The sequence below is a fragment of the Cobetia sp. Ld8 genome (assembly GCF_045066615.1).
Classification (GTDB): Bacteria; Pseudomonadota; Gammaproteobacteria; order Pseudomonadales; family Halomonadaceae; genus Cobetia; species Cobetia amphilecti.
Window position 1 is genome coordinate 170,206 of sequence record NZ_JBISHF010000006.1, and the last position, 115,343, is coordinate 285,548.

Here is a 115,343-nt window from a genome sequence, read left to right on the forward strand (position 1 = left end):
CGCTGAGTGAAGGCGAGTACAGCGTCGATGCATCTGTGTCTGACCCCGCAGGCAATATCGCGACTAGTACCGACACGGGCGAGATCGATCTGTCCGCTCCGGCACTGACTGTCGATGCCCCCGCGCTGACCTCCGCCGAGACACCACTGAGCGAAGGCGAGTACAGCGTCGAGGCCTCGGTGGTTGATTCCCAGGGTAATGTTGCCACCAGCAATGACGTGGGCGAGATCGACGTGACCGCGCCGACTCTGACCGTCGATGCTCCCGCGCTGACCTCTGACACCACGCCGACCATCGTCGGCACCACCGACGCCGAAGACGGCAGCACCGTCACCCTGGTCATCACTGACAGCGACGGCAACGAGCAGACCGTCACCGCCACCGTCGAGAACGGCACCTACACGGTTGACGCCGAGACCCCGCTGAGCGAAGGCGAGTACAGCGTCGAAGCCTCGGTCACCGATCCGGCCGGCAACGCCGCGACCAGCAACGACGTGGGCGAGATCGACGCAAGCGCGCCGGCGCTGACCGTCGACGCTCCCGCACTGACCTCCGACACCACGCCGACCATCGTCGGTACTACTGATGCCGAAGACGGCAGCACTGTCACGCTGGTCATCACTGACAGCGATGGCAACGAGCAGACCGTCACCGCGACCGTCGAGAACGGCACCTATACGGTTGACGCTGAAACGCCGCTGAGTGAAGGCGAGTACAGCGTCGAAGCCTCGGTCACCGATCCGGCCGGCAACACCGCGACCAGCAATGACGTGGGCGAGATCGACGCAAGCGCGCCGGCGTTGACCGTCGACGCTCCCGCACTGACCTCCGACACCACGCCGACCATCGTCGGCACCACCGACGCCGAAGACGGCAGCACCGTCACCCTGGTCATCACCGACAGCGACGGCAACGAGCAGACCGTCACCGCCACCGTCGAGAACGGCACCTACACGGTCGACGCCGAAACACCGCTGAGCGAAGGCGAGTACAGCGTCGATGCATCTGTGTCTGACCCCGCAGGCAATATCGCGACTAGTACCGACACGGGCGAGATCGATCTGTCCGCTCCGGCACTGACTGTCGATGCCCCCGCGCTGACCTCCGACACCACACCGACCATCGTCGGCACCACCGATGCCGAAGACGGCAGCACGGTCACGCTGGTCATCACCGACAGCGACGGCAATGAACAGACCGTCACTGCAACGGTGGAAGATGGCACCTATAGCGTCGATGCCGAGACACCACTGAGCGAAGGCGAGTACAGCGTCGAGGCCTCGGTGGTTGATTCCCAGGGTAATGTTGCCACCAGCAATGACGTGGGCGAGATCGACGTGACCGCGCCGACTCTGACCGTCGATGCCCCCGCGCTGACCTCCGACACCACACCGACCATCGTCGGCACCACCGATGCCGAAGACGGCAGCACGGTCACGCTCGTCATCACCGACAGTGAAGGCAACGAGCAGACCGTCACTGCAACGGTGGAAGATGGCACCTATAGCGTCGATGCCGAGACACCACTGAGCGAAGGCGAGTACAGCGTCGATGCATCTGTGTCTGACCCCGCGGGCAATACCGCCACCAGTACCGACACGGGCGAGATCGACCTGTCCGCTCCGGCACTGACTGTCGATGCCCCCGCGCTGACCTCCGACACCACACCGACCATCGTCGGCACCACTGATGCCGAAGACGGCAGCACGGTCACGCTCGTCATCACCGACAGCGACGGCAATGAACAGACCGTCACTGCAACGGTAGAAGATGGCACCTATAGCGTCGATGCCGAGACACCACTGAGCGAAGGTGGCTATAGCGTCGAAGCTTCCGTGACTGACTCTCTGGGCAATACGGCTATCAGTAACGATGTAGGTACGCTCATTGGTGGCGATTCAGGAGCGGTGACAGAAGATGGTGTCACTGAAGCCACTGGCACCTTGGTAGATGTGGACAGCACGGATGTCGTGGCTGACTCACAGACTGATACCTACGGGGCTTTCAGCGTCAACGATGCTGGTGAGTGGACCTACACCCTCGACAACGAAGCCGCCGAGACCCAGGCCCTGGCCGCCGGCGAGACCGTCACCGAGACCTACACCGTCACGCTCAGCGATGGCTCGACCACCACGGTCGATATCGTCATCACCGGCACCGACGACCTGCCGGTCATCACTGCCGATGCCGGTGCCGTGGAAGAAGACACCACCCTGGAAGCCAGCGGCACGCTGACCGCCACCGACGTGGACGGCACGCCGCCGACCTTCGACGCCGCCACCGATGACAGCAGTGTCTACGGCAGCTTCAGCGTGGACGTCGATGGCAACTGGACGTATACCCTCGACAACGACGCCGCCGAGACCCAGACCCTGGCTGCCAGCGAGACCGTTACCGAGACCTACACCGTCACGCTCAGCGATGGCTCGACCACTACGGTCGACATTCTGATCACCGGTGTGGACGACGGCGCGCCGACCATCACTGACATCAGTGCCACGGCCGACAACAGCGTCACCGAAGCCACCGGCGACACCGTCACCGGCAGCTTCACGGTCGCGGCACAAGCGGGCATCGATACCGTCACCATTGACGGCGTCGACATCACCAACGCCAGCACCACGCCGGTCGTGATCACCACCGATGAAGGCACGCTGACCATCACCGACTATGCGGCTGATGGCACCGTGACCTACAGCTACGTCGAGGATGGCGCGAGCGAAGATCACACTGCCGGCGACATCACCGACAGCTTCACCGTCGTGGTTACCGACATCACCGGGCAGAGCAGCACTGATAGCCTGGACATCGCGATCCTCGATACCGCTCCGGTCGCCAACGCCGACGCCCGCAACATCGGCGAAGACACCACCACGGCACTCGACGGTAACGTCATCGACGGCGCCAGCGACACTGCCGATACTCTGGGCGCGGATGCCACCACGGTCACTGACGTCGATGGCAGCACCGTCACGGCAGATGCCGCGGCAGTCGTCACCGGCGACTACGGCACGCTGACGCTCGAAGCCGACGGCAGCTACAGCTATGTGCTCGATACCACCAATCCGGCCGTGCAGTCGCTGGATGATGGCGAGAGCCTGGCTGACGTCTTCAGCTACACGATCACCGACGCCGATGGCGATACCTCCAGCACCACGCTGACCATCACCGTCGACGGCTCCACCGATGGCGCGCCGACCATCACTGACATCAGTGCCACGGCCGACAACAGCGTCACCGAAGCCACCGGCGACGGCTGATGGCACCGTGACCTACACCTACGCCGAGGATGGCGCGAGCGAAGATCACACTGCCGGCGACATCACCGACAGCTTCACCGTCGTGGTCACCGACATCACCGGGCAGAGCACCAGCGACAGTCTGGACATCGCGATCCTCGATACCGCCCCGGTCGCCAACGCCGACGCCCGCAACATCGGTGAGGACACCACCACGGCACTCGACGGCAACGTCATCGACGGCGCCACCGACACCGCCGACACCCTGGGGGCCGATGCCACCACGGTCACTGCCGTCGACGGCAGCACCGTCACGGCCGATGCCGCGGCAGTCGTCACCGGCGACTACGGCACGCTGACGCTCGAAGCCGACGGCAGCTACAGCTATGTGCTCGACACCACCAATCCGGCCGTGCAGTCGCTGGATGATGGCGAGAGCCTGGCTGACGTCTTCAGCTACACGATCACCGACGCCGATGGCGACGCCTCCAGCACCACGCTGACCATCACCGTCGACGGCTCCACCGATGGCGCGCCGACCATCACTGACATCAGTGCCACGGCCGACAACAGCGTCACCGAAGCCACCGGCGATACCGTCACCGGCAGCTTCACGGTCGCCGCGGAAGCGGGCATCGATACCGTCACCATTGGTGGCATCGACATCAGCGACGCCAGCACCACGCCGGTCGTGATCACCACCGTCGAAGGTGTCCTGAGCGTGACCGGCTACGACGCCGACACGGGCACCGTGACCTACAGCTACGTCGAGGATGGCGCGAGCGAAGATCACACCGGCGGCGACATCACCGACAGCTTCACCGTCGTGGTCACCGACATCACCGGGCAGAGCAGCACTGACAGCCTGGACATCGCGATCCTCGATACCGCCCCGGTCGCCAACGCCGACGCCCGCAACATCGGTGAGGACACCACCACGGCACTCGACGGCAACGTCATCGACGGCGCCAGCGACACCGCCGACACCCTGGGGGCCGATGCCACCACGGTCACTGACGTCGATGGCAGCACCGTCACGGCCGATGCCGCGGCAGTCGTCACCGGCGACTACGGCACGCTGACGCTCGAAGCCGACGGCAGCTACAGCTATGTGCTCGACACCACCAATCCGGCCGTGCAGTCGCTGGATGATGGCGAGAGCCTGGCTGACGTCTTCAGCTACACGATCACCGACGCCGATGGCGACGCCTCCAGCACCACGCTGACCATCACCGTCGACGGCTCCACCGATGGCGCGCCGACCATCACTGATATCAGCGAGCCGGTCGACAACAGCGTCACCGAAGCCACCGGCGACACCGTCACCGGCAGCTTCACGGTCGCGGCCACCGCCGGCGTTGCCGCTGTCACCATTGGTGGCATCGACATCAGCGACGCCAGCACCACGCCGGTCGAGATCACCACCGTCGAAGGTGTCCTGAGCGTGACCGGCTACGACGCTGACACGGGCACCGTGACCTACAGCTACGCCGAAGATGGCGCGAGCGAAGATCACAGCGACGGCGACATCACCGACAGCTTCAGCGTCGTGGTCACCGACATCACCGGGCAGAGCACCACTGACAGCCTGGACATCGCGATCCTCGATACCGCCCCGGTCGCCAACGCCGACACGCGCAACATCGGCGAAGACACCACCACGGCACTCGACGGCAACGTCATCGACGGCGCCAGCGACACCGCTGACACCCTGGGCGCGGATGCCACCAGCGTGACCAGCGTCACGCCGGACGGCGGGAGCGCGTCTGCCGTCACCGCGGATGATGCGACGGTCGTCACCGGCAGCTACGGCACGCTGACCCTCAACAGTGATGGCAGCTACAGCTATGTGCTCGACACCACCAATCCGGCCGTGCAGTCGCTGGATGATGGCGCGTCACTGACCGACGTCTTCAGCTACACGATCACCGACGCCGATGGCGACACCTCCAGCACCACGCTGACCATCACCGTCGACGGCTCCACCGATGGCGCGCCGACCGTGACGCTTGAAGATAAGGAAGTGACCGAAGCCACGGGGGCTACGCTCACTGACACCTTCACTGTGTCGGCTGAGGCGGGGGTAGCCACGGTTACCATCAATGGTAGCGATATCACTGGTGCGACCGAGGATAGCCCGGTCGTGATTCCGGGCGCGGACGGTGATGAAGGTACGTTGACCATTACTGGCTATGATTCCGACTCCGGCACCGTTTCCTACACCTATGTGGAAGATGGTACGGCTGCGGATCATTCGGCTGGCGATAATAGCGTGTTCGATAATTTCGCTGTGGTCGTCACTGATCTCGCGGGGCAGAGCACGAGTGAGAGCCTCGACGTCAAGATTCTGGATACTGCGCCGACGGCCAATCCGGATGAGCGCACCATTGATGAAGATGCGACGGATGAACTGACGGGCAACGTGATTGACGGTGCCAATGACACCGCCGATACGCTGGGCGCCGATACGCCATTCATGGTGTGTAAGCTCGACGATAAAGGAATTGCAGATGGAGGCAGCGCCACCGTCACCGGCGACTACGGTACGCTGACGCTCAACAGCGACGGCAGCTACACCTATGTCCTGGATACCACCAAGACTCAATCGTTGGCCGACGGTGCGCAGGCGGAAGATGTCTTCACCTATGTGCTGGAAGACAGCGATGGTGATACCTCGACTACCACGCTGACCATCAACATCACGGGGTCCGATGATCTGCCGGTGCTTACTGCAGATACTGGTGCCGTGAGTGAAGACAACGTATTGACGGCCGCCGGAACATTGAAAGCGACCGATATCGATAGCGATGCACCGACCTTCAAGGCCGACACTGACGACAGTAGTGTTTACGGTACCTTCGAAGTCGATACCAACGGCAACTGGACCTATACGCTGGATAACGACACTGCTGCTGTGCAGAGCCTGACATCTGGCGACACGATCACCGAGCAGTATGTCGTGCAGCTCAGCGATGATTCCAGCACGACAGTGGATATCGTCATCACAGGTGCTGACGATGCGCTGCCGACCATCAGTTCTCTGGATGACCAGGTCGTCACTGAAGCGACCGGTAGCACCGTCACAGATACCTTCACTGTCGCAGCTGCAGCAGGGATCGCGGCAGTGACGATCGCTGGTGTGGATATCACTGATGCCAGCACCACACCGGTGGCGATCTCCAATGATGAAGGAACGCTGACTGTCACGGATTATGATGCCGACACCGGGATTGTCTCCTACAGCTATGTGGAAGATGGCACAGCGGCTGATCACACGGGTGGGGACGACAGTGTGATTGATGGCTTTGCTGTCGTGGTGACGGATCTTGCTGGTCAGAGTAGTACCGATAGCCTCGATGTCACGGTTCTGGATACCGTGCCGACGGCCAATGCCGATACACGTAACATGGGGGAGGATCTCAGCACCGCTATCACCGGCAACCTCGTCGATGGCACATCAGCAACAGAAGATACGTTGGGCGCAGGTGATGTCAGCCTGACCGCTGTCAGCTTCGGCACGAACAACGTCACGGTCAGTGATTCCGGTACCACCTCGATCTCTGGTGACTATGGTGTGCTGACGCTCGAGGCGGATGGTAGCTACAGCTATCAATCCACTCGTGAAGATGTGCAGTTCCTGGCCACCGGTGAGTCGGTGCAGGATGTCTTCACCTATGTGATCACGGATGCTGACGGTGACACGTCCAGCACGACCTTCACGGTCAATATCAATGGTCGTAACGACTCACCGGATATCACTGTCGAGAGTGGGGACAGCATCGCTGCGAGTCTGACGGAGACGGATTCTGCGCTCACAGCCACTGGCACGCTTTCCGTGAGCGATGTGGATCTCAGTCAGACAGTCACGCCGAGTGTCACCAGTGTGACGAGTGAGGGGAATACCGACACTCTCAGCAATGATGACTTGCTTGCTCTGCTGGGTGTGGATACTGGCACCATCATCGACAGTGGCAGTGACGAAGGGGTTCTCAACTGGACATTCGACAGCAGTACAGTCGATGACAGCTTCGACTACCTCACGGCTGGTGAGTCGCTGGTGCTGACCTATACCGTCACCGTGACGGATAGTGAAGGTGGGACGGATGACCAGGAAGTCACCATCACCATTACCGGTACCAATGACGAGCCTGTGGTGACGGATACCGAAGGTCGTGTCAGTGAAGAGGGGCTTGAGGGCGGTATCGCGGATAGCGATGCGGCTGATGGCTTCACGGATACTACTGATTCCACCACCGTCACCGGTACTGTTTCCGTCTCGAATGTCGATAGCGATAGCGTGTCGTTGGTATTGACGGAACCTGCAACGGCCATCACCTCTGGTGGCAGTGCCGTGACCTGGTCAGGCAGCGGTACCCAGTCCCTGGTGGCAACCGATGCTGACGGCAATGAAGTCGCGACGGTTACCATCGATGACAGTGGCTCCTATACCTTCACTCTGAGTCAGGCGGTCGATCACTCGGAAGATGGTGAAGATGTCCTGTCACTGGACTTCGGTGTGCTTGCCACTGACAGTGAAGGAGCCAGCTCTACCGGAACATTGACGATCGGTATCGAGGATGATGCCCCAGAGCAGCAGGACTCCCAGAGCTTCTCTTCGACGCTGGTGGATACCAATCTAACCATTATTCTTGATGTGTCTGGTTCCATGAGAGCCACCGATGGGATTGACGGTGAAACTCGTCTGCAAAGTGCGATTGACTCTATCAAGTCCCTGATTGAAGCCTATGACGATTTCGGTGATGTACGTATCAATCTGGTGACGTTCTCGTCTATCGGTACGGCGCAAGATGCCTGGATGACGGTGGAAGAGGCTGAAACCATTCTAGATGGTCTACAGGCTGGTGGTCTCACCAATTACGATTCTGCGCTTGCAGCTGCTATCGAGAATTATTCTGAAGATGGAGCGCTGGAAAATGCCCAGAGCATTTCTTATTTCTTCTCTGATGGCGAACCTAACTACGGTGATGGGGATGATGAGGAACTGAATGTGCTGGTGGGGAATACCATTTTTAGTTCAGATGCTGGCATCTCCGAGGCTGAAGAAAATATCTGGACTGATTTCCTAGTGGAAAATGGTATCAAGTCCTATTCCATAGGCTTGGGGGATAACGTATCCGAGGCCAATCTCGACCCGATTGCCTACGACGGTTCTGCCGATGAAGATCTGGATAGCACGGTGGTCACCGACTATGAGGATCTTGATGATACGCTCGCCACTACAGTGCAATCTCCCGTCAGCGGCCAGTTGATTACCGGTAGTTCAGTAGACGACAGCCTGTTGGGGGCAGATGGTGGCTATCTGCAGCAGATCAGTGTCGATGGCACCACTTATAGCTACGATATCGACACCAATACTGTCTCTGCCGAGGGCACGAATAACAGCAGCTACGATGCTGTTAGTTACGAGCTGAGCATCGCGACGGAGCTGGGTGGCAGAATGACGTTCAATCTGGACAGCGGCGAGTTCTCCTATACGCCGCCAGATAACGTCAGCGAGCGCTCCACCGAAAGCTTCGACTATGTATCAGTTGATGGTGATGGCGATACCAGCACATCCAATGTCAGCATCGATGTCGACAAGCTGGCTGTCGTGATCGGGACTTCAGGCGACGACACTTTGTCGGGAGATGGTGATGGGCCGTTCTATGCGGACTATCTGATCGGCCAGTCTGGTGACGATATCTTGAATGGAGGTGAGGGGAGTGATCGCCTGGAAGGTGGAAGTGGCAACGATGCGCTGAGTGGCGGCGTTGACAACGATACCCTCTCTGGCGGTACGGGGGGCGATATCCTTGCTGGCGGTACAGGGGACGATGTCCTCACAGGGGGCTCTGGCAACGATATCCTTATCGGTGGCGGTGGCGCCGATACCTTCCGGTGGTTGAGCGGTGATGACGTCAGTACTGAAGGCGGCATGGCAATCGATACCATTGCCGACTTCAGTGCGGCCGATGGGGATGTCATCGACCTGTCTGATCTGCTGCAGGCCGATGAGGATGCCGATACTCTCTCGAGCTTCCTGCACTTCGAGTCAGATGGAGACGGTGGTACCAATATCGAGATCAGTGTCGACGGATCCGACGGCAGCAATATCACGCAAGAGATCAATCTGCAGGATGTCGACCTGACATCAGGTGGCGACACGGATACACAGATCATCCAATCATTGCTCGACAGCAACAGTCTCAAGACAAACGTTGACGGCTAAGCCGATGAGATAGGGGAGATAGCTTAGGCTGTCTCCCCTAGCTGTATTAGACTTTGCCGTAGAGACATCTGCGAAGTGCCCTACTAAGGAGGACAGGTTGAGCGATCAACCCACGCCACTAAGACCGGAGCCTGTTGGTGAGAGGGAGGGTGACCCCCTTCTCAATGCGCTGGTCTTCATGGCGCGTTACCACGGCAACCCCAGATCTGCAGCAGTGCTGGTCGATGGTCTTCCCATGGAGGAGGGCCGCCTTCCGTTGTCGCTTGTCAGCCGCGCCGCAGAGCGTGCCAATTTGAGCGCCAAACTGGTCAACCAGCAGGTCACGGCCATCAGCGACATGCTGATGCCGTGCATTCTCATACTCAAGGAAGAGCGTGCTGTCGTATTGCTGGAGGTCGACAGCGACGCAGGCAAGGCCAGGATTCATCAGCCTGAAGCTGATGGTGATGAGCTGGTGGACATCGAGTCACTGGTTGAGCGCCATGATGGACGTGTCGTCTATCTCAAGCAGGAGCACCGCTTTGATGAACGTGCACCGGAAACACTCAAGCAAAGTGATGGTCATTGGTTCTGGTCAACACTGAAGTTATCGACGCCGATCTATCGCGACGTCATCCTGGCCTCGATATTGATCAATCTGTTTGCTGTGGCATCACCGCTGTTCGTGATGAATGCGTATGACAAGGTCGTGCCCAATCTGGCCTTCAATACGCTTTGGGTCATGGCGACGGGGATGGCAATCATCATGGTGTTCGACTTCGTGATGCGCCAGACGCGCGCCTACTTCATGGACACGGCGGGCAAGAAGTCCGAGGTGTTGCTGACCTCGAAGCTCTTCTCCAAGACCATGAACCTGCGGATGGAAGCGCGCCCCGGCTCCGTCGGTGGCTATGTGAAGCACCTGCAGGAGTTCGATTCGATCCGCGAGTTCTTTACCTCCGCGACCCTGACCACTCTGGTCGACCTGCCGTTTGCCCTGCTGTTCCTGCTGGTGATCTGGATCGTGGCGGGGCCATTGGTTCTGGTGCCATTCGCTGCGCTCGTGATCCTGCTTGTCTACAGTCTGGCGATCCAGAAACCGCTGCGCAGCAGTATCGAGCAGGGGTCGCGCCTGGCGACGGAACGCAATGCGCGCCTCGTCGAAGCCGTCTCCGGGCTCGAAAGCCTCAAGCTGGCCAATGCTCAGGGCGAAACCCAGCGTCGGTATGAACGCGCCGTCGGGCAGATCGCGCATTGGGGGGTGAAAAGCCGCAACCTGACGACCTCTGTCAGCTCGCTGAGCATGTCGCTGACACAAGCCACCACGGTGGCGCTGGTCGTGTTCGGGGTCTATCTGATTGCGGATGCACGCCTGTCTGTCGGTGGCCTGATCGCGGCCGTGATGCTGTCTGGGCGGGCGTTGCAGCCGCTGGGACAATTGGCGTTGCTGATCACGCGTATCGGCCAGACTCGTAGTGCCATGAGTGCACTGGAACAGATCATGGCATTGCCTGAAGAGGCCGAAGATCGCCGCTATGTGCACCGTGAAAATCTGCAGATGCGCATCGAATTCGATCGCGTCGGCTTTGCCTATGCGCCGAATACGCCGCCTGCCGTGACGGATATCTCACTGAGCATCAGTCCTGGAGAAAGAATCGCGATCATCGGACGTATCGGTGCTGGCAAGAGTACTTTGCAGCGTCTTGTGTCTGGCCTGTATCGTGCCACGGCTGGCAGCGTTCGAATCGATGGTCTGGATCTCAACCAGCTGCATCCTGCCGACGTACGGCGGCATATCGGCCATGCGGGCCAGGACAGTTCACTGTTCTTCGGCTCCATTCGCGACAACATCACCCTCGGCCAGCCACACGCCAGTGACGTACAGGTCGAACTCGCGGCTGATGCCTCCGGTGTGACCGAATTCACTCGCCATCATCCTGAAGGTCTGGATCGCCAAGTGGGTGAAGGTGGGCGCATGCTCTCCAGCGGTCAGCGTCAGACGGTCTTGCTGGCACGCGCACTCTTGATGCGTCCCCCGCTCTTGCTGCTCGATGAGCCTGGGTCGCACATGGATAACCGCGCCGAGCTGCGCCTGCGCAGAATGCTCAAGTCCCTGCCGCGCAGCCAGACGCTGGTGCTGGTCACCCACAAGAGCAGCATGCTCGACGTGGTAGACCGCGTCATCGTCATGGAAGGGGGGCGCATCGTCGCCGATGGGCCCAAGCAGCAGGTGCTGAGTGCCTTGAATGAAGGCCGAGTCGCCGGGCGCAAGCAGGAGGTGAATCGTGGCTAAGGCACCGATTGAGCAGCGTGACCTTCACCATCTCGACGATGTCAGTTCGGCCGTGTTGCTGGCGACTCCTTGGAAGTCGCGCATCCTGATCTGGATGGTGCTCGCATTCGTGGTCATCTTCGTCATCTGGGCCAGTCAGGCGAGTCTGGAGGTCGTCACGCGCGGTTCAGGCAAGGTCGTGCCCTCGACGCACCTCCAGGTCGTTCAGAACCTGGAAGGCGGGATCGTACGCGAGATCTATATCAAGGAAGGGCAGATCGTCGCGCCGGGTGAACCGCTATTGCGTATTGATGACACCAGCGCCGGCTCTGATCTGCGAGAACGTGTCTCTACCCTGGATGGCCTGCAGGCCACCATCATGCAATACGACACCGAACTTGATTCCATCGAGGTCAACGCCTCCGCGGATGCCTGGAAGGATCAGGTGGCAGTGAAGAGTGTCGAGTTGCCGTTTGATGACGACTTTAAGGCGCGCAGCCCGGCTCTGGTCTCGCGTGCGATGACGGCATATCGCACGCACCTGAACCAGCTCAACAGTGGTCTCAATGGTGCACGTGAACAGATTCTGCAGAAAGAACAGGAATTGCGAGAGTTGAGGTCGCGCATCAACAGTCTTGAACGCAGTTATCAGCTGTCACGTCGTGAGCTTGGCATGACGGCGCCTCTGGTGCGTGAAGGTGTGGTGTCTCAGGTTGACCTTCTCAAGATTCAGCGTGAGGTCAACGACCTGCGGGGTGATCTTGAATCGGCGCGCCTGGCCGTACCTGGCAAGCAATCGGAACTGGATGAGGCCATCTCGAATCGGGTCGGTGTCGCACAGGAGTTCCGTTCACGTGCCGCGGAAGAGCTCGCCAAGACCCAGGCGGATCTGGGTCGCTTGCGTGAGGGGCGCACCAGTCTTCAGGACCGACTCGATCGTACTTTGGTGACTTCCCCGGTTCAGGGCGCCATCAAAACTTTGAATATCAATACCATAGGCGGCGTCATCGAGCCTGGGGAAGACCTGATGGAAATCGTTCCCATCGAGGATCAGCTGCTGGTCCAGGCGCGAGTCGCTCCCAAGGACATCGGTTTTCTGAGAATCGGGCAGCCAGCCGTCGTCAAGTTATCCGCCTACGACTTCACCATCTACGGTGGGTTGGAAGGCAAGGTTGATCAGATCAGTGCGGATACTGTGCAGGATGAAGAAGGCAACAGCTTCTACGAGATCAAGGTGCTGACGGAGCAGAACCACCTTGGAAATGACTCGGATCCGCTCACGATCATCCCGGGCATGCAGGCCAGTGTTGATGTGATCACTGGCAATCAGACCGTACTGCAATATCTGATGAAGCCAATTCTGCGCGCCAGGCAAGGTGCCTTGCGTGAACGTTGATCAAGGATTTGATGGATTCGAGGGTAATGCATAATGAAAAAGACACTCTTGGCATTGAGCGTCGCCGCAGGGATGGGGTTTGGCGCTCAGGCGTCGGCTGCGACTCTTGAAGAGGCCGTATCCCGGGCTGTGATGGAAAATCCACGCACGCGCATTCAGATTTCACGCCACATTCAGCGGCTCGAAGAAGCGGAAACCCAGCGCGGTGCCTATCGCCCGACAGTGGATCTGACCGGACGTCTTGGGTACGGAAAGTTCGATTCAGAAGATGGTGGGGTCAATGACGATGATGACTGGCACGATTACACGCGCCTTGACCTGACCATCCGTCAACTTCTCTGGGACGGCAACACGACAATCGAGCGTATTCGTCAGGCCGAGACCGAGGCGGATTACCAGCGTCTGCAGGTCGCGGCAGAGGCCAATGATATCGCGCTGGATACGGCTGGTGCCTATCTGCAGGTCATGCGCGATGAACTGATCCTCAAGTATGCACAAGCCAATCTCGAGGCCCACCGTCGTATCTCGAATGATATCGGGCGCCGAGCGGAATCTGGCCTGGGCGCTCGCAGTGACGTACGACAGGTGGATGGCCGTCTGGCCAATGCGGAAGCCAGCGTGCTGGCATCCCAGAACAACCTGGAGGACTCTCGCTCGGCTTATCTGCGACTGGTGGGCGAGATGCCGTCTGACCTCAGCATGCCGGGCATCGATACCAGCCTGCTCAGTGAAGACGTCGAGAGCGCCTACGTGCAGGCCAATCAGCGTAATCCGCTATTGGCGGCTGCACGAGTCTCCATTGATGCTGCACGTCATGAAGTGAATGCCGAGAAGGGCGATAACTACCCTGAATTCAGTCTCGAAGGCAATCGCACGCTGGACAATGATTATGACCAGGATGAGAGCAAGTCGGACGATTGGAGCGTCGAGCTGGTCATGCGTTACAACCTGTATCGTGGTGGTCGTGATCAATCTGAAATCCGTGGGCGCCAGGCAGCACTTGAAGCGGTCGAGCATGATAATGATCGTGTGATGCGCGATGTGCGTGACGAGATTCGTCTGGCCTGGAATGCGCGCGAGAATCTCAAGCGCCAGATCGATTACCTGGAAAGTTATGTACGCGCCGCGACCGATACCCGTGCCAGTTATCGCAAGCAATTCGATATCGGCCGCCGGACATTGCTGGATCTTCTGGATAGCGAGAGTGAGTTGTTCACTTCTCAGCAGAACCTGATACGCGCTCGGTTTGATCTGGAAACCGCCAACTATCGCTTATTGTCGGCGACAGGCGCTCTGCTGGATTCCATGAGTGTTGCCGTCCCCGTCCAACAACAGGGCTAAGCCACCCACGGAGCTTCCTCTTCGGGAAGTTCCGTTGCCATGCTGATGGTTGATGAGGAAATCAGATGAGTCTTTCGCGCCGCCTGTTTGCCTTGATGTTGCTGGTATTGTTGGGTTTTTCCTTCGGTATCTTCTTCATTCAGGTCAACAACACCCGTGATGCATTGGCCGAACGACAACGCGTCGAGCTCTCGAATCTCGCCCAGAGCTTGAGTCTCGCGCTGGTGCCACATGTAGAGCTTGGCGATGCCGCCAGTGCCGAAGCCCTGATCCGAGCCACGGTAGATGGTGGCCATGTGCGTGATATCAGGTTGGAGAGCGTGGCCATCCCCGCGCCCATCGATTTCAATGTCGTGCGCGAGAGTCTGGCACCAGAGTGGTTTCGTGACCTGATCCCCATGCCGGCGGAGTCAGCGAGTCGCGAACTGCCCGGAGGCTGGGCATCGCTGGGGACGATCAGCCTGACCGGTGAATCTGCACAAGGTTATGACCAGCTCTGGCAGCTGGCCAAGCGTCTGGCGCTGTGGCTGTTGCTGGGCGGCATGCTCACGCTGTTGATTGCCTCATTGGTCATGCGCCGTCTGCTACGCCCGCTGGAGCGCCTCTCATCTCGTCTCAATGAGATGGAGACGCAGCGCTTTGATGCGCCATTGGAAGAGACCAGCGTGGCGGAACTCAAGGGCATTACCTCGGCGGTCAATCGTCTGGGGCAGCGCCTGCAGACCCAGTTCGAGGCTCAGGCGGCGCAATTGGCGCGCCTGCAGCGCCAGGCTGAACAGGACACGGTGTCGGGGCTTGGCAATCGCGGTTATTTGAATCGGGCCGTAGATGAATGGTTGAGTGAGCCATTGGGCGGCAGCTTTGCGCTCCTGCGCGCTTCGCACATCGAGGTAGTCTATCGGGAGCAGGGTTACAAGGGGCGTGATGACCTGGTGAAGGCCATTGCGCGCAAGCTGGAAGAGCGCGAACTGGCAGGCGAGCAGATCATCGCTGCACGTCTGGCCAATAGCGATTTTGGCCTGCTGCTACCGGAAGTCGATGAGCCTCGGCTTCAGGAGTTTCTCAGGCTGTTGGCGGAGGATATCGATAGTCTGCTGGACGCCAATCCGTTGGTTGCTGTTCCGCCAGAAAACTGTGCCATTGGCGCTGTACGGCGTGAGTCGGGCATGCAACGCACTCAGTTGTTCACGATTGCGGATGCGGCCCTGTTGCAGGCCATCGAGCATGGCAACAATGTCGTGCTCGCCGATGAGGGCGAGCAGGCACGACCACGCGGAGAGTGGCGCGAGGTCATCGAGCAATCACTGGATAGGACCGATGGGATTGCTTTCGTGGCGCAGCCCGTGTTGTTCAATGATGGCAGTGAGCTGCACCGGGAGCTGTTCGCACGGCTGTGTGAAGGCGATGAATTGCATCGTGCGGGTGATTTCCTGCCGGTGATTCGCCATTTCCGGATGGGGGCGCGTTTTGACCTTCATGCACTGGAGTGGTTGGCCACCCACATCGGCCAGATTCAGACTCCCCGGCTGGCGCTGAACCTGACACAGGAAACCTTTGACGACGAGGCGAGTTTCACTGGACTGGTCAGCTGGCTGGCTATCCATCCCGGGGTGTGCAAGCGCCTGGATATCGAAGTGTCAGAAAGCATCGCGATTCGACATCTGGAGCGGGTCAAGCTGTTGTTCCGTCGTGCACGCCGTCATGGTGCACGCGGCGGGATCGACCGCTTTGCACGTGAATTGAAGGAACTCAGTTATCTGGCAACGCTGCGCCCGGACTACGTCAAGATCGACCAGGCGTTCTTCAAGCGGGATGATGTGGATACCGAGCTGTTGCAGAGCCTTTGCATGACGGCCCATCAGGTGGAATCTCGGGTGATCGTCACTCGGGTCGAATCTGAGCAGGATCAGGCGCGTGCCATGTCCGTTGGTGCCGATGGCTACCAAGGCTATGTGGCTCCAGCCGTTGACGTCATGGCGAGGATGCCCGGATAGACAGCCGAGGGCTGATTGCCATGTTGCAGAGACGCTGCCTTACCTGGCTGATTGCCTGGGCATTGATGCTGCTCACGGTGAGTTCCGTACTGGCCCGTGACACTGAAGCAGAACGTATCATCGAGGTCTACGGCCTCCAGGGTTGGGTGAGAGTCCAGCAATGGGAGCAGTTGCTCGTGGATCTCGAAGGGCAATCGACGCGACGTCAGCTCATGGAAGTCAACGACTTCTTCAACCGGATGCATTTCTCCGATGATGTGCGCGTCTGGGGGGAGGAGGATTATTGGGCCACACCGCTTGAGTTTCTGGGGGCCGGAGCTGGTGACTGTGATGATTTCGCCATGGCCAAGTACCTGACCCTGCGCGAGCTTGGCGTACCGGAAGACCGCCTGCGCCTGCATTACGTCAAGGCGCTCAGCCTCAACCAGTTCCACATGGTCGTGACCTATCAGGGCGCCAATACGCGCAATCCTGATGTACTGGACAACCTGAACAGTTCCATCCTGCCGGCCAGTGAGCGCACGGACCTGCTGCCTATCTACAGTTTCAATGGCAGTGCGCTGTGGATGAGCAAACGTCTGGAAGGGGGCCAGCGCATCAGCGACAGCCGAGGCCTTTCAAGTCTGTCTGATTGGCAGAAGCGCCGCGCACAAGGGGTGCTGAGAGTGCCGCGCCACAAACGGCCATGAGCCTGGCGGCGTAAGCCCCCTCGAGGAATGGCGGTTGAGCACTACTAGGCACTACCTAAGCGCTACTAGGCACTACAAGACACCCCGTGACCTTCCGGTCGCGGGGTGTCTTGCCATTCGGGCGTTGCAGGCCAAAGTCCTTGCGAGCTGCCCCATGCAGGTTGCGGGGCGCGCGCTAACGGGGCGTATTGCCGCGCAGGTGCAGGATCTCGAGCAGATTGCCGTAGCGATGGCGACTCGGCATCGTGGCCAGCCCCGAAAACAGCAGCCAGAACATGCGCCGGCCACGTGTCAGACGATGCGTATGCTGCAGCAGCCGTGACAGCAGCTGGCTGTCATCGAAGCCCTTGAAGTTGGGCGTCATGCTGACCTGTTCTCGCACCAGTACCGGGGCCATCTCCAGCCGATAGAGTTTTTCCAGTTCCTGGAAGCTAAGCCCCTGGGCTTCGACGACTTCTGCCATGTGCTGATACTCGGCTTCACGTGGGTCGCGCTCCAGCCACAGTGGAGACAGCGCCAGCCAGATGTCCTGTCGGCGCTCGAGCAGGGCGGCCACATCGGGGGCGAGGTGAGCGTTCTGATCGTTCATGAAAACATCCTGGGCAGAGCCTGTCGGACAGTGCGGCTGGCAACCAGCGGCGAATGCAGGACGGCAGTGGAATGGCAGTGTGCGAAAAGGCCTACATGATACGGCAGCCGCCGCGGCTGGCTCCAGTGATATGCAGGCAGATGGCGGATCATGACGGCAGGGCGGACAGCGTCGCCGACAGCCGCTAGAATAGCGCCCATGAGCTGGCACTGAGCCTGCTTTACGGGATTTGAACGCCCTATTTCACGATACGCTTCACCACCCAAGGACGGCCATTGTCTGCTGTCAGGGTGAAGCGAGTATCGCATCGGCGGGTACACGCCGGGCCAACAGCAAACGAGGTTCTTTACGTGATCATCAAACCCAAGGTTCGTGGCTTCATCTGCACCACCACACATCCCAAGGGCTGCGAGCAGAATGTCGCCGAGCAGATCGCCATCACCCGCAAGACAGTCGGTGACAAGCGTGACGGTGGTCCGAAGAAGGTGCTGGTGATCGGTTCTTCCAGCGGCTATGGCCTCGCGGCACGCATCACGGCAGCCTTCGGCTATGGCGCCGATACCCTGGGCGTGTTCTTCGAGAAGCCGGGCACCGAGAAGAAGGCCGGCACCGCAGGCTGGTACAACTCTGCCGCCTTCGACAAGTTCGCCAAGCAGGAAGGCCTCTACAGCCAGGCCATCAACGGCGATGCCTTCTCCCACGAGACACGCGCCAAGGCCATCGAGCTGATCAAGGCCAACATGGGCGAAGTCGACCTCGTCGTCTACTCGCTGGCCTCTCCGGTGCGCAAGCTGCCGGACAGCGGTGAAGTGAAGCGCTCCGTGCTCAAGCCGATCGGCGAGACCTATCGCGCGACTGCCATCGACACCAACAAGGACACCATCATCGAAGCGGAGGTCGAGCCGGCCACCGAGCAGGAAATCGAAGATACCGTCACCGTGATGGGTGGTCAGGATTGGGAGCTGTGGATGCAGGCGCTGGACGACGCCGGCGTGCTGGCTGAGGGCGCCCGCTCCGTCGCCTTCAGCTACATCGGCACCGAGATCACCTGGCCGATCTACTGGCACGGTGCGTTGGGTCGCGCCAAGGAAGATCTGGACCGCGCCGCCGGCAGCATCCACGACAAGCTGTCCGCCAAGGGCGGTCGTGCCCACGTGGCCGTGCTCAAGTCCGTGGTCACCCAGGCCAGCGCCGCGATCCCGGTCATGCCGCTCTACATCTCCATGGTCTACAAGATCATGAAGGAGAAGGGCCTGCACGAAGGCACCATCGAGCAGCTCAACCGCTTCTACGCCGAGCGCTTCTATGGCGAAGGCGAGATCGCCACCGACGAGTCCGGCCGTCTGCGTCTCGACGACTGGGAGCTGAAGGACGACGTCCAGCAGGCCTGTCAGGAACTGTGGCCGCAGGTCACCAGCGACAACCTGTTCGACATCACTGATTACGCCAGCTACAAGCAGGAATTCTTGAAGCTGTTCGGCTTCACCCGTGACGACGTCGACTACGATGCCGATGTCGCCACCGATGTCGAGTTCGATGTCGTTCAGATGTAAGAGCGCCTCAATATAAGCGCGCCTCGGCATAAGCGCAGAGGTCTTGGCAGCTCGCTGAGCGCTGCCCGCTGAGCGCAGAGCACTGATGACGCCATCCTTCGGGGTGGCGTCGTCGCGTATGGCGACCTCATCTCGAGCGTCATGCCAGTGAGGGCCAGGCACAAGTGCCAGAGGCATGGCACAATATGGCGCCACCCTCACGCGACGGACCTCGACTCACACTCATGCCCGTGGATTCACTGGTTTCCCCCCAGGCCCAGCAGCGCCAGATAGGCTTCGTGCTGCTGCCCGGCTTCTCGTTGTTGTCCCAGGCCTGTGCGCTGGAGCCCCTGCAGGTGGCCAACCAGCTCGCGGGGCAGACACTCTATCGGGCCGTCACCTTCGCGCTTGACGGGCGCGGCGTGGCGTCCGCGGCGGGCTTGAGTCTCTCGCCGGACAGTCTGGTCGCCAGTGATTCGCGCCATCTGGATGCCCTGTTCGTGTGCGGTGCTCAGCCGGCGGGCGAGGCGAGCCTGCAGGAGGTGGCCTCGAATCCCGCGCTGCTGGCCTGGCTCAAGCGTCTGGCCGAGCGTGGCGTGATGCTGGGCGGCATCTCCACCGGCACCCGTGAGCTGGCTCGCGCCGGGTTGCTCGATGGCTATCGTGCGACGATCCACTGGCAGCGCGCCGAATCCTTCCGCCGCGACTTCCCGCAGGTCAACGTCTCCCATCAGCTCTATGAGCTGGACCGTGATCGTGTCACCTGCGGCGGTGGCACCGCGGCGATGGACATGATGATGACGCTGATCGCCCAGCAGCATGGCCGCGCGCTGGCCGAGAAGGTCTCCGAGCACTTCGTCTGCGAGCGCATCCGGCTGGCGGACGAGCCGCAGCACGTGCCGCTCAAGAACCGTTTCGCCCATGCGCCCCAGCCGCTGGTGGAGGCCGTGACGCTGATGGAGGCCAATATCGAGGAGCCGCTTTCTACCCACGAGATCGGCGAGCACCTCGGCATCTCGCGGCGTCAGCTGGAGCGGCTGTTCAAGAAGCATCTGCAGGCGGTGCCCAGCCGCTACTATCTGGATCTGCGCCTGGCGCGCTCGCGTCAGCTGCTGCGCGAGAGCGATCAGCCGATCGGCGAGATCGCGCTGGCCACCGGCTTTTCCAGTGCCGCTCACTTCTCCACGGCGTTTCGCAACCATTTCGGGCGTAGCCCCCGCGACGAACGTCTCATGCTGCAGGCCTGACACCTTCCCTGGATGACAAAAGTCGCCTCCTGACATAAGTCGTCGTCCTTTCGCTGAAAGTCTTTGTCATCTCGCCTCCCTATACTCGAGTGTCATGACCCGTGGCTTGCCGATCATCGGCCGGCCACGCCAAGACCCCGCGATGAGGAAGAGACGATGACCCAGCTGACCCGTGCCGATTTCGACCATGCCATGGTGCCCAACTACGCACCCCAGGCTGCCATTCCGGTACGCGGCGAGGGCAGCCGTCTGTGGGATCAGGAAGGTCGCGAGTACATCGACTTCGCCGGTGGCATCGCCGTCACCTCGCTGGGCCACTGCCACCCGGCGCTGGTCAAGGCGCTCAAGGACCAGGCCGACAAGGTCTGGCACCTGTCAAACGTCTACACCAACGAGCCGGCACTGGCGCTGGCCAAGGCGCTGACCGAGCGCACCTTCGCCGACAAGGTCTACTTCTGCTCCTCCGGTGGTGAGGCCAACGAGGCCGCCCTCAAGCTGGCGCGTCGTTTCGCCCACGACACCCATGGCGAGAAGAAGGACAAGATCATCTCCTTCCGTCAGTCCTTCCATGGCCGCACCTTCTTCACCGTCAGCGTCGGTGGCCAGCCCAAGTATTCCCAGGGCTTCGGGCCGATTCCGGGCGGTATCCAGCACGCCGAATTCAACAATCTCGACTCCGTGCGCGAGCTGATGGGCGATGACACCTGCGCGATCATCGTCGAGCCGCTGCAGGGCGAGGGCGGCATCATCCCCGGCGAGCAGGCATTCCTCGAAGGACTGCGTGAGCTGTGTGACCAGCACGATGCGCTGCTGATCTTCGATGAAGTCCAGAGCGGTGCCGGGCGTACCGGCCACCTGTACGCCTACCAGCACTTCGGTGTGGTGCCGGACATCCTGACCACCGCCAAGGGCATCGGCGGCGGCTTCCCGCTGGGCGCCATGCTGACCACCGATCGCATCGCACCGGCCATGGCCATCGGCACTCACGGTTCCACCTACGGCGGCAACCCGCTGGCGTGTGCCGTGGGTCTGGCGGCGCTCGAGACCATCGATACCCCGGAAACCCTCGACGGCGTCGCGCACCGCCACCAGCTGCTGCGCAACGGCCTGGAAGGCATCGCCAAGCGTCACGGTGTCTTCAAGGAAGTGCGCGGCATGGGCCTGCTGATCGGTGCCCAGATGGCGCCGGACTACGCGGGGCGTGCCAAGGACATTCTCAACCTGGCGATGGAAGAAGGCCTGATGGTGCTGATCGCCGGTCCTGACGTGCTGCGTCTGGCGCCGTCGCTGGTGATCAGCGAAGAAGAGATCCAGAGCGGTCTCGACAAGCTCGACCGCGCCGTGGCGAACTTCGTCGCCGCCTCTGCATCTGCATGAGCAGCGCCATGAGCAGTGCCCCGATGCTGGTGGTGCGGCCTGCCGAAAGCCGCGATCTGCTCGCCCTCGAGCGGCTCGCGGCCACGGCAACGCCTCGCCTGACCAATCTGCCGGCACATCGTGACCGCCTCGAGGAGCGCATCCTGCGCTCCCAGCGCAGTCTGCGAACCGAGATCGACTTCCCGGGCGACGAGATCTACTGCTTCGTGCTGGAAGATCTCGACACCGGCGAAGTGGTCGGTACCGCCTCGCTGCGCGCCGAGGCTGGCGCGCGCGAGGCCTACTACACCTATCGTCAGGAAACGCTGATCCACGCCTCGCAGCAGCTCAACGTGCGCCACGAAGTGCAGACGCTGTCGCTGTCGCATGAGGTGTCGGATGCCACGCTGCTGTGTGCGCTGTCGCTGGATGCCCGCTACCGCGAGACGGATGCGGACAGCCTGCTGCGCCGCGCACGCCTGATGTTCATCGCCCAGTACCCGGAACGCTTCGCCACCGAACTGGCGGTGGCCTTCCCGGGCTATCTGGAAACGCGCGACGAGCGTCAGGTCAGCCCGTTCTGGGACAGCGTCGGCCAGCACTTCTTTGATCGTGATTTCAATGAAATCAATCAGATGGCAGGGGTGCGCTCCAAGAGCTTCATCGCCGAGGTCATGCCGCCGTTCCCGCTCTATCTGCCGCTGCTCACCCCCCAGGCGCGCGCCGCCATCGGGCGTGAGAATCCGCGCCATGAGTACGCCATGCAGGAGATGCTCGCCGAGGGCTTCTCGCGCTCGCGTCATGTCGACATCTTCGATGCCGGCCCCTTGCTGCTGGCAGAGTGCGAGCGTCTGCACACCTTCAAGCAGTGCGGTTGGCATCCGGTGCGTATCCGCCCGCAGGAAAGCCTGCCGGATGCGGTACCGGCGATGGTGGCCAACCAGCGTCTCGGCGATTTCCGCTGCGTGCTGGCGCGCTACGCCCTGACGCCGACCGGCCAGTTGATGCTGACGCCGCAGCAGGCCGAGGTACTGGGCGTGGAAGAGGGGCGTGCGGTGCTTGCCGTGCCGATGCCATTGCCGACGATGGATGAGGGAGAGTTGTAATGCGCATTCGTCCTATCGCTCGACACGATATCGAAGGCCTCAAGGTACTGGCGCGGGAAACCGGTGTCGGCTTCACCTCGCTGCCGGACAATCATGAGTTTCTCAGCGCCAAGATAGAGCGCACTCTGGCCGCCTTCGAGGGCCGCGAACCCAGCGATGATCGCCTGTACTTCTTCGTGCTCGAGGATGATCGCGATGGCAGCATCGCGGGCTGCTGTGCCATCGAGGCCTGCGTGGGCACCGATGCGCCGTTCTATCACTATCGCCTTGGTTCGCTGGCGCATTCCTCGGTGCAGCTCGATCTGCATCGCACCCTGGATACGCTGACGCTGTGCTCCGACCACACCGGCGATGCCGAGGTCTGCTCGCTGTTCCTGCGTGAGGGCTGGCGCAAGAACCGCAACGGCGCGCTGCTCTCCAAGGTGCGCTGGCTGTTCATGGCCCAGTTCCGCGCGGCCTTCCCCGACAAGGTGCTGGCCGAGATGCGCGGTGTCTTCACGCTCGAAGGGCGCAGCCCGTTCTGGGAGTGTCTGGGCAGCCACTTCTTCCCGATGGACTTCAATGAGGCTGACCGCCTCACCGGCATGGGCCAGAAGAGCTTCATCGGCGAGCTGATGCCCAAGTTCCCGATCTATACGCCTTTTCTCTCCGAGTCCGCGCGGGCCGCCATCGGGCAGGTGCATGAGCACACCCGTCCGGCGGTGGCGATGCTCAAGAAGGAAGGGCTGCGCTGGGAAGGCTACGTCGACATCTTCGATGGCGGCCCGACGGTCGAGGCCTATATCGATGATGTGCGTGCCGTGCGTGACAGCCAGCTGGCGAGTGTCGAGGTCATCGCGTCTGATGCCCCGGCCTGCGAGCGTCCCGCCGTGATGGCTGCCACCACCGGCATGGCCGACTTCCGTGCCAGCTGGATCAGCCACGACGTCACCCGGGACGACTCCGGCGCCTGCCATGTGCGTCTGCACCGTGATGAGGCCGAACGCCTCGGCGTCACCGGCGGCGACACGCTGCGCGTGCTGGCCGGCTGAAGCGTTCGCCACGGACATTCGCTTCTTCGCGCCATCTCGAGGCGCATACCGCCTTGCGTCCTTTTGCCATCAGCGGGGCAGATCGCCAACTGCCCCGTTACTCCTTGTTCAGCGCCGCTCGCGCGGCGCGCCCTTTCGATGAGGCATGCCATGACCACTACGAATTCGACTCCCGCCACACTCAACGTGCGTCAACAGCTCTTCATCGACGGCGCGTGGCAAGCGGGTGAGGCCGCATCCTTCATCAAGACCGACCCCGTCTCCCACGCATGTCTGTGGCAGGGCGCCGCTGCCACTGCCGAGCAGGTCGAGCAGGCCGTCGCGGCAGCGCGTCAGGCCTTCCCGGCCTGGGCGCGCCTGGGCTTCGAGGCGCGTCTGGCGGTGGTGGAGCGCTTCCGCGATCAGCTGGAGCAGCATCGCGAAGCGCTGGCGGTCAGCATCGCCAGCGAAACCGGCAAGCCGCTGTGGGAAGCGCGCACCGAGGTCGGCGCGATGATCGGCAAGATCGCGATCTCGGTGAAGGCCTATCATGAGCGCACCGGCGAGCGCGCCAGGGATGTCGCGGGCACCCAGGCAGTCCTGCGCCACCGCCCGCACGGCGTGATGGCGGTCTTCGGCCCCTACAACTTCCCGGGTCATCTGCCCAACGGCCACATGGTGCCGGCGCTGCTGGCGGGCAATGCCTGTGTGTTCAAGCCCTCCGAGCTGACCCCGGCCACCGCCGATCTCACCCTGCAGTGCTGGGAGGCCGCGGGCTTGCCGGCCGGCGTGATCAATCTGGTGCAGGGCGCGGCGGAAGTCGGCCAGGCCCTGTCCCAGTCCGAGGGCATCGATGGGCTGCTGTTCACCGGCAGTGCCAAGGTCGGCAAGCTGCTGCACCGTCAGTTCGCCGGTCAGGTCGGCAAGCTGCTGGCGCTGGAACTGGGTGGCAACAACCCGCTGGTGGTGCGCGATGTGCAGGATGAAGCCGCCGCGGTACTGGCGATCATCCAGTCGGCCTTCGCCTCGGGCGGTCAGCGCTGTACCTGTGCGCGACGCCTGATCGTGCCGCAGGGCGAGGTCGGTGATCGTCTGATCGAGACACTGGCCACGGCGCTGCGTGAGCTGCGGGTGGCGGGGCAGTTCGCGCAGGACGCCCCCTTCTATGGCGGCCTGGCAAGTGTCGCCGCGGCCGAGGGGCTGCTCAAGGCGCAGGACGATCTCGAAGCGCTGGGCGGCAACGTCATCGTGCGCATGCAGCAGGTGGAAGAGGGCACCAGTCTGCTCAGCCCGGCGCTGATCGATGTCACTGGCCTTGCGCTCGAGGACGAGGAATTCTTCGGTCCGCTGCTCAAGATCCATCGCTACGCCGATTGGGACGACGCCATCGCGCTGGCCAATGACACCCGCTACGGCCTCTCGGCCGGTCTGATCGGGGGCGATCGTGCTGACTGGGACGACTTCCTGCTGCGCATTCGCGCGGGCATCGTCAACTGGAACCGCCAGACCACCGGCGCCTCTGGCGATGCGCCCTTCGGCGGCATCGGCGACAGCGGCAACCATCGCCCCAGCGCCTATTATGCCGCCGACTATGTCAGCTATCCGGTCGCCTCGATGGAAGCCGAGGAGCTGGCGCTGCCCGCGAGCCTGCCGGCCGGTATCCGTCTGTAAGGCCGTCCGTGCGGGCACCGTTGCCGCTTACCCATTGTTGATCACGACGCCCGCCGTGCCTGTTAGCTGAGCTGGCAAGGCGTCGTGGCAGGAGACCTTCATGTCCGATACTCCGTATCAAGAGATCAATTTCGATGGCCTGGTCGGCCCGACCCACAATTACGCCGGTCTGGCGCATGGCAACGTGGCCTCGATGCGCCACGGCGGCCTGGCCTCCAACCCGCGCGAAGCCGCGCTGCAGGGCCTCGACAAGATGAAGTCGCTGGCGGATCTGGGTTATGCACAGGGGATTCTGCTGCCGCAGCAGCGCCCGGACCTTGGCGCGTTGCGCGATCTCGGCTTCACCGGCAGCAACGCCCAGGTGTTGAAGGCGGCCAGCGAGCAGGCCCCGCAGCTTCTGCGCGCGGTGTGTTCCGCCTCCAGCATGTGGACAGCCAACGCCGCCACCGTCACGCCGTCGCGCGACAGTGGTGATGGCCGCGTGCATTTCACGCCGGCCAACCTGCAATCCAGCTTCCACCGCTACCTGGAGCCGGCGACCACCGGGCGCATCCTGGGTGCCATCTTCGCCGACGATGGCCACTTCGCGCATCACCCCGCGCTGCCCGCGACGCCGGCCTTCTCCGATGAGGGCGCCGCCAACCATACGCGGCTGTGCGATGGCCACGGCGGGCCGGGCGTGCATCTCTACGTCTATGGCCGTCAGGCCTTCGGCGGTGATGGTGTCGAACCGCGTCGCTATCCGGCGCGCCAGACGCTGGAAGCCAGTCAGGCCGTCGCGCGTCAGCATGGCTTGAGCGAAGAGCAGGTGGTGTTCGCCCAGCAGCACCCGGATGCCATCGATGCCGGCGTCTTCCACAACGACGTCATCGCGGTGGGCAATGGCCCGGTGCTGTTCTATCACGAGCTCGCCTTCCGCGATGAAGAGGCGGTGCTTGATGAGATTCGCGCCAAGCTGTCCACGCCGCTGATCCCGATTCGCGTGCCATTGGAGGCCGTCAGTCTCGAGGATGCCGTGTCGTCCTATCTGTTCAATTCTCAGCTGCTCTCCAACGACGATGGCAGCATGACGCTGGTGGTGCCGGGTGAGTGCCAGGAGAACGAGGCGGTATGGAACGCGTTGCAGAACGCGATTCTGGCCGGCCCGAATCCGATCGGCGAAGTGCTGGTCAAGGACGTGAAGCAGAGCATGCGCAATGGCGGTGGCCCGGCCTGTCTGCGTCTGCGCGTGGTGCTCAGCGACGCCGAGCGCGCCGCGCTGTCCGGGCGCGTGATGATGAGCGATACGCTGCATGCCGAGCTGGGTGTCTGGGTCAAGCGTCACTACCGTGACAGCCTGACGCCGGCAGACCTCGCCGATCCGCAGCTGGCCGAGGAGACACTGTCGGCACTGGATGAGCTGACGCGGCTGCTGAAGGTCGGCAATGTCTACGCCTTCCAGCGCTGATCGCCCTTACTGAAGTCCACAACGACACAGCCCCCATCGGTCTCGCCGGTGGGGGCTGTGTCGTTGTGGATATCTGATCCGAGATGTGTGATTTGAGATGTGAGGTCTGAGAGGCGGATGCCGTGGCGTCACTCAGGCCAGTTGTGGCTGGATCACGCGCGTGGGCTCGCGACGCACCGGCCAATGCACGATGGCGGCCAGCAGACCGAAGATGCCGCTGGAGATCCACAGCAGGTCGTAGCTGCCGGTCAGCTGATAAACCACACCACCGCCCCAGGCTCCCAGGAAGGCACCGACCTGATGAGCGGCCAGAACCATGCCGAACACGAAGGCCTGACGCTTCTGGCCGAAGTAGAGCGCGACGGCCTGGCTGGTCAGCGGCACTGTCGACAGCCACAGAATGCCCATGATCGCGCCGAAGGCGTAGAGCAGCATGCTGCTGGGCGGGATGACCACCATCGCCATCACCAGCGCGGCGCGGCACAGATAGATCAGCATCAACAGCTGCGGCGGGTGACGGCGGCCGCCCCAGGCACCGAACAGGATGGTGCCGGCGATATTGAGCGCGCCGATGATCGCCAGCGTGTTGCCGGCCACGTTCAGGGGCAGGCCGCAGGCGACCACGAAATTGGGCAGGTGAGTGGCGATGAAGGCGACGTGCACACCGCAGACGAAGAAGCCGCCGGCGAGCGCCAGAAAGCGCCGGTCCTGCAGCAGCGGGCCCTGGCTCGGGATATCCTCCGCCGGTGCCTCACTGCCAGCCGGCGGGCGACGCAGCAAGGGCAGGGCCATGGGAATCAACAGCAGACAGCTGGCGCCGAGAGCCAGCATGGCGATCTTCCAGTCGATCAGCACCAGCATCGGGGTCGCGACCGAGTAGATCAGCTGCCCGAAGGAGCCGCCGGCCGAGGCGATGCCCAGCCCGATGCCACGATGCTGGAGGGGAACCACGCGCGTGACGGCAGCCAGCACCAGCGGGAAGGTGGTCGCGCCGATGCCGATACCGGCCAGCACGCCGGCGCCCAGCATCCACACCGTCGGGGTCGGCCAGAGGGCGGTGACGCCCATGCCGACCGCATAGCACAGGCTACCGACGAGGAAGACGCTGAGCGTGCCGAAGCGGTCCGACAGCTTGCTGGCGATGGGCGCGGCCAGTCCGAAGACCAGATTCTGGATGGCGAGCGCGAATGACAGACTCCCCATGCCCCAGGTGAGTTCGCTGGCCATCGGTGGCAGCATGAAGCCCATGGCCTGTCGCGCGCCGGTATTGATGGCGAGAATCAGCGCTGCCAACGCGATCGCTGCCTTCCAGTTCAGTTGCATGTCTGGCCCACCCCTGTCGTTATCATTGTGCTGCGGACTCCACTGCCTGTGGGCGGAAGATCACCTTGAGACCTTGGTCTCTATATTCCACTTTATTCTCATGGATGGGCGCATCCCGAATACGTCAACGACGGTAGCAGAAGCGACAGCGCAGTCGTTGCTTGTCACGTATGGTCGTGCCGCGGTCGTAGCGCGGACGTCGCCGACCCCGCCACCTCAGGAGGTAGTGATGCATATCGGTCTGCTGCAATGCGATGACGTCAATCCGGCCCTCATCGAGCGACACGGCAACTATCCCGCCATGTTCCAGGCCCTGCTCTCGCGCAGTGACCCGGATATCCGGCTCAGCGTCTGGCGCTGCCTGGATGGCGAGTTTCCCGAGCAGCTGGATGCCTGCGATGGCTGGCTGATCACCGGGTCAAAACATGGCGTCAATGATGGGCTCGCCTGGATCACGACACTGTGTGAGTTCGTCCGGCGCGTGCATGCGGCAAAGCTGCCGCTGGTCGGTGTCTGCTTCGGCCATCAGGTGATCGCCAGGGCCTTGGGGGGCGAGGTGGAGAAACATGCGCGCGGCTGGGGTGTCGGCCTGTCGTTCAATCGTGTCCGTGCGCAACGCCCCTGGATGCAACCGCCGCAAGCAGGGCTGGATCTCATCGTCAGTCATCAGGATCAGGTCAGTGTCCTGCCTGCCGATGCCCGGGTGCTGGCGGACAGCGCCTTCTGCGCCTTCTATCTGATCGAGGTGGGCAGCTGCCTCGGCGTGCAGGGGCATCCGGAGTTCAGCCCCGTCTATTCACGTGACCTGATGAGGTTGCGTCACGAACAGATCGGCGAACATCGCGTGCGCGAGGGCGAAGCCTCCCTGAGTGTCACGCCAGACAGCGCCGTGATGACGCAATGGATGCTGGCCTTCATTCGCCACTGGCGTTGAGGCCTGACGAGCGCAGGGCGCTTTTTTCACGCCCCGTCAGCAACGGGCAGCAGCCATCAGGCGTCGGCAGGGACTGTCATCTATCAGGCGCCGCCAGGCATCGGTGACGAATCGTGCTCGGCTTGCGTGGAATCCACTGCCGATCGCACCCCGCGAAACGCTATACTGTCATGCATGTCACATGCGCTGTTTACCATGGCGGGTGCCATATCCCGGCCTGGTGTCATGCCCCGGTCTCGCGACACTACACTGTTTCCCGTTTGGCACCATGGTGCTGAGTCGTGACCTGTAGAATTTCGCCATTCGGGGTATGCCAATCGCGCAGCCTGCCCGACATGCAACGTGCCGTTCGCCCCCTGACACCGGACACACGCAGCGTCAGTCTACTGACGCCATGTCGAGTCATGCCGTCGCGCCGCTCTGTATCCCAGCTCTGTATCTCAATCCTGTCCCTGCTTCATGCTCCTGAGGAGAAGCCCCTTGGCCAACTTCACTCTGAACGGCAAGGCCGTCAGTCTCGAGGTCGATCCGCAAACCCCGCTGTTATGGGTGCTGCGTGAGCACCTGGGTCTGACCGGCACCAAGTTCGGTTGCGGCATCGCCCAGTGCGGCGCCTGTACCGTGCACCTGAACGGCACAGCGGCGCGTACCTGTGTCCTGCCGGTTCTGGCCGCCGAAGGTGGTGACATCGTCACCATCGAGGGGCTGGCCGAGAACGATGACCACCCGCTGCAGCAGGCCTGGGTCGAGGAGCAGGTGCCGCAGTGCGGTTACTGCCAGTCCGGCCAGATCATGCAGGCCGCCGACTTCCTCAAGAACACGCCCGACCCCACCGATGAGCAGGTCACCGCCGCCATGGCCGGCAACCTGTGCCGCTGCATGGCCTACGTGCGCATCCATCGCGCAGTGAAGCGTGCCGCCACCATCGCCAATGAGCGTGCCACCAGCCAGCTGAGCGGTCAGCAGACCGACGCCACGGCCGCGACTGCCGGCGTCGGTACCTTCGATCCGCGTGCCACGGCAGGCACCGTGTCCCATTCTGCTGTCGAGGAGACGTCTCATGGCAAGGTTTGATGACAAGCTGGCCGCGCATCAGCGCGAGCTTGCAGCCGCGCACAAGACTTCCTCAAGCCGCGGCGGTATCACGCGGCGTGGCTTCCTGATCGGCAGTGTGGCGGGTTCCACCATGCTGGCCTTCGGCGTGTCCGGCGCGGCGCTGGCCGCCGGGGCAGACGGCAAGGGTTCGGCCAGCGAGACGCTGTCCGCCGGCGCCTTCGAGCCGACCATGTGGTACGCCATCGCCACTGATGGCACCGTCACCGTGCATATCACCAAGTCCGAGATGGGGCAGCACGTCGCCACCAGCCTCGCACGTCTGGTGGTCGAGGAGCTGGAAGCCGACTGGGACAGCGTCAAGGTCGATTACGTCGACAGCGCCCCCAAGTGGGGCTACATGATCACCGGCGGCAGCTGGTCGGTTCACCAGAGCTACCAGCCGCTGTCACAGGCCGGCGCGGCGGGGCGTATCGCGCTGATCGAGGCGGGCGCTCAGCAGATGGGCGTGGCGGTCGAGAGCTGCAAGGCGCGCAAGGGTCGCGTCATCAGTGGCGATCAGTCGCTGAGCTACGGCGAGATCGTCGCGGCGGGGCTGGAGCGCAGCTTCTCCGAGGAGGAGCTTGCGGCCATCGAGCTCAAGCCGGCCTCCGAGCGTCGCGTGCTGGGCACCAGGGGCAACGCGCTGGACGTGCCGCCCAAGACCAACGGTCAGGCCGTCTACGGCATCGACTACACCCTGCCGGCAGAGATCGAGGCGCGTGTCGGCAAGACATTGCATGCGCGTCCGGTGATGCCGCCGAGCCGCTTCGGCTGCAAGGTCACCGCCGTCAATGACAGCGAGGCCCGCAAGGTCATCGGTTATCGCCAGACCATCGAACTCAAGGACCCGTCCGGCATCTGCCAGGGCTGGCTTGCGGTCATCGCCGACAACTTCTCGGCGGCGATGCGCGCCACCGACCTGCTCAAGGTCGAGTGGAGCAAGGGCGACAGCTATCAGGTCGACGAGACGGCGATCCAGGCCGAGGGCCAGCGTCTGGTCAGCTCGCCGAGCCGCGACAACGGCTCGTTGCTGGTGGATCAGGGCGACCCTGCACCGCTGCTCGAGACTGCCGCCACCACGGTGGAATCCACCTTCACCACCTCAAGCGTGCTGCACTTCACGCTGGAGCCGGCCAATGCGCTGGCCTATGAAGAGGATGGCCACTGGCACATCCACTGCGGCAATCAGCAGCAGTCCCTGCTGACCTCATTGGTCACCAAGGCGCTGGAGCTCGAGGAAGGCAAGGTCACCCATCACCAGCTGTATCTGGGCGGTGGTTTCGGCCGTCGTCTGCACGGTGACTATGCCGTGCCGGCCGCGCTGGCCTCCAAGGCCGTGGGGCGTCCGGTGAAGATGATCTTCACGCGCCCGGATGATAGCCGCTTCGATTGCGTGCGCTCGCCCTCGGTGCAGCGTCTGCGCTCCGGTCTCGATGCCGAGGGGCGTGTCGTGGCCTCCGAGCATGCCGCCGCCGCCGGCTGGCCGACGGCAGCCCTGATGCCGGCCTTCATGGCGGAAGCCATCGAAGGTGGTGGCAAGCTGGATTCCTTCTCCATCAGCGGCGCGGACCACTGGTACAACGTCGGCACCCAGCGTGTCTGGGCGCAGCAGAACAAGGTCGCCCACGAGGCCTTCGTGCCCGGCTACCTGCGCTCCGTCGCACCGGGCTGGACGCTGTGGGCGGTCGAACAACATATCGATGAGCTGGCGCTGGCGGCCGAGCAGGACCCGGCCGAATTCCGTCTCGCACTGCTGGACGCCGAAGGCCGCAACGCCGGCAAGGCGCCGGTCAGCACCGGCGGCGCCGAGCGTCTGCGCAACGTGCTCACGCGCGTGATGGAGAAGTCCGGCTGGAGCGAGCGCGACAGCCTGCCGGCAGACACCGGCATGGGCGTGGCACTGAGCTTCGGTCAGGAACGCAGCATGCCGACCTGGGTGGCCTGTGTGGCACGGGTCAAGGTCGATCGCGCCACCGGCGAGGTCAAGCTCGAGAAACTGACCAGCGTGGTCGATGCCGGTACGCTGGCGCATCCGGATGGTGCCATGGCGCAGCTGGAAGGCTCGCTCCTGTGGGGCGTCTCGATGGCGATGCACGAAGGCACCGAATACCGCGAGGGCGGCCCGGTGGCGCAGAATCTGGGCGCCTACCAGCCGCTGCGCATGCATCAGGTGCCGCAGATGGATCTCGAGTTCGTCGACAGCACCGAGATGCCGGTCGGTCTCGGCGAGCCGGGCACCACGGTGGTCGCACCGGCGATCGCCAACGCCATTCAGCATGCGGTCGGCGTGCGCCTGCGTGACCTGCCGATGCGTCCGGCGGGGCTCAAGGCCGCGCTCAGCGAGGCCTGATCTTCCCCGGTGAATGCCTCTGATACCCGCCACTCCGGCATGCCCGGGTGGCGGGTTTCGTGTCTTCAGGCCGGGCGCAGGCTTCTGATATGAGAGATTATTGATGCAACACCTTGATCTTGAAGTGATCCATCAGGCGATCGACTGGCTGGTACCCGCAGATGGCGAGCCATCCGCGCGCCCGATCTGGCTATGCACGGTGCTGGCCACCTTCGGCTCCTCACCGCGTGAGCCGGGTACCTGGCTGGTGGCGCGTGCCGATGGGCAGCATCGTGGTTCGCTGTCCGGCGGCTGTGTCGAGGAAGACTTTCTGGCGCGCCTGGCTGACGGGGAATTCACCGCGCCCGCCCAGGTGATCCGCTATGGCGAGGGCGGCCATCAGGGCGCGGGGATCGCCTTGCCGTGTGGCGGCATTCTGGACGTACTGGTCGAGCGCTTCACGGCCTGTGACGCGGACATCGCGCATCTCGAGGCGCTGCGTGCGGCACTCGAGGGCCAGACGCCGCGTCTGCGTCAGGTGATGCTGGAGGGGGATGGCGCGCGTGCGCTTCAGCACGACAGCGGGCTGGGGGAGCGGGTCGAGCCGCTCGAGGGCCACGCGGGCCAGGCGTGCGGCTATCAGCTGCGGGTCGGGCCGGTGGCGCGTCTGCTGCTGGCGGGGCTCTCGCCGGTGGCGGAAGCCTGCGCAGCCTTCGCCGTCAGCCTCGGCTTCGAGGTGATCATCTGCGAGCCGCGCGAGGAAGTGCTGGCCGACTGGGATTCCCGCAAGGCGCCGCTCGAGGGCGTCAGCCTGCGCCGCGAGCTGCCGTCACGCTTCATCGCCGCCGGCGGCTGTCATGCCGCCACCGCCGTGGTCGCGCTGACCCACGACCCGCGTATCGATGATCTGGCGATGATCGAGGCGGTACGCCAGCCCGCGTTCTATATCGGGGTGATGGGCTCGCTGCGTACCTCAACGGCGCGCGCCGAGCGGCTGGCACGCAGCGGTGGTCTCAGCGAGGAGGAGATTGCGCGCATCGTGATGCCGATCGGGCTGAAGCTGGGCAGCAAGACACCGGCCGAGATCGCGCTGGCGGTGATGGCCGATATCGTGCGCATCCGGCGTGGCCGCGCTCGCGAGAGCCTGTGAAGCCACTCAGGAGACAGTCAGTGAGGCCGCCCATGAATGAGTCGATCATCCTGGTCATGGCCGCAGGGCAGAGTCGCCGCTTCGGCAGTGACAAGCGTCAGGCGCGTCTGGGAAATGGCCAGACACTGCTGATGGCGACGCTGTCGCGGGTCATGTCCTGTGAGGTGGACTGGCGTCTGCTGCTGCGTGAGGACGATGACCCCGCCGCATTGCTGGGAGAGGCGTTCGCACGTGAGCATGCTGGGCGAATCTGGCGTGCGCCGCAGGCGGGCAACGGCCTCGGTGCCAGTCTCGGCGATGCCTTCCGTCTGCTCAGTGATGAGGCCGGATTGGCGCATGTGCAGGTGGCGGCGGTATGGCTGGCGGACATGGCGCAGATCACGGCGCAGACCTTTCATGTCCTTCGGGCCGAGGCCCAGGCCGATGGCGTGCATATCGTGCGACCGAGGCTTGGAGGCGAGGGCGGCCCCGGGCATCCGGTGCTGTTCGGGCGGGCGCTGTGGGCAGAGCTTGCGACGCTTGAGAGCGGCGAGGGCGCGCGCGAGGTGATCGCGCGACATCGCGAGGCGCTGCGTGAGGTGGCAGTCGGTGATGTCGGTATCCATCACGACATCGACACGCCAGCGATGCTGAATTTCAGAGGCTGAGATAGAAACTGAAACTGCAAGAAGTCACGTGCACTCGAAACAGGCCCCTCCAGACAGCAAAAGGCCCCGTCACCTTGAAGTGACGGGGCCTTTTGCTGTCGGAGTATCGCGTTACAGCGTGCGCATATCCAGCAGCTTGATGCTCTGGATGCGCGGCTCGCCCCAGCTCAGGTCGAGCACCCACTCGGCGTCGAAATGCGTGTGCAATACGCTGCCATCGCGCATGGCGGCGCGGTGCTCACCGCCCATGCGCAGGGTGGCGCTGTCGAGGCTGTTGCGCTGCGCACGCACCCAACCGAGTGCATGGCCATTGACCAGCAGCTCGCTGCGACGCTGCTCCCAGTTGGCCAGGTACTCGCTGCCGGTCAGGGTTTCATCCAGCAGCTGGATGGAAGCCTCCTCGCCCATCAGTTCCGCCAGTTCGATAGCAGGCGCCATGCGGTTGAGCATGGAGAACCAGCGGTGCGCGAAGTTTTCGAGTTCGGCCTCGAGGGCCAGATCATTGAAGGTATCGGCGTACATGGCACCTGCTCCCGAGTGGGTAAATATTGATGGGCATTATGCCGAGAGTCGTGAGCAGTAAACATGCCACGAACGGAATGGCAGTGTTGCCAACGGGGAGTCAATGCTTCAACGGTGGCTGAAGCCGCGACGCCCCGTGGCGTTTGCCTGTTCACGATCTCTCGGGAGAGTGGTCGTATCAATGAATGCGGCGGCCTGACTCGCCATTGCTGTCCGGCGTGTCAGTGTCCTGATGCGATTCACGTTTCTCGACCAGGCGGCGGATACCGACATAGAACAGCGGTGTCAGCAGCAGGCCGAACACGGTGACGCCGATCATGCCGGAGAACACCGCCACGCCCATCGCCTGACGCATCTCACTGCCGGCACCGGTGGCCAGTACCAGTGGTACCACGCCCGCGGTGAAGGCCACAGACGTCATCAGGATGGGACGCAGGCGCAGGCGACAGGCCGTCAGCACGGCGTCCAGGCGACTCTGGCCAGCATGCTGCTGCTCACGAGCGAACTCGACCAGCAGGATCGCGTTCTTGCACGCCAGCGCCACCAGCACGATCAAGCCGATGCGCGTGAAGATGTTGTTGTCGCCCCCCGTCAGCCAGACACCGGCCAGCGCCGACAGCAGTGTCATCGGCACGATCAGGATGATCGCCAGCGGCAGCGACCAGCTCTCGTACTGGGCGGCCAGCACCAGGAACACCAGCAATACCACCAGCGGGAAGATGTAGATCATGGTGTTGCCGGCCAGCACCTGCTGGTAGGTCACCTCCGTCCACTCGTAGCCGATGCCCTGTGGCAGGTTGCCGGCCAGCACTTCCTCGATGGCGGCCTTGGCCTGATCACTGGAGACGCCCGGCGCCGGCGAGCCGTTGATATCGGCGCTGACGAAGGTGTTGTAGTGCATCACGCGGTCCGGGCCGGTGGTTGGTGTCACCTTGACGAAGCTGCCCAGCGGAATCATGCGGCCGTTGTCGCTGCGCACCTTGAGGTTGCGGATGTCATCCGGGTCGAGACGCGCCGACTGCTCGGCCTGGGCGCGCACCTGATAGGTACGCCCGAAGCGGTTGAAGTCATTGACGTATAGCGAGCCCATGTACACCTGCAGAGTCTCGAAGGCACGTTCCACCGGCACGCCCATGATCATCGCCTGCTCGCGATCCAGATCGATGTCGTACTGCGGCACCTGGATGCGGAAGCTGGAGTAGACACTGCTCAGACGCGGGTCAGCATTTCCCTTGGCGGTGATGGTCTGCACGGCGGAGAACAGCTCATCGAAGCCCTTGTTGCCGCGGTCCTGCAGCTGCAACTTGAAGCCCCCCGTAGTGCCCAGGCCCAGAATCGGCGGCGGCGGGAAGACGGCGACGAAGGCCTCGTCGATCCCCGCGAATTTCTGGTTCAGCTGAGCGGCGATCGCTTGACCGGAAAGCTCGGGCGACTGTCGCTCATCGAAGTCCGCCAGGGTCGCGAACACGATGCCGGAGTTGGAGGCATTGACGAAGCCGTTCACGGAGAGCCCCGGGAAGGCCACGGTGTGTGCCACGCCCGGTGTGTCCAGCGCCAGCGCCTGCATCTCGTCGATGACCTCGGAGGTGCGGTCGAGGCTGGCGGCGTCCGGCAGCTGGGCCATCGCGACCAGGTACTGCTTGTCCTGCCCCGGGATGAAGCCGCCGGGCACGCTGTCGAACAGCTTGCCGGTGGCGCCGAGCAGTACGACATACAGCAGGCCGACGATGACACCGAAGCGCAGCAGCTTCTTGATCAGGCCGGTGTAGCCGTTGGCCATCGCACTGAAGGCGCGGTTGAACGGCGCGAACAGCCAGCGCCCGAACAGGCCATCGATGACGCGGGTCAGCCAGTCAGGCTTGGCACCGTGGGGCTTGAGCAGCAAGGCCGACAGCGCCGGTGACAGCGTCAGCGAGTTGAAGGCCGAGATGAGCGTCGAGATGGTGATGGTCAGCGCGAACTGCTTGTAGAACTGACCGCTCAGGCCGCTGATGAAGGCCGTTGGCACGAATACCGCCGTCAGCACCAGTGCGATGGCGATGATCGGGCCGGTCACCTCACGCATGGCGATCTGGGTGGCCTCGATGGGCGAGTGGCCCAGCTCGATGTTGCGCTCGACATTCTCCACCACCACGATGGCGTCATCGACGACGATACCGATGGCGAGCACCAGCCCGAACAGCGACAGCGTATTGATCGACACGCCCATCAGCTGCATGACCGCAAACGTCCCGATCAGCGAGACCGGCACCGCGATCAGCGGAATGATCGAGGCCCGCCAGGTCTGCAGGAACAGGATCACCACGATCACGACCAGCAGGATGGCCTCGAACAGGGTGTCGATGACCGCCTCGATGGAGCCACGCACGAAGACCGTCGGATCGTAGACGATGTCGTAGCTGACGCCATCCGGGAAGGCCTCGGACATCTCGCTCATGCTCTCGCGCACGGAATCCGACAGCGCGATGGCATTCGAGCCGGGACGTTGGAAGATCGGCATCGCCACGGCGTCCTTGCCATCCAGCTGCGCGCGCAGTGAATAGCTGTCGGCGCCCAGTTCGACACGCGCCACATCCTTAAGGCGTGTCAGGCGGCCGTCTTCATCGACACGGATGACGATGTTCTCGAATTCCTCGGCGCTTTCCAGGCGGCCCCGCACATTGAGCAGGCGTTGGAACTGGTTGTCGTCAGGCGAGGGCTGGGCACCGACGGAGCCGGCGGCGACCTGCTGATTCTGGGCACGCAGGGCACTGATGATGTCACCGGCAGACAGGCCCCGCGCCGCCACGGCGTCCGGGTCGAGCCACACGCGCATCGAGTACTCGCCGGCACCGAACAGCTGCACGTCGCCGACCCCCTCGAGACGGGCGAGATTGTCCTTCAGGTTCAGGCGCGCGTAGTTGGACAGCCACAGCTGGTCATAGCGGCCATCCGGGGAGGTCAGGTGGACCACCATCGTCAGGTTGGGCGAGGCCTTCTCGGTGGTGATGCCGAGTTGCTGCACCTCCTGCGGCAGGCGCGGCGTGGCGCGGGCCACACGGTTCTGCACCTGCACCTGGGCCTTGTCCAGGTCAGTGCCCAGCGCGAAGGTCACCGTCAGGGTCAGGTTGCCGTCGGAGGTCGCCTGGGAGTCCATGTACAGCATGCTTTCGACGCCGGTGATTTCCTGCTCCAGCGGCGTGGCGACGGTGGCCCCGATGACTTCGGGGTTGGCACCCGGGTAGTTGGCGCGCACCACCACGGTGGGCGGCACGACTTCCGGATACTCGGAGATGGGCAGCTGGAACAGCGACAGCATCCCGGAGATGACGATCAGGATCGACAGCACCGCGGCGAAGACCGGGCGCTTGATGAAGAAACCGGAAATGTTCACGAACGACCTCCGGCTGCCTGACGGTCAGCCTCGGCGAGAGTCGCGGCCTTCTGGTCGTTGTCCTGGTTCAACTGGCGGGCAGCTTGCTGCCCCTGCAGGCGGGAGACACGCGCGGCGAGTGACTTGAGGGCGCCGTCATCGGGCATCTCGACCAGCTTGGGGCTGATCGGCATGCCCGGGCCTGCCTTGGCGGGGCCAGCCGCCAGCACGCGGTCACCGGCGGCCAGGCCATCGGTCACGGCGCGCAGCGTGCCGAAGCGCGGACCGGTGCTGATGCCACGGTAGGCGAGGGTGTTGTCCTCACCGACCACCAGCACGAACTGACGATCCAGATCGGTGCCGATGGCGCGTTCCGGAATCAGTACGGCATCACGGATCTCGGGTGAGGCGATACGCAGGCGCGCGAAGGCACCCGGACGCAGAGCGGGATCATCGGCATTGAAGGTGGTGCCGATCCGCAAGGTGCCGGTATCGATGTCGACACTGTTGTCGATGAAGTCGAGCTCACCCTGGAAGGGGAAGTCTTCCTGTCCGGCCAGCTGCAGTTCCACCGGTAGATGATCCTCGGCGCTGACATGCGCGAAGTCCTTGTTCCAGGTCAGCTCGCTGATGTCGATATAAGCGTCCAGCTGACGGGTCTCGACCAGCGTGGTCAGCACGCTCTGGCCAGCCTGCACGGTGTTGCCACGCGTGATGCGCGCATTGGACAGGCGACCATCGATCGGGGCGCGGATGGTGGCGTAGTCCAGATCCAGACGGGCACGCTCGAGCTGGGCGATGGCGCCCTTGAGCTGTGCATTCAGGCCGGTGGCGGTAGTGCTGCGCGAATCGGCTTCCTCGCGCGAGATCAGGTTGCGCTTGACCAGACTGGCGGCGCGACCGGACTCGCTGCGGGCATTGGCCAGCTCAGCCTTGATGCGTGCGACTTCCGCTTCCAGACGCTGAACCTCGGCCTTGAAGGGGCGTTGATCAAGACGTACCAGCGGCGTGCCGGCGGTCACCTGGCTACCTTCGGTGAACAGCACTTCTTCGACTTCGCCGCTCACGCGTGGGCGCAGTTGTACGCGCTGGGGAGATTCCAGGCGCGTGGTATAGGTGTGCCAGGCCGCCACCGGCTGCGAGATGGCAGCGACGACTTCCATCGTGGGGGGCGTCTGTTGCGCGCTGTCGTTCGCTTCACCACTGCCTTCACTGCAGGCGCTGAGCGTCAGCAGGCCGCCGAGGGTCAGCAGCAGGGAAGAAGCGATACGAGAAAGGCGCGCCGGACGTGAGTTCAGTCTCGACATGGGAATCTACCGTTGCAGAAGGAGTTGCACGGCATCCTAGAGAGACTGCGCATTATCGATAAGTCCCATCAGACACACTGCTTTGATGCTGAAATTGCACCAATTGTGTAGATGGCATGCTTTCCACGTGATGCGCTTGAGCGATTGGCCCTGTTCAGGTCGTGACAGGGTTGTCACAAGACAGGTGGCTGAATGTCACTGAACACTGCCTCAACGCAAAAACCCCGCGGCAGATGCCAACGGGGTTTGTTGTCGAACATGTCACTTGTGTCTATTGCCGCTCATCTCATGGCGCAGACATCACGACATGGCTGGCATGCCGCTTGAGTCGAACTTACTGCTTCTCGCCGAAGTACTTGGTATGGATGGTGTCGTAGGTGCCATCGGCCTTCAGTTCGGCCAGGGCGCCATTGATCTGCTCGGCCAGGTCCTTGTCACGCTTGCGCATGGCGATACCGAAGCCGTCGCCGAAGTACTTCTTGGGCTCGGTGACCACTTCACCGACGGCCTTGTAGTTGCCGTTGCCGCCGTCGATCAGGGTGGACTTGCCGACCGGGAAGTCGAGGAAGGCGATGTCGAGGCGACCCGCTTCCATGTCCAGCACCAGGTCATCGGCGGTGGTGTAGCGCTTGACCTCGGCATTCTTGCCGTAGAGATCGGTGACGTAGTTGTCCTGCAGGGTGCCGCGCTGCACGCCGATGGCCTTGTCAGCCAGGGCCTCCTGGGAGGTGGCGCTCAGCTCGCTGTCGGACGGGGCGAACCAGGCGGACGGCGGGGTGATGTAGGTGTCGGAGAACAGCACCTTCTCGCGGCGTTCCTCATTGATGGTCATCGAGGACATGATGGCGTCGTACTTGCGCGCCATCAGGCCGGGAATGATGCCGTCCCACGCCTGGATGACCCACTCGCAGTCGCGGTTGATCTTCGCGCAGATGGCATTGCCCAGTTCGATATCGAAACCGGTCAGCTCACCGTCGGGTGTCTTGTACTCCATCGGCTCGTAGGGCACGTCGACGCCGATGCGCAGCGATTCGGCCGCCTGAGCGCCACCGGCCATCAATGCTGCACCCAGCAGGGAGATTCCCAGAAGCTTCTTCATGTCAGTCCCATCCATCATTGTTGTTGGTCATACTGGCTGATCAGTGGCATCAGACACTCCCTCCTGAACACCAGTCGTCTGAGCCGGGAACATAAGGGGGTGTGTCATGCCAGTGGCTCCACACTAGCCCAGACCGAGGCTGTGGTGAAGAGGGTCAATGGACAAATTCAAACGGTCGTTAAACGAGATGAATTCCTGCCGTTATATCCTGATATGAAAAAAGCGCCCTCCAAAGGGCGCTTTTGACGTTCAGCTTAATGGTTTCAAGTGTGCCAGCAGGCGTTTCTCCAATTGCCGAAATATGGCAATGATGGTGAAGGTCAGACACAGGTAGATGGCGGCGACGAACAGGAAGGCCTCGAAGGGCGCGTAGAAGCGTGCGTAGATGTCACGCGCGGCGCCGGTGAGGTCCAGAAGCGTCACCACGCTGCAGATGGCACTGGCATGCAGCATGAAGATGACTTCATTGCCGTAGGCCGGCAGCGCCCGGCGGAAGGCACTGGGCAGAATGATGCGACGCATCATCTTGCCACGTGACATGCCGTAGGCGCGGGCGGCTTCCATCTCGCCCTTGGGGGTCGACTGGATGGCACCGTGGAAGATCTCGGTGGTGTAGGCCGCGGTATTGAGCACGAAGGCCAGCAGCGCCGGCACGAAGGGATCACGGAAGTAATCCCACAGCCAGGTTTCCTGGATGCTGGGCACATGCACGCTGGTCACGCCCAGCGAGATGTCGAAGCCGTCGAAGAACACCACGCCGTAGTAGATCAGATAGAGCTGGATCAGCAGCGGCGTGCCCCGGAAGACATAGGTGTAGAGATAGACCGGCATCTTCACCCAGCGACGACGCGAGCCGCGCAGGATCGCCAGCGGCACGGCCAGTATCAGCCCGATGAGCAGCGCCAGACACACCAGCTGTACGGTGGTGACCAGCCCTTCCCAGTAGTGCCACAGGGTGGTCGCGGTGAAGATGTAGTTGTCGCTCAGCGCATCCTCGAGCATCTGACCCAGTTGGGCGATGACGCCTGAAGGGCCTGCATCATTCAGTTGTTCCATGCGCTGGCCTCCCCGAATCCGGCGTTATAGCGCTTCTTGAGACGTGCCAGCCCCCATTCGGACACGGTGGCGATCAGCAGATAGCCCGCCGCGACCGGCAACAGGAAGGTGAAGGGCTCGTGGGTCGCCTTGGCGGCCTCACTGGCGACACGCACCATGTCGACCAGCCCGATCACCGACACCAGGGCGGTGGTCTTGAGCAGTACCATCCAGTTGTTGCCCAGCCCCGGCAGAGCGTGGCGCATCATCAGCGGGAAGCGAATGCGCTTGAAGACCTTCCAGTCGTTCATGCCATAGGCGCGCCCGGCCTCGATCTGCCCGGCATCCACCGCCAGGAAGGCGCCACGGAAGGTCTCGCCCATGTAGGCACCGAAGATGAAGCCGATGGTGACGACGCCGGCAGTGAACTCATCGACATTGACGAAGACGTCGATGTCGTAGCTGTCGTACAGCCAGTCGGTGACCATGTTGATGCCGATCTGGCCGCCGAAGAACAGCAGCAGCATCAGCACGATGTCGGGAACGCCGCGGATGATGGTGGTGTAGAGCGTCGCGAGCCAGCGCAGAGGCGTGGAACGCGACATCTTGGCCGTCGCCGTCAATAGCCCCAGCGCGATGGCCAGCAGCTGGGCCAGCACGGCCAGCTGCACCGTGACCCAGGCACCTTCCAGCAGGCTGGGCCCGTAGCCTTGTAGGTCAATCATGGGAAATCTCCCGTGAAGCGCCGAATAACCCGTTCAGCGGCTTACTGGTGGTTGTCGGACGCAGTGGCGGCGCTGGCGAAGTACTTGTCGTTGAGACGCTTGAGCGTGCCATCGGCCTTGAGCGCTTCCAGGGCACCATCGATGGCTTTCTTGAGGTCGCGGTCGCGCTTCTTCATGGCGATGCCGAAGCCGTCTCCGAAGTACTTCTTCGGCTCGCTGATGGCGCTGCCGGTGTTGACGAAGTTGCCGTCGTTGGCGTTGACCAGGGTGTCCTGACCGACCGGCAGGTCCAGGAAGGCGACATCGACGCGGCCGCTGTCCATGTCCAGCACCAGGTCATCGAGCTTGGTGTAGCGGCGCACTTCTGCCGTGCGGCCGTAGAGGTCGGTGACGTAGTGATCCTGCAGGTTGCCGCGCTGCACCCCGATCACCTTGCCCGCGAGCGCCTCGGCATCGAGGGTATCCGCGCCCGCCAGCGGGCTGTCCGCCTTGACGAACCAGCCGGATGGCGGCGTGAAATAGGGCTCGGAGAACAGCACCTGACGCTCACGCTCCGGATTGATGGTCAGCGCTGACATGATGACGTCGTACTTGCGCGCCATCAGGCCCGGGATGATGCCGTCGAAGTCCTGCTCGGTCCATTCGCAATGGGTGGCGAGCTGGGCGCAGATGGCGTTGCCCAGTTCGATCTCGAAACCGGTCAGCTCACCGCTGGGCAGCTTGTAGCCGAAGGGCGCGTAGGGCACGTCGATGCCCAGGCGCAGCGGGTCCGGCACATCGGCCGCCTGGGCGGCGCTGGTGGTGATGGCGAAGGTGGAGAGGCCGAGGGTGAGACCCAGCAGGGCACGTGTCGCAAACTGTTTCATTACTTGTCATTCCTGAAGTCTTGAACACCTCGAGGCCTGCCGTTGGCGTGGCGCTCGCGGTGCTGAATCATGTGCCGGTCACGGGATCACCGTGCCGGGATGTGCCACAGGCCGAACGGTAGGCTCAGCGATGGGCCAAGGGCCATTCATCAGTACTGTTGATCAGGGCTGGTGATCAGGGCTGCTGATCAGGGCGCTTTGTCAGTACTTGGGCGCCAGGAACTGCTTGAGGCGCTCCGACTGGGGGTTGCCCAGCACGTCTTCCGGCTTGCCGGCTTCCTCGACCAGTCCCTGATGCAGGTAGACCACCTGGCTCGAGACATCACGCGCGAAGCTCATCTCGTGGGTCACCACCACCATGGTGCGGCCTTCCTCGGCCAGGTCACGCATGACCTTGAGCACGTCACCGACCAGTTCCGGGTCGAGGGCCGAGGTCGGTTCGTCGAACAGCATCACCTCCGGCTCCATCGCCAGCGCGCGTGCGATGGCGCCGCGCTGCTGCTGGCCACCGGACATCTGCGCCGGATAGTAGTCGGCGCGCTCGAGCAGGCCGACGCGGTCCAGCAGGCTGCGTGCGTGGGCGATGGCTTCCTTCTTCGGCTTGCCGAGCACATGGATCGGCGCCTCGATGACATTTTCCAGCAGCGTCATGTGCGACCACAGATTGAAGCCCTGGAAGACCATCGACAGGCGCGCGCGCATGCGCTCGACCTGACGCCAGTCCATCGGTTCGCGGCCACGGCGGCTTTCCTTGAAGCCGATCTGCTCGCCATGCACGAAGATGTCGCCGCCGTCCGGCTGCTCCAGCAGGTTCATGCAGCGCAGAAAGGTGCTCTTGCCGGAACCGGACGCGCCGATCAGGGTGATGACATCGCCCTTGCGTGCTTGCAGTGACAAGCCCTTGAGCACCTGATTGGTGCCGAAGGACTTGGTGATGTTGCGGACCTCGAGAGGCAGCGCGTCGCTGCTCGGGCTCTCGGCCACGGAAGATCTCATGGTCATGCAGTTACTCCAATCCGGACGTTGCCAGCCCTGGGGGGCAATGACACGCCACGAGTCCGCCGCGGGGCGGTCGGGCTCGGGATACAGGTTCGTTGCCGACATGGCACGGCTGCCTGGCACTGCCTTTCACTGCCGCTCGCTGATATGCGCGATGCAGATGTGATGAAGCGGCAAGGCGTGGCACGGGAGGAGTGGCGGAGAATGCCGTCAGGGGCATGGCCAGTTCCTCACGATCAGTCCGATTGATCGTCGTTCTCGCTGCCAGTGACCGTCTACAACAGGCGAAAAATGCCTGTGCTTGCATGTCGTGGACGGGAAAGGGGGCCGATTCTACCAGCTCAACGCAGGGTTCACCGCTATCTGGCGTGGAGGAATGTTACGACTTTGGTGGAGCCTGCAGGGACGCACGCGGATGCCGTCCGGCCGTGGGGGAGGAGTCTTCATGATCAAGGTCGCCTGTTGTCGTTGTAGTAAGGCTTTCGTCAGTGCAATCGCGCCGGCATCGTGCTGCGCCCTGAGGGGGATGGGCGGGCAGAACGCCGGCGCCTGTGGCTCAGTGCCGGTTTGTTCAGTGTCTGGTGACTCAGTCTGTCGGTGTCGAGCTCTCGGCCAGCAACAGGGCGGCGCGGGCGCCTATCTCCACCTTCGCGTTGGGGAACACCACCCGCAGTGGCGTATCGCCGATGATGCAGGGGCCAGCAGCGGCGTCTTCGGCCACCACGCTGCCGGGGGCGAAGGCGGTGAAGTTGGCGACATCCTCGCTGAAGCACAGCGTGAAGTCGGCTGACTGACGCATCAGCTCCACTTCCACCGTGAAGTAGTCGATGGTCTCGGGGTCCGCTTCGGCGGGCGCCGTGCCGGTCGCCAGTGCCGCGAGCAGGGCTTTCATCGGTGCGAGTGCCGCCATGTCGTTGGCGCCGAACGGGCGAACCTGACCCAGCTCCAGCGTGAAGGCGTCGGCATCATGGTAGTGGCGCGAATAGTGCGAGAAGGTCCAGCTGTGCTGATGCTGGTGCAGCACGGCCTGGATGCCGGCGGCGCTCAATATCGGCCACTGCGATGCGCTGATGGCGTCGCCATCACTGAAGGGCACCACCGCGAAGCGCGGATAGAGGCTGTCGCGGATGGCGGTGTGCATGTCGTAGTGCAGGCGGCGCGTGCCCTCGGCCAGCGGGAAGCGGGCATAGAAGGTGTCCACTGCCGCCATCAGCTGACGCGCGCGCGCCGGCTCATCATCCGACGGACAGGCGTTGCCCGTGACGCTGGCCTCGGCGCGCTTGAACAGCCGATTGAGGTTGGTGGTGATGAAGCGCTCGCCAGTGCGGATGGCGGGCAGGTTGCCCAGAATCAGCAACAGCGGCGCCCCGACGATCAGATGGCCGCTCTCCAGGCCCGCGATCAGCTCACCGAGCAGCTCGATGGGGGCGGTCTCGTTGCCGTGGATGCCGGCGGAGATCACGCACGGGCGCGCCTTGGGCCCCGTGACGTCGGGGGTGATCTCCAGCACGCCGGGCGCGACGATCTCATAGCGACCGCCGGGAATACGGCCCATGCCACGGGCGCTGGCGTGGCCTTCGAGTGTCAGGTCTAGCCAGTCGGCAATCACGAGGCAGTCGGCTCCTGGCGAACATTGGTGGATTCGAAGATCTTGTCGGCGCTGGTCGCCACGAAGCCCTGATACAGCTCGCCATCGGCATCGGGGTAGCGGCGCGCGAATTCGTAGTAGCAGGTGGAGATTTCGTGCTCCTCGCCACCGGCGAAGGTGAAGGTCTGGCGGTCGGCGAGGGTGGAGGCCTGCTCCAGCAGCACCTCGGGGGAGCCCTTGATGCGCCCTCCGGCCGGGTTGATGCCAAGGCCAAGCGACTCGACGCGCGTCAGCACCTTGTCGAGGGTGTCGTGATGGCTGAGCGCGTTGACGCTGATGGTGAAGTGGTTGGCGCGCAGACCGATGATCGACAGCCAGGCCGCATACTCGCTCTCTTCCATCAGGCGCTGATACTGCTCGAAGCTGGGCGCTTTCCACAGGCGGCCAGACCACAGCACGGAGGGCTGGGTGGCGGCATCCGGCGAGATCTGGCTGACCAGCCCATCGATGATCGCCTGGGCGCGCTCGGACAACTCATGGCATTTCAGCTCGGAGAGGAAGACGCGCGGCATGTCAGGTGACGGCGGCAGATAGCCGAAGGCGCGCAGCTTCTTCTCGCGGAAATCATAGGGCGCGAAGCGGGTATAGCCCAGCGCCAGCAGGTGAGGTTCCAGCGCGCTCAGGGTGATCGGCCCGCGATCGAAGGTGCGGAAGGCGACGTGGTCGTTGACGATGGTCTCGCCGTCAGCGATGAAGGCATCCTGGATCTTTTGGGCCTGGGGCGTCATGGCGACGTAGTCATCCCACAGGGCGCTGAAGAACTGCTGGATATCCATGGCACGGGCTCCCTCTGAACTGAGTTGCCCAGTGCAGCGAGGCGTCACTGGCACTGGGCGACAGCATCAAACGATTGGCATCAGGGCAGCGCACTCGGCGAGGCGCTACCCCGGAAGATTGTCAGCTCACCATTGGCGAGCCACGCGCGCGTGACAAGATGCGAGGTCGGTTGGATGAAAGCGGCTGTCCGCACCATATAAACGTCACGCGCCGGCTTAGACCTTGGTGTCAGGCCTTGGGTCTTGGGACCGGGTTCGGTGTTAGCTATCGGTGTCAGCGTTCGGTGTCATCAGGAGAGGGGCAGGCATCGCCCTGTTCGACCTTGATCAGCGCGTCGGTCGCGAAGCCGAGCTCGGCGGCCTGCTCGACCAGCGCCTGATAGGTGGCGTCATCCAGCTGCGGCTCACGCGCCAGTATCCACAGGTAGTCGCGATCGGCACCGGCCACCAGCGACCACTGATAGTCGTCATCCAGCGCCAGCACGTTGTAGCCGCCATAGAAGGGACCGAAGAAGCTGACCTTGAGGGCCGCCGTCTTGCTGCCCTGAGTGAAGTAGGCGCGACCTTCGGCCTGGCTCCATTCCCCTTGCTCGGCGTTGTAGCCGCGATTGATGACGCGCACGCCGCCGTCCTCGCGGGGCGAGTAATCGGCGCTGACGCAGCTCAGGCCCTCCTCGAAGCTGTTGGGCAGGCGGGCGATCTCGTGCCATTCACCGTAGTAACGTTCGAGCTCGAAATTCTCGACGGGCTGGGTACCGGACGGGACTCCGGCGCAGCCGCCGAGGAGACCGAGACCGATTAGAGAGAAGGCAAGATGCGGCAGGCGTGTCATTGGCAGGCTCCATGCGCCAGGACGCCCCATTGATGAGTCGTGGGGCGTCCTGGCGTGATGCGGGTCATGAGAAAAGGACGCAACGGCATCCTTGTCTCATTGGGGCGTCTGCCGCTGTCTCAAGAGGGAAGGGGGCGCGGCGACATGCTCGAGGCGTCGAGCGTCGAACGTCGAGCGTCACAGTACCAGGCGGAGCGGATTGCCGGTGACGACGACGCCCCGACCGCGTTGCTTGGCCTCGTACATGGCGCTGTCGGCGCGCGCGATGACCGTTTCCGGCGTGGCGCCCGAGAAGGGGAACAGGCTGATGCCGATGCTGGCGCTGACGGCGATGATCAGCGGCTCGCCATCGACCTCCAGCGTGATGGGACGACTGATGGCGTCGATCAGACGCTCCGCCAGCTGCTCCGGGTCCTTGCGGCCGTTGCCCTCACGGCTGATCAGTACCAGAAATTCATCGCCCCCCAGGCGACCGACGATATCGTTGCCGCGCAGGGTGTTGCCCAGGCGCTCGCCGGTGATGCGCAGCACCTCATCGCCGATGGCATGGCCGTGGCGGTCATTGACCGGCTTGAAGCCATCGAGGTCGATGAACAACGCGGCCTGCACCGTGCCGGGAGTCTGGATGTCGAGTATCTGGTCGAGGCGTGTCAGCAGGGCGCGCCGGTTGAGCAGCCCGGTGAGCGAGTCGCACATCGCATGGTCGCGCAGATCGTCCCGCTCACCGGTGATATGGCATTCATGCAGGAAGAGTTGTCGGCTCTGGCGCTCGCGCGAGTAGGCGCTCATGCCCGCCAGCAGATTGACGGCCATCATGAAGAAAGCCTCGTTGGCTTCCACCAGGACATCGGAGCCAAGATGCATCAGTACGCAGCTGGCGGTGCAGCCCATCCATATCAGCAGTCCGCAGGCCATGGCATAGACGAACTGCAGCCCCAGCAGGGTGTAGGTCCAGAAAACCACGGTGATCAGGGTGACGAAGTAGACCGGGAAGTCACCATGCTCGTCTTCATGCTGTCCGGCGGCGTGGCTCTCCACCAGGTGCTCTCCGGCGTGACCGTCCCCCACATGGAACATCGCCAGCGTCCCCAGCGCTGCCACCAGCGAGGCCAGGCACAGGATGCCGTTGACGTGATGTCGGAAACGCGGGAGACGTGACAGCAGAAACAGGCCCAGCACGCCGATCAGAACGCTGGTACGCAGCAGCAGATAGGGCTCGTAGTGCTCCAGCAGACTGATCTCGATCAGCCCATAGGACGCGAACAGCAGACAGCTCAGCGGGATGGTGATCCGGCTGAGCTTGTGTGAGGTCTCGATCTGTCGACGCCGATAACGTCGTTCCAGGGTGTCATCCGCAAAGCAGAGTGTCATGGGATTCATGGGGCGATACCTGAGTTGCCAGACTCTCAGGATGTCACTGCCTTGCGTGATATGCCCTCGAGGAACCGCGCCATGCTTAACGCGCGGTTCAACGCTATTTCAAGCACTGCGCCACATGAGGGCGCTCATGCTCACGCCTGAGTGGGGTTGGCACCGGCCAGCTGGCGCGCCGTGACGCGCAGCGCGGATTCCACCATGTCGTAATCCACATAGCAGCCCTGCAGGTGGCGGCGACCGGTCGTCGGGTCGAAGGACTTGCGGCCGTGCATCACGCGGCGGTTGTCGAAGGCCACCATCTGGCCGGCTTCCAGCTTGAGATGCAGGCGGAAGGCCGGTTCCCGCAGGATGCTCCAGTACTGGCGATAGGCGCTGTACCAGGCCTGCATCTGTTCCAGCGGCAGGCGCAGGCTGTCGCGGATCCAGTTGTTGAAGCGCACCTCGATGACCTTGTCGTTGGCATCCAGGTGGATCACCGGCTCGCGCACCACCAGGTCGGTGGTCTCGTCGGCAAAGCGGAAGTCCACCGGGGTCTCGGCCAGCAGCCTGAAGGCCTGCGGGTCCCGCTCGCGCAGGGCTTCGGCGACCGCCATGCCGTCGCCGAAGATGGAGTCACCGCCTTCGGCCTCATTGGCCAGGCAGTAGAGCATCTGGATGTCCGGCGGCTGACGCCAGTTGGGCAGGTCGGTGTGCAGTTCCAGCGCGATCGGTGTGTAGGCGGCATTGTTGGGCGCCTGCTTGGAGAAGACCTCGAAACGGCCGCCGAAGTTGGTCGCGCGGATCGGGCCGATGGTCGCGGCCACCTGGTCGATCTCGCCGCCTGCCGTCGGGCCGGCATCCAGAATCGCGAAGCCGTCGCGGCACAGCGCTTCCAGCCAGCCCAGGCGCGCCTGCCCACCGGCCATGTAGTCGGCAAAGGCGGTGACATGAGGTTCATGGCCCTGCTGCCAGGCCTGGCTTGCGGGGACCGGCGTGGCCGGCGGCGCATCACTCGGGCGACGTTGCAGCAACCAGCCGGCATCGAAGCGGCTGGTGTGGCCGTCCTGCCAGACGACGACGAGATTGCCCTGCTCGACACGCATCTGGTGCACCGTCAGGGCCGCATCGTCCATCAGCATGAAGGTGCGTTCGAAGGTCTGCGGATGACGGCAGAGATCGCAGGCGCAGTGGTCGCGTAGCCAGATCAGCGGCAGTTGGGTCTGCTCACCGCTGGCCCATGCCAGTGACGCCAGGGTCTCGTCGTGGTCTGCCTTCACCAGCGGCGCGCCCTCGTGATGGGGCAGGTATTCCTTCATGTCCCACTGATGGCGTGCCTGTGACGCTTCAGTGTCTTGGGTGTCAGGGGCAGATGCGATGAGAGTCTCCATGGGCGCCGTCCTATGTCGTGTGTGCAGTAGCAGGTGAGCCAACGCGTGTCGCGTGCTGGGTCGTATGGCCGAGCCGTGTCGCTGAGCCGTGACCCGAGAATGAGACCATTGTCCCCCTCGTCATCACGGCTGGCCAACGCGAAATATGACGGCCATGACTTAGCTGAGCTAATGTGTGCCGATTGACCTTCATGCTCTGATGCGAGATAGCCATGCACGAACCTTCCCCCACGGCGCCGAATGCCTTGCCGCGCCCCCTGCCGCCGCTGGCTTGGTTGCAGGCCTTCGAAGCCGCTGCGCGCCTGATGAGCTTCACGCGTGCCGCCGAGGAGCTGAGCGTCACCCAGTCGGCCATTAGCCAGCGGATTCGCCAGCTGGAGGACCGCCTTGGCCAGCCATTGTTCGTACGCCATGCCCGCAGCCTCAATCTGACGCCGGCCGGTCAGGCCTGGTTGCCAGCGCTGCAGGATGGCTTCCAGCGCCTGCAGGAAGGCACGCTGGAAGTCTTCGGCCCCTCGCGCGCCGCGCCGGTCAGCCTGCGGGCGACCCCGATGAGCCAGCAGGCCTGGCTGTTGCCGCGGCTAGCGAACTTCCACCGTGACCAGCCCGAGATCGCGCTGCGTCTGGTCAGTGCCTTCTGGCAGAGCGACTTCGATGGCGAGCAGGTGGATATCGAGCTGCGCTACGGCCAGGGCGACTGGCCACAGGTGGAGGCGATCCAGGTGGGGGCAGGGCAGGAGAGAATGGCCGTCGTGGCGAGTCCGGCGCTGAGCGCGCAGCTGACCACGGCGGCGGACCTGGCCGGCATGACGCTGCTGCATGCCGCAGGCTTCGCGGTGGGCTGGCGGCGCTGGCTGGTGGCGGCAGATCAACTGGGGCTGGAGAAGACGACCTCCACCATCAGCTGTGACACCCAGGTGATGACGCTGGAAATGGCGCGTCTCGGCATGGGGGTGGCGCTGGTGCATGAAGGCCATTTCCGGCAATGGCTGGCGTCCGGCAATGGCGGGCTGGAGCAGGTCTTCGCGCTGACGATTCCCGCCGAGCAGAACTTCTGGCTGGTGCGCTCCAATCAGCGCCCGATGCGGCCCACCGCGCAGCGTGTCTGGGATTATCTGTTGGCGGAGCCACAGTGAGCGATGCAGAGGTGGCTTTTGCGACCCCTGCTGATCGATGTTCCGTGACTGCTGATGCGCTTTCGAGTGATATACCGTTAGCTTGAGGTGGCGCCCGGCACGGTAAGCGACCGCTATCTTTTCTCTCTCGTGATTTCCTCGGCTTGCTGGTGCCTTGTCTGCCAAGCGTGTAGTCAGATCTGCCAGGCGTGGTCAGTCGGAAGGCGGCGGGCAACGTGCCAATGGCGACTGCTGGAAGAAGCGCTCCAGCAGGGCATACAGCGCCGGATAGGCCGCATTGAGCTCATCCGGTGCGCTGAAGAAATACTCGCAGCAGACGGCGAAGCATTCGGCGGGGTGGCTGGCGGCGTAGTCATCGATGGGCGTCGGCTCACCGCGTGACAGGCGCGCGCTCAGGTCATCCCACACGGCAGTGAAGGTGGCGTGCCACTCCGCCGCGCTGATATGGCGTGGCAGGGGCGGAAAGCCATCGGCATCGGTGGCGTTGGCCATGTCGAGCTTGTGGGCGAATTCATGGATCACCACGTTGAAGCCGCTCCAGTCACCGCTGGCGGCCAGGTCCTGTTGGGTGACCACCACTGGCCCCTGGTACCAGGTCTCGCCGGCGCGGGTGTCCTCGAAGACATGCACCACACCGGCGTCATCCATCTCTTCCACCTCACGGCGGATGGCTTGCAATGGCAGCATGATCTCGTGCACGCGAGCGCCGGCGTCCTGCCAGCGCTCGGCATGCGCCCAGCCGTTGAGCAGCAGCATCGCCTGAGCGGCCAGTGCCAGCGCCTCGACCTGTGCGAGCGGCTCGGCGCTGGTCAGCTTCCAGTCGCTCAGCTGATGGCGGGCGCGCCGCTCAAGACGCGCCAGTGCCTCGGCGTCGAGCCCCTCGAGAATCGGCAGGCGCTCGCAAACTGCCTGCCACGCGTCATCCGGCGCTGTCTCGCCAGCGGGGGAGGTGGCCGAGGCAGCGCCGGCGTCGGGGGCTGACATATCACGGCCGTGGTAAGCGGAGCGCTGCCACAGCCGTTGCCACCAGTGCGTCATCGGCTCAGTCCTGACGGCTGCCGGACTTCCACGACCAGTCACGCAGACGCAGCTCGAAGAGGTCCTTGCGGCGGTCCTTGAGGTTGGTCACCGAGCCTTCGCTGCGCACCACCTTGAGACGCTCCAGATCGAGATCCGAGAACATGATCATCTCGGTGTTCGGCGTGGTCTCGGCCATCACCGCGTCATGCGGGAAGGAGAAGTCTGACGGCGAGAACACCGCTGACTGGGCGTACTGGATGTCGAGGCTCTCGATGGACGGCAGGTTGCCGACGCTGCCGCAGACCACCACGTAGCATTCGTTCTCGATGGCACGCGCCTGGGCGCAGTTGCGCACGCGCAGGTAGCTGTTCTTGGTGTCGGTCCAGAACGGCACCATCAGGATGTCCATGTCCTGATCGGCCAGCAGACGCGACAGTTCCGGGAACTCCACGTCGTAGCAGATCAGCATGCCGATGCGTCCGGCGTCGGTCTCGAACACGGCCAGCTCGTCACCGCCCTTGATGATCCAGTCGCGGCGCTCCTGCGGCGTGATGTGCAGCTTGGCCTGACGGTCGATCTCGCCATCGCGGTGACACAGGTAGGTGACGTTGTAGAGCTCGTTGTCGTCACCGATCTCGACCATGGAGCCGGCCACGATGTTGATGTTGTAGGCCACCGCCATGCGCGAGATTTCCTGCTTGAAGCGCTCGGTGAAGCCGGCGAGGTAGCGGATGCAGCGCACCGGGTCGCTCTGGTCTTCCAAAAGGCCGATCAACGGCGTGTTGAACAGCTCCGGGAAGACGGCGAAGTCACTCTGGTAATCCGACAGGGCGTCGACGTAGTACTCGACCTGTTGCAGCACGGATTCGACACTGTCGAACTTGCGCATCTGCCACTGCACGGCGCCGACGCGAATCATCGTCTTGCGGCTTTCCAGCACGCGCTCGGCGGGCTCGAACAGGATGTTGCTCCACTCCAGCAGCGTGGCGTAGCCCTGGGAATCCTCGTCTTCCGGCAGGTACTGGCGCAGCAGGCGCTTGACCAGGAAGCCGTTGGCCAGCTGGAACGACAGGATGGGATCATGGATCTCGCGACGCTCCACCTTGTCGATGTACTCGGAGGGCGAGAGCTCGGCGGCGTATTCGTGGTACTGGGGAATGCGCCCGCCGGCCAGAATCGAGCGCAGATTCATCGAGCGGCACAGGTCCTTGCGCGCCTCGTACAGGCGGCGACCGAGGCGATAGCCGCGGTAGTCGACGTCGATCAGCACATCCAGACCGTAAAGCGCATCGCCATCCTCCTTGTTGAGGATGATCTCGCGCTGGCCGATCAGGTCGTCGTACTTGTGCGGGTTGGAGAAGGCGTCGTAATCCACCAGCGCCGTCAGGGCGACACCGACCAGCCTCTCGCCATCCTCGATCACGATCTGGCCATCGGGGAATTCGGCGATCAGGCGGTTGATGGTGTGCTCAGGCCAGGCGCCACCGATGTCGTCGTAGATGCCGTCCATCAGGCGCTTGAGCTGGGGGTAATCTGACTCCTGCAGGTTGCGCAGGTTCAGGTGCAGGTCTTCGACGGACATCGAGACTCCTTGGAAAATGAAAGAGGGGATCAGGGCAGGAAGTGGCTGGCGCGAAAGCGATGGGCCCCATTATTCGCGCTGTCGAGGCCGGGTGTCATCAATATCCTTTGGTCAATGTCCGGCCCTGGTCATGCAACCCTCATCAATGGGTCCAACCTCGCGTCACTGCAAGGGTGAGCGAGTCTTCGCGCCTTGAGTGGCGCTCAGCGCGATGTTGAACGAATGCTCATTTTGCTTGCATTTGCGCGACACAACGTCCAAAACAATGCCAAGGGCAGGGCGCGCGCAGCGAAGTCATGCCGTTCATATCAAGCTTGAGAGACACCAGACCTCAATGACCCCAGGCCTTAGTGACACCAGACCTCAATGACACCCAAGGAGACCCGCATGACCCCAGTCCTTCATGAATTGCGTGGCCGTGATGACCGCCTGCGTTTCTCGCCGTTCTGCTGGCGTGCGCGTCTGGCACTCGCCCACAAGGGCCTTGCGGCCGAACTCGTGCCGATGCTGTTCACCGACAAGAGCCCGATCGACTTCTGCGATTCCACCACGGTGCCGGTGCTCAAGGATGCGCACGGCGTGGCGATGGACAGCTATGACATCTTCAAGCATCTGGACGCGCATTATCCAGACAGCGGCGATGGCCTGCTGATCGGCGATGCACACGCCGAGGCACGCCTGAACTTCGTCAAGGTGTATACCGAGCAGGTCATGGCGGTCGGCTTCTTCCGCCTGGTGGCGCTGGATCTGCTGGCGGCCATCCACCCGGATGACCGCGAGTACTTCCGCACCAGCCGTGAAGCCCGCTTCGGCATGCCCTTCGAGGAATTCAACAACGTCGAGGCCGCACGCGGCATCCTGGACAGCGCCTTCAAGCCGCTACGTGGCCTGCTCGCCAATCAGCCCTTCATGGATGGCGATGCCCCGGCGGCGGCGGATTACCTGGTCTTCGGCTTCTTCATCTGGGCACACATCGTCTCCGATACCTCGCCCTTCGGCGAGACGGAAGATGCGGGCGACCCGCTGGTGCAGTGGCGCGAGCGCATGATGGATCTCTTCGACGGCATGGCGCGCAAGGCGCCGCGTGCCAGCGAGATTCCGCAGTCATAACACCTTCAGTAACGCCTGCAGTAACGGCTGCAGTAAAGAACATGCTCGCAATGCCTCTGGTGAAAAGCTGCACGAGGGGGCCTGGCGATGAACATGATCTCCTCGATGGCTCGAACGCTCATGGGCGTTCGAGCCATTTTGCTATGTCCTTGCACAGGAGCCCACAGATGATAGATCTGTATTACTGGACCACACCCAACGGCCACAAGATCACGATCTTCCTGGAGGAAGCCGGTCTCGAGTATCGCCTCATTCCGGTGAACATCAGCAAGGGGGAGCAGTTCGCGCCGGAGTTTCTGGCCATCTCGCCCAACAATCGCATGCCGGCGATCGTCGATCATGCGCCCGCCGATGGCGGTGAGCCGATCTCGGTGTTCGAGTCCGGTGCGATTCTGGAGTATCTGGCCGACAAGTGCGGCAAGTTTCTGGCGCAGGAAACACGCGCCCGCAATGACGTGCTGCAGTGGCTGCACTGGCAGATGGGTGGCCTGGGGCCGATGCTGGGACAGGTGCATCATTTCAAGCACTACGCGCCAGAGCCGGTGGAGTACGCCATCGAGCGCTATCACAAGGAAGGCGAGCGTCTGTATGGCGTACTGGAGCGCCAGCTTGCGGAGCGTGACTTCGTGGCGGGGGACGAGTTGAGCATCGCCGACATGGCCATCTGGCCGTGGCTGAAGGCCGAGAAGCAGGAGATCGATCTGACGCGCTTCCCGGCGGTCGCCGCCTATCGTGCCCGCATCGCCGCGCGTGATGGCGTCAAGCGGGCGATGGCGCGTATCGATGACATCAATCCGGCCGCCAATGTGGCGATGGATGAGGAAGCGCGCCGTCATCTGTTCGGCCAGCAATCCTGACGGGCAGTCAGTGCCGCTGTGAAGTCATGAAATTGTGGAACTGAGAAGTCGTGAAGCTGAGAAGTTTGAAGCAACTGCTGAACGGCCCGAAGCGCTGTCAGGCCGACTGGTCAGCGGGTCCAGTCCGTCGGCACACGACGGCGTATATGGTCGAGCAGCGCGCCGAGCTTGCGCGGCGGATGCCCGAAGGGATAGTGCAGGCTGACCGGAATCGACGGCCCCTTCCACTCGGGCAGGCAGGCCTCGAACTGTCCCGGGTGCGCCGTCGCCCGGGTGCGCACGTGGTAGTCCGGCAGCAGGCCGATACCGGCACCGTGCGCGATATGGTCGGCATGCACCACCACGTTGTCGACCGTGAAGCGTGACGGTGGCAGGCTCAGGCGATACTCGCCTTCCTCGGGGTGATTGAGCACCAGGTTGGGGTGATGGCGATCGATCAGGTTGACCCAGTCATGGGAGGTCAGCTCGCTGGGGTGCTGCGGATGGCCATGCTGGCGCAGATAGCTGGGGTGGGCGTAGAGATGTTGCTGCTGCTGACCCAGAATCTCCTCGCGCAGCCCGGTGTCCTTGGCCGGACCTTCCCACAGCCACAGCATCACCTGGTCGTCATCGCGTGACGGCGGCAGATGGTTGGCGGTCAGGGTCAGGCGAATGCCCGGATACTCTTCGATGAAGTCGGTCAGCACATGATTGAACCAGCCACGCAGGAAGTGCGGGTGCGCGCTGACGGTGATGTCACCGCTGATCTCCTCGCGCAGTTCATCCAGTGCGATCTGCGAGCGCTCGCCCAGCGACAGCATCTGCTGGCAGTACTGATAGAACAGCGTGCCGGCCTCGGTGGGAATCAGGCGATTGGCCTGACGATGCAGCAGCGGCTGGCCTAATTGGTGTTCGAGATGGCTGATCCGGCGGCTGAGCGTGGACTTGGAGATACCGAGATGCTCGGCTCCTGCGCCCAGATTGCCGTAGCGCATGATGGCATCGAAGGCACTGAGGCCCTGAAATTCGTCAAGTACTGGAGGCATGACTTGGTGGCACCCGCCGCTGTTGTCTGCCGTTGAAGCGGCAAATAGCGTGAAAGAAAGCATGAAAGCAGGAATCGCGTCGTTGCTGGGGTGTGGGCCAGCGTCTCCCTGCCATTTTGGCCAGCATTGTAGCCGATCTGGTCGAGCGAATGGCATACATGTGAGTGATTCGCGTTTGCCTGTAGCCGGATGCGGCGAAACATCCGCCAGCCGGCGGCTGTCGCTGACCAGCCCGTGGCGGATGGCAGCCGGGCGCTGACAGGCAGCCAGCGAGCCTCAAGCGAGCCTCATGCCGCTGGCGTTCGACAATCAGGGTTGACGGTTTCCGCGCCCCGCGCGGCAATTGCGCCCACATGAGATGCACATGGCGAGCGAGCGCGGCATCATGGCGAGATCAATACGCAGCAGGCCTCGTCGCTGCGTTTCACTGTTCAAGGACCCTGTAGATGTCATTCGCTACCCGCTTGCGCGCCCGGGCCGCCTTGCTTGCCTCTCCGCTACGGTTTGCGTCATCAGCGCCAACGCCTTCATCAGCGCTATCTTCTTCATCAGCGCTGTTTAGGGGCGCCAGCCTGGCGGCCCCGTTGATGCTGGCACTGCTGGCCGCGCCGGTTCAGGCAGACGAGCGCCCCCAGATCCGTGTCATGGCCGCCGCCTCGCTGCATGATGCGCTGGATGCCATCGAGGCGCGCTACGAGCGTCTCGCCGACGTGGACATCATGCCGGTCTACGCCTCGTCCTCGACCCTGGCGCGTCAGCTGGCCAATGGGGCTCCGGCGCAGCTGTATCTGTCGGCCAATGAGCGCTGGATGGACTGGCTGGAGCAGCAGGCCGGCATCGTCGTCACCGGCCGTCACGACCTGCTGGGCAACCGTCTCGCGCTGGTCGCGCCCGGCCCCAGCCAGCTGGACGCCAGTGTCAGCAACGCCGAGGACGCCACCGATGTGGCCGAGCGCCTCGCCGCCACCGGCAGCAACACGCGCCTGGCCGTCGGCGACCCCGACCACGTGCCCGCGGGCATCTATGCGCGCCAGTCGCTGGAAGCGCTGGGGCAGTGGCAGACGCTGCGCTCGCGTCTGGCCAGCGCCGAGGACGTGCGCGCCGCGCTGGCGCTGGTCGAGCATGGCGAGGCCCCGCTGGGGATTGTCTATGCCACCGACGCCGCCATCAGCCATCGGGTGCATCAGATCGGCCTGCTGCCGGACAGCAGCCATGACCCCATCCACTATCCTGCCGCCTTGATCAGCCGTGGCGGTGATGCGCCGTCGTCACAGGCCGAGGCCTTCTCGGCCTGGCTTTCCAGCAACGAGGCCGGCGCCATCTTCCATCGCTTCGGCTTCAGCACGCTCGCCCATCAGGCTCCTGCTGCGCAGCCTGAGGCCGACTAGCCGCTGGATCGGCGTCGAGGTGCCTTGCGGAGGTGCCTTGCGTCATACGCTGGCATGTCATCGACAAGATGAGGCCGCTACACTGGGAGCCTGCTGTCACATCGGCGTGATCAAGGCGGGCAGGGCTGTCTGCCGGCGCTTCGCGTCACGTCATGTGCGAGAACCTGTCTTCGTCTGAGGAAGATCCATGCTGAGTGCGCTGGAATGGGAAGCCCTGAGCCTGAGCCTCAAGGTGGCTTGCGTCGCGGTCGGCCTGAGCCTGATTCCCGGTTTTGCGGCGGCCTGGTGGCTGGCGCGACGTGAGTTTCGTGGCAAGGCGCTGGTCGATGGTCTGCTGCATCTGCCGCTGGTGTTGCCGCCCGTGGTGGTCGGTTATCTGTTGCTGGTCACCTTCGGGCGCAATGGCGCCATCGGCCAGTGGCTGGCCAAGATCGATATCGTGCTGCCCTTCACCTGGCAGGGCGCGGCGCTGGCGGCGGCGGTGATGGCCTTTCCGCTGATGGTGCGCGCGATGCGCCTGTCACTGGAGGCCATCGACCCGGGGCTGGAGGCCGCAGCTCGCACCCTCGGGGCCAACCCGCTGCGCGTGCTGTTCACGGTGACCATGCCGCTGGCGCTGCCGGGCATTCTCACCGGTGGCATGCTGGCCTTCGCGCGCGCGCTGTCGGAGTTCGGTGCCACCATCACCTTCGCCGCCAATATCCCCGGCGAGACCCGCACGCTGCCGTTGGCGCTCTATACCCTGATCCAGACCCCGGGCCAGGAAGGCGCCGCGGCCAGGCTGTGCGCCATCGCCGTCGTCATCGCGATGCTGTCGCTGCTGGCCTCCGAATGGCTGGCACGTCGCGCGCGACTGCGCATGGAGGGGCGTGATGCTTGATTTCCATCTCCATCGTCAGCAGGGCGCCTTCACGCTGGATGCCACGCTCAAGGTGCCGGCGCGCGGCGTCACGGCGCTCTTCGGGCGCTCCGGCAGCGGCAAGACCACCATCCTGCGCCTGATCGCAGGTCTCGAACGTCCCGACCATGGCCATCTGCGCCTGGACGGCGAGTGCCTGACGGGCGGCGAGAACGATATCTTCGTGCCGGCGCATCGTCGCAGGCTCGGCGTCGTCTTCCAGGAGCCGCGCCTGTTTCCGCACTACAGCGTGCGCGGCAACCTCCGCTACGGCATGCCGCGCGCCCTGACACCCGCCCAGCGCCAACAGAATCAGTCACGCCTGCATGAGATGGTCACGCTGCTGGGCATCGAGGACCTGCTGTCGCGCATGCCCGGCCAGCTCTCCGGTGGCGAGGCGCGGCGTGTCGCGATCGGCCGCGCCCTGCTGTCACGCCCGCGCATGCTGTTGCTGGATGAGCCGCTGACCGGCCTCGACGGCGCGCGCAAGCAGGAGCTGCTGCACTACATTGCGCGGCTGGCGCGCGAGATCGAGATCCCGATCCTGTTCGTCAGTCATGACACCCGCGAGCTGTTCGCGGTCGCCGACCGCCTGGCGCTGGTGGACAACGGCCGCATCACCGCCAGCGGCGAGATCGGTGACATGCTGTCACGGCTGGACCTGGCACCGCAGACCGGCCGCTTCGAAGCGGGCTCGCTGCTGACCGCCGAGGTGCTGTCGCACGATGATGACTGGCAGCTGACGCGTCTGGGGCTGGGCGCCGGGCTGAGCCTCAAGCTGGCGCGGCTGGCGATGCCGGTGGGGCGTCGTGTGCGACTGCGGCTGCGGGCGCGTGACATCAGCATCGCGCTGGAGACGCCAACCCACACCAGCCTGCGCAATGCCTTGCCGGCCGTGATCCACGAGATCGAGAGCGAGCGCGGCCACGCCAGCGCCGAGCTGGTGCTGGGCATCGCCGGCCAGCGGGTGAGGGCGCGAGTCGACCGTCTGGTGTGTCAGGAGCTGGGCCTCAAGGTCGGGCTGGGCGTCAAGGCGCTGATTTCCAGCGTGGCGCTTTCGGGCCCCGACGTGATCAGCCTGGACGCCATGGATGACGACATCCCTGTGGTGAATGCGGCCCAGCCGAGTGCGGCCCAGCCGAATGTGACACAGACAAATACAGCACAGGCCAAGGCGCCAAATGACGCTGGCTCTGCCTCGCCTGCGAGCTGATACCGCTCGGATGCACCGTAAGCTGATTTCTCGAATTGATGGACTCTGGAAAGGAAACCTCTCATGCAGTTGACCCACCTGTGGCGCTATCCCCTCAAGTCCGGCGCCGCTGAAGCGCTTCAGACAGCGACGCTCGGCGAGGAAGGTCTCACGCAGGACCGCCGCTTCGTGGTGGTCGCGGCGCGTGGCAAGTTCGTCACCGCGCGCACGCATCCTCAGATGCAGCGACTGGCCTTGCGCGAAGACGCCAGCGGCCAGTGGCGACTGTGGCATCTGGACCGGCCCGAATGCGGTAGCGTCAGCTTTGCCACCGATGACCAGGCCGAGCGTCTCGACATCCAGGTGTGGGCCGATCGGTTCACTGCCTTGAGCGTGAGCTTTGAGGCTGATGCCTGGCTGAGTGAGCAGGTCGGCATGCCGGTCAGGCTCAGCTGGTTGGGCGAGCGCTCGGAGCGCTATCGCGAGATCATCGCGCAGCGCGTCAGCGCCGCCGACGGCTTCCCGTTGTTGCTGGCCAATCAGGCTTCGTTGGCGGCGCTCAACGCCCAGACCCCGAGTGCGGACCATGGCATGGATCAGTTCCGCCCCAATCTGGTGATCAGCGGCGCCGAGGCATGGGCCGAGGATGGCTGGCAGGAAGTGCGCATCGGCGAGGCACGCTTCACGCTGGTGTCTTCCTGCACCCGCTGTGCGATGGTCAATGTCGACCCGGCGACGGGCGATAAGCGTGGCGACGGCGAGCCGCTCAAGACGCTGGCACGGGTGCGCCGCTTCGCGGATGGCCAGGTGCACTTCGGCTACAACCTCGTCGCGCTCGATCCCTCGCGCAAGCCTACCTTGCGTGTCGGCGACGAGGTGGAAGTCACCGCCTTCAAGTGATGTCGCTGGCATCTTGTCTACAGGCCTGAACGAAAACGCCCGCCATCCTCGATGGCGGGCGTTTTCGTTCGGGGGACGCTTGGCAAGACAGTAGGCGAGGCGCTTGGCCAGACAGTAATCGAGGAGGTAGGCACGACGGTATGCAAGCTCAGCCCGGCGGCCCGAACAGGGCCGGCTGGCCATGGGCCTCGCGCCAGACATCCAGCGCCGCACGGTGCAGCTGGCTGTGGCGCCATGCCAGCGCCTCGATATCGCGGTCATAGCCGCCACCGATCACGCAGGCCACGGCGGCACCCGCCGTGCGACAGCGCTGGATGACATGTCGCTCGCGGTGGTAGAGGCCGCTGTCGCTCAACTCGAGATGGCCGAGCCTGTCCGCGGCATGCGGGTCGACACCGGCATCGAAGATCACCAGCTCCGGGCGTACCCGCGTCAGCACCTCCTCAAGCGTACGCTCCAGCACCGCCAGATAGTCCGCATCGCCCATGCCCCTGGGCAAGGGCACGTCCAGGTCACTTTGCTGCTTGCGCGCCGGGAAGTTGCTCTCGGCATGCAGTGACAGCGTGAAGACCCGCGGCTCGTCGGCGAAGATCAACGCCGTGCCATCGCCCTGATGCACATCGAGATCGACGATCAGCACGCGCTTCACGCCGTCGTCCAGTGCTTGATGCGCCGCCACGCCGATGTCGTTGAGCAGACAATAGCCGCTGGCGGCCTCCGGGTGGGCGTGATGGGTGCCGCCCGCGGTATTGCAGGCCAGCCCGCGCTTGAGCGCTTCGCGTACAGTGGTCAGGGTGCCACCCACGGCCAGCACGCTGCGCTCGCGCAGTGCCTCGCTCCACACGAAACCGCTGCGCCGCTGGGCCTGCGCGCTCAGGGTGCCAGTGAGAAATTCATGCACATAGCGGCGGGTATGCACGCTGAGCAGGTCGTCCTCCTCGGCGGGCTGGGGCGTCACCCAGTCGACAGCCGAGGCGCAGTCGGCCAGTTGGCGGTCGAGCAGGCGCTTGAGCACGCTGAACTTGTCCATCGGGAAGGGATGCTTCTCGGGCAGCGCTATCCGATAGCCGGGATGGTGAATCAGCGCCAGCGGCGGGCAGTGGGCATCAGCGACGGGGCACAAAGTGCACCTCCTGCCCGTCGGTGGTCAGCTGGCGGATGGCGGTGGGGCGGCCGTCGCTATCCAGGTCGACCAGTCCGATACCGCAGGCGTTCAGCAGGCGTTCGCCATGACTGGCCGCGTCGTGACGGCGCGGCGTGACACGCATGTTGCGCCGGCGTGTCAGCAGATTGAGCGGCGAGCGCGGGGCGTACAGCCAGCGATTGAGGCGATCGAGCACATCCAGCAGGCCGACCGGGAAGCGATTGCGGATGCCGCTGCTGGTGATCTGCCAGATGCTCGGGCTCGAACGGCGATGCTTGAGGCGCACATCGTAGGCGAAGGAGTAGTGCACATCGCCGGACAGGATCACGAAGTTCTGCGGCGTGCGCGAGTGGCGGAAGATGTTGAGCATCACGCTGGCCGCGCCGCGATGCGCCATCCAGTTCTCGGCATCGACCATCAACGGCTTGCCCGCCAGCGTGAACAGCTTCTGGATGCTCTCGATCAGCTTGACGCCGAACATCGGTGCCGGGGACACCAGCACCACGGCCGGATGGCCGACCAGCCGTTGCTGAAGCTCGCTCAGCGCCTCCCAGTCCATCAGCCCCGAGGGATGCGAGAGCTTGCGCTCGCTGCGCCAGCGGCGGGTGCGCGTATCGGCCACGATCAGCGGCGGCGTGGTGTCGAGCTGATAATCCCAGCTCTCGCAGCGATGCAGGTGGGCGATCAACGCCTCCTGACGCTCGACATCGAAATGGCCGTCGGCGGCCCTGTCAGTGTGATCAGATTGCGCCTTGTCAGTGCCAGTCAGGGCATGAGTGAACAGCGCCCGGGTCTCCTCCAGCAGCTCTGCCAGTGGCTCCGGCCCGTTGCCGGCGGCCTGGCACAGCAGATAGCCGGTCAGCGCATTGCCGATGATGCGGCGCGAGAAGGGGTGGCCATAGGCGGCTTCCTCCCAGGCGGCGCTGAGGTTCCAGTCATCGGTGACATCGTGGTCATCGAAGATCATCAGGCTGGGCACATTGGCCAGCAGGCGACGTACCTGACCGAGTCCGCCACAGAAGCGCCGCAGATGGCGGGCCTCGGTGGCATGGCGCTCACGGGTGGCGTCGTCATGGCCCTCGAGCGCCGAGGGATCTTCCAGCGTGATGCCCAGCGCCTCCCACGGCACGTCAGACCACACCAGCAGGTACATGGCGATGACTTCCGACAGGCCGATCAGGTGGTTGTCGGCACCGGTGGAGGTGAAGATGGGCTTGCGCTTGGCACCGAAGAAGCTGGCGGCCACACCTTCGTTGGCCGGCATGTCCGGCAGCAGCTGCGGTCGGTGGTAGAGATGGGACGGATGCTGGCGCAGCTCGCGAGTATCGGAGACTTCGGCCTCCATCAGCGTCTCCTCCGGCAACCCCAGCCCCGCGATCAGCTGATCGATCGCGCCCAGCATCGGCCCCGCGACATCGTCGGCGTAGATCTGATCGCCGGTGAACAGCATCACCTCCGGCCACTCGGCGACGCTCTGACGTCGCTCGCTCAACCAGCGATCCAGCGCCACCAGTCCGTCGCCACCGGGGCCCTTGGGCGGCGGCGTCTCAAGGCGATCGGTCGACGCAGCGTCTTCTGCACTCTGCTGCGCCTGCTGCTCGTCGTCACTCAAGCCGTGATGCGGCTTGCGGCAGCTGCCATGCGCGACACGCGTCAGGCGTGACGGCAGACGAAAGCGCGGCAGGCTTTCACCGGGGTAGCAGATCTGTGGCGCCCAGTCGGCGATGCCCTGCCATTCGGGCGTGTCTGTCGATGACGCTGCCGCTTCCGTTGCCGATGACGCTGTCGCTGACGGCTCCGCCAGGCCCAGCTCGTAGGCGATGGCGCAGTCGGCAGGCAAGGGCGTGTCGGGATGCGCTTCGATCAACAGCAGCCAGGCGTGCTCCCCCAGTGGCATCGCCAGATGCTCCGTCAGCCGACAGCTTGATGTCGTCGGCAGGCCATCCTCACCTCGCGTGGGAGGCGTCGCGTCCTGCTCCGGCAGCAGCCACACCCGCGCCTGCTGTGGGCGAGAGGTCACCAGCCACAGCATCACGCCCTCGGCGGTGACACGGCGCAATATCGGGCCTGCCAGCACGCGGGGCAGGGCAGCAGTCGGTGTGGGAGAGCCGTTGGCAGGCAGCGAAGCGGACGAAGTGGCAGACATGAAGCAGGCTCGATGGCAGGTGGAGACGGATAGCGGTCAGCTGACTATCATCAGCTGACGCTTAACAGGCGATAGCGGAACAGGCGACGAACACCAGTCATGGGCGCAGGCGTGGGCTTGCGCGTATGAGTGGCTCCGTGCGTTGAGTGTGACAACTCGTCGTGGCGCGAGGTTCGCAGGCTCGCAAAGCATGCGCGAGCTAGCGTAAAGTTGGGCCCTTGAATGCACATGGCGTTCGCACAATAGCATGGGAAACCGGCATGAATGATCCATCGGCGAAGCGCCTCGTGAGTCCGCTGTCCAGGCCAGTCAATCGCGGGTACGGCTCGCGCAGCTCCATCTGGCGCAAGGTCGCCCTGGCAACGAGCCTGATCGCGACCCTGTCAGCGAGTCTCTTCAGCCCTGCGGCCCTGGCCGCCGAGGCGCCGCTGGCGACAGGCGAGCGCCACGTGCTGGCGGCCAATGACTGCCTGCCTGCACCCAGCGGGCCGGTGGTGTTGACGGTCGAGGGCGCTGTCAGCTGTGGCAATGCCGGTTCCCTGCAGGCACCACGGGCGCGTTTCGATCTGGCGATGCTCGAGGCCATGCCGTCGCGCGTGGTAGCTACCCACACCCCCTGGACCCAGGGACGTGTCAGCTTCTCCGGCCCGCTACTGCGCGAGCTGGTGGCGCGGGTGTCTGAAGATGCCAGGGGGCTCAAGGTGCGGGCACTGAATGACTTCGTGGCCGAGATTCCCCTCAGCGACATCGAGGACTTCGATGTCCTGCTGGCGACGCGACGCGACGGCGAGCGCATGCCGGTGCGTGACCTCGGGCCCTTGTTCGTGCTGTATCCCTTCGATGCTCATCCGGAATTGCTCAATGAGCAGGTACGCTTTCGCAGTGTCTGGCAGGTCACCGGGCTGACGCTGGAGTGAGCGAGGGCTGGCGCCTGACCCCTCAGGCGCAAGATGACATGGAGTCATGCAGTGAATCAGTCGCCGGATGAAAGATCCCCGCTTTCAGGCACCGCTGCTGATCAGTCCCTTGCTGATCAGGGCATTGCCGCGTCGGGTGTGGGCGGAAGCGGCAATTCCCCCGCGCGCTGGCCGCTGTGGCTGGGCATGGCGATCAGCATCCTGTGTCTGCTGGCCTCCATCGGCATCGGCGGCACCATCCTGCACAACCAGGTCAGCCTGGAAGACCGCACCCGCGACGACGCCGTCTGGTCGATCTACAAGCTGGATCGCGAGGCGGTCAGCCTCTCCTCCTCGATAGCGCGCTTTCGCGTCGCCGGGCCAGCCGATCGTGCCAGTATCTGGAATGAGGTGCTGCAGAATTACGAGCTGCTCTACAGCCGCACCTATATCTTCCGGCGGGGGGATTTCCAGCGCCATCTGATGACCCTGCCGGCCGTGCCGCTGCTGGCCGATGAGTTGATGAGCCAGATCGAGTATCTCGATCTGCGGCTGGAAAAGTGGCGGCATGGCCCGGTGTTCGAGGGCACGGGCCCGGTGCAGGGCGCCCAGGCTGACGACGCTGCACAGCGCTCCCAGGTGCTGGGGCCCGAGGGTCGCGAGGCGGCGGAGTTCCAGCAGCTGAGCGATGCGCTGGGCGATACCACCCAGACGCTGTTGTTGCGGGTACGCGCACGCCTGGCCGAGGAGCTGGCCCACGAGCGTCAGAGCCGCGACAGCCTGGTGCAGCTGATGTTGCTGCTGCTGGCGCTGATGCTGCTGGCCACCTTGATGGTCTGCCGTCAGGTCTGGCTGCAGGCCCGCGGACGTGAACAGGCCCGCCTGCAGATGCTGGCGATGTCGTCGGCCCTCAAGCACGAGGCGGCGCGGGCCGAACAGGCCAGTCGCGCCAAGTCCGAGTTTCTGGCCACCATGAGCCACGAGATTCGTACTCCGCTCAATGGCGTGATCGGCATGAGCGAGCTGTTGCTGGCCGAACCGCTGCAGAGCAGTGCGCACCGCTATGCCAGCAGTCTGCGCGACAGCGGCGAAGTGCTGATGGGGCTGGTGGATGATGTCCTCGACTTCTCCAAGATCGAGGCCGGCAAGCTCAGCGTCGAGCGACGTCCCTTCGAACTGCACACGGCCATCGATGGCGTGATCGACCTGCTGCTGCCGCAGATGGACAGCACGCGCATCGTCTTCGATGACCGCCGTTCCGCCCAGCTGCCCGAGCAGGTCATGGGCGATTCGGTGCGTCTGCGTCAGGTGCTGCTCAATCTGCTCTCCAATGCCTTCAAGTTCACCGAGCAGGGGCGTGTCTGTCTGCTGGTCGAGGCATTGCCGGCGGGGCGCGTGCGCTTCGAGGTCGATGACACCGGCATCGGGGTCAGTGAAGAACAGGCCGCCCAGCTGTTCGAGCCCTTTACCCAGGGCGATGCCTCCACCGCGCGCCGCTTCGGCGGTACCGGACTCGGGCTTTCGATCTCGCGGCGGCTGGTCGAGTTGATGGGCGGGCGACTGGGCCTCAAGCAACGCCCGGGCAAGGGTGCCTGCTTCTGGTTCGAGCTGCCGCTGCCACGCGCCGCGGCGCTCAAGCGACCAGTCTTCACCTCCGCGCCCCTGCCGCTCAGCCGTGGCGAGCATGTCCTGGTGGTCGACGACAATCACATCAATCGCGAAGTGGCCCACTCCATGCTCAGTGGCCTGGGCTACACGGTGACGACGGTCGACAGTGGCGAGGCGGCGCTGGCGTGGTATGCGCGCCAGCGCGATACGGTGCTGGTGCTGCTCGACCTGCGCATGCCGGGACTGGATGGATTTGCGGTGGCGCGGCGTTGGCGCGCCATGGAGCACAGTGACAGGCGTGCGCCGAGCCTTATCGTCGCGATGACGGCCAATGTGGCGGCGGGGGAGCGTGCGCGCTGCCTCTCGGCGGGCATGAACGACTTCCTGTCCAAGCCGATCCGGCGTCAGCAGCTCGCCAGCATGCTGGCGCGCTGGCAGTCGGGCAGCCAGGACCTCGGCGAATGGCGCGTCAATGCCCTCGCCAGCACCCAGCCCTTCGATCCGATCAACTATTCCCCTACCACTGAGCGACCGCCCCACTTCGAGGCACCGCCGGAAACCGGTGAGGCACTCGCGCGTGCGGCGTCATTGGTGGCATCACTCGATTCCCCCGCTGCGCGGCGTCGCATGATCCATGAGGCCCAGGCGCGTGCCACTGAGGCCGAGGCTGAAGCTGAAACTGAGACTGAAGCTGAAGCAGACAAGGTCAGTGAGCCGTCGGCGGCTGGTCCCATCGAGCGGCGTGAGCCTGAGGGCAAAAGCGAGGGCGAGGGCGAACGGGAAGGGGCAGAAGGGGGACACACGAGCATGCGCACAGGGGAGTCGTGGACATCTGGCGGCTCAGCGGCTGAGCTTGCGCAGGCCGCGACGCCTGCGCTGCGGGATGAACTGGATGCTGACAGCATCGCGGCCCTCGAGGCGGCCTTCGAGGAGCAGCTCGAGCAGCAGTCCCAGCGCCTGTCGCGGGCGGTGGATCACATGGATCTGAAGCAGCTGCAGCATGAGGCCCATCTGCTCAAGGGCAGCGCCGCCACCCTGGATCATGACCTGCTGCGCGATGCCGCCCTGCAGCTGGAGCTGCTGCTGGCATCCGACACGCCGCGCACCCGCATCGAGGCCGCGGTGGCGGCGCTGCTGGCCGAGATTCGCGATCACCGCATCGCCCACGATGCCGGTCAGGCCTGGCGCTAGCACAGCCTGGCGCCAGCACAGTTTGGCGCCAGCAAAGCCGCCCTCGGTCAGGCACATCACCTCAGACATCAGCTCAGTGCTGGCGGCGGCGCAGTTCGCGTTCCACCAGCGTCACGCCGGGCGTGGTCTGGCCCTGAATGCCCTGCAGCGCCAGCGTCAGCGTCGCATCGGCGATCTGCTGGTGACGCTGGGGCAGTGAATGGATCGGCAGCGGCAGGAAGTCGAGCAGGCGGTCGTCGCCGAAGCTGGCCATCGCCTTGGGCGGATTGGCCGGCGGCCCCTCGGCGAACAGCACATCAAGCACGCCATCCATCAGGGTGTAGGAGGCGGTGACGATGGCGTCCGGCAGCGGTGAATGGCGGAGATGCTCGGTCAACGCCGCCGCGCCGGCCTCGCGCTCGTAACGCGCGGCATGCAGGGTGGTGGCCTCAAGCTCGCTGCTGCCGGTGCGCTGCTGATAGTGCGTCAGCGCCGCCTGCATGCCGCTGGCGCGCGCCCGCGTGATATCGATCTCCGGCAAGGCGTCCAGCCACAGCAGTCGCTGCGGCGCGTGTTCCAGCACGGCTTCGGTCAGCTGGCGAGCGGCATCTTCATTGTTGCTGACCACGCTGGCGAAGTGGCGCGTATCCAGCGCGCGATCGACACCGATGACCGGAAAGCCATCCAGCGCCAGTTCGCGGTAGAAGGGGTCATCGGGGGACAGGCAGCTGGCGGTGATCAGCGCATCGACCCGCCGCGCCTTGAGCATGCGCGCCAGCTCGCGCTCGGTTTCCGGCTCATCGTCGGAGCAGACGATGAACAGCTGATAGTCGCGCTCACGCGCCCCGCGCTCCAGCAATTTGGCCAGGCGGGCATAACTGGCGTTCTCCAGGTCCGGCAGCATGAAGCCCAGCGTGCGGCTTTCGCCACGCCGCAGCGCGGCTGCCTGGGCATCGATCCGATAGTGATGACGTTGTACCACCGCCATGACGCGCTCGACCGTCTGGGGGCTGATACGTCGTGCCTGTGCCTGCCCATTGACCACATAACTGGCGGTGGTGCGTGAAACGCCTGCAAGACGCGCGATTTCTGCCAGGGTCATGCCACTGTCCTTGCTGGAAAGGGGGAACGGGATCTGCGTGCTCCATGTGCGAGGAATGATGCGCACTTGTGGGCTCGGGTGCAAATCCTCTCTGCGCCGGGCACGCCTCGCTCGACGCCTCTCGAGCCCGCGCCACAGGCGGCTCTACGCCCAATGTCTAGTCACCAGAAGCACGTTTTCGGTTTGTGTTCGCTTGATCGGGCGCAAGAAAACGGCCAGCATGAGCCCTATTGAGGTGACACGATTCAGCATGCTCGTCATCACGCCATGACGCCGCTACCCTGTCGGAACTCGCCAAGTGACGTGTCGCGGCAGCTGAAATACTCGCTTGCAGCGCACCGCCAACATCCAGGCTCCTCATCAGAAGGGAGCCTCAAGGAGCCAGCCATGCTCAGTCTTGATCGCGAGGACATTCTTCTCGCCGCCCATGCCAGCGACTGGCGCGATGCCTTGCAACAGGCCGCCGATGCCCTGGTCGCCGGTGGGCGCGCCACGCCCGACTACCGTGAGGGCCTGCTGGCGCGTGAAGCCCAGTCTTCCACCTACCTGGGGCAGGGGATCGCGATTCCCCACGGTACGCCGGAAAGCCGCGAGGCCGTACTGGCCACCGGGGTGCGTGTCCTGCAGTTTCCGCAGGGCGTGGAGTGGCACGACGGCAATCGCGTCTTCCTGCTGGTGACCATCGCGGCACAGTCCGATGAGCATCTCGACATCCTGCGTGCGCTGACGCGCGTGCTGGATCGCGATGGCGTCAGTGAGCGCCTGGCCTCGGCGACCACCGCCGAGGAAGTGCTGAGCGAGCTGGGGCGCGAGGTGGTGCCGCCGCGCCTGGATGCCGAGACGCTGCTGTGCGGCTTCCCCGCGCGTGATCGTGACGAGCTGGTGCTGGCGGGGGCCGCGCGCCTGCGTCAGGCCGGCTGTGTCAGTGATGGCTTCATCTCGGCCATGCTCGCCGCCCAACCGGTGGCGCTGGGGCAGGGCGTGTGGCTGGCGCAATCGCAGCAGGATGTCACCCGCTCGGCGCTGGCCATCGTCACGCCGGAGAAGGCACTGGAGACGCGCCACGGGCGCATCACTGCGCTGGCCTGTCTGGCAGTCGATGCCCAGCAGGGCCAGCATCAGCCGTTGCTGGAACGCCTGCTGACGCTGTTGGAAGAGGGCGCGGGCGAAAGCCTGCCGGGCCTGTCGGCCAGCGCCCTGCTGGCGCGGCTGTCGGGGGAATCCGCCACGGCGCAGCTGGCTCAGGTCGTGTTGCTCAACGCCCACGGCCTGCATGCGCGTCCGGCCAAGCAGCTGGTGCAGGCGGCGCGCGAGGCGGGAGAGCAGCATGGCGTCATTCCGGCGCTGCGACTGGAAGGCGATGACAGCGGTGTGGTCAGTGCCGCCAGTCTGACCAAGGTGCTGGGGCTGGGCGCACGCCGCGGCCAGACGCTGATCTTCAGCGCCTCCGGCGATGACTCGGCGGCCAATCAGGCGGCGCTGAGCATGATGGTGAGCGCGGTGCAGGCCGGTCTCGGCGAGGCGGTGGAGCCGCTGGCCGATTGGCGCGCCGACGCCGCCACGCCGCTGGAGGCCAGCGAACAACAAGCCACCGGCGACACCCAGCAGGCCGCTCCCGCCGCCGATAGCGTGGTGCCTGCGGTGGCCGCCTCGCCGGGCATGGCCATCGCGCCGTGCTGGGTGATGCGCCTGCCGCGCTTCGTCTACGAGACGCGCAGCGATGCCGGCGCCGATCGTGAGGCCGAGCGCCTGGTGGCCAGTATCCAGACCGCGCGCGAGCAGTTGCTGGCGCTGGTCAATCGCGCCGAAGGCGCCGAGATGGCCGAGATTCTCTCGATGCACGAGGAGATGCTCGGCGATCCGGAGCTGTTCGCCGCGGCGCGCGAAAGCCTCGATGAAGGCCACAGCGCCGAAGCGGCGTGGTGGTCGGCCATCGACAGTGCCGCCAGCGCCCAGGAGAACCTCGCCGATCGCCTGCTGGCCGAACGCGCCGCCGACCTGCGCGATGTCGGGCGGCGGGTGCTCGGCGTGCTGACCGATACGCCGCTGCCCAGCGCCCCCGAGACACCGCATGTGCTGGTGACCGAGGACATCGGCCCGTCGGATGTGGCGCGTCTGGATACCACTCGCGTGCGGGGGCTGGTCACGGCGCTGGGCGGGGCGACCTCGCACAGCGCGATTCTGGCGCGTTCGCTGGGCATTCCGGCGGTGGTCGGGGCTGGCCCGAGCGTGCTGGCGATCGCCGATGGCAGCGAGCTGATCGTCGATGGTGAACGAGGCCGCGTCAGCGTGATGCCCTCGGCCAGTCGCCGCGCGCGTGCCGAAGAGGCGATCGCCGGGCATGAGCAGCGTCAGGCCGCCGCCTGGGAGTCGCGCATGGCACCCGCCACGACCCTGGATGGCCATCATGTCGAGGTGGTCGCCAATCTGGGCAACACCGCCCATGCCGGCGACGCCGTCGAGCGCGGTGCCGAGGGTGTCGGCCTGCTGCGTACCGAATTCGTGTTCATGGCGCACCCGCAGGCACCGGACCTCGCCACCCAGACCGCCCAGTACGGTGAGGCGCTGGATGCCCTCGAGGGGCGGCCGCTGGTGGCACGCACGCTGGATGTCGGCGGCGACAAGCCGCTGCCGTACTGGCCGCTGCCGCGTGAGGACAACCCCTTCCTCGGCCTGCGCGGCATTCGCCTCGCCCTGACGCGCCCGGAAGTGCTCGAGACCCAGGTGCGGGCGCTGCTGACGGCCGCCGGTGCGCGGCCGATTCGCCTGATGTTCCCGATGGTCAAGGACCTGGCCGAACTGCGCGGCGCGCGTGCCATCGTCGATCGCGTGCGTGGTGAGCTGGACGCCGCCTACGCGGCCGAACATGGCCAGCCGCCGGTGCGCGACGTGCAGGTCGGCGTGATGATCGAGATCCCCTCGGCGGCGCTGACTGCTGCCAGCATCGCGCCGGAAGTCGACTTCTTCTCGGTGGGCACCAATGACCTGACCCAGTACACCCTGGCGATCGATCGTGGCCATGCGACGCTCTCGGCGCAGGCCGATGGCCTGCATCCGGCGGTGTTGCGCCTGATCGAGATGACCGTCAGTGCCGCGCATGCCCACGGCGCCTGGGTCGGCGTCTGCGGTGAGCTGGCCAGTGATGACCAGGCCGTCGGCGTGCTGGTCGGGCTGGGCGTGGATGAGCTGTCGGTGTCCAGCCGCCAGATTCCGCTGGTCAAGGCGCGGGTGCGCGAGCTGGACCTGGCCACGGCGCGTGAGCAGGCGAGGGTCGCGTTGGCCCAGCCGACCTCGGAAGACGTGCGCAGTGCTCTGGAAGCGCTGCTCGAGCAGGGCGAGCCTTCCGTTGCCGAGGTCACCTCAGGCGCTGCGGCCAGTCATGCGGACAGTGATCCGGCCAGTAATGGACACAGCCCGCGGGAGTCAGTGTGATGAGTGACAACACGACGCGTCAGGCCGCCGACTGCCCGGTATTGTGCGTGACGCTCAACCCGGCGCTGGACATGACCATCGGCCTCGACAGCCTGGTGCCGGGCAAGGTCAACCGGGCGCGCAGCCACCATCTCGAGGCGGCGGGCAAGGGCATCAACGTCGCCCGTGTGCTGGCGACACTGGGCCATCCGGTGACGCTGAGCGGCTTTCTGGGCGCCGACAACCAGGCCGATTTCGAGGCCGCCTTCGCCGAGTGGGGGCTGAGTGATGCCTTCGAACGCGTCGCGGGCGCGACCCGCATCAACGTCAAGCTCGGGGAGGCCAGTGGCCGTGTCACCGATATCAACGGCGCGGGGATGCAGGTCGATGAGGCCGCCTTCACGCGGCTGGAAGCGCGCATCGATGAGTGGATCGATCGTCAGCAGGCCGAGGGTAGCCCGGAGCGCTGTGCCGTCGTCATCGCCGGCAGCCTGCCGCCGGGCGTCAGCAGCGAGCAGCTGGCGAGCCTGGTGCAGCGGGTGCGTGCCCGCCGCATTGCCTGCTGGCTGGATACCAGCGGCACGGCACTCGAAGCCGGTCTGGCGGTGCCGCCCAGCGGCGTGAAGCCCAACGAGCAGGAACTGGCGCTGTGGGCGGGCGAGCCGCTGGAGAGCGACGCCGCCCGTCAGCGCGCGCTGGCGAGTCTGGTCGAGCATGGCATCGAGCAGGCGCTGATCTCTGCCGGTCCGGAAGGCGTGCTGTGGGCAAGCCCCGGCGCCGAGACACTGCGGGCACGCCCGCCGCGCATGCGAGTGGTCAGTACCGTATGTGCCGGTGATACCCTGCTGGCCGCCATGCTGCATGGGGTGCTCTGCCATCCGACACCCACGGCGGCCATGCGTGAACAAATTCTGCGTCATGCCACGGCGCTTTCCGCCGAGGCCGTGACCCACCCGGGGCCGGGCAATCCCGCCGCCCCGGAGCTTGAAACCCTCCAACAACACACCAGCATCGAGACATTGGCCAGTGCCGAGGTCGCGACAGCCGGAGAGCCACGCCCATGAATGTCATCATCGTTACCGCCTGCCCGAGCGGCATGGCGACCAGCTTCCTGGCGGCGCGCCGCCTGGAGCAGGCCGCCCGTCGTCGCGACTGGGAGCCCCTCATCGACATGCGCTCGCAATTCGAGCGTGAACTCGTGCTGAGTGATGTCCAGCTCGCCGCCGCCGAACTGGTGATCGTCGCGGCGTCGCCGATGACCAGCGCCGGGCTCGAGCGTTTCGTCGGCAAGCGCGTGCATGTCGCGCCCATCGAAGAGGCGCTGCCGGACCCCGCCGCCTTCCTGGCCAATGCCGAGGCCCGCGCCCGCGTGCTGGAAGCCAAGGACATCGCCGATGTGGCTGCGACTGTCAGCACTACGGCCACCGGCGCAGCAAGCGCAGCTGGTGGAGAGGTGGCGCACAAGCCGTCCATCGTCGCGGTCACCGCCTGCCCGACCGGCGTGGCGCATACCTTCATGGCCGCCGAGGCCCTGAGCGAGGCAGGGCGCACGCTGGGCTACCCGACGCGGGTCGAGACCCAGGGCTCGGTGGGCGCGCAGGATGCGCTGACCGAGCAGGAGGTCGCCGCGGCAGAGGTGGTGATCCTGGCCTGTGATATCGAGGTCGACCCGACACGCTTCGCCGGCAAGCGGGTCTGGCGGACCTCCACCGGCACCGCGCTCAAGAAGCCGCGCGATACCATCGAGCAGGCACTGGAAGGCGCCGAGGTGGAATCCGCCACCGCCGCGGGCGGTCAGGGCAGCCAGCAGAAGGGCGAGAAGCGCGGCCCCTACAAGCACCTGCTGACCGGCGTGTCCTTCATGCTGCCGATGGTGGTGGCGGGCGGCCTGATGATCGCGCTGTCCTTCGTGTTCGGCATCAAGGCCTTCGAGGAAGAAGGTACCCTGGCGGCGGCGCTGATGCAGATCGGCGGCGGTTCGGCCTTCAAGCTGATGATTCCGGTGCTGGCGGGCTATATCGCTTATTCCATCGCCGACCGCCCGGGCATCACGCCGGGCATGATCGGTGGCTGGCTGGCCGCCACCCTGGACGCCGGCTTCCTCGGCGGCATCATCGCCGGCTTCCTGGCGGGCTACAGCGCGCTGGGGCTGAGCCGTTTCGTCAAGCTGCCGCAGTCGATCGAATCGCTCAAGCCGATCCTGATCATCCCGCTGGTGGCGAGCATGGTCACCGGTCTGGTGATGATCTACGTGGTCGGCACGCCGGTGGCGGGGCTGATGGCGACACTGACCGAATTCCTCGAATCGATGGGTTCGGCCAATGCCGTGCTGCTGGGCATTCTGCTCGGCGCGATGATGTGCTTCGACCTCGGTGGCCCGGTCAACAAGGCCGCCTACGCCTTCGGTGTCGGCCTGCTGGCCAGCGAGACCTATGCGCCGATGGCGGCCATCATGGCCGCTGGCATGGTGCCGGCGCTGGGCATGGGGCTGGCCAGTTTCATCGCGCGAGCCAAGTTCGCCGAGCCGGAGCGTGAGGCGGGCAAGGCCAGCTTCATTCTCGGCCTGTGCTTCATCTCCGAGGGTGCGATTCCGTTCGCCGCCAAGGACCCGCTGCGCGTGATTCCGGCCTGCATGGTCGGCGGTGCCGTCACCGGCGCACTGTCGATGCTGATAGGCGCCAAGCTGCTGGCGCCGCACGGCGGGCTGTTCGTGCTGCTGATTCCCAACGCCATCAACGTGCCGCTGATGTACCTGGGCGCCATCGTCGCCGGCACCCTGGTGACGGGTATCGGCTATGCGCTGATCAAGAAGGGCGCACAGCAGGTCGAGACCGCTGCCGCGACCTGAGCCGCTGGCAGGCAGGTAAGGACGCAAGCCGCAAACGCACAAGGCAAGACGCAAAAAAGCCCCCGCCGGTCTCCCGGCGGGGGCTTTTGCATTGCAGGCCGAGCGCAGGCGCTCAGCGACGGCTCAGTCCAGCTTCGATCAGTCCAGTTCGGACTTGCCGATCACGCCCGGCATCGCCGGCGCTTCATTGACCGTATCGTGGCGCACGAAGGCCAGATGCTGCTGGTAGGCGGTGACGACTTCGTCGAGCACCTGGGCACGCGACAGGCCGTTGAGCTCCTGACCGCTGCCACCTTCGGAGAGGTGCACTTCCAGACGCAGGTAGAAGTCATCATTGGCGTCGATGAAGCTCGGCGTCTGCTGACGCACCGCACGCACCTGGTAGACGAAGTTGGAGGCGTCCTCGAACTCGACTTCCAGCGTCACGCGGGGCAGCGGCTCATCTTCCAGCGTCTCTTCGGTGACGCTCGAGACCTGACCGCGACGATTGAGTTCCTCGGCCAGCTGGTTGAGGGCCGGGCGGATGGAGCGCTTGAGGGTCGCCTCGGAACTGCCGCTCTGGGCGAAGTCGAGCACGTGGTCCAGACGCTCATGCCAGTCGACGCCTTCGTAGACGCAGCTGTTGTCCTGACGCACGTTCTCCTTGCGGTCCTCGATCATCAGCGCCTTGTACATGCCGATCATCATGAAGATCAGCACGATGGAGAAGGGCACGGCGGTGATCACCACGGCGCTCTGCAGCGCGCTCAGCCCCCCGACCATCAACAGTGCCAGCGTCAGCAGGCCGATGATGGCGGACCAGAAGATGCGCAGCCAGATCGGCGCATCGTGGTTCACGTCCTTGAGGATGGAGGTGAAGTTGGCCAGTACCAGAGCGCCGGAGTCGGCGGAGGTCACGAAGAACACGATACCCAGAATCGCCACCACGGCGGTGGTGATGGTGGAGTAGGGCAGCTGCTCCAGGAAGGTGTAGATGGTGTTCTGCGGTGCATTCAGGGCTTCGGTGGCCAGTGTCGCGACGTCCTGATTGGCGACCATGTCGATGGCGGAATTACCGAACACGCTCATCCACACCATCATGAAGCTCAGCGGAATCAGCAGCGCGCCGAACACGAACTGACGGATGGTACGGCCCCGCGAGATACGCGCCAGGAACAGGCCGACGAACGGGGTCCAGGCGATCCACCAGCCCCAGAAGAACAGCGTCCAGCCGCTCATCCACTCATCGGTACCCGGGGTGTAGGCGTAGGTATCGAAGCTCTTGGCGGTGAACTGGGTGATGTAGTCACCGACATTGAGCACCAGGGCGTTGAGCAGCTGCGAGGTGTCGCTGACGGCGAGCACGAAGATCAGCAGCGCGGTGGCCAGCAGCATGTTGAACTCGGACAGCATGCGGATGCCTTTCTCGACACCGGTGATCACGGAAATGGTCGCCAGTACCATCACGCCGATGATCAGCGCGGCCTGGACGGCGAGGTTCTCGGGCACGCCGAGCATGAACTTGAGGCCGTAGTTGAGCTGGATGACGCCGATGCCCAGCGAGGTGGCGATGCCGAACACGGTGGAGATGATCGCGAAGATGTCCACGGCGTTGCCGATCGGGCCATTGATGCGGTTGCCGAGCAGCGGGTAAAAGGCCGAGCGGATTGCCAGCGGCAGGCGGTGGCGGTAGCTGAAGTAGGCCAGCGACATGCCGGCGAGCACATAGATGCCCCAGCCGGAGAGGCCCCAGTGGAAGAAGGTTTCCACCATGGCGTTGCGGATCGCCGCCTGGGTCTGCGGGTCACCGGTCACCGGCGCCACATAGTGGGACAGCGGTTCGGCGATGCAGTAGAACAGGATGTCGATGCCGATACCGGCCGCGAACAGCATCGCCGACCAGGACAGCAGCGAGAATTCCGGGCGTGAATCGTCCGGCCCGAGGCGAATGCGCCCGAAACGCGAGCAGGCGATCAGCACGCCGAAGACCAGATAGGCGACGATGGCCAGCATGTAGAACCAGCCGAAGGTATCGATGGTCCAGCCCAGGGCGCTGCCGATCCAGGCGTCGGCCTGTTCGGTGAACAGCATCGCGAAGGCCAGGAAGGCGAGGATACCGATGATCGATCCGTAGAAGACCGTCGGGTTGATACGACTCGAGGACGGCGTGGCGTTCTCGGCGGAAGCAGGTTTCTGCATGAGCAACTCCTTATCAGGGGAAGTTTCACTCGTGCGTGGTGCTTAGCTGCCCGTCAGCCGCAGAAATTGCGGGTGGCGTGCAGGAAAAGACGGACACGAACGGCACGGGCCGTGCTCAGCTCACGCGCGGGGCGGAACTTGCAGCAGCGGCAGTGTCGACTGCCGTGGCGACGCGATTGCAGGGGCATCGCTGGGCAGCAAGCAAGAAATGCCGATGGGCAATTCATGAGAGACGCCGGGTGCGCACCGTGGTGCGGCCCCTTTTTGCAGGCCAGATTGGCCGCAGAAGAACGATGGCGGGTCGAGCGCTGGGGAACGCCTGGCCTTCATCGTGCTGCTCTCATCACTTCGAACGTCTACTTGGCGTCCCTGGACGTCACCCGCCTTCTCGCGAAGGGGCGGGTCACTCCGGTGTCTGCTCGCGAGTCCGTGGCGGTCGCCGTCGCTTGCTCCCTTGAAGTTGCCGGGATGGCAGGCGTCAGTCTCGTCGGCATCTGCCGGGTCCGCTTTCCTGTGACGGTTGCAGGCATCCCGTCTTGCTGTCGCCGGTCGAGATCGGCAGCGGAGGGGAGCTCAGCAGTCAGGAAAACGCGACTCACATCATCACGCCGTGTAATGCTCAAAGCCTTGCAGAATTATTTTAATTGATTGTTCAATAAAAATATAACCCCCTTTGGGGAAAAAGGCAGTGCAACTGTCGCTTCCGCTTATCCTCGTGTCGCGATCACATCGCCGCGAGGCCCGATGACAGAGCCTCGCAGGCGCGGTGTCGTGCTCGGAAAAATCGCTGTCGGTAAAAGGACACAACGACGCCGCCCCGACCACAGAATCGTGGCCGGGGCGGCGAAAGTGACATCAGCAGGGCAGTTGAATGGCTGTGTCCGGGGCGTGATCGTCCGGGGCGCGACCGCCCGGTTCTTACCTCGCCGGGCCCACGATCAGCCGGCTTTCAGTTGCCCGGGTGATGGCCTGACTCAGACATCTTCAGACTGGTCGGCGTCATGCATCGGGCCGCGCTTCATGTCGCCGCCCTTCATGCCGCCATGATGCTTGCCAGCGTGATGGCGCATGCCGTTGGCCATGAAGGCTTCCAGCGCATCGAGCTGCTCGGCGGACAGTACATCGGCGAGCTTCTCGCGGCCTTCCTCACGCAGCTCCAGGCGCTGCTCCTTCATTTCCTTGCGCATTTCCTGGCGGGCGGCGACACGCTCCTGCTTGGTGTCGGCGTCCTGCATGGCATCGCGCATGTCGTCGTGCATCTCTTTCATGCTGTCATGCATCTCGTCACGCATTTCCTTGCGGACTTCCTTGAGCGCCTGCATCTGGTCATCGCTCAGGTTCCAGCTGGCCAGCAGCGCCTTCATGCCTTCCTGCTGCTGACGGTCGGCCATCTTCGGACCGCGCTTGTCACGCTGGTGCATCAGGTCCAGCACCTTGATCTGGTCGTCATCCAGCACTTTGGCCAGACGATCGTGCTGGGTCTTGCGCAGCTCCTCGAAGGCGGCCTTGCGCGCTTCACGCGAGTCGAAGTCGGTCTTCTTGAGTGACTCCATGTCGTCACGCATGGACTTGAAGGAGTCCTTGAGCGCGCTGCGCTGGTCGTCATCCAGGTCCCAGCTGTCGAACAGGGCGCCCATCAGCTGCATGCGTTGCTTGCCGTTGTCGGCCATGTGCTTGCCGCCACGTTCGCCGGCCATGTGCTTGCCGCCGCGCTCGCCACCACGCTCGTCGGCATGCTTGCCTTCGCCGTGACGTTTGCCGTCATGCTTGCCCATGTGCTTGCCGTGCATCGGCTTGCCGGCAGCCCAGTAGGCTTCGAGCACCTTGACCTGATTCTCGTCGAGAATCTCTGCCAGGGCGGCCTTGTGTTCTTCACGTTGTGCCTGGATGGCGTCGCGGCGCGCTTCGCGGGAGTCGAACTTCTGCTCCTTGAGCTGCTTGCGGCTTTCCATCTGCTGTTGCTTGAGTGCGTCGAGCTGTTGCTGCTGTTCATCGCTGAGATGCCAGCTGGCGAGAATCTTGTCGAGGCCTTCCTTGCGGTCGGCGCCGTCATGGTGCTTGTCGTTGCTTGAGGCCACGGCGGTCATCGGCAGTGCCAGGGCGGTCAGCAGACCGGAAACGATGAGCTTGCGAGAAATGCGGTTCATGGCGTACTCCGAGTGTCTAGATAAAGGGCCGGAATCAAGCGATAAGAGCATTATCAGCAGTGAATGTGCCGGCATTGTGCAACGTTTCATGGGGTTGCGTGCAACGCGCCTGGGCGGAACATGCAACGGCTTGCTGTGTCTTTTCTGCAGCGTGATCTTGTGGTCTGAATCCTGTAGGGACTGAGTCCTTGATCAAGGTGATGACGCCAGGTTTCAACCCGGGGCACTCAGACGCGGTTGCCATCAGCCACCGTGGTGGCGCTTCTTCGCCGCCTTGGCGTTCGCCTGGGCATTCGCCGGATAGTGGCGGTCGAACTGCTGGTGGAAGCGCTGGGTCTGATGGCGATTCAGGACGCGATCGACATCGGCCAGGTAGGCCTTGCGCGCCTTGGCAAGCGCCTTGGCGTCGTGATGGCTCTCTGCGGCCTGACGTTGCTGGCGATAGTGGCGATATTGCTTGTCGAGGGTGGCACGCTGGCTGGCGTTCAGGCTGATGCCATCCAGCAGCACGTTCAGCGAGACATCGGCGGCGCTGGCACTGGTCACGCTCAGCGGTGATGCCATCAGCATGACGCTCAGTACGCCGGCACCGATCAGGCGAGTGCGGGAAAGAGCACGACTGGCAGGACTGTGGGACATGACGAATACCTCACTTGTGGCGTAGACCCGCGCTTGAGCAGCAGTAAATGGCTCTCGCTTAGGCAGTGATGACAGTATCCGTCGAAGTTGGACAGCAAGTTCGCACCGTGGGTGCAACAAAAACGCAACCGCCGTCTGTGGTCACAGACGGCGGTTGTCATGTTTCTGAAAGGTTTCGACGCCTGAGCAATGCGAGATATCAGTCCAGCACGTCAGGCTCGAACTTGTAGCCGACGCCATAGATGGAGCGAATCACGTCGCGCTCCGGCCAGACATTGGCGATCTTGCGGCGCAGCTTCTTGACGTGGGAATCCACCGTGCGCTCGGAGACGATGCGGTGGTCGCGGTACATGTGGTCCATCAGCTGGTCGCGGGAGAAGATGCGCCCCGGTGACTGCATCATCACCTTGAGCAGCTGGAATTCTACCGCCGTCAGGCCCAGGTCGCTGCCATCGGCCAGTGCCTGCCAACCTTCCTCATTGAGCACCAGCTGGCCCTTGTCGGAGGTCTGCGAGAGGGTCTGATCAAGCGCCTGGCTGCGACGCAGCACGGCCTTGATGCGCGCCACCACCTCACGCGGACTGAAGGGTTTGCAGATGTAGTCATCGGCGCCCAGCTCCAGCCCCAGCAGGCGGTCCACTTCCTCGACCCGCGCGGTCAGCATCACGATGGGCAGCAGGTTGTCCTCGGCCCGCAGCTGGCGGCACAGGGTCAGGCCGTCGGTGCCCGGCAGCATGAGGTCCAGCAATACCAGGGCGGGTGTCTCGTCATTGACCGCCGCGATGACGGCGTTGCCGTCGTCGACATGCCGAGTGCGATACCCGCTGCCGTCCAGATAATCGCACAGCAGGCTTGCGATCTTGGGCTCGTCTTCCACCACCAGAATCAGCGGTTTCTGGGTCTCGGCCCGGGCGTCAGGGGTGTCGGCGTGAACGTCGCTCATGGTCAAGAGTCCTTGCAGATGAAAATGTCTGTTTCAAGTAGACAACAGCGGCAGGCGAATGTCCCATCGCAGGCCGCCCAGCGATGACTGGCCCGGTACCAGCTGGCCATCATGCGCACTGACCAGCGCGCTGGCGATCGACAGGCCCAGCCCTGAACCCCCGCTGGAGCGATTGCGCGAGTTCTCGACCCGATACAGGCGCTCGGTGAGGTGGGCAAGCTCGGCCTCTGGCACGCCGGGGCTCGAGTCTTCCCAACGCACGACCGCCCAGCCTGGGTGGCCGGCGCCATCCCCGGGTGCGGCGGCCTCACGCAGCAGGCTGACCCTCAACTTGCCGGGCGAGTCGGTGTAGGCGCGGGTGTTGCTGGCCAGGTTGCTCCATAGCTGATGCAGGCGCTGCATGTCGCCCTGCACGCGCAGTGGCAACTGGATGTCGGTCTCAAGCTGGATGCCGCTGTCTTCCAACCAGCCGCGCAGGTCGTCCAGGCTATCGCTGAGCTGGGCATCCAGCTCCAGTGGCTCGCGCCAGGCTTCCAGGGTGCCGGCATCACTCTGGGCCAGCAGGCGCAGATCCGACACCAGGTGGTTGAGGGCATCCACTTCCTGCTCCAGCGAGCCGAGGCTGTCCTGGCTCATCGGGCGGATACCGTCCTGCATGGCCTCGATCTCGCCCTTGAGCACCGCCAGCGGCGTGCGCAGCTCATGGGAGATATCACTCACCCAGCGCTGGCGCGAATCGCGGTTGGTCTCCAGCGTCTGCGCCAGCGCATTGAAGTCGCCGGCCAGCCGCGACAGCTCATCTCGCCCGCGCACCGGCAGGCGGGTGGCATAGTCGCCACTCGACAGACGGCTGGCGCCACTGGCGAGGTCACGCACCCGATGGCCCAGCCACCAGGCGATGCCGGCCGCCGCCAGCAGCGAGGCGAAGGTGGAGGACAGGATGATGGTCGCCAGATTGCGCGATTGACGCTCCAGATACTGGTCCTTGCCGCGGCGCAGGAATTCACTCACCGGCAGGTAGCCCAGCTCGCCGATCTTCTCGCCGTCCAGCTTGAGGTCCTTGAACCGCATGCCGGGGATGGGGCGCGGCGGCCCATTGAGGCGCTGGCCGCGGGTATCGCGCAGCATGTAGTCCTGGGGGCGATTCATGTTGGCGCCCGGCGGCATCTCGAACCTGTCCGGCGGCGCCTGGGAGTGCACGATGCGCCCCCAGTTGCGCCGGCTCTTCATCCAGTCCCAGTTGCCTTCCGCGGCGTAGGCGCTGACCAGGTCGGACGAGATCAGCTCGATGCGCTCCTGCTGGGTCTGCTCCAGATACTCCGCGAACCCTCTGTCCATGCTGTGGGAGATGAACATGTAGATGCTGCCGCCGATCACGACATTGGTCAGCAGCAGGATCACGAACAGCCGCACGGACAGCCGTGAGCGCCAGGCGGTGACGGCGGGCATCATGATGGCTGCTCCTCATGACGCGGGGTGCGGGGCGGCAGCCCCAGCAGGCGTCGCAGATTGTGCTGCAGGTCTTCCAGCAACAGGTAGAGCGAGGGCACCAGGATCAGCAGGATCACCGTCGCGAACAGGATGCCGAAGCCGATGGAGACCGCCATCGGGATCATGAAGCGCGCCTGACGCGAGGTCTCGAAGATCATCGGCGCCAGGCCGAAGAAGGTGGTCAGCGTCGTCAACAGGATGGGACGCAGACGTCGCGTGGCCGCCATGATGATCGCCTCACGCGCGGTGGCGCCGGCCAGACGCTGTCGGTTGGCGTAGTCGATCAGCACCAGGGCGTCGTTGATGACGATGCCCGACAGCGCCAGCATGCCCATCAGGCTGATCACCGACAGGCCATAGCCCATCAGCTGATGGCCGATGACCGCGCCGATCAGGCCGAAGGGGATCGCCGTCATCACCAGCAGCGGCTGCAGGTAGCTTCTGAACGGCAACGCCAGCAGCAGATAGAGTGCCGCCAGCGTCAGCAGCAACGACACCTGCAGTGACCCCAGGTTGTCGGCGGTCTCTTCCTGACGCCCGCCATAGCCGATGCTCAGGCTCGGATACTGGCTCTTCAGCTGAGGGTAGACATCGCTTTCCAGACTGGTGATCACCTGACTGACCGCGTCGGACGGGGTGACGTTGGCGGTGACCTCGATCACGCGGCGGCCGTCGATGCGCAGGATGCTGGACGCGGCGCGTCCCTGCTCGATGTCGGCCACCAGCCCCAGAGGCACGCTGACGCCGTTGCCGGTCTGCACGCCGAAGTTCTCCAGCTGGGCGAGGCTCGCGCGCTGGTCTTCGGGCAGCAGCACCTTGACCTCGACCTCGTTGCGGCCCTGCTGTTGCTTGAGGGCGGTCGCGCCGGACAGCGGCCCACGCAGCTGGTTGGCCAGGGTGGCGCCATCCAGCCCCAGCGAGCGACCGTAGGCATTGAGCTGCAGATAGAGCTCGCGCTTGCCGTCATCCAGGCCGCTGTCGATGTCCGACAGCGAGCTGTAATCCTCAAGCGACGTCGCCAGCGACTCGGCGGCGGCCATCAGCGCACCGCTGTCAGACGAGGAGAGGCGGATGGTGAGGCCCGCGCCGCGGCCCGGCCCGCCGATATCGGATTCGAACAGCAGCGACTCGGTATTGGCGATGGTACCGGCTTCCTCGCGCCAGGCCGTGATCAGCTGCGAGGGTGACCAGTTGTCCTCCACCGTGGTGTCCAGATTGGCGATGATGCTCAGCGAGTTGCCTTCGATCTCGGCGCTGGTGGAGTAGATCGCGGGGGCGTCGTCGCGCTCGCGGACCCGCTCCAGCGCGTCCAGCAGCAGGGTGCGCACTTCGCGGTCCTGGCTGATCGGGCTGCCCACCGGCAGGTTGGCGGTGACGCCGGCACGGTTGGACTCGACACGCGGCATCAGCGAGAAGCCGAGGCGGCCACTGGCCATCCAGGCCATCGCCAGCACCAGCAGTGCCAGGCCGCAGATGGCGGTCAGGCCACGATAGTTCAGGCACCCTTCGAGGAAGGGCTGGAAGCGGCGACGCGTAAAGCGCTCGAGCCCGTGCTGGACGCCATGGCGCACGCGGTCCAGCGGTGCCAGCCAGCGGATCGGCTTCTCGCTGGTATGGCCCAGGTGCGCGGGCAGGATGAAGATCGCCTCGATCCAGCTCAGCGCGAAGATGCTGATCACCACCAGCGGGATGATGCCGAATACCAGCCCGAGGAAGCCGGGCAGGAACAGCAGCGGAATGAAGGCCACGATGTTGGACAGGATCGAGAACGCCAGCGGCACCGCGATCTCGCGCGCGCCGAGAATGGCGGCTTCGCGCATGCTGGCGCCGCGCTCGCGGTGCGAGTGGATGTTCTCGCCGACGATGATGGCGTCATCGACCACGATGCCCAGCGCGATGATGAAGGCGAACATCGAGATCATGTTGATGGACACGCCGACCAGCGGCAAGAACAGCATCGCGCCGAGGAAGGCGGTGGGGATGCCCAGCGTGACCCAGAAGGCGAGACGCGCCTCGAGGAACAGCCCCAGCAGCACCAGCACCAGTACCAGCCCCATCCAGGCATTCTTGAGCAGCAGTTCCAGGCGGTCCTGATAGACCAGCGAGTCATCGTCCTCGACGCTCAGTGTCAGTCCGCGCGGCAGGCTGGCGGTCAATTGCGGCAGCATCGCCATGGTCGCGGCGGACAGCTCGTTGGGCGTCTGGGAGCCGACCTGATAGATGTCGAGACCGATCGCCGGTTCGCCGTCGTAGAGCACTTCCTTGTCGCTGTCAGCGAAGCCGTCGGTGACGGTGGCGATATCGCCCAGGCGCACGACATTGCCTTCCTGGCTGGAGATCACCGGCAGCTGCGCGAACTCGGCGGCGCCGTCGCGACGCGCCTCATAGCGCACCAGGTATTCGCCCTGCTGGGTATCGAGGCTGCCCCCGGCCAGGTTGAGCGCCTGATTGCCGATCAGACCGGCGATATCCTGATGCGACAGGCCGTAGCGACGTAGCGCGCCTTCCTCCAGCGCGACATGCACCTCGCGGTCACGGATGCCGGTCAGCTCCACCTTGGTGATGTCGTCGCTGTCCAGCAGGCTCAGGCGCAGACGCTCGGCGACATTGCGCAGGGTCTGGTCATCGGTCTGGCCATGCAGCTTGAGCTCCATCACGCTGCGCGAGCGGCCCGCCAGCGAGTAGACGGGCGGGTCGGATTCATCGGGCAGGGTGGTGATGCTGTCGATGGCCTGCTGGATGTCCTGATAGGCGCGCATGGTCTCGACGCCGTCCTGCAGCTCGATGGACAGCGAGCCGAGGCCTTCCTCGGCGGTGGCGGTGATCTCCTCGATGCCCTCCACGTCCTGTACCGCGGACTCCATCGCCTGCAACAGGCTTTCGGAGACCTCATCCGGCGTGGCGCCGGAATAGCTGACGCTGACGTTGATGATCTCGAGCTCGAAGGAGGGGAAGACCTCCTTCTTGATCTGACTGGACATCAGCAGGCCGCCGAGAATCAGACACAGCATCAGCAGATTGGCAGCGACACCGTGATCGTGCATCCAGCGGATGGGGCCCTTGAGGCGCGACTGTGCCGTCATGAGTCACTTCCGGTGGTCGTGGCGCTCTTGTCGCCCGCTGCGGTGTTTTTGTCGCCAGCGGCGGTGCTCTTGTCGACAACCGCCGTGTCCTTCTCAACTGTCGCGGTGCTCGTGTCGCCAGCCGTCGTCTTGTCGTCAGCCGCCTCGGCATCAGTTGTCTTGGCGGTCGGCGTCGCCGCATCGCCGCGCGCGCGCAGTGCCATGCCGGCTTCGACGCTGCTCAGGGAGCTGGTGATGACGCGCTCGCCGTCCACCAGACCGTCGGCGACCAGCAGGGTGTCATTGCCCAGATGGCGCACGCCTACCGAGCGCTTCTCGAGATGCCCGTCCTCCGTCAGCACCCAGACCTGCTGGCCGCTGCGCAGCGCACTGATCGGCAGTTCGATCAGCGAGGCGGTGCGCTGGGGTGTCAGGGTCGCCTCGACCACATCGCCGATGCGCAGCGCCGGGGTGCTGGCGCGCGCCTCCTCGGAGACATTGAGCGCCAGCGGGTCTTCCACCGCCACCATCACCTGGGTCAGCAGGCCGTTGTCTTCCAGCGACGGCAGCACGCTCCACACTTCGCCACGGCGATGCTGGCCATCCGGCCAGGCCTTGCTCGAGAGCAGTACCGGCGTGCCCTGGCCATCACGGGCGTGGGTTGAGAGCCATTCCATGTCGGCCTGCGGCAGATTGAGGCGCACCCAGAAGCGGTCGGTGGCCACCAGCGTCAACAGGTCGGTGAAGGCGTTGAGGTCGCTGCCTTCGCCGACCAGCCGCTCGCTGATCAGACCGTCGTAGGGGGCGCGAATCTCGGTGCGGGCCAGATTGAGCTTGGCCTGATCGCGGCTGGCGCGGGCGCTTTCCACGGCGGCCTGGGCCGACTTGAGCTGAGGTTCGCGCAGGACCAGCGCTTTCTGAGCCGCCGGCAGATTGCGACCGAAGGTCTTGTATTCAGAGGCGGCGCGGATCTGCTCGCCCTTTTCAGAGGCGAGGCTGGCTTCTGCCGTGGCGAGATCCGCCTCGGCCTGACGCAGTGCCAGCTGATAATCCAGTTGGTCGAGGCTGGCCAGCAGCTGGTTCTCGCGGACTTCGCGGCCGGCCTCGATGCCTTCGGGGAAGGGCGCCAGCTGACCGCTGACGCGCGTGGAGACCGTGGTCTGACGATCGGCGATCACACGGCCGAAGCCCTCAAGCGTCGGGGCGTTGGCGGCATGGCTGACCGTCACCACCTCGACCGTGGGAGCAGGCGCCTCGCTGGGGGCACGCTTCGGCGCCCCGGGGCGATGATTCATCCACCAGGCGGCCAGCGCGATCGCCAGCGCGAGAATGATCAGCGCCAGCAGGCGCATCCAGATCAGGCGCCGCGAGGAGGGTGCGGGGCGGCCGGCAGGGGCGGGCGACGCGGAAGACGACGCTGGCGTCTCAGGGCTATGGTCCATGCGGACTCCGAACGAAAAGTGACTGGCCTGATGCGCAGCCGTCTTCTGGCCAGTCGCTTTGGCGTCGGTCAGAGCGGGCGGTGGATCATGGCCATGAAAGGCAGACGAATGGGTGGATGATCGCATGATGCCATTCAGGCGCAATGCCAAAATGGGAAATAGCGTGCAACAGACGCAATCTGCCATTGCGTGATTGGCGCCCCACAAAAAAAGCTGCCACACGAAGTGGCAGCTTTTCACGAGTGCGCCTGGCGGGCGGCGCCTGCTGACGAATGAACCCTCCTGTCAGCCTGGCTGAACCGCGCGGGCAGGCCAGATTTCAGTAGTTGAAATAGTTGAAATAGTTGAACTGGATGAACGGGATAAACTAGATGAACAGGCCGATCAGCAGTGCCATGCAGACGCCGATCACGCCGATCAGGGTCTCCATCACTGTCCAGCTCTTGAGTGTTTCCTTCTCGGTGAGGCCGAAGTAGCGGCTGACCAGCCAGAAGCCGGAGTCATTGACGTGACTGAGCACGGTGGCGCCACTGGCGATGGCGATCACCACCAGCCCCAGCACCGGGCCGGACAGCGCCAGCGTATCGATCACCGGGGCCATCAGGCCGGCGGCGGTGATCATCGCCACGGTGGCCGAGCCCTGGATGACTCGCACGGCGGTGGCGATCAGGAAGGCAAGCAGGATCGGCGGCAGGTTGCTGTCGGCCATCAGGTTGCCGAGCACGTCACCGACCCCGGAATCGATCAGCATCTGCTTGAAGACGCCGCCCGCGCCGGTGACCAGGATGATGATGCCGGCGGGTTCGAGTGCCTTGGTGGCGACTTCCATCACCTGTTCGCGCGTCATGCCACGGCGTGTGCCCAGCAGGGTGAAGGCCATCAGGGTGGCCAGACTCAGTGCCACGAACGGGTGACCGAGGAAGCCCAGCCAGCCGACCAGCGGACTGTCGTCACCGAACAGGAAGCCCGAGACGGTGTTGAGCACGATCAGCGCCAGCGGCAGCAGCACGATGGACAGGATCAGACCGAAGCCCGGGGCGCGCTGATTGACCTCTTCATCGCTCATCACGCTGCCGGTATTTTCCATGTAATCCGGGATCCTGGCGTCGATGCGCGCCGCGATGAAGCGACCGAAGATCGGCCCCGCGACGATCATCGCCGGCAGGCCGCACAGCGCGCCGAACAGGATGACGTAGCCGAGATCGGCACCGATCAGCTTGGCGACCGCGATCGGCCCCGGGGTCGGCGGAATGAAGGAGTGCGTCACGGCAAGACCGGCGAGCAGCGGGATGCCGTAATAGAGCAGCGAGCGGCCGCTGCGGCGCGCCAGCGCATAGACCAGCGGCACCAGGATGATGAAGGCGACATCCAGGAACACCGGAATCGCGACCAGAAAGCCGGTCAGCGCCAGCGCCCATTGCGAGCGTGAGGTGCCGAAGCGCCCCAGCAGGGTGTTGGCCATGCGATCGACACCGCCGGACACTTCCAGCATCTTGCCGAACATCGCGCCGAGACCTACCACGGTGGCAACGAAGCCCAGGGTGTTGCCCATGCCGTTGGTGACGGAGTCGATGATGGCGTCGGGCTGCATGCCGGTGGCCAGTCCGACCCCTAGGCTCACCACCAGCAGGGCAACGAAGGCATGCAGGCGCAGGCGCATGACGAGGTAAAGCAGCAGCAGAATGCCGCCGAGGGCGGCAAGGACGAGGGTGCTATCTGGGGACATGATGGCGAACTCTTGCGGCTGGCAATGGCGTGATCATCGGCCATTGCCCAAAGGCGTATTGTGTGAGGCGTCGTGGGTCGTGCAGGATGAAAGTTACCGGTAACATTAACGCTTACGCAATGATCCGAAAGGTGCATGAGGGACAAAAGTCTGTCGCGTCTGGCAGCTGACTGTCCGTCAATTGGCAGTCGCTCAGTGCGCGACAGCCGTCCCGAGGCGCCGGACAAGGGATTGATCGGCAACATCGGGTACGCTGGTGGGCCATCGTTTTCATTCAGGGGGAGAGGGTTTTCATGCAGCAGCAGGCAGAAGGAGCATCAGCGGTCGCGTCGATGCCGACCAGGTCAGAGGCTCTGGCCGCTCAGGGTGGCGTGCGTCTGGTGGTCATGGGGGTGTCGGGCTGTGGCAAGTCACACGTCGGGCAGCAGCTGGCGGCGTGCCTGGGCGCGCAGTTCATCGATGGCGACGATTATCACGGGGAGGCCAACGTGGCCAAGATGGCGCGCGGCATCCCGCTGGATGACGACGATCGCCACGGCTGGCTGGCCCGTCTGGCCGAGCTGATCGAGGCGGCGCGTCGCGACGGGCGCAGTCTGGTACTGGCCTGCTCGTCCTTGAAGCGCCGTTATCGGGATCAACTGCGTGGCGGGGACCCCGCGCTGGGCTTCGTGTTCCTCGAAGGCACGCGCGAGCTGCTGCTGGAACGCCTCGAGGCGCGGACCGATCATTTCTTCAAGGGCGCTGACATGCTCGACAATCAGCTGGCGACACTCGAGGTGCCCGGCGCCGATGAAGGGCGCATCCACACCCTCGACATCAGCGCCACACCGCAGGCGCTGGTCGAGAGTGTCTGTCAGCAGATCGTCGACGCGCCGGAGCGCTAGTCGCTCGGCTGACGTCTCACGGCGCCAGGCTGCCGCCACTTATTACGAGGACAGGCTACCGCCAGTCTGCAGGCTGAAGCCCAGATCTTCCCACAGGCCGTGGGGCGTGGCGTCGAGATCACCGCTCAAGCGCGCCAGCAGCAGGGCGGCGGCGCGCTCGCCGATCTCGCGGCGTGGCGTGACCACGCTGGCCAGCGGCGGCCAGGTGCCACGGGTCATCTCCAGGCCGTTGAAGCCGGCCAGTGCCAGCTGGTCGGGCACCGACAGGCCGCGGCGCTGGCACTCGAACAGCCCGCCGGCCGCCAGGTCGTCATTGCAGCAGAACACGGCCTGGGTCTCGGGCCAGCGGGTCAGCATCTCGTCGAGCAGCTCGCCGCCCATGCGCACGCTGGAGGGGGCATCGGTGGTCAACAGCGCCTGCTGCGACAGGCCGGCGGCCTCCATCGCCGCACGCCAGCCACCCAGGCGCTGTTCGACGCGGCGGTCCATGCGCGCGCCGAGAAAGCCGATATGGCGATGCCCCAGCCCGATCATGGTCTCGGTCATCGCGCGGCCAGCGGCGTGCTGGTCCAGTCCCACCGCCATGTCGAGCGGCGTCTCGCGCTTCTCCATGCACTCCACCACCGCACAGCCCGAGCGCGCGATCATCTCGCGGGTACGAGGGCTATGGCGACTGCCGCACAGCACCAGCCCGTCGATGCCGAAGGAGAGCCAGGTCTCGATCAGGCGCTCCTCTTCCTGCATTGAATAGCCGGTATGGCCGATCAGCAGCTGATAGCCCGCGGCGGCCAGCGGGGCTTCCAGGCCACGATGCAGCTCCGAGAACACGGCGTTGGAGAGCGACGGAATCAGCAGCGCGATCAGTCGCGAGTGACCGCTGGCGAGGCTGCCGGCCTGACGATTGGGCATGTAACCCAGCTCGCGGGCGCATTCGGTTACCCGCTCGCGCATCGCGGCGGACACCTTCTCGGGCTGATTGAGCGCGCGCGACACCGTGACCTTGGTGACGCCCAGTCGGGCGGCGATATCGGCCAGGGTGACGCGCTTGAGGCGGGAAGCTTTGTGTGGCTGAGAGGGCATGGACATTCAAGCGGCTGCGAAGGAGGACAAGAGTGTCCCTGTTAAGGCAGCCCGGGAGCAAGCCTTGCCCGGCGGATCAGACGTGACTCAGCGAGAGCAGGAACAGGATCATCGGCGGCGCTGCCAGCGACAGCAGGAAGCCCGAGACTACGGCGACCGGGACGCAGGCCACGCCGCCGGTCTGCTGGATCACCGGTAGCGTGAAGTCCATCGAGGTGGCCCCGCCGATGCCGATGGCCAGCGGCGTGTAGCGCTGGATGGTCAGGGGGATCAGCACGAAGGCCAGCAGCTCGCGCGCCAGGTCATTGAAGAAGGCGGCGCCGCCGAGAATCGGCCCGAGCTGATCACCGACCAGGATCCCCGACAGGGAATACCAGCCGAAGCCGGCCGAGATCGCCATGCCCTGATTCCACTCCAGCGCCAGCAGGGGGGCCGCCAGCAGGCCACCGAGCAGTGAACTGGCCATCACCGTCAGCGCGATGATCAGGCCATGCCGATTGAGCAGGATCTGGCGCAGGCTCATGCCGGAGCTTCTGAGCTGGCAGCCGATCAGCGCCAGCAGCACATAGAGCGCCCATTCGGCGAGGGTGTCGGTATCAAGCTGGGTGCCGAAGGTCTTGAGCAGCACGCCCGCGCCGACGCCGAGCGCGACCACGGCGGCAAGGGTCAGTGAGCCGGACAGCGCCTGCCAGCGGGTCATCGGCGCGCCATCCACCGCCTGGGCGGGATTGGCGCGCAGCGGGCTGCGGCGCGACAGCCACCATAGCGCCAGCAGATTCAGCGGCGTGATGATGGCGAACAGCGTCAACGCCTGACCGCTCATGGCGGCCATGCCGACACTCAACTGCTCCAGCGCCGCCAGCCCCATGCCCATCAGGAACAGGATGAGATAGATGGAGGCATTGACCAGCCGATTGACCACCGCCAGGCGACCAGGATCGGTGAGACGTACCAGATAGCCGAGTATCAGCGGCAGCAGAATGAAGATGAGACCCGACAGCATGACCCTTCCTTGGCGTTGCCACCCGGACAGCAGGGGCGGCGCAAGTGATTGATTGGCGGTGAATACCGCCGAAGGGCCTTACTATATCGGTTGGCGTGGAGTCTGGATAACCCCGCCATCATCATTGCGCGAGAGACTTGCTGATGGCGTATCAGCGGGGCTTATGATCAGCCGCGCTAGAGGCGGGAGCTTTCCTCACTGGCGGGCGCTGCTCAGCTGGTTCAGGGTCAGGTGGGCCGAGCGCGGCGGCACCTCGCCGTTGCGGTTGCCGTCCTTGTCCATGACGTCTTCGTAGTCGAGGTAATCGAGGCCGACCATCAGGCCCGGCCAGCGCGGCGCCAGCCAGATACGGTAGTGCTTGTGCTCGCGATGCTTGCGCCACGCCTCGATACGCAGGGTGCGGAAGGTGCGCTGTGCCGCCTGGCGTGTTTCCTGGCCCTGGATCTCGTACATCAGGGTGCGCTGGCGGCCCTTGTGGTCGAGATAATCCAGTGAGCAGGGCGTCGCGGCCAGACAGGCCTGCTCGCTCCATTGGCTGTCGACCTGCTGGCTCAGCAACACCAGCAGGCTCTGACGGTCAGGCAGACGAGTGTCGCCTGCCTCCGGCGCTTCTCGGTTGTAGTCCTTGCCGATGCCGGCCAGTCGATAGCCGGAGCGATAGCCCTCGGGCAGCAGGCGACCCTCCGCAAGCGTAAAGCGGCCCTGCTCATAGCCGCTGGCGACCTTGATGGAGGCCTCCATGCTGGCGATGTACAACTCGCCGCTCTGGCTGACGCGCTGGGTGATGGGCACGTCCGGCCAGCCATCCAGCACCAGGGTGTAGTGGGCGGTGAAGGGCACCGGCGCGATACTGGCGACTGGCGCCAGGGGCGCGTCAGGGCTGACAGCGGCCTCATCGCTGGCTGCCTGGGCACTGCCCGCCAACAGCAGGAGTGCCCCCAGGCCTGCGCGGCACAGGCGCTGCCATGCCGAGGGCCGATCGGCGCGTGTGGCGGTGCAAGCGCCGCGACGCGCGGGGGCTTGAGAGAAGAGAGACAAGGCGGAAGATGGCAGGGTCATGGTGACTCCCGAGACCGGCACTGGAGCCGTGGCCTGTGAATGGGGGTGTCGAGCGGTCAGGCAGCGACGGGGCAGAGCGACTGCACGTGATGATGTAATGATGTTGAGGCGATCCACAATCAAGCCAACGCCCGTCAGGCGGCCACGACGATATTTCAGCGCTTGCTCATGTGCAATGGATAGGTACTCTGTAACTGCCTTGTCCTTCCGCCGCGCGCGGCGCGTACCTAGACGTTGGGTCCAATCAGGAGATCATCATGGCCAGCATTGTCATCATTGCCGGGGATTTTGTAGAAGATTATGAGCTGATGGTGCCGTTTCAGGCGCTGCAGGCGATGGGGCATCACGTGGATGTCGTCTGCCCGGACAAGACGGAAGGCGATATCGTCAAGACCGCCATCCATGACTTCGAGGGTGATCAGACCTACACCGAGAAGCCGGGCCACAACTTCGCGCTCAACGCCAGCTTCGCCGAGATCGCCGTCGAGAGTTACGACGCGCTGCTGATTCCCGGCGGCCGCGCCCCCGAGTACCTGCGACTGGACGAGCGTGTGCTGGCGATGGTGCGTCACTTCGTCGAGGCCGACAAGCCCATCGCCGCCGTCTGTCATGGCCCGCAGCTGCTGGCGGCCGCCATGTCGCTGGAAGGCCATCGCGTCAGCGCCTATCCGGCCTGTGCGCCTGAGGTGAAGCTGGCGGGCGGTGAGTTCGTGTCGCTGGAAGTGACCGACGCCGTGACCTCCGGCAAGCTGGTGACCGCACCGGCCTGGCCGGCGCATCCGGAATGGCTGCGTCAGTTCCAGGCGCTGCTGGTGTGATGCACCCCCGCTAGCCACGCCATCGCATCGGATCTGCCTTACGACACCCTGCCACTCGGCGGGGTGTCGTCGTTTCAGGCGTCGTCGTTTCAGTCGGCAAACGCCTCGATCCAGGCCCGCTGCGGGGCGAGTCGCGATTGCTGTGCGGCTCGCCATGCGGGATCGCCCAGCGTGGTGGCATAACGCTCGGCGTGATCACAGGCCAGCAGCAACCAGCTGCCAGCCAGCGACTCACCGCGTGCGCGTCTTAGCGCCAGACTCTCGAGCAGCCCCGCGAAGGCGGTGCCGGTGGAGGGGCCGACCTCAAGCCCGGCATGCTCGGCCAGCCACAGCGCGGCCGCCTGACTGCGCGCATCCGCGATGCGCCGGTAATCATCGAAATGCGCGGGGTCGAATGCCTCCAGCACGCAGGGGCGCCCGATGCCTTCGATGGGGTTGGACGCCTGCGGGGCGGGCAGGGTGGTCGTACGGGTGCCGTGGACACGATGGTGCTGCCAGCAGGCGTGATAGACGGAGTGCTCGGGGTCCACGCCGATCACGTGGGCACGATGGCTCCCGTGATGCAGATGGCTCCCCTGATGCAGATGGCGCTTGTGGCGCAGATGACGCGCGAAGCTGGCGGCGCTGCCGCCGGTGCCGGCGCCGAGAAATACCGCCTGCAGCTCAGGCAGCTCACGCGCGGCGATCTGTGCCAGGCACTCCCCGGGCAGGCTCGTATCGCTTGCCCCGTCGCTTGCCCAGTCGCCGGTCCCGTCGCCGGTCCCGTCGCTGCGCCAGTCGCCGGCCGTGGCGGCATGGCGGAATTGGTTGATGAAGTGACCGCCGCTGTCGTCGGCAAGCGCCTGCGCATGCTGACAGAGCCGAGCGGAGTCTTCGATTTCCACCACGCGCCCGCCCTCGCCACGAATCGCTTGCTGCTTGTAAAAGGCGGTGCCCCTGGGCACCACGGCAATGAATTCCAGCCCCAGCCTGCGCGCCAGCCACGCTTCAGAGACCGCGGTGGAGCCCGAGGAGGCTTCGATCACCGGGCCGCCGGGCGTCAGCCAATCCTTTAGCAGAGCCTGCTCGAACAGCGACATCGCCAGGCGATGCTTGAGCGAGCCGCTGGCATGCGCCCGCTCGTCCTTGATCAGGATGCGCGCCTCGCCCAGTCCGCGCAGGCTGAGTTCCAGCAGCGGGGTCACCGGGGTGGCGGCCTTCAAGGCCGCAAGCTTCATGAGGCTGCGTTGGCGCCATGACTCGCGCTGAGTCGCGTGCGGGGCGTGCTGAGTCGCGGGCGTGCAGGCGTCGGCGGCCGCAATGAAAGGCGCAGTCGAGGGCGAGGCAGTGGTCGGCATGGCGGCATTTCCGGTCGCAGGAAGGAGCTTTCATGGTACGACCAGCCGCCAAGCAAAACTTGCCAGTTGTCATGGTGTGAGCCATGTTTCATGGCAAGAATTCATTGCGAGGTGAGGGTAATGGAGAAAATAGTGCTCGATGCCACGGACCGCGCCCTGCTGCGGCTGCTGCAGCGCGATGCCAGCCTGTCGCTGGCGGCGCTGGCGGAAGCCGTGCATCTGACCACGTCTCCCTGCTGGAAGCGCCTCAAGCGCCTGGAAGAGTGTGGCGTGATCACCGCACGGGTGGCGTTGCTGAATGCCGAGCTGATCGGCATGGGGCTGACGGCCTTCGTGCAGCTCAAGACCCGCGATCACTCGCGGGCCTGGTTCGAGCGTTTCGTGGCCATCGTCGAGGAGATCGAGGAAGTCACCGAGTTCTATCGCATGGCCGGTGACTACGACTATCTCCTCAAGGTGCAGGTCGAGGACATGAACGCCTACGACCGCGTCTACAAGCGGCTGGTCAACACCATCGACGAGCTGAGTGACGTGTCGGCCCGCTTCGCGATGGAGCGCATCAAGACGACCACCGCGCTGCCGCTGTGATGGCTGTCAGGCAGTGACGTCTGATCGCCGGTTGAGCACCGCGCACCAGCGCGCTCAATAACCGTGCTCGCGGCTGATGCCGGTCAGCACCTCACCTCGCTGAATGCGGCGGATGTTGTCGGCCAGCTGGTCGGCTGCCTCGGCCACCGGGGTCGGCGCGGCGGCATGCGGCGTGATGATCACGCGCGGCTGGTGCCACAGTGGGCTGTCCTCGGCCAGTGGCTCGTGCTGGAAGACATCGAGCAGGGCGCCTCTGAGCTTGCCTTCCTCGAGCGCCGCGACCAGGTCCTCCTCGACCACGCTGCTGCCGCGCCCCGGATTGATCAGCACGGCGTCGTCGGGCAGGGCCTGGAAGACGTCGGCGTTCAGCACGTCTCTCGTGGCCGGCGTATTGGGCAGCAGGTTGATCACCGCCTTGAGGCCGAGCGACTCGTCACCCAGCACTTGCTTGAGCGAGCGGCCGCCTGCGCCGGTCTCATGGTGGCAGGTCACGCCCTGCAACGTGTGGGCGCTGCGGCTGAAGCCATGTACCGGATAGCCGTCTGCCGCCAGTGATTCAGCGATCTGGCTGCCGATGGCGCCGAGCCCGAGCACCGCCACCGGGTACTGATGGGCGCGCACCACGCGGTGCGGGGCCCACTGGGTGTTCGCCTGCTGTCTGGCGTAGCGGTCGAAGTCACGCCGAAAATGCAGCAGGCCGTAGTGCACGTAATCCAGCATGTGACTGGCCATGCCGGCATCGCTCAGCTTGAGCACCGGCACATCGTCAGGCAGTGCCGGGTTGTCGAGCAGGCTGTCGACGCCCGCGCCCAGATTGAGGATCGCCTTGACGTCGTGATCGCGGTGGCGCTCGAACAGCGCCGCAGGCGGCGCCCACACCACCAGTACATCGCCCAGCATCTCGCCGTCATCGGCAACGATTTCCAGCGGCTCTCGTTCTGATGACGGTTCCGACGACTCGCCTTGCCGCGACCCCTTGGCGCCGGCGGCATCGCACAAGCGCTGACGCAGAGCATCGCACCAACGTTCGGCGCGTTCATGATGTACCAGTATTCGCATGCTGTTCTCCTCTTCAGGGACGCTGGGTGGCGGGTCGGGATTGCTGCACTGTCCCGGCCTGTTCGTAGGCTCTGTTCGTGGCTCTGTGCAAAGGGCCTGGAGTTGTCGCCTTGCCATGCGCCCTTGCCTTGCGGGCATGGCCTGCTCGCGGGCGCAATGGCGCAGGCCTTGCAAGGGCTCAAGCGAAGGGCGACAGTGCCAGAGTCGTCCTTTGACCCGTTGTTGGCAGAGTGACAGACTCGAATCCAGAGGGGAATTCGGATGTACGCATGTACGCCGACCCTGCCGACCCGCAGGGCGCATCGTTCGCTCGCGGCGCAGGCAGGCAGTGTCAGCCCGATGCGGCTGGCAGGTCGGTCACCCGCCGCCTGGCCCTGCGTATGGCCACTGGCTCCGCCCCAACGTGCTGCTTGCCTCAAGGCCTGATCGAAAAGGAGCGCTGCATGAGTCAATTCCCGCCCCATACTGGTGCGCCCCAGCCAGCCTTCGCTGGCCTGGCCACCTTGCCCAGCAGCGAGGCTCCGGCCACCGAGAGTGACTGGACGCCACGCGCGCTGTCCGCTGGCCGTCAGGCCTTCACCATCGGCGAGTATCGCGCGCGCATCCAGCGGGTGCGTGAGGCCATGGCGCGCGCCGGTATCGATGTGATGGTGATTTCCGACCCCTCCAACATGGCGTGGCTGACCGGCTACGACGGCTGGTCCTTCTATGTGCACCAGTGCGTGCTGCTGGGGCTTTCCGGCGAGCCGGTCTGGTATGGGCGTCGTCAGGACGGCAACGGCGCGCTGCGTACCTGCTGGATGGGTGAGGACAACATCCTGTGGTATCCGGATTACTACGTACAGAATCCGGACATGCATCCGATGGAGTTTCTCGCCCAGTCCATCCTGCCGCAGCGTGGCTGGCACGATGGGGTCGTCGGGGTCGAGCTCGACAACTATTACTATTCGGCGCGGGCGCATCTGTCGCTGGTCAAGGAGCTGCCCCACGCACGGCTGGTGGATGCCAACTCGCTGGTCAACTGGTGTCGGGCGATCAAGTCCGAGCAGGAAATCGCCTATATGCGCGTGGCCGGGCGCATCGTCGAGCGCATGCATTCACGCATTCTGGAGATGATCGAGCCGGGCCTGCCCAAGAGTGCGCTGGTCGCGGAGATCTACCGGGTCGGCGTCGAGGGCGTGATCGGCCCCGAGGGTGAGATTCTCGGTGGCGACTATCCGGCCATCGTGCCGCTGCTGCCCACCGGCAGTGATGCCGCCGCGCCGCACCTGACCTGGGATGACACGCCATTTCGTGAGGGTGAGGGCACCTTCTTCGAGCTGGCCGGCTGCTACAAGCGCTATCACGCGCCTCTGTCGCGTACCGTGTTTCTCGGCCGCCCGCCGCGCGATTTCGTGCGTGGTGAGTCCGCCCTGCTGGAAGGCATCGAGAGTGGTCTGGCCATCGCCAAACCCGGCAATCGCTGCTGTGACATCGCGCTGGCGCTGGGCGCGGCGATGGACAAGTACGGCTTCGACCGTGGCGGCGCACGCTGCGGCTATCCCATCGGCATCAGCTATCCGCCGGACTGGGGCGAGCGCACCATGAGTCTGCGCCCCAGTGACGAGACCGTGCTGGAACCGGGCATGACCTTCCACTTCATGCCCGGCATGTGGATGGACGACTGGGGGCTCGAGATCACCGAGTCGATCCTGATCACGGAAAACGGTGCCGAGCCGCTGTGTGATGTGCCGCGCCAGCTGTTCGTCAAATAGCCTGCCGACAAGTGTCAGCAGCCCGCCATAACAAGGAGTGGTGTCATGCGAGAGTCCCCCGTCAGTCTGACCATCGATCTGTTCGCCGATGGCGTTCAGCACGGTTTCTTCAAGCTGCCGATCTCGACTGACGAGTCGGCGTGGGGCGCGGTGATGACCCCGATCAGCGTGATCGCCAATGGTGAAGGGCCGACGGTATTGCTGACCGGCGGCAATCATGGCGACGAGTACGAAGGCATCACCGCGCTCTACAAGCTGGCGGCGCGTCTGACTGCCGAGGACGTCAAGGGCCGCGTCATCATCGTGCCGACCATGAATGCGCTGGCGGCCAAGGCCGGGCGGCGTTGTTCGCCTCTCGATGGCGGCAACCTCAATCGCAGCTTCCCCGGCGACCCCACCGGCGGCCCGACCGAGCAGATCGCCGACTACTTCACCCGGGTGCTGGTGCCGCAGTGCGACTATGCGCTGGACCTGCATTCCGGCGGCCGCACCCTGGATATCCTGCCGTTCGCGGCCGCGCACCGTCTCGACTATCTCGAGGAGTCGCTGGGCGTCGAGCAGTGTCGCCTGCAGGAAGCCGAGAGCCTGGCCGGGGCGCTGGCCTTCGGGGCGCCCTCGGCGATGATGATGTTCGAGCTGGACGCCGAGGCGCTCTACGACACTGCAGTGGAGCGCCAGGGCAAGGTCTTCGTCACCACGGAGCTGGGCGGCGGCGGTTCCACCACGCCGGAGCGTCAGGCGATCGCCGACCGGGGCGTCGACAACTTCCTCGCCTTCAGTGGTGTGCTGCGCGAGCGCAGTCGCGCGGATCTGGAGCAGGACATCGAGCGCCAGCGTGCCAGCCAGGCGAACGCGCCGCTGCTGATCGACATGCCGGATGCCAGCTGTTACGTGCAGAGTGAGCATGAAGGGCTGCTGGAGCTGTGCGTGGCACTCGGCGAGCAGGTCACGGCGGGCCAGTGCGTGGCGCGGGTCTATCCGCTGGGGCGCGCCGGTCAGGCGGCGGTGGAATATCGCGCCGCCCGTGATGGCGTGCTGGTGGCGCGGCGCTTCCCGGCCCAGGTGAGTCTGGGCGACACCCTGGCGGTGATCGCGGAAGTCGTGGACGACCTGGCGCGAGAGGCCTCATGAGCGCGAGTCCCTCCCGCTCGCAGCCAGCGCCGAAGCTGGATTCCTTCGATCTCAAGATTCTGGCGATACTCGAGCGCGATGGCCGCATCACCAAGTCGCGGCTGGCCGAGGAGATCAACCTGTCGGTCAGCCCGTGCTGGGAGCGCGTCAAGCGCCTCGAGCAGGCAGGCATCATCGAGGGCTATGCCGCCATCATCAATCATCAGCGCCTGAGTGATCAGCAGGGTGGCGCTGCTCCGGGGGCTGCCCCGCGCACGCCGGTGTGGGTCGAGATCCACCTCAAGCATCATGATGCCGGCAGCTTCCAGCGCTTCGAGCGTGCCATGCGAGAGGCGGATGAGGTCATCGAGTGCGTCGCCGTCGGCGGCGGGGTGGACTACCTGTTGCGGCTGGAGACCGCCAGCATCGATGCCTATCAGCGTCTGGTCGATCACTGGCTGGTGTCAGAGCTGGGCATCGATCGCTATTTCACCTACATCGTCACCAAGCAGGTAAAATAGTCGCCAGGCGCGGACGCGATCAGGAGGGAGCGGTTGCGCTTTTCTGGCTCGCTTTTCTGGTTCACTTTCCTGGCTCATTTTCCTTGATCGCAAAGGGGATCGCACGATGGATAGACTCACTGCCATGCAGGTGTTTCGCGCCGTGGTAGAGGAGGGCAGTTTCGCGGGCGGTGCTCGTCAGCTGGGGCTATCCAACGGCATGGTCAGCAAGCAGATCTCGCGCCTGGAAGCCGAGCTGGGCGTTCGCCTGCTGATGCGCACCACGCGCAGTCTGCAGCTGACCGCCGAGGGCGAGCATTACCTGGCGGGCGCCTGTCGTGTGCTCAATGACCTTCAGGCGCTGGAAGACAGTCTTGGCGAGCGTCAGGGCGAGGTTCGGGGGCGCTTGAAGATGTCGGCACCGATGGATTTCAGCATCCAGTGTCTGATGCCGGCTCTGGCGCATTTCCGCCAGACCTACCCCTTTGTCGAGCTCGACCTGCGCCTGGAGGATCGCCATGTCGACCTCATGGCCGAGGATTATGATCTGGTGATTCGCGCCGGTGCGCTGTCTGATTCCAGTCTGATCGCGCGCCGGCTGGCGGGCACCCAGGTCGGGGTCTATGCCAGCCCCGGTTACCTGGCCGAGAATGGCACGCCCGAGGTGCCGGAAGACCTGACCCATCACCGCTGCCTGAATTACACCCAGCAGCGTGAAGGGCCGGTGTGGAGTTTCATGGTCGACGGGCGGCCACGCAAGATCCGCCTGTCGCCGACCTTCAGCTGCGACAGCGGGCGCGGGCTGGTCGAGGCCGCCGCCCAGGGCATCGGCATTACCTGCAAGCCGGATTTCCTGGTGGCCAATGACGTCGCCACTGGCCGCCTGGTGCCGCTGCTTGTCGACTACTGGTGTGCGCCGGTGGATATCCATCTGGTCTATGCCGAGCGCGACATGCAGCCGGCACGCCTGCGGGCATTGATCGAGGTGCTGTGTGAGCACTTCGCGCGGATTGGCCATACGATGATGCCCGACGTGCTCGCCACGTCACCGACAGCCGTCCGCGACACCACGGCCGTGAATGATGTCGGGCAGCGCGATCTGTCACCGCTCGAGGCTGTGAAGCCGGGTCTGCGGTCGTGATAGACTCCGCGCCCTTGTCCCGTCTGTTCGAGTCGCCCGTCTCCATGATGATTGTCGCCAGCGGTATCTGCCGATGAGTCCTGCCCGCCCAGGCGACACGCCTGCCTCTGCTTCCCGTTCTTCTGCCCCGGTGCTGGTCTTCGATTCCGGTGTCGGCGGGCTGTCCGTCGCCGCCGAGATTCGCCGTCAGTGGCCGCAGCTGTCGCTGGCCTATGTCTGTGACAACGCCGCGTTGCCCTATGGCACCAAGCCGGATGACTGGTTGATACCGCGCATCGTTCAGGTGTGCGTGGCGGCCGTCGAGGCAAGCGGGGCACGGGCGTTGGTGGTCGCCTGCAATACCGCCAGTACTCTGGCGCTGACGGCGCTGCGCGCAGCGCTGTCGATTCCGGTGATCGGTACCGTGCCCGCCATCAAGCCGGCGGCGGCGTTGGCACATGCGCGCCAGAGCGCAGCACGTCGTGAGGAGGGCGAGCCGCCGGTCTTCGCGTTGCTGGCGACGTCCGCCACGGTGCGTCGCGCCTACACCGAGCAGCTGATCCGTGACTTCGCCGCCGACTGCCGCGTGATTCGCGTCGCGGCCGATCCGCTGGTCGCGGAGGCCGAGCGGCGTCTGCGCGGTGAGCCGGCGCGCCCCGAGGTGGTGGCGGCCAGTCTGGCTGATCTGGCGGCGGTCGAGGCGCTGGAAGTGGTGATTCTCGGCTGCACGCATTTCCCGCTGCTCGGCGCCGACATCTCGCAGGTGCTGGGCGAGTCTCGGGTGGCGCTGGTGGATTCCGGCGCGGCAATCGCTCGCCGCGTGGCGGAGGTGCTGGCGCTTGGCGCTGCGGCGCAAGCGGCTGATCAGCAATTCGCTCAGGCTGCTCAGCAAGTCGCCCAAGAGGCTGAACAGCAAGTCGCTCAAGCGGTTCAACCAGCACCGCATGAGCACATGGCGCTGGCGACGGATGCCCGGCAGCCGGGGCTGGCCACGGCGCTGGCCAGTCAGGGTTTCGCCGCGCCGCAGGCGCTGGCGTTCGACGACTGAGGGGCAGGGGCGTTGACTCTCGCGGTCCCCTTGCACCTGCCTGCTCCCGCCTTGGCTCGCCATTTGGCGCTTGAGCTTCGCGCTGCCGATGGTAGGCTAGCGCGCCCAACCTTTGAATGGACGTGATCGGCATGGTTCACCATGACGTCCCCGCGTCTTTTTGCTCATCGTTTCAGTGCTGCGGTATGCCCGCAGGCAGGAGTCAGTGTGGCCATCGCCGTCGTCGATCCCAGTCAGTATGAACAGCAGCTCGCCGAGAAGGCCGAGCAGACCCGCGCACGTTTCGCTGCCTTCGATGCGCCGGAACTGGAGGTATTTCCCTCGCCGCCCAGCCATTACCGCATGCGTTGCGAGTTCCGTATCTGGCACGAGGATGATGACCTCTATTACGCGATGTTCGAGGTCGAGTTCGACGACGAGGGCAACAAGAAGAAGACGGTCGTGCGCATGGACGACTTCCCGGTCGCCAGCCAGCGCATCAATGAATTGATGCCGCTGCTGCGTGAGCGCCTCAAGGCAAGCCCGGTGCTGCGTGAGCGTCTGTTCCAGTGCGAGTTCCTCACCACCCTGAGCGGCGAGGCACTGGTCACGTTGATCTACCATCGCAAGCTCGGCGAAGACTGGGAAGCCGAGGCACGCGCGCTGGAAGAAGAGCTCGACATCATGATCATCGGGCGTTCGCGCAAGCAGCATATCGTGCTGACGCGCGATCACGTCTTCGAGCGTCTCGAGGTCGATGGCCGCGAGTACGTCTATCAGCAGGTCGAGAACAGCTTCACCCAGCCCAATGCCGAGATCTGCCGCTCGATGCTCAGCTGGGCACGAGACGTGACCCATCCTGACAAGGCGCAGGCGGAAGGCCGTGAGCAGGGCGATCTGGTCGAGCTCTACTGCGGCAACGGCAACTTCACCATCGCGCTGGCCGAGAACTTCCGCCGCGTGCTGGCCACCGAGATCTCGCGCACTTCCGTGGCCTCGGCGCAGGTCAACCTGGCGGCCAACGCCATCGACAATGCCCAGGTGGCGCGCATGTCGGCCGAGGACTTCTCGCTGGCGCTGGCGGGCGAAAAGGCGGGCCGTCGTGTCGCGGAGATGGACCTCGACAACCACGACTTTCGCACCGTGCTGGTCGATCCGCCGCGTGCCGGCCTCGATGCCGACAGCTGCGAGCAGACCGCGCGCTACGAGCGCATCGTCTATATCTCCTGCAACCCGCAGACGCTGATCGACAACCTTGAAGTGCTGTGTCGCACGCACCGTATCGAACGCTTCGCGCTGTTCGATCAGTTCCCGTATACCGACCACCTCGAATGCGGTGTCTATCTGGTTCGCAGATAAGCGCATCTTCACACCGACAGCCGATGTCACGCCCGCATGAGCGAGGCATCGCGCCAATCGTTTGAAAAACCAGAGCCCCGTCGTCATCTACCTGTCAGGTAGGGGACGACGGGGCTTTTTTGCGCACATGACAGTCACTCGAATTAGACTTTCGTTTCATGCGCGGACCGCCAAGTCAATACCCGATGCACAGATGTAATGCTGCATGACCAATATGGAACAGGCATGGGGCAGAGGCGCAGACTGCGCTAGTCTGTGATGCACTGCATGAGTCTGTGCTGCAACGCCTTTCTGGCCGGCGCAGACTCTCTATGACTATTTTCCCTGATACATCCATCAGGTCAGTCGAGGTGATTGATGCTACACGTGGCGACGGACGGCAAGCAGGAATTTCTTGCGCAGCTCGAAGAGCAGCTGGACAAGCGACTTCCCAAGGACAAGGTGGACGTGATCGCGGCGTTTGCGCGCGACTATCACGCAACGGCCTCCTTCGAGGACATGGCCGAGCGCAAGCTGGATGACCTCTACGGTTCCACCCTGGCCGTATGGCACTTCCTGCAGAGCCTCGAGGCTCCCAAGGTGCGTGCCTACAACCCGGACTTCGAGAAGCATGGCTGGCAGTCGACGCACACCATCATCGAAGTGCTGCACCCGGACATGCCGTTCCTGGTCGATTCCGTGCGTATCGAGCTCAATCGTCGTGGCATCACCGTTCACGCCATCCACAACGCCGTGCTGGCCGTTGCACGTGATGATGCCGGCCAGCTGGAGCGCGTGACGGCACCGCGTGCCGAGAACGCCCCGCAGCACCGCGAGTCGCTGATCTACATCGAGGTCGATCGTCACAACGACGCCGAGACGCTGGAAGACCTCGAGACCAGCCTGCGTGAAGTGCTGGCCGAAGTGCGCGTTGCCGTTGCTGACTTCGACGCCATGCGCAGCCAGGGTGCCCAGGCGCTGCAGGAGCTGCGTGATAACCGTCCGCCGACCGTCTCCGAGGCTGACCATCAGGAAGCCTGCGACTTCATGCAGTGGATGGGCAACGACCACTTCACCTTCCTGGGCTATGACGAGTACACCGTCGACGAGCAGGAAGACGGCACGCGCGTGCTGAACAAGGTCGAAGGTTCCGAGCTGGGCGTGCTCAAGCTGGACCTCGAGCGCTATCACGAGCAGTCCCGTCACCAGCAGAGCGTCAACAGCGATCAGTACGTGCTGATACCGGAACTGCTGTCCTTCGCCAAGAGTGCCTTCCACGCCCGCGTGCACCGTCCGGCCTATCCGGACTACATCACCGTCGAGCGCTTCGATGAAGAAGGCCGCGTGATCGGCGAGCGCCGCTTCCTGGGGCTCTACACCTCCACGGTGTACAACCAGAGCCCGCGCAACGTGCCGATTCTGCGTCGCAAGGTGCAGGACGTCATGGAAGCCGCCGGCGTCAACCCGAAGGGCCACAACGGCAAGCACCTGCTGCAGATTCTGGAAGTCTATCCGCGCGATGACCTCTTCCAGATCTCCACGGACGAGCTGACCCGTACCGCCACCAGCATCCTCAACATCCGTGAGCGTCGTCGCGTGCGTCTGATCGTGCGTGAAGACCGCTTCGGCAAGTTCTTCTCGGTACTGGTGTTCGTGCCGCGCGACGTCTATTCCACCGACCTGCGTGTGCGCATCCAGAATCTGCTGTGTGAAGAGCTGAACGCCACCTTCGGTGACTTTACGCCGTATCTGTCCGAGTCCGTGCTGACGCGTATCCAGTTCATCCTGCGCTTCAAGGGCGATGAACCCGGCCAGTACGACATGCGCGCGCTGGAGAACAAGATCGCTCAGCTGGCCCGCAGCTGGCGTGACGAGCTGCACGCCGCCATGGTCGAAGGCTTCGGTGAAGAGCAGGCCAACGAGCTGATGACTCGCTACCGTGATGCCTTCCCGGGCAGCTACCGTGACGACTTCTCGCCGCGCACCGCCGTCTATGACGTGGGCCATCTGCGTGCGTTGGACGAAGGCCAGGCCGTCGGCCTGAGCACCTATCGTCTGGTCGAGGACGACAACTCCGGCGTCAACCTGAAGCTGTTCCACAAGCATCAGCCGATTCCGCTTTCCGACGTGCTGCCGGTGCTGGAAAACCTCGGTCTGCGTGTCATCGGTGAGCGTCCCTACGAGATCACCCGCACCGATTCCTCCTGCTGGGTGCACGATTTCGACCTCGAGCATCACGGCAAGGGCGCGGTCGAGCTCTCCGAAGTGCGCGAGAGCTTCATCGAAGCCTTCAAGAAGATCTGGTCCGGCGAAGCCGAATCCGATGCCTTCAACCGCCTGATCATCGGCTCTGGCCTGGACTGGCGTGAAGTGGCGATGCTACGTGCCTACGCGCGTTACCTGAAGCAGATCCGCTTCGGTCTCTCCCAGGCCTACATCGCCAATGCGCTGGGCAGCCATCCGGACATCACCCGCGAGCTGGTGCAGCTGTTCAACCTGCGCTTCGACCCGCAGGGTCAGGGTGGCGAGGATGACGTCAACGCCTGCCGCGAGCGCATCAATGGTCTGCTCGATCAGGTCTCCAGCCTGAATGACGACCGTCTGCTGCGTCGCTACGTCGACCTGATGATGGCGACGCTGCGTACCAACTTCTTCCAGCCGGCAGAAGATGGCCAGGCCAAGGACTACATCAGCTTCAAACTCGACACGCGCAGCATTCCTGACGTGCCGAAGCCGCGCCCGATGTTCGAGATCTTCGTCTACTCGCCGCGCGTCGAGGGTGTTCACCTGCGTGGCGGCAAGGTCGCCCGTGGTGGTCTGCGCTGGTCTGATCGTCATGAAGATTTCCGCACCGAGGTGCTGGGTCTGGTCAAGGCACAGCAGGTCAAGAACGCGGTCATCGTGCCGGTCGGCGCCAAGGGCGGTTTCGTCTGCAAGCGCATGCCGGAAACCACCGACCGCGACGTGATCCAGAAGGAAGGTATCGCCTGCTACCAGATCTTCATCCGCGCACTGCTCGACATCACCGACAACCTGTCCGGTGGTGACGTGGTGGCCCCGACGGCCGTCGTGCGTTACGACGAAGACGACCCCTACATGGTCGTCGCGGCCGACAAGGGCACCGCGACCTTCTCCGACATCGCCAACGCCATCTCCAACGAGTACGGCTTCTGGCTGGGCGATGCCTTCGCCTCCGGTGGCGCCAACGGTTACGACCACAAGGGCATGGGCATCACCGCCAAGGGCGCCTGGGTCAGCGTGCAGCGTCACTTCCGCGAGATGGGCATCAACATCCAGGAAGACGAGTTCAGCGTGGTCGGTATCGGTGACATGGCCGGTGACGTCTTCGGCAACGGCATGCTGCTGTCCGAGAAGATCCGCCTGGTCGGTGCCTTCAACCACCGCAACATCTTCGTCGATCCGAACCCGGACACCGCGAAGAGCTTCGCCGAGCGCGAGCGTCTGTTCCGTCTGCCGCGTTCCAGCTGGGACGACTACGACAAGAGCCTGATCAGCGAAGGCGGCGGTCTGTTCTCGCGTGATGCCAAGACCATCGCCATCAGCCCGCAGATGAAGGAAGTCTTCGACATCAGTGCCGACCATCTGGCGCCCAACGAGCTGATCAACGCGATGCTCAAGGCGCAGGTCGACCTGATCTGGAACGGCGGTATCGGAACCTACGTCAAGGCGTCCAGCGAGTCCCACGCCGATGTCGGTGACAAGGCCAACGATGGCCTGCGTATCGACGGCCGTGAGCTGCGCTGCAAGGTGGTGGGCGAAGGCGGCAACCTGGGTCTGACCCAGCGTGGCCGCATGGAAGCCGCGGCCCAGCAGGGCGTGCGCGTCAACACCGACTTCATCGACAATGCCGGTGGCGTGAACTGCTCGGATCACGAGGTCAACATCAAGATCCTGCTGGACGACATCGTCGCCCGCGGTGATCTGACCGACAAGCAGCGCAACCAGCAGCTGGCCGAGATGACCGACGAAGTCGGCGAGCTGGTGATCAAGGACAACTATCGCCAGACCCAGGCACTGTCGCTCTCCGAGCAGCAGTCCAAGGAAGGCATGGGCGTCTTCCGTCGCTTCATCAATGAGCTGGAAGCGGCCGGCACCCTGGACCGTGAACTCGAGTTCCTGCCGTCCGATGAAGCGCTGATCGAGCGTTCCAACGCCGGTGAAGCCCTGACCCTGCCGGAACTGTCCGTGCTGGTCTCCTACGCCAAGAGTGACCTCAAGACCAGCTTGATCGCCTCTGACGTGCCGGACGACAGCTACGTGCAGCAGCACCTCGAGCGCGCCTTCCCGCGCGTGCTGATGGAGCGCTTCCCGGAAGAGATGTACCAGCACCGTCTGAAGCGTGAAATCGCCGCGACCCAGATCGCCAATGACCTGGTCGACCATATGGGTATCGCCTTCGTGCGTCGCCTGGAAGACACCACTGGTGCCGACAAGGCGGAAATCGCGCGTGCCTACATCGTGGCGCGTGACAGCTTCAATCTGGAAGCGCTGTGGACCCAGATCGAGGCTCTCGATCACCAGGTGCCGGCAGAACTGCAGTACCGCATGATGGGTGACCTGATGCGCCTGATGCGTCGTGCCACTCGCTGGTTCCTGCGTCAGCGCAGCTCCATGGGCGTCAAGGAATGCATCGGCCACTTCGCCCCGCGTCTGGCCCAGCTCTCCGAAAGCATCGGTGAGCGTCTCAAGGGCGAAGCCCGCGAGAACTGGGAAGCGCGTCGCGACAGCTATGTCGAGGCAGGCGTGCCGGAGGCCCTGGCCAGCACCATCGCCGCGACCTCAAGCCTCTATGCAGGGCTTGGCATCATCGAGGCGGCCAAGGCGACCGGCGAGAAGATCAATCGCGTGGCAGAAGCCTTCTACGGCATTGGCCATCGTCTGGAGCTGCCGTGGGTCGGTGACAAGATCAACGGCCTTGAGGTGCAGGACAGCTGGCAGGCGCAGGCACGTGAAAGCTTCCGTGACGATCTCGATCGTCAGCAGCTGGCACTGACCGTCAGCGTGCTCAAGCAGGACAATGCACCGCGCGAGATCGATGAGCGTGTCGACAGCTGGATGGCCAGCCACGAGAGTCTGGTCAGCCGCTGGTGCTCACTGCTTGGCGAGATGAAGGGCGGTGCTCAGCTGAGCTTCCCGCTGTTCGCGGTCGCCCTGCGCGAGCTGGTCGATCTGGCCGAGTCCAAGCGCGAAGCCTGATGCTTTCGGCCTCGGAGGCAGCAAGAGGCTGACGCAAGTGGCGAGCATCTGATGACTCGCTGATAGAAGCCCTCACCATTGGTGAGGGCTTTTTCATGTCGGGAATGAATAAAAAAGTGATAGCTGAAGCCTGCGGTAAGGTAACTGTCGTCAGCTGTCTGGTATGCTGAATGGCGACCAGTGCAGAGACTGATACAGGCCCTGATGGTTGCATCCTTTTCTGCAGACCCTGTTTTCAGTCCTTGATTTTCAGACCCTCATTTCAAGTCTCGGAGTCGCTGCGGCGCTCGCTGGAGGCTTCTGTTTTCAAAGCATCAGTACAACAAGGCAGAGACACCATGTCACATCGTGCATTACCCCTCGCCTGCGCCCTCGCGCTCGGCCTGTCCACTCTGGCCTCCCAGGCCGTGCTGGCCGATGGCAGCCCCGCTCAGCAGCGTGCAGAAGAAGCGGCAGGCAAGCTGGACATCTCCAAGTTCCTCAAGCCGCGCAGTGATGCCCACAGCCAGAACTTCCTGTTCGGCGGCACCAGCGTGCACCAGTTCACCATCAAGGAAGCCGGGCGTTACGAAATCGATGGCGTCGCCAGTTTCGATGTGACCGACCCCTACACCATGAAGGCCACGCTCGAGAGTGAGCAGGGCGAGGTCGTGGCCACTGCAGAAGGTGACAGGGCCTCCGATGGCTTGAACATGAATACCGAGCTTGAGCCGGGCGTCTACAAGCTGCGTGTGCGCGCCGACAAGCTGGGGGCTGGCAAGTCGGGCGGCAACACCTATGAAATCAACGTCGCAGGCCTGAGCGAGAGTGGCGAGAAGCTGTCTGCCGAGGAAAGCGGCATCGAGACCGGCAACGGCCTGGTCTTCCTCGACACCGATGGCGATGGCCGTCGTACCGCCTTTGTTGATGCCAACGATGAAGTCGCGACCATCAAGCCGGCAACCGTGGCCGCCGCCGAACAGGCCGCCCGCGAGAAGAAGGCTGCCGAGACGGGCAATGCGGCAGCTGAAGTCGCTTCCGCAACAGGCGCCGCCGCTACTACTTCGGCAGCCGCGACTGCTGCAGCCGAGACGTCTGCCGCTGCTGCCACGACCGCTGCTGCCACGGGCAGTGCAGCCGTGACGGAAACCGAGGCCGAAGCGGAGCCGGATCGTCGTTTCGACGAGATCGTCACCGATGTGCGCATTCTCGAGAAGGGCGAGGTCATGACCTTCGACGTCGCGGACCGCGGCACCGTGACCATCGACAGCGAGACCTTCCCGGGCAGCGAAGGTACCTACAAGCTGCAGATGCGCCTGCTGGACGAGAGTGGCAACACCGTCGCCAGCGACAAGGGCGAAGGCTTCCAGGGCGACTTCCACCTCAAGACCGTGCTGGAACCGGGGCGTTACACCGTCTGGGTCAGCGGTCAGAAGTTCGGCTCCTCCATGCAGGGCGTCAACAACTACACCGTGCGCGTGCAGCAGCTCGACGTGAAATGATCTGCAGGGCATGACCCCGACACCGGCGGGGGTGACACAAGGGCGGCCCAGCGGGTCGCCCTTTTTTGTTGCCCTGAGCATGAGCAATGGTGCCGGCCTTGGCGTGAGCGATTTTATCGACAGCAGCGCGAGCGTGCCGGCGCGCAGTGTCTGTCCCCGCGGGCTTCGGGTATACTTCGCGCCCAGCTATGCTGTCGTCACGACCCTGCCGCCCGCTGTCTGGAGATCATCATGTACTCGTTTGCTCGCTCGCTTCTCTTCAAGCTCGACCCGGAAACAGCTCATGGTGTGACGCTGAGTGCGCTGGACATGGCACATCGCCTCGGCATGGCGCGCGGTCTGGGCGGTGAAGCGCCGCGTGATCCGGTCTCGCTGATGGGGCTCGAATTCCCCAATCGCGTTGGCCTGGCGGCAGGTCTCGACAAGAATGCCGATCACCTCGATGCGCTTGCCGCTCTGGGCTTCGGCTTCGTGGAGGTCGGCACGGTGACGCCGAAAGGGCAGGACGGCAATCCCAAGCCGCGTCTGTTCCGGCTGCCGGAGCATCAGGCGATCATCAACCGCATGGGCTTCAACAATGCCGGGGTCGAGCATCTGGTCGCGAAGGTCAAGGCCAGTCAGGCGCGTGCTGCCTCTGGTGTCGTGCTGGGGATCAACATCGGCAAGAACCTGACCACGGCGGTGGATGATGCGCTGAGCGACTATCTGGTCTGCCTCGATGCCGTGCATGCGCATGCCGACTACATCACCGCCAATATCTCGTCGCCCAATACCCCGGGGCTGCGCAATCTGCAGTTCGGTGATCATCTCAGCCAGCTGCTGGCCGGGCTTCGCCAACGTTGCGATCAGCTCGATGCCGAGCGCGGCAGGAAGGTGCCGCTGGTGATCAAGATCGCGCCCGACATGGACAGCGAGGAAATCCTGTTCGTGGCGCGGGCGTTGGCGGACAACGGCATCGATGGCGTCATCGCCACCAACACCACCATCGAGCGCACGGCGGTCGCGGGTAGTCCGCATGCACAGGAGGCGGGTGGACTTTCCGGCGCCCCGGTGCGTGAATCGTCGACGCGGGTGATTCGTGGCCTGCGTGAAGCGCTGCCGAACATGCCGATCATCGGTGTGGGCGGTATTACCGATGGCGAGAGTGCACGCGAGAAGATCGCCGCGGGGGCGGATCTGGTGCAGCTTTACTCCGGACTGATCTACCGTGGCCCGGCATTGATCGGTGAGTGCGCGCGCGCACTGGAGAAGGCCGATACCCTGATCAAGGTGTGATCCGGCCTGGGCTCCGTCGCAGCGTGATGCTGGCATCTTTCGCTCACTGCGCTTCAAGAGAGGCCAAGTGGGGAAGGGCAGACACAGAAAAGCCGCCTTCTGACATCAGAAGGCGGCCTCGGTACCGGCGAGAATGATGATATGACAACGGCAGGGAAGTGATGCGTGATCTGCCGTTGTCGTGTTGGCTGCCATGTCCAGCCAGCGTGCACGATGCGAAGCGCTATTGCCGTCAGAAACGGCGGTTGGGGGTTGGCCCCTTGAGCTCATCGGGTGCGTGGATGGTTGAAGCAGGCCTGGAAAGAACCTGCTGATGCAGTCAAGGTGAACGTTTGCCCGTGTCGTGCTCCGCGCTGGACCGTCGTCCTCGCAGGCCGTCGCCTGCTGCGCCTCCTCTTCTGGAGCCATACCACGATTGAAACGACAAGAGCGCCAACATCTCGGCCTTTCAGGAAGTGAAGCGAGTCGGCCCCATTGCCTACTGAGTCTCTTGCCTGTCAGTGCCGCGCGTCATCAAGATAGAAATAAGGCGTTACCTCCCTGGTGATTTGACGTGTCGCTGGGCGACTTCCGTGGGATTTTCCGGGTGATGTCGCTAAACCGACTCACCGTGAACACCTCGAGTCCTCTCTGTACGTGCCAGCCGACCCTGTAACTTGTCAGGAGCCGGTGGCGTGATGCCGGAGAATCCGCTTGGGCAGCGCATCAGGCTGCGTCGGCGGGGTGAAAGGCGCCAGGCGCCGTATTGCCAGTGTCATTCCGTGACGTGCCGCTTTCCTGAAATGGGATGACCTCTTGGTCGCGGATGATGAACCTTGGCGTCATGCAGTGCTCAGCTGAGCACCATGGGGTTCTTGTGGATGCCGGAGACGCCGGTCATTCCCGACCATTGGTCCCCGCGGCCTTCACGCCAGCCGCTCATCCAGAATTCACGTAGATTGACATCGATACTGGGACAATCATCACGGGAACGGCCGGTGACACCAGCCTTGTAGCCGTGAACATAGGCACGCTGAAAGCGATCACGTTTCTGTCTCTTCATGGATGACCTCTAAGTGAGAACCCATCGGCACTGAGTGTCAGTAATGGCGAGACGTACCCGGCGAGACCTTGTCTGGCCGCGGTTGTCCTGCCATCGGACATGCCGAGTGAGAGAGTTGGCCGATGCCCTGTCGGGCACTGCCGGCCTCGTGCATCATCACCTCGCGTCGTTGGCCATTCTTGTCGGAAAAGGTCACGAGTGTGAGATGATGGAAGGTCTTGCCTGTATATGCTCGAGCGTGATGGTGAAAAAGCGACTGCCTTGCCGTGCCGGAAGTCCGATCTCCTGAGCGGCACAGGTAGGCTGCCCGAATGAGGCTCGTGTCCCTTGATCCTCGATTTCGCATGGCGTGTCACCTTTCCGAATTGCAGCTACACCTATAGTTTTTAGAACACTGCCTCTGGCTTGTCGACAGCCGTATAGGAATATCGCTAGTGCCAGAAGCCAACTCACAGGAATAAGTCCGGCACCTGCCGGTGAGAGATTCATGACTGATACGACCTCTGCGACTACACCCCGCGCGCCCAGCAACTCGCTCTCTACCTGGTTTGCGACCTGCCCGCGTGGCATCGAAACGCTGCTGGCCGATGAGCTGACGGCTCTGGGTGCCGAGGTGACTGGCACGACCGTCGCTGGCGTACACTTCAACGGTAGCCAGGAAACCGCCTACCGCACCATCCTGTGGTCGCGACTGGCCAACCGCATCATTCGTCTGCTCACTCGCGTGGGTGGCGTCGACACCGGTGAGCAACTGCGCAAGGCGAGTGCAGGTGTCGATTGGGCGATGGAATTGCCGGATCGTGCGTCCATCGCCGTCGATTTCCACGGAACATGGAAAGACATTCGTCATACCTTCTTCGGTGCCCAGACCGTCAAGGACGGCATCGTCGAGGCGATGTTCGAGGAAGGCCGCAACAAGCCGACCGTCGATGGCAAGAATGCAGATCTGCGCATCTACGCGCACCTGCACAATGGCTACATCACCCTGGGCATCGACCTCGTGGGGTGCAGTCTGCACCAGCGTGGCTACCGTCCTGATCTCGCGCATGCGCCGCTGAAGGAAAACCTGGCGGCGGCCCTGCTGATGCGGGCCGACTGGCCGGCGCGTGCGGCGCGTGGCGAGAGCCTGGTTGACCCGATGTGCGGCTCCGGCACGCTGTTGATCGAAGCGGCCTTGATGGCGGCGGATATCGCGCCGCAGTCGCTGAACCAGGACTTCGCCTGCCGCCACTGGGGGCGCCATGACGAGCGCATCTGGAAGGGCCTGTGGGAAGAGATGGAGCAGCGTGCCATTGCCGGGCGCCGCAAGGTCACCGCGCGTCTGTTCGGGCGCGATCACAGCCCGCAGGCGATTTCTGCCGCGCGCTCCAACGCCATGCGTGCCGGCATTCCGGCGCTGATCGAGCTGGAAGGTGCCTCCGTCGCCGAGCTGACCTGTCCCGAAGGCGCCACCACTGGCCTGGTGATGACCAACCCGCCCTACGGTGAGCGTCTGGGCGAGCTACCGGCACTGGTGCCGCTCTACGCAAGCCTTGGTGAGCGCATGAAGCGTCACTTCGGCGGCTGGACGCTGGGCATGTTCACCGGCAACCCGGACCTCGGCCACCGCCTCGGCCTGCGTGCGCATCGTCAGTACGCCTTCCGCAACGGTCAGCTCGACTGCAAGCTGTTGATGATCGATGTGGCGGCGCGTGAGCGTGCGGTCGACGAAGACAGCGTGGCCGAAGATGCCCGCAGTCAGCCCGCGCTGAGCGAGGGAGGCCAGATGTTCGCCAATCGCCTCAAGAAGAACCAGAAGTCACTGGCGCGCTGGCTCAAGCAGAGCGGTACCACCTGTTATCGCCTCTACGATGCCGATATGCCGGAGTACGCGCTGGCCATCGATATCTATGGCCGTCACGTGCACGTGCAGGAATACACGCCGCCCAAGTCCGTGGATGCCAGTCAGGCGCAGCGCCGCCTGATGGATGCATTGGCGGCGATTCCGCAGGTGCTGGGCTGCTCGCCCAACGATATCCATATCAAGCAACGCACGCGTCAGGCGGGCAAGGCGCAGTACACGCGCCAGGACAGCTCCGGTCAGCGTATCGAGGTGCAGGAAGGCGATGCC

78 protein-coding genes and 1 pseudogene (2 of these 79 only partly in view) are annotated in these 115,343 nt (G+C 64.2%); 44 read left to right on the forward strand and 35 right to left on the reverse strand.

Annotation, left to right across the window (positions count from 1 at the left end; genetic code table 11):
• The 7 genes from ACJJV2_RS02575 to ACJJV2_RS02605 form a co-directional block, all read left to right on the forward strand.
• Positions 1-3,260 carry the 3' portion of an Ig-like domain-containing protein gene (locus ACJJV2_RS02575; protein WP_405278076.1) on the forward strand. Its footprint begins 1,219 nt before the window's first position, so 3,260 of the gene's 4,479 nt are visible here — the last part of the coding sequence; the start codon falls outside the window, past its left edge; it ends in the stop codon at positions 3,258-3,260.
• Between the two features lie 7 nt (positions 3,261-3,267).
• Positions 3,268-9,468, forward strand: a complete 6,201-nt coding sequence (locus ACJJV2_RS02580; protein ID WP_405278078.1) for a VCBS domain-containing protein — start codon at positions 3,268-3,270, stop codon at positions 9,466-9,468.
• Between the two features lie 97 nt (positions 9,469-9,565).
• The gene (locus ACJJV2_RS02585) at positions 9,566-11,740 is read left to right on the forward strand and encodes a type I secretion system permease/ATPase (protein WP_405278080.1); all 2,175 of its coding nucleotides are present in this window, start codon (positions 9,566-9,568) and stop codon (positions 11,738-11,740) included.
• Positions 11,733-13,115, forward strand: coding sequence for an HlyD family type I secretion periplasmic adaptor subunit (locus ACJJV2_RS02590; RefSeq protein WP_405278082.1), 1,383 nt, complete (start codon positions 11,733-11,735; stop codon positions 13,113-13,115). Before ACJJV2_RS02585 ends, ACJJV2_RS02590 begins: the two co-directional genes overlap by 8 nt.
• Positions 13,116-13,187: 72 nt before the next feature.
• Positions 13,188-14,456: a TolC family outer membrane protein gene (locus ACJJV2_RS02595; protein ID WP_405278650.1), complete on the forward strand. Its 1,269-nt coding sequence runs from the start codon at positions 13,188-13,190 to the stop codon at positions 14,454-14,456.
• Between the two features lie 65 nt (positions 14,457-14,521).
• Positions 14,522-16,450 carry an EAL domain-containing protein gene (locus ACJJV2_RS02600; RefSeq protein WP_405278084.1) on the forward strand — a complete coding sequence of 643 codons (1,929 nt, stop codon included), beginning with the start codon at positions 14,522-14,524 and terminating at the stop codon, positions 16,448-16,450.
• Between the two features lie 20 nt (positions 16,451-16,470).
• Positions 16,471-17,139: a transglutaminase-like cysteine peptidase gene (locus ACJJV2_RS02605; RefSeq protein ID WP_405278086.1), complete on the forward strand. Its 669-nt coding sequence runs from the start codon at positions 16,471-16,473 to the stop codon at positions 17,137-17,139.
• Positions 17,140-17,314: 175 nt separating this feature from the next.
• Here the strand turns inward: ACJJV2_RS02605 and ACJJV2_RS02610 are convergent, their stop codons facing one another.
• Positions 17,315-17,728, reverse strand: a complete 414-nt coding sequence (locus ACJJV2_RS02610; RefSeq protein ID WP_166020033.1) for a hypothetical protein — start codon at positions 17,726-17,728, stop codon at positions 17,315-17,317.
• A gap of 350 nt (positions 17,729-18,078) precedes the next feature.
• Here ACJJV2_RS02610 and fabV point away from each other — a divergent pair, with 350 nt between their 5' ends.
• From fabV to astB, 7 genes are all read left to right on the forward strand, one after another.
• Complete coding sequence (gene fabV / locus ACJJV2_RS02615; RefSeq protein WP_405278089.1) at positions 18,079-19,281, forward strand: enoyl-ACP reductase FabV; 1,203 nt, start codon at positions 18,079-18,081, stop codon at positions 19,279-19,281.
• Positions 19,282-19,505: 224 nt separating this feature from the next.
• Complete coding sequence (locus ACJJV2_RS02620) at positions 19,506-20,507, forward strand: GlxA family transcriptional regulator (RefSeq protein WP_172978721.1); 1,002 nt, start codon at positions 19,506-19,508, stop codon at positions 20,505-20,507.
• 156 nt (positions 20,508-20,663) lie between these two features.
• Positions 20,664-21,884, forward strand: coding sequence for an aspartate aminotransferase family protein (locus tag ACJJV2_RS02625; RefSeq protein ID WP_043334420.1), 1,221 nt, complete (start codon positions 20,664-20,666; stop codon positions 21,882-21,884).
• Between the two features lie 23 nt (positions 21,885-21,907).
• Positions 21,908-22,969, forward strand: coding sequence for an arginine N-succinyltransferase (locus tag ACJJV2_RS02630; protein ID WP_215824627.1), 1,062 nt, complete (start codon positions 21,908-21,910; stop codon positions 22,967-22,969).
• On the forward strand, positions 22,969-24,000 hold the full coding sequence (astA, locus tag ACJJV2_RS02635) for an arginine N-succinyltransferase (RefSeq protein WP_405278092.1): 1,032 nt from the start codon (positions 22,969-22,971) through the stop codon (positions 23,998-24,000). The genes ACJJV2_RS02630 and astA overlap by 1 nt, the downstream gene beginning before the upstream one ends.
• 150 nt (positions 24,001-24,150) lie before the next feature.
• The gene (gene astD / locus ACJJV2_RS02640; RefSeq protein WP_405278094.1) at positions 24,151-25,650 is read left to right on the forward strand and encodes a succinylglutamate-semialdehyde dehydrogenase; all 1,500 of its coding nucleotides are present in this window, start codon (positions 24,151-24,153) and stop codon (positions 25,648-25,650) included.
• Positions 25,651-25,750: 100 nt separating this feature from the next.
• Positions 25,751-27,097 carry an N-succinylarginine dihydrolase gene (astB, locus tag ACJJV2_RS02645; RefSeq protein ID WP_405278096.1) on the forward strand — a complete coding sequence of 449 codons (1,347 nt, stop codon included), beginning with the start codon at positions 25,751-25,753 and terminating at the stop codon, positions 27,095-27,097.
• A gap of 132 nt (positions 27,098-27,229) precedes the next feature.
• Here astB and ACJJV2_RS02650 read toward each other — a convergent pair whose 3' ends face one another.
• Positions 27,230-28,420 carry an MFS transporter gene (locus tag ACJJV2_RS02650; protein ID WP_225347251.1) on the reverse strand — a complete coding sequence of 397 codons (1,191 nt, stop codon included), beginning with the start codon at positions 28,418-28,420 and terminating at the stop codon, positions 27,230-27,232.
• 229 nt (positions 28,421-28,649) lie between these two features.
• Here ACJJV2_RS02650 and ACJJV2_RS02655 point away from each other — a divergent pair, with 229 nt between their 5' ends.
• The 5 genes and pseudogenes from ACJJV2_RS02655 (at position 28,650) to ACJJV2_RS02675 (ending at position 34,575) form a co-directional block, all read left to right on the forward strand.
• Positions 28,650-29,354: a glutamine amidotransferase-related protein gene (locus tag ACJJV2_RS02655; RefSeq protein ID WP_405278099.1), complete on the forward strand. Its 705-nt coding sequence runs from the start codon at positions 28,650-28,652 to the stop codon at positions 29,352-29,354.
• 480 nt (positions 29,355-29,834) lie between these two features.
• Positions 29,835-30,281 (forward strand): annotated as a pseudogene (locus ACJJV2_RS02660) ((2Fe-2S)-binding protein); the annotation flags it as partial.
• A 133-nt stretch (positions 30,282-30,414) separates the two neighbouring features.
• Positions 30,415-32,799: a molybdopterin cofactor-binding domain-containing protein gene (locus ACJJV2_RS02665; protein WP_405278101.1), complete on the forward strand. Its 2,385-nt coding sequence runs from the start codon at positions 30,415-30,417 to the stop codon at positions 32,797-32,799.
• A gap of 103 nt (positions 32,800-32,902) precedes the next feature.
• A complete protein-coding gene (locus ACJJV2_RS02670) occupies positions 32,903-33,928 on the forward strand; it encodes an XdhC family protein (RefSeq protein WP_405278103.1) in 1,026 nt (341 codons plus the stop codon).
• Positions 33,929-33,960: 32 nt separating this feature from the next.
• A complete protein-coding gene (locus ACJJV2_RS02675; protein ID WP_405278105.1) occupies positions 33,961-34,575 on the forward strand; it encodes an NTP transferase domain-containing protein in 615 nt (204 codons plus the stop codon).
• 111 nt (positions 34,576-34,686) lie between these two features.
• On the opposite strand, the gene ACJJV2_RS02680 is transcribed toward ACJJV2_RS02675, so the two are convergent.
• The 13 genes from ACJJV2_RS02680 to ACJJV2_RS02740 all read right to left on the reverse strand — a co-directional run bounded on the left by ACJJV2_RS02680 (position 34,687) and on the right by ACJJV2_RS02740 (position 50,480).
• Positions 34,687-35,097: a hypothetical protein gene (locus tag ACJJV2_RS02680; RefSeq protein ID WP_405278107.1), complete on the reverse strand. Its 411-nt coding sequence runs from the start codon at positions 35,095-35,097 to the stop codon at positions 34,687-34,689.
• A 178-nt stretch (positions 35,098-35,275) separates the two neighbouring features.
• Positions 35,276-38,470, reverse strand: a complete 3,195-nt coding sequence (locus tag ACJJV2_RS02685) for an efflux RND transporter permease subunit (protein ID WP_405278109.1) — start codon at positions 38,468-38,470, stop codon at positions 35,276-35,278.
• The gene (locus ACJJV2_RS02690) at positions 38,467-39,756 is read right to left on the reverse strand and encodes an efflux RND transporter periplasmic adaptor subunit (RefSeq protein WP_405278111.1); all 1,290 of its coding nucleotides are present in this window, start codon (positions 39,754-39,756) and stop codon (positions 38,467-38,469) included. Before ACJJV2_RS02690 ends, ACJJV2_RS02685 begins: the two co-directional genes overlap by 4 nt.
• 334 nt (positions 39,757-40,090) lie before the next feature.
• Positions 40,091-40,855, reverse strand: coding sequence for a transporter substrate-binding domain-containing protein (locus ACJJV2_RS02695; RefSeq protein ID WP_153636493.1), 765 nt, complete (start codon positions 40,853-40,855; stop codon positions 40,091-40,093).
• A gap of 249 nt (positions 40,856-41,104) precedes the next feature.
• On the reverse strand, positions 41,105-41,857 hold the full coding sequence (locus ACJJV2_RS02700; protein ID WP_043334458.1) for an ABC transporter permease: 753 nt from the start codon (positions 41,855-41,857) through the stop codon (positions 41,105-41,107).
• Between the two features lie 41 nt (positions 41,858-41,898).
• Positions 41,899-42,615 carry an ABC transporter permease gene (locus ACJJV2_RS02705; RefSeq protein ID WP_405278113.1) on the reverse strand — a complete coding sequence of 239 codons (717 nt, stop codon included), beginning with the start codon at positions 42,613-42,615 and terminating at the stop codon, positions 41,899-41,901.
• 41 nt (positions 42,616-42,656) lie between these two features.
• Entirely contained in the window at positions 42,657-43,481 is an 825-nt protein-coding gene (locus ACJJV2_RS02710) for a transporter substrate-binding domain-containing protein (protein WP_043334394.1), read from the reverse strand.
• Positions 43,482-43,682: 201 nt separating this feature from the next.
• Entirely contained in the window at positions 43,683-44,477 is a 795-nt protein-coding gene (locus ACJJV2_RS02715; RefSeq protein WP_172978744.1) for an ABC transporter ATP-binding protein, read from the reverse strand.
• A gap of 589 nt (positions 44,478-45,066) precedes the next feature.
• Complete coding sequence (locus ACJJV2_RS02720) at positions 45,067-46,089, reverse strand: succinylglutamate desuccinylase (protein ID WP_405278116.1); 1,023 nt, start codon at positions 46,087-46,089, stop codon at positions 45,067-45,069.
• Positions 46,086-46,904, reverse strand: coding sequence for a DUF1338 domain-containing protein (locus ACJJV2_RS02725; protein ID WP_405278118.1), 819 nt, complete (start codon positions 46,902-46,904; stop codon positions 46,086-46,088). Before ACJJV2_RS02725 ends, ACJJV2_RS02720 begins: the two co-directional genes overlap by 4 nt.
• A gap of 274 nt (positions 46,905-47,178) precedes the next feature.
• Positions 47,179-47,736, reverse strand: a complete 558-nt coding sequence (locus ACJJV2_RS02730; protein ID WP_405278120.1) for a lipocalin family protein — start codon at positions 47,734-47,736, stop codon at positions 47,179-47,181.
• Positions 47,737-47,913: 177 nt separating this feature from the next.
• Positions 47,914-49,116, reverse strand: coding sequence for a diguanylate cyclase (locus tag ACJJV2_RS02735; RefSeq protein WP_405278122.1), 1,203 nt, complete (start codon positions 49,114-49,116; stop codon positions 47,914-47,916).
• Positions 49,117-49,247: 131 nt separating this feature from the next.
• Positions 49,248-50,480, reverse strand: a complete 1,233-nt coding sequence (locus ACJJV2_RS02740; protein WP_405278124.1) for a TauD/TfdA family dioxygenase — start codon at positions 50,478-50,480, stop codon at positions 49,248-49,250.
• A gap of 212 nt (positions 50,481-50,692) precedes the next feature.
• On the opposite strand from ACJJV2_RS02740, the gene ACJJV2_RS02745 reads away from it, so the two are divergent.
• Complete coding sequence (locus ACJJV2_RS02745) at positions 50,693-51,616, forward strand: LysR family transcriptional regulator (protein WP_405278126.1); 924 nt, start codon at positions 50,693-50,695, stop codon at positions 51,614-51,616.
• A gap of 192 nt (positions 51,617-51,808) precedes the next feature.
• Here the strand turns inward: ACJJV2_RS02745 and ACJJV2_RS02750 are convergent, their stop codons facing one another.
• Together ACJJV2_RS02750 and ACJJV2_RS02755 are read right to left on the reverse strand one after the other, a co-directional pair.
• Positions 51,809-52,654 (reverse strand): zinc-dependent peptidase, encoded by an 846-nt coding sequence (locus tag ACJJV2_RS02750; protein WP_405278128.1) that lies wholly within the window; start codon positions 52,652-52,654, stop codon positions 51,809-51,811.
• A gap of 4 nt (positions 52,655-52,658) precedes the next feature.
• A complete protein-coding gene (locus ACJJV2_RS02755; RefSeq protein WP_043334381.1) occupies positions 52,659-54,218 on the reverse strand; it encodes a carbon-nitrogen hydrolase family protein in 1,560 nt (519 codons plus the stop codon).
• A 387-nt stretch (positions 54,219-54,605) separates the two neighbouring features.
• On the opposite strand from ACJJV2_RS02755, the gene ACJJV2_RS02760 reads away from it, so the two are divergent.
• Complete coding sequence (locus ACJJV2_RS02760) at positions 54,606-55,328, forward strand: glutathione S-transferase N-terminal domain-containing protein (RefSeq protein WP_405278131.1); 723 nt, start codon at positions 54,606-54,608, stop codon at positions 55,326-55,328.
• 167 nt (positions 55,329-55,495) lie between these two features.
• Positions 55,496-56,185 (forward strand): glutathione S-transferase C-terminal domain-containing protein, encoded by a 690-nt coding sequence (locus tag ACJJV2_RS02765; RefSeq protein WP_405278133.1) that lies wholly within the window; start codon positions 55,496-55,498, stop codon positions 56,183-56,185.
• A gap of 110 nt (positions 56,186-56,295) precedes the next feature.
• On the opposite strand, the gene ACJJV2_RS02770 is transcribed toward ACJJV2_RS02765, so the two are convergent.
• Positions 56,296-57,210, reverse strand: a complete 915-nt coding sequence (locus ACJJV2_RS02770; protein ID WP_054555676.1) for a LysR family transcriptional regulator — start codon at positions 57,208-57,210, stop codon at positions 56,296-56,298.
• Positions 57,211-57,797: 587 nt separating this feature from the next.
• Here ACJJV2_RS02770 and modA point away from each other — a divergent pair.
• From modA to ACJJV2_RS02790, 4 genes are all read left to right on the forward strand, one after another.
• A complete protein-coding gene (gene modA / locus ACJJV2_RS02775) occupies positions 57,798-58,598 on the forward strand; it encodes a molybdate ABC transporter substrate-binding protein (protein ID WP_405278136.1) in 801 nt (266 codons plus the stop codon).
• Positions 58,599-58,785: 187 nt separating this feature from the next.
• A complete protein-coding gene (modB, locus tag ACJJV2_RS02780) occupies positions 58,786-59,478 on the forward strand; it encodes a molybdate ABC transporter permease subunit (protein ID WP_166020006.1) in 693 nt (230 codons plus the stop codon).
• Positions 59,471-60,709 (forward strand): molybdenum ABC transporter ATP-binding protein, encoded by a 1,239-nt coding sequence (modC, locus tag ACJJV2_RS02785; protein WP_405278138.1) that lies wholly within the window; start codon positions 59,471-59,473, stop codon positions 60,707-60,709. The genes modB and modC overlap by 8 nt, the downstream gene beginning before the upstream one ends.
• A 63-nt stretch (positions 60,710-60,772) precedes the next feature.
• On the forward strand, positions 60,773-61,588 hold the full coding sequence (locus tag ACJJV2_RS02790; RefSeq protein ID WP_405278140.1) for an MOSC domain-containing protein: 816 nt from the start codon (positions 60,773-60,775) through the stop codon (positions 61,586-61,588).
• A gap of 148 nt (positions 61,589-61,736) precedes the next feature.
• Here ACJJV2_RS02790 and ACJJV2_RS02795 read toward each other — a convergent pair whose 3' ends face one another.
• Entirely contained in the window at positions 61,737-62,711 is a 975-nt protein-coding gene (locus tag ACJJV2_RS02795) for a histone deacetylase (protein WP_405278142.1), read from the reverse strand.
• The gene (locus ACJJV2_RS02800; RefSeq protein WP_405278144.1) at positions 62,695-64,878 is read right to left on the reverse strand and encodes an alkaline phosphatase family protein; all 2,184 of its coding nucleotides are present in this window, start codon (positions 64,876-64,878) and stop codon (positions 62,695-62,697) included. The genes ACJJV2_RS02795 and ACJJV2_RS02800 overlap by 17 nt, the downstream gene beginning before the upstream one ends.
• 260 nt (positions 64,879-65,138) lie before the next feature.
• On the opposite strand from ACJJV2_RS02800, the gene ACJJV2_RS02805 reads away from it, so the two are divergent.
• On the forward strand, positions 65,139-65,795 hold the full coding sequence (locus ACJJV2_RS02805) for an oxidoreductase (RefSeq protein ID WP_279839644.1): 657 nt from the start codon (positions 65,139-65,141) through the stop codon (positions 65,793-65,795).
• 51 nt (positions 65,796-65,846) lie between these two features.
• Entirely contained in the window at positions 65,847-68,573 is a 2,727-nt protein-coding gene (locus tag ACJJV2_RS02810; protein ID WP_405278146.1) for an ATP-binding protein, read from the forward strand.
• Positions 68,574-68,646: 73 nt separating this feature from the next.
• On the opposite strand, the gene cra is transcribed toward ACJJV2_RS02810, so the two are convergent.
• On the reverse strand, positions 68,647-69,654 hold the full coding sequence (gene cra / locus ACJJV2_RS02815; RefSeq protein WP_248380891.1) for a catabolite repressor/activator: 1,008 nt from the start codon (positions 69,652-69,654) through the stop codon (positions 68,647-68,649).
• Between the two features lie 387 nt (positions 69,655-70,041).
• Between cra and ptsP the strand changes: the two genes are divergently transcribed.
• Genes ptsP through ACJJV2_RS02830 form a run of 3 tightly spaced genes read left to right on the forward strand, consistent with a single transcriptional unit; the run spans position 70,042 to position 75,913 of the window.
• Complete coding sequence (ptsP, locus tag ACJJV2_RS02820; protein WP_405278149.1) at positions 70,042-73,086, forward strand: phosphoenolpyruvate--protein phosphotransferase; 3,045 nt, start codon at positions 70,042-70,044, stop codon at positions 73,084-73,086.
• The gene (locus tag ACJJV2_RS02825; RefSeq protein ID WP_215823403.1) at positions 73,086-74,129 is read left to right on the forward strand and encodes a 1-phosphofructokinase family hexose kinase; all 1,044 of its coding nucleotides are present in this window, start codon (positions 73,086-73,088) and stop codon (positions 74,127-74,129) included. Before ptsP ends, ACJJV2_RS02825 begins: the two co-directional genes overlap by 1 nt.
• Positions 74,126-75,913 carry a PTS fructose-like transporter subunit IIB gene (locus ACJJV2_RS02830; RefSeq protein WP_405278151.1) on the forward strand — a complete coding sequence of 596 codons (1,788 nt, stop codon included), beginning with the start codon at positions 74,126-74,128 and terminating at the stop codon, positions 75,911-75,913. The genes ACJJV2_RS02825 and ACJJV2_RS02830 overlap by 4 nt, the downstream gene beginning before the upstream one ends.
• Before the next feature lie 138 nt (positions 75,914-76,051).
• On the opposite strand, the gene betT is transcribed toward ACJJV2_RS02830, so the two are convergent.
• The 8 genes from betT to ACJJV2_RS02870 form a co-directional block, all read right to left on the reverse strand.
• Entirely contained in the window at positions 76,052-78,091 is a 2,040-nt protein-coding gene (betT, locus tag ACJJV2_RS02835; protein ID WP_225347223.1) for a choline BCCT transporter BetT, read from the reverse strand.
• A 974-nt stretch (positions 78,092-79,065) separates the two neighbouring features.
• Positions 79,066-80,238, reverse strand: coding sequence for a Spy/CpxP family protein refolding chaperone (locus ACJJV2_RS02840; RefSeq protein ID WP_405278154.1), 1,173 nt, complete (start codon positions 80,236-80,238; stop codon positions 79,066-79,068).
• Between the two features lie 243 nt (positions 80,239-80,481).
• The gene (locus ACJJV2_RS02845; RefSeq protein WP_153636475.1) at positions 80,482-80,877 is read right to left on the reverse strand and encodes a hypothetical protein; all 396 of its coding nucleotides are present in this window, start codon (positions 80,875-80,877) and stop codon (positions 80,482-80,484) included.
• A 199-nt stretch (positions 80,878-81,076) separates the two neighbouring features.
• Positions 81,077-81,820 (reverse strand): response regulator, encoded by a 744-nt coding sequence (locus ACJJV2_RS02850; protein ID WP_175089247.1) that lies wholly within the window; start codon positions 81,818-81,820, stop codon positions 81,077-81,079.
• 33 nt (positions 81,821-81,853) lie between these two features.
• Positions 81,854-83,272, reverse strand: coding sequence for an ATP-binding protein (locus ACJJV2_RS02855; protein WP_405278157.1), 1,419 nt, complete (start codon positions 83,270-83,272; stop codon positions 81,854-81,856).
• Positions 83,269-86,394 (reverse strand): efflux RND transporter permease subunit, encoded by a 3,126-nt coding sequence (locus ACJJV2_RS02860; RefSeq protein WP_225347219.1) that lies wholly within the window; start codon positions 86,392-86,394, stop codon positions 83,269-83,271. Before ACJJV2_RS02860 ends, ACJJV2_RS02855 begins: the two co-directional genes overlap by 4 nt.
• Positions 86,391-87,815, reverse strand: a complete 1,425-nt coding sequence (locus ACJJV2_RS02865) for an efflux RND transporter periplasmic adaptor subunit (protein ID WP_405278159.1) — start codon at positions 87,813-87,815, stop codon at positions 86,391-86,393. The genes ACJJV2_RS02860 and ACJJV2_RS02865 overlap by 4 nt, the downstream gene beginning before the upstream one ends.
• Positions 87,816-88,182: 367 nt before the next feature.
• Positions 88,183-89,541, reverse strand: coding sequence for a gluconate:H+ symporter (locus tag ACJJV2_RS02870; protein WP_043334321.1), 1,359 nt, complete (start codon positions 89,539-89,541; stop codon positions 88,183-88,185).
• 332 nt (positions 89,542-89,873) lie between these two features.
• On the opposite strand from ACJJV2_RS02870, the gene ACJJV2_RS02875 reads away from it, so the two are divergent.
• On the forward strand, positions 89,874-90,425 hold the full coding sequence (locus tag ACJJV2_RS02875; RefSeq protein WP_405278162.1) for a gluconokinase: 552 nt from the start codon (positions 89,874-89,876) through the stop codon (positions 90,423-90,425).
• A 42-nt stretch (positions 90,426-90,467) separates the two neighbouring features.
• Here ACJJV2_RS02875 and ACJJV2_RS02880 read toward each other — a convergent pair whose 3' ends face one another.
• From ACJJV2_RS02880 to ACJJV2_RS02890, 3 genes are all read right to left on the reverse strand, one after another.
• A complete protein-coding gene (locus ACJJV2_RS02880; RefSeq protein ID WP_405278164.1) occupies positions 90,468-91,505 on the reverse strand; it encodes a LacI family DNA-binding transcriptional regulator in 1,038 nt (345 codons plus the stop codon).
• Positions 91,506-91,581: 76 nt separating this feature from the next.
• Entirely contained in the window at positions 91,582-92,508 is a 927-nt protein-coding gene (locus ACJJV2_RS02885; RefSeq protein WP_054555660.1) for a lysine exporter LysO family protein, read from the reverse strand.
• Between the two features lie 195 nt (positions 92,509-92,703).
• A complete protein-coding gene (locus ACJJV2_RS02890) occupies positions 92,704-93,567 on the reverse strand; it encodes a hypothetical protein (RefSeq protein ID WP_405278166.1) in 864 nt (287 codons plus the stop codon).
• Between the two features lie 257 nt (positions 93,568-93,824).
• Here ACJJV2_RS02890 and ACJJV2_RS02895 point away from each other — a divergent pair, with 257 nt between their 5' ends.
• Positions 93,825-94,385 carry a DJ-1/PfpI family protein gene (locus ACJJV2_RS02895; RefSeq protein WP_405278168.1) on the forward strand — a complete coding sequence of 187 codons (561 nt, stop codon included), beginning with the start codon at positions 93,825-93,827 and terminating at the stop codon, positions 94,383-94,385.
• Positions 94,386-94,474: 89 nt separating this feature from the next.
• On the opposite strand, the gene ACJJV2_RS02900 is transcribed toward ACJJV2_RS02895, so the two are convergent.
• Positions 94,475-95,722, reverse strand: coding sequence for a PLP-dependent cysteine synthase family protein (locus tag ACJJV2_RS02900; RefSeq protein ID WP_405278170.1), 1,248 nt, complete (start codon positions 95,720-95,722; stop codon positions 94,475-94,477).
• A 120-nt stretch (positions 95,723-95,842) separates the two neighbouring features.
• Here ACJJV2_RS02900 and ACJJV2_RS02905 point away from each other — a divergent pair, with 120 nt between their 5' ends.
• A complete protein-coding gene (locus tag ACJJV2_RS02905) occupies positions 95,843-96,310 on the forward strand; it encodes an Lrp/AsnC family transcriptional regulator (RefSeq protein WP_205700861.1) in 468 nt (155 codons plus the stop codon).
• Positions 96,311-96,364: 54 nt separating this feature from the next.
• Here the strand turns inward: ACJJV2_RS02905 and ACJJV2_RS02910 are convergent, their stop codons facing one another.
• Positions 96,365-97,369 carry a 2-hydroxyacid dehydrogenase gene (locus ACJJV2_RS02910; protein ID WP_405278172.1) on the reverse strand — a complete coding sequence of 335 codons (1,005 nt, stop codon included), beginning with the start codon at positions 97,367-97,369 and terminating at the stop codon, positions 96,365-96,367.
• Between the two features lie 443 nt (positions 97,370-97,812).
• Between ACJJV2_RS02910 and doeA the strand changes: the two genes are divergently transcribed.
• The 9 genes from doeA (at position 97,813) to ACJJV2_RS02955 (ending at position 112,191) form a co-directional block, all read left to right on the forward strand.
• The gene (gene doeA / locus ACJJV2_RS02915) at positions 97,813-99,123 is read left to right on the forward strand and encodes an ectoine hydrolase DoeA (RefSeq protein ID WP_279839616.1); all 1,311 of its coding nucleotides are present in this window, start codon (positions 97,813-97,815) and stop codon (positions 99,121-99,123) included.
• Between the two features lie 45 nt (positions 99,124-99,168).
• Positions 99,169-100,254 (forward strand): N(2)-acetyl-L-2,4-diaminobutanoate deacetylase DoeB, encoded by a 1,086-nt coding sequence (gene doeB / locus ACJJV2_RS02920; RefSeq protein ID WP_405278175.1) that lies wholly within the window; start codon positions 99,169-99,171, stop codon positions 100,252-100,254.
• Positions 100,251-100,754 (forward strand): Lrp/AsnC family transcriptional regulator, encoded by a 504-nt coding sequence (locus tag ACJJV2_RS02925; RefSeq protein ID WP_405278177.1) that lies wholly within the window; start codon positions 100,251-100,253, stop codon positions 100,752-100,754. The genes doeB and ACJJV2_RS02925 overlap by 4 nt, the downstream gene beginning before the upstream one ends.
• A 106-nt stretch (positions 100,755-100,860) precedes the next feature.
• Entirely contained in the window at positions 100,861-101,874 is a 1,014-nt protein-coding gene (locus ACJJV2_RS02930) for a LysR family transcriptional regulator (RefSeq protein ID WP_405278179.1), read from the forward strand.
• Between the two features lie 73 nt (positions 101,875-101,947).
• Positions 101,948-102,901 carry a glutamate racemase gene (gene murI / locus ACJJV2_RS02935; protein ID WP_405278181.1) on the forward strand — a complete coding sequence of 318 codons (954 nt, stop codon included), beginning with the start codon at positions 101,948-101,950 and terminating at the stop codon, positions 102,899-102,901.
• 207 nt (positions 102,902-103,108) lie between these two features.
• A complete protein-coding gene (gene trmA / locus ACJJV2_RS02940) occupies positions 103,109-104,239 on the forward strand; it encodes a tRNA (uridine(54)-C5)-methyltransferase TrmA (RefSeq protein ID WP_054555653.1) in 1,131 nt (376 codons plus the stop codon).
• Between the two features lie 357 nt (positions 104,240-104,596).
• A complete protein-coding gene (locus ACJJV2_RS02945) occupies positions 104,597-109,435 on the forward strand; it encodes an NAD-glutamate dehydrogenase (protein WP_131432652.1) in 4,839 nt (1,612 codons plus the stop codon).
• Positions 109,436-109,773: 338 nt separating this feature from the next.
• Complete coding sequence (locus ACJJV2_RS02950) at positions 109,774-110,916, forward strand: hypothetical protein (RefSeq protein WP_405278183.1); 1,143 nt, start codon at positions 109,774-109,776, stop codon at positions 110,914-110,916.
• A 231-nt stretch (positions 110,917-111,147) separates the two neighbouring features.
• Positions 111,148-112,191 (forward strand): quinone-dependent dihydroorotate dehydrogenase, encoded by a 1,044-nt coding sequence (locus ACJJV2_RS02955; protein WP_405278185.1) that lies wholly within the window; start codon positions 111,148-111,150, stop codon positions 112,189-112,191.
• An 832-nt stretch (positions 112,192-113,023) separates the two neighbouring features.
• Here ACJJV2_RS02955 and rmf read toward each other — a convergent pair.
• A complete protein-coding gene (gene rmf / locus ACJJV2_RS02960) occupies positions 113,024-113,233 on the reverse strand; it encodes a ribosome modulation factor (RefSeq protein WP_043334308.1) in 210 nt (69 codons plus the stop codon).
• Between the two features lie 487 nt (positions 113,234-113,720).
• On the opposite strand from rmf, the gene rlmKL reads away from it, so the two are divergent.
• A protein-coding gene (gene rlmKL / locus ACJJV2_RS02965; RefSeq protein ID WP_405278188.1) for a bifunctional 23S rRNA (guanine(2069)-N(7))-methyltransferase RlmK/23S rRNA (guanine(2445)-N(2))-methyltransferase RlmL crosses the window boundary here: on the forward strand, positions 113,721-115,343 show its 5' portion. Its footprint extends 594 nt past the window's final position; only the first 1,623 of its 2,217 coding nucleotides appear in the window; its start codon is at positions 113,721-113,723; the stop codon falls past the right edge of the window.

What these genes read in the sequence shown, in the direction of transcription:
- ACJJV2_RS02610 (WP_166020033.1), bottom strand. Translation starts at nt 17,728, where the DNA reads ATGAACGATCAGAACGCTCACCTCGCCCCCGATGTGGCCGCCCTGCTC.
- ACJJV2_RS02900 (WP_405278170.1), bottom strand. Translation starts at nt 95,722, where the DNA reads ATGCCGACCACTGCCTCGCCCTCGACTGCGCCTTTCATTGCGGCCGCC.
- ACJJV2_RS02910 (WP_405278172.1), bottom strand. Translation starts at nt 97,369, where the DNA reads ATGCGAATACTGGTACATCATGAACGCGCCGAACGTTGGTGCGATGCT.
- doeB (WP_405278175.1), top strand. Translation starts at nt 99,169, where the DNA reads ATGCGAGAGTCCCCCGTCAGTCTGACCATCGATCTGTTCGCCGATGGC.
- astA (WP_405278092.1), top strand. Translation starts at nt 22,969, where the DNA reads ATGCGCATTCGTCCTATCGCTCGACACGATATCGAAGGCCTCAAGGTA.
- ACJJV2_RS02750 (WP_405278128.1), bottom strand. Translation starts at nt 52,654, where the DNA reads ATGACGCACTGGTGGCAACGGCTGTGGCAGCGCTCCGCTTACCACGGC.
- ACJJV2_RS02605 (WP_405278086.1), top strand. Translation starts at nt 16,471, where the DNA reads ATGTTGCAGAGACGCTGCCTTACCTGGCTGATTGCCTGGGCATTGATG.
- modB (WP_166020006.1), top strand. Translation starts at nt 58,786, where the DNA reads ATGCTGAGTGCGCTGGAATGGGAAGCCCTGAGCCTGAGCCTCAAGGTG.
- ACJJV2_RS02625 (WP_043334420.1), top strand. Translation starts at nt 20,664, where the DNA reads ATGACCCAGCTGACCCGTGCCGATTTCGACCATGCCATGGTGCCCAAC.
- ACJJV2_RS02890 (WP_405278166.1), bottom strand. Translation starts at nt 93,567, where the DNA reads ATGACCCTGCCATCTTCCGCCTTGTCTCTCTTCTCTCAAGCCCCCGCG.
- ACJJV2_RS02945 (WP_131432652.1), top strand. Translation starts at nt 104,597, where the DNA reads ATGCTACACGTGGCGACGGACGGCAAGCAGGAATTTCTTGCGCAGCTC.
- ACJJV2_RS02805 (WP_279839644.1), top strand. Translation starts at nt 65,139, where the DNA reads ATGAATGATCCATCGGCGAAGCGCCTCGTGAGTCCGCTGTCCAGGCCA.
- modC (WP_405278138.1), top strand. Translation starts at nt 59,471, where the DNA reads ATGCTTGATTTCCATCTCCATCGTCAGCAGGGCGCCTTCACGCTGGAT.
- ACJJV2_RS02880 (WP_405278164.1), bottom strand. Translation starts at nt 91,505, where the DNA reads ATGCCCTCTCAGCCACACAAAGCTTCCCGCCTCAAGCGCGTCACCCTG.
- ACJJV2_RS02925 (WP_405278177.1), top strand. Translation starts at nt 100,251, where the DNA reads ATGAGCGCGAGTCCCTCCCGCTCGCAGCCAGCGCCGAAGCTGGATTCC.
- doeA (WP_279839616.1), top strand. Translation starts at nt 97,813, where the DNA reads ATGAGTCAATTCCCGCCCCATACTGGTGCGCCCCAGCCAGCCTTCGCT.
- ACJJV2_RS02845 (WP_153636475.1), bottom strand. Translation starts at nt 80,877, where the DNA reads ATGTCCCACAGTCCTGCCAGTCGTGCTCTTTCCCGCACTCGCCTGATC.
- ACJJV2_RS02770 (WP_054555676.1), bottom strand. Translation starts at nt 57,210, where the DNA reads ATGCCTCCAGTACTTGACGAATTTCAGGGCCTCAGTGCCTTCGATGCC.
- ACJJV2_RS02905 (WP_205700861.1), top strand. Translation starts at nt 95,843, where the DNA reads ATGGAGAAAATAGTGCTCGATGCCACGGACCGCGCCCTGCTGCGGCTG.
- ACJJV2_RS02710 (WP_043334394.1), bottom strand. Translation starts at nt 43,481, where the DNA reads ATGAAACAGTTTGCGACACGTGCCCTGCTGGGTCTCACCCTCGGCCTC.
- ACJJV2_RS02600 (WP_405278084.1), top strand. Translation starts at nt 14,522, where the DNA reads ATGAGTCTTTCGCGCCGCCTGTTTGCCTTGATGTTGCTGGTATTGTTG.
- ACJJV2_RS02850 (WP_175089247.1), bottom strand. Translation starts at nt 81,820, where the DNA reads ATGAGCGACGTTCACGCCGACACCCCTGACGCCCGGGCCGAGACCCAG.
- ptsP (WP_405278149.1), top strand. Translation starts at nt 70,042, where the DNA reads ATGCTCAGTCTTGATCGCGAGGACATTCTTCTCGCCGCCCATGCCAGC.
- astD (WP_405278094.1), top strand. Translation starts at nt 24,151, where the DNA reads ATGACCACTACGAATTCGACTCCCGCCACACTCAACGTGCGTCAACAG.
- ACJJV2_RS02855 (WP_405278157.1), bottom strand. Translation starts at nt 83,272, where the DNA reads ATGATGCCCGCCGTCACCGCCTGGCGCTCACGGCTGTCCGTGCGGCTG.
- rmf (WP_043334308.1), bottom strand. Translation starts at nt 113,233, where the DNA reads ATGAAGAGACAGAAACGTGATCGCTTTCAGCGTGCCTATGTTCACGGC.
- ACJJV2_RS02675 (WP_405278105.1), top strand. Translation starts at nt 33,961, where the DNA reads ATGAATGAGTCGATCATCCTGGTCATGGCCGCAGGGCAGAGTCGCCGC.
- ACJJV2_RS02700 (WP_043334458.1), bottom strand. Translation starts at nt 41,857, where the DNA reads ATGCTCGAGGATGCGCTGAGCGACAACTACATCTTCACCGCGACCACC.
- ACJJV2_RS02730 (WP_405278120.1), bottom strand. Translation starts at nt 47,736, where the DNA reads ATGACACGCCTGCCGCATCTTGCCTTCTCTCTAATCGGTCTCGGTCTC.
- ACJJV2_RS02955 (WP_405278185.1), top strand. Translation starts at nt 111,148, where the DNA reads ATGTACTCGTTTGCTCGCTCGCTTCTCTTCAAGCTCGACCCGGAAACA.
- ACJJV2_RS02690 (WP_405278111.1), bottom strand. Translation starts at nt 39,756, where the DNA reads ATGTCGAGACTGAACTCACGTCCGGCGCGCCTTTCTCGTATCGCTTCT.
- ACJJV2_RS02735 (WP_405278122.1), bottom strand. Translation starts at nt 49,116, where the DNA reads ATGAATCCCATGACACTCTGCTTTGCGGATGACACCCTGGAACGACGT.
- ACJJV2_RS02790 (WP_405278140.1), top strand. Translation starts at nt 60,773, where the DNA reads ATGCAGTTGACCCACCTGTGGCGCTATCCCCTCAAGTCCGGCGCCGCT.
- ACJJV2_RS02705 (WP_405278113.1), bottom strand. Translation starts at nt 42,615, where the DNA reads ATGATTGACCTACAAGGCTACGGGCCCAGCCTGCTGGAAGGTGCCTGG.
- ACJJV2_RS02725 (WP_405278118.1), bottom strand. Translation starts at nt 46,904, where the DNA reads ATGGATATCCAGCAGTTCTTCAGCGCCCTGTGGGATGACTACGTCGCC.
- ACJJV2_RS02620 (WP_172978721.1), top strand. Translation starts at nt 19,506, where the DNA reads ATGCCCGTGGATTCACTGGTTTCCCCCCAGGCCCAGCAGCGCCAGATA.
- ACJJV2_RS02930 (WP_405278179.1), top strand. Translation starts at nt 100,861, where the DNA reads ATGGATAGACTCACTGCCATGCAGGTGTTTCGCGCCGTGGTAGAGGAG.
- cra (WP_248380891.1), bottom strand. Translation starts at nt 69,654, where the DNA reads ATGACCCTGGCAGAAATCGCGCGTCTTGCAGGCGTTTCACGCACCACC.
- ACJJV2_RS02865 (WP_405278159.1), bottom strand. Translation starts at nt 87,815, where the DNA reads ATGGACCATAGCCCTGAGACGCCAGCGTCGTCTTCCGCGTCGCCCGCC.
- ACJJV2_RS02695 (WP_153636493.1), bottom strand. Translation starts at nt 40,855, where the DNA reads ATGAAGAAGCTTCTGGGAATCTCCCTGCTGGGTGCAGCATTGATGGCC.
- ACJJV2_RS02740 (WP_405278124.1), bottom strand. Translation starts at nt 50,480, where the DNA reads ATGGAGACTCTCATCGCATCTGCCCCTGACACCCAAGACACTGAAGCG.
- astB (WP_405278096.1), top strand. Translation starts at nt 25,751, where the DNA reads ATGTCCGATACTCCGTATCAAGAGATCAATTTCGATGGCCTGGTCGGC.
- murI (WP_405278181.1), top strand. Translation starts at nt 101,948, where the DNA reads ATGAGTCCTGCCCGCCCAGGCGACACGCCTGCCTCTGCTTCCCGTTCT.
- ACJJV2_RS02760 (WP_405278131.1), top strand. Translation starts at nt 54,606, where the DNA reads ATGACCCCAGTCCTTCATGAATTGCGTGGCCGTGATGACCGCCTGCGT.
- ACJJV2_RS02715 (WP_172978744.1), bottom strand. Translation starts at nt 44,477, where the DNA reads ATGAGATCTTCCGTGGCCGAGAGCCCGAGCAGCGACGCGCTGCCTCTC.
- ACJJV2_RS02950 (WP_405278183.1), top strand. Translation starts at nt 109,774, where the DNA reads ATGTCACATCGTGCATTACCCCTCGCCTGCGCCCTCGCGCTCGGCCTG.
- modA (WP_405278136.1), top strand. Translation starts at nt 57,798, where the DNA reads ATGCTGGCACTGCTGGCCGCGCCGGTTCAGGCAGACGAGCGCCCCCAG.
- betT (WP_225347223.1), bottom strand. Translation starts at nt 78,091, where the DNA reads ATGCAGAAACCTGCTTCCGCCGAGAACGCCACGCCGTCCTCGAGTCGT.
- ACJJV2_RS02595 (WP_405278650.1), top strand. Translation starts at nt 13,188, where the DNA reads ATGGGGTTTGGCGCTCAGGCGTCGGCTGCGACTCTTGAAGAGGCCGTA.
- ACJJV2_RS02650 (WP_225347251.1), bottom strand. Translation starts at nt 28,420, where the DNA reads ATGCAACTGAACTGGAAGGCAGCGATCGCGTTGGCAGCGCTGATTCTC.
- ACJJV2_RS02870 (WP_043334321.1), bottom strand. Translation starts at nt 89,541, where the DNA reads ATGTCCCCAGATAGCACCCTCGTCCTTGCCGCCCTCGGCGGCATTCTG.
- ACJJV2_RS02630 (WP_215824627.1), top strand. Translation starts at nt 21,908, where the DNA reads ATGCTGGTGGTGCGGCCTGCCGAAAGCCGCGATCTGCTCGCCCTCGAG.
- ACJJV2_RS02655 (WP_405278099.1), top strand. Translation starts at nt 28,650, where the DNA reads ATGCATATCGGTCTGCTGCAATGCGATGACGTCAATCCGGCCCTCATC.
- ACJJV2_RS02895 (WP_405278168.1), top strand. Translation starts at nt 93,825, where the DNA reads ATGGCCAGCATTGTCATCATTGCCGGGGATTTTGTAGAAGATTATGAG.
- ACJJV2_RS02800 (WP_405278144.1), bottom strand. Translation starts at nt 64,878, where the DNA reads ATGTCTGCCACTTCGTCCGCTTCGCTGCCTGCCAACGGCTCTCCCACA.
- ACJJV2_RS02840 (WP_405278154.1), bottom strand. Translation starts at nt 80,238, where the DNA reads ATGAACCGCATTTCTCGCAAGCTCATCGTTTCCGGTCTGCTGACCGCC.
- ACJJV2_RS02755 (WP_043334381.1), bottom strand. Translation starts at nt 54,218, where the DNA reads ATGTCCGTCGAAGACCTGCACCTGAACCTGCGCAACCTGCAGGAGTCA.
- ACJJV2_RS02875 (WP_405278162.1), top strand. Translation starts at nt 89,874, where the DNA reads ATGCCGACCAGGTCAGAGGCTCTGGCCGCTCAGGGTGGCGTGCGTCTG.
- ACJJV2_RS02765 (WP_405278133.1), top strand. Translation starts at nt 55,496, where the DNA reads ATGATAGATCTGTATTACTGGACCACACCCAACGGCCACAAGATCACG.
- ACJJV2_RS02680 (WP_405278107.1), bottom strand. Translation starts at nt 35,097, where the DNA reads ATGTACGCCGATACCTTCAATGATCTGGCCCTCGAGGCCGAACTCGAA.
- ACJJV2_RS02860 (WP_225347219.1), bottom strand. Translation starts at nt 86,394, where the DNA reads ATGACGGCACAGTCGCGCCTCAAGGGCCCCATCCGCTGGATGCACGAT.
- ACJJV2_RS02825 (WP_215823403.1), top strand. Translation starts at nt 73,086, where the DNA reads ATGAGTGACAACACGACGCGTCAGGCCGCCGACTGCCCGGTATTGTGC.
- ACJJV2_RS02665 (WP_405278101.1), top strand. Translation starts at nt 30,415, where the DNA reads ATGGCAAGGTTTGATGACAAGCTGGCCGCGCATCAGCGCGAGCTTGCA.
- ACJJV2_RS02885 (WP_054555660.1), bottom strand. Translation starts at nt 92,508, where the DNA reads ATGCTGTCGGGTCTCATCTTCATTCTGCTGCCGCTGATACTCGGCTAT.
- ACJJV2_RS02830 (WP_405278151.1), top strand. Translation starts at nt 74,126, where the DNA reads ATGAATGTCATCATCGTTACCGCCTGCCCGAGCGGCATGGCGACCAGC.
- ACJJV2_RS02670 (WP_405278103.1), top strand. Translation starts at nt 32,903, where the DNA reads ATGCAACACCTTGATCTTGAAGTGATCCATCAGGCGATCGACTGGCTG.
- ACJJV2_RS02745 (WP_405278126.1), top strand. Translation starts at nt 50,693, where the DNA reads ATGCACGAACCTTCCCCCACGGCGCCGAATGCCTTGCCGCGCCCCCTG.